101 protein-coding genes, 1 tRNA gene and 1 pseudogene (1 of these 103 running past the window's edge) are annotated in these 115343 nt (G+C 60.0%); 52 read left to right on the top strand and 51 right to left on the bottom strand.

The genetic code is table 11. The features are described from left to right. On the bottom strand, positions 1–745 hold the 5' portion of the coding sequence (locus HNQ83_RS10855; protein ID WP_175388948.1) for a GNAT family N-acetyltransferase. The gene continues 128 nt to the left of window position 1, outside the view; 745 of the gene's 873 nt are visible here — the first part of the coding sequence; its start codon is at positions 743–745; its stop codon lies beyond the left edge, outside the window. A 121-nt stretch (positions 746–866) separates the two neighbouring features. After that, a complete protein-coding gene (locus tag HNQ83_RS10850) occupies positions 867–1886 on the bottom strand; it encodes an amidohydrolase (protein ID WP_175388947.1) in 1020 nt (339 codons plus the stop codon). Between the two features lie 446 nt (positions 1887–2332). On the opposite strand from HNQ83_RS10850, the gene HNQ83_RS10845 reads away from it, so the two are divergent. From HNQ83_RS10845 to HNQ83_RS10835, 3 genes are all read left to right on the top strand, one after another. Continuing rightward, positions 2333–3670, top strand: a complete 1338-nt coding sequence (locus HNQ83_RS10845) for an aromatic acid/H+ symport family MFS transporter (RefSeq protein ID WP_175388946.1) — start codon at positions 2333–2335, stop codon at positions 3668–3670. Positions 3671–3723: 53 nt separating this feature from the next. Continuing rightward, entirely contained in the window at positions 3724–4986 is a 1263-nt protein-coding gene (locus tag HNQ83_RS10840; RefSeq protein WP_175388945.1) for a gallate dioxygenase, read from the top strand. 135 nt (positions 4987–5121) lie between these two features. Next, positions 5122–6369: an OprD family porin gene (locus HNQ83_RS10835; protein ID WP_175388944.1), complete on the top strand. Its 1248-nt coding sequence runs from the start codon at positions 5122–5124 to the stop codon at positions 6367–6369. A 316-nt stretch (positions 6370–6685) separates the two neighbouring features. On the opposite strand, the gene HNQ83_RS10830 is transcribed toward HNQ83_RS10835, so the two are convergent. After that, positions 6686–7885: a LysR family transcriptional regulator gene (locus tag HNQ83_RS10830; protein ID WP_175388943.1), complete on the bottom strand. Its 1200-nt coding sequence runs from the start codon at positions 7883–7885 to the stop codon at positions 6686–6688. Positions 7886–8041: 156 nt separating this feature from the next. Here HNQ83_RS10830 and galB point away from each other — a divergent pair, with 156 nt between their 5' ends. From galB to HNQ83_RS10810, 4 genes are all read left to right on the top strand, one after another. After that, entirely contained in the window at positions 8042–8776 is a 735-nt protein-coding gene (gene galB, locus HNQ83_RS10825; RefSeq protein ID WP_175388942.1) for a 4-oxalmesaconate hydratase, read from the top strand. Beyond that, positions 8773–9489 (top strand): 4-carboxy-4-hydroxy-2-oxoadipate aldolase/oxaloacetate decarboxylase, encoded by a 717-nt coding sequence (locus tag HNQ83_RS10820; protein ID WP_175388941.1) that lies wholly within the window; start codon positions 8773–8775, stop codon positions 9487–9489. The genes galB and HNQ83_RS10820 overlap by 4 nt, the downstream gene beginning before the upstream one ends. 2 nt (positions 9490–9491) lie before the next feature. Further along, a complete protein-coding gene (locus tag HNQ83_RS10815) occupies positions 9492–10571 on the top strand; it encodes a 4-oxalomesaconate tautomerase (RefSeq protein ID WP_175388940.1) in 1080 nt (359 codons plus the stop codon). A gap of 89 nt (positions 10572–10660) precedes the next feature. Then, entirely contained in the window at positions 10661–10819 is a 159-nt protein-coding gene (locus tag HNQ83_RS10810) for a hypothetical protein (RefSeq protein ID WP_175388939.1), read from the top strand. A gap of 61 nt (positions 10820–10880) precedes the next feature. Here HNQ83_RS10810 and HNQ83_RS10805 read toward each other — a convergent pair whose 3' ends face one another. From HNQ83_RS10805 to HNQ83_RS10790, 4 genes are all read right to left on the bottom strand, one after another. After that, a complete protein-coding gene (locus HNQ83_RS10805; RefSeq protein ID WP_175388938.1) occupies positions 10881–12146 on the bottom strand; it encodes an MFS transporter in 1266 nt (421 codons plus the stop codon). Positions 12147–12179: 33 nt separating this feature from the next. Further along, entirely contained in the window at positions 12180–13250 is a 1071-nt protein-coding gene (locus tag HNQ83_RS10800; protein WP_175388937.1) for a sugar phosphate isomerase/epimerase, read from the bottom strand. Positions 13251–13362: 112 nt separating this feature from the next. After that, on the bottom strand, positions 13363–14868 hold the full coding sequence (locus HNQ83_RS10795) for a PLP-dependent aminotransferase family protein (protein ID WP_175388936.1): 1506 nt from the start codon (positions 14866–14868) through the stop codon (positions 13363–13365). A 217-nt stretch (positions 14869–15085) separates the two neighbouring features. Next, the gene (locus tag HNQ83_RS10790; RefSeq protein WP_175388935.1) at positions 15086–16297 is read right to left on the bottom strand and encodes a patatin-like phospholipase family protein; all 1212 of its coding nucleotides are present in this window, start codon (positions 16295–16297) and stop codon (positions 15086–15088) included. A gap of 713 nt (positions 16298–17010) precedes the next feature. Between HNQ83_RS10790 and HNQ83_RS10785 the strand changes: the two genes are divergently transcribed. Further along, the gene (locus HNQ83_RS10785) at positions 17011–18573 is read left to right on the top strand and encodes a GGDEF domain-containing protein (protein WP_175388934.1); all 1563 of its coding nucleotides are present in this window, start codon (positions 17011–17013) and stop codon (positions 18571–18573) included. Between the two features lie 473 nt (positions 18574–19046). Beyond that, positions 19047–20492 (top strand): mechanosensitive ion channel family protein, encoded by a 1446-nt coding sequence (locus HNQ83_RS10780; RefSeq protein WP_175388933.1) that lies wholly within the window; start codon positions 19047–19049, stop codon positions 20490–20492. A 424-nt stretch (positions 20493–20916) separates the two neighbouring features. Here HNQ83_RS10780 and HNQ83_RS10775 read toward each other — a convergent pair whose 3' ends face one another. The 5 genes from HNQ83_RS10775 to HNQ83_RS10755 all read right to left on the bottom strand — a co-directional run bounded on the left by HNQ83_RS10775 (position 20917) and on the right by HNQ83_RS10755 (position 26707). After that, entirely contained in the window at positions 20917–22935 is a 2019-nt protein-coding gene (locus HNQ83_RS10775; RefSeq protein WP_175388932.1) for a nitric oxide reductase activation protein NorD, read from the bottom strand. After that, positions 22936–23751 (bottom strand): CbbQ/NirQ/NorQ/GpvN family protein, encoded by an 816-nt coding sequence (locus tag HNQ83_RS10770; RefSeq protein WP_175388931.1) that lies wholly within the window; start codon positions 23749–23751, stop codon positions 22936–22938. It lies immediately after the preceding gene. Continuing rightward, positions 23751–25121, bottom strand: a complete 1371-nt coding sequence (locus tag HNQ83_RS10765) for a cbb3-type cytochrome c oxidase subunit I (RefSeq protein ID WP_175388930.1) — start codon at positions 25119–25121, stop codon at positions 23751–23753. Before HNQ83_RS10765 ends, HNQ83_RS10770 begins: the two co-directional genes overlap by 1 nt. Before the next feature lie 15 nt (positions 25122–25136). Then, positions 25137–25994: a c-type cytochrome gene (locus HNQ83_RS10760; RefSeq protein ID WP_175388929.1), complete on the bottom strand. Its 858-nt coding sequence runs from the start codon at positions 25992–25994 to the stop codon at positions 25137–25139. Positions 25995–26356: 362 nt separating this feature from the next. Then, positions 26357–26707: a hypothetical protein gene (locus HNQ83_RS10755; protein ID WP_175388928.1), complete on the bottom strand. Its 351-nt coding sequence runs from the start codon at positions 26705–26707 to the stop codon at positions 26357–26359. A 1096-nt stretch (positions 26708–27803) separates the two neighbouring features. Between HNQ83_RS10755 and HNQ83_RS10750 the strand changes: the two genes are divergently transcribed. Beyond that, positions 27804–30737 carry a winged helix-turn-helix domain-containing protein gene (locus HNQ83_RS10750; RefSeq protein WP_175388927.1) on the top strand — a complete coding sequence of 978 codons (2934 nt, stop codon included), beginning with the start codon at positions 27804–27806 and terminating at the stop codon, positions 30735–30737. A gap of 16 nt (positions 30738–30753) precedes the next feature. Here the strand turns inward: HNQ83_RS10750 and HNQ83_RS10745 are convergent, their stop codons facing one another. From HNQ83_RS10745 to HNQ83_RS10700, 10 genes are all read right to left on the bottom strand, one after another. Next, positions 30754–31407, bottom strand: a complete 654-nt coding sequence (locus HNQ83_RS10745) for a cysteine hydrolase family protein (RefSeq protein ID WP_256668933.1) — start codon at positions 31405–31407, stop codon at positions 30754–30756. Positions 31408–31600: 193 nt separating this feature from the next. Beyond that, positions 31601–32437: an alpha/beta fold hydrolase gene (locus HNQ83_RS10740; RefSeq protein ID WP_256668932.1), complete on the bottom strand. Its 837-nt coding sequence runs from the start codon at positions 32435–32437 to the stop codon at positions 31601–31603. 249 nt (positions 32438–32686) lie between these two features. After that, positions 32687–32908 (bottom strand): cbb3-type cytochrome c oxidase subunit 3, encoded by a 222-nt coding sequence (locus tag HNQ83_RS10735; RefSeq protein ID WP_175388925.1) that lies wholly within the window; start codon positions 32906–32908, stop codon positions 32687–32689. 15 nt (positions 32909–32923) lie between these two features. Next, entirely contained in the window at positions 32924–34351 is a 1428-nt protein-coding gene (ccoN, locus tag HNQ83_RS10730; RefSeq protein WP_175388924.1) for a cytochrome-c oxidase, cbb3-type subunit I, read from the bottom strand. Between the two features lie 575 nt (positions 34352–34926). Then, positions 34927–35109: a DUF1289 domain-containing protein gene (locus HNQ83_RS10725; protein WP_175388923.1), complete on the bottom strand. Its 183-nt coding sequence runs from the start codon at positions 35107–35109 to the stop codon at positions 34927–34929. A gap of 2 nt (positions 35110–35111) precedes the next feature. Next, positions 35112–35483 carry a hypothetical protein gene (locus HNQ83_RS10720; RefSeq protein WP_175388922.1) on the bottom strand — a complete coding sequence of 124 codons (372 nt, stop codon included), beginning with the start codon at positions 35481–35483 and terminating at the stop codon, positions 35112–35114. A gap of 33 nt (positions 35484–35516) precedes the next feature. Next, on the bottom strand, positions 35517–36440 hold the full coding sequence (gene dmeF / locus HNQ83_RS10715; RefSeq protein WP_175388921.1) for a CDF family Co(II)/Ni(II) efflux transporter DmeF: 924 nt from the start codon (positions 36438–36440) through the stop codon (positions 35517–35519). A gap of 16 nt (positions 36441–36456) precedes the next feature. Further along, positions 36457–36732, bottom strand: coding sequence for a metal/formaldehyde-sensitive transcriptional repressor (locus HNQ83_RS10710; protein WP_175388920.1), 276 nt, complete (start codon positions 36730–36732; stop codon positions 36457–36459). Positions 36733–36908: 176 nt separating this feature from the next. Continuing rightward, entirely contained in the window at positions 36909–37490 is a 582-nt protein-coding gene (locus HNQ83_RS10705; protein WP_175388919.1) for a hypothetical protein, read from the bottom strand. A 173-nt stretch (positions 37491–37663) separates the two neighbouring features. Beyond that, positions 37664–39589: an acyltransferase family protein gene (locus HNQ83_RS10700; protein ID WP_175388918.1), complete on the bottom strand. Its 1926-nt coding sequence runs from the start codon at positions 39587–39589 to the stop codon at positions 37664–37666. A gap of 335 nt (positions 39590–39924) precedes the next feature. Here HNQ83_RS10700 and hchA point away from each other — a divergent pair, with 335 nt between their 5' ends. Beyond that, complete coding sequence (hchA, locus tag HNQ83_RS10695; protein WP_175388917.1) at positions 39925–40803, top strand: glyoxalase III HchA; 879 nt, start codon at positions 39925–39927, stop codon at positions 40801–40803. 92 nt (positions 40804–40895) lie between these two features. Here the strand turns inward: hchA and HNQ83_RS10690 are convergent, their stop codons facing one another. Beyond that, a complete protein-coding gene (locus HNQ83_RS10690; RefSeq protein ID WP_175388916.1) occupies positions 40896–42245 on the bottom strand; it encodes a DUF1214 domain-containing protein in 1350 nt (449 codons plus the stop codon). A 266-nt stretch (positions 42246–42511) separates the two neighbouring features. Between HNQ83_RS10690 and HNQ83_RS10685 the strand changes: the two genes are divergently transcribed. After that, positions 42512–42847 (top strand): hypothetical protein, encoded by a 336-nt coding sequence (locus HNQ83_RS10685; protein ID WP_175388915.1) that lies wholly within the window; start codon positions 42512–42514, stop codon positions 42845–42847. 303 nt (positions 42848–43150) lie between these two features. Here the strand turns inward: HNQ83_RS10685 and HNQ83_RS10680 are convergent, their stop codons facing one another. Beyond that, positions 43151–43309: a DUF2986 domain-containing protein gene (locus tag HNQ83_RS10680; RefSeq protein WP_175388914.1), complete on the bottom strand. Its 159-nt coding sequence runs from the start codon at positions 43307–43309 to the stop codon at positions 43151–43153. 36 nt (positions 43310–43345) lie between these two features. Continuing rightward, on the bottom strand, positions 43346–44236 hold the full coding sequence (locus HNQ83_RS10675) for a LysR substrate-binding domain-containing protein (RefSeq protein ID WP_175388913.1): 891 nt from the start codon (positions 44234–44236) through the stop codon (positions 43346–43348). 127 nt (positions 44237–44363) lie between these two features. Between HNQ83_RS10675 and HNQ83_RS10670 the strand changes: the two genes are divergently transcribed. The 4 genes from HNQ83_RS10670 (at position 44364) to HNQ83_RS10655 (ending at position 49454) form a co-directional block, all read left to right on the top strand. Beyond that, positions 44364–45710: an FAD-binding oxidoreductase gene (locus HNQ83_RS10670; protein ID WP_175388912.1), complete on the top strand. Its 1347-nt coding sequence runs from the start codon at positions 44364–44366 to the stop codon at positions 45708–45710. 50 nt (positions 45711–45760) lie between these two features. Continuing rightward, positions 45761–47407 (top strand): FAD-dependent oxidoreductase, encoded by a 1647-nt coding sequence (locus HNQ83_RS10665; RefSeq protein ID WP_175388911.1) that lies wholly within the window; start codon positions 45761–45763, stop codon positions 47405–47407. 4 nt (positions 47408–47411) lie between these two features. Beyond that, positions 47412–48581, top strand: a complete 1170-nt coding sequence (locus tag HNQ83_RS10660) for an FAD-binding oxidoreductase (protein WP_175388910.1) — start codon at positions 47412–47414, stop codon at positions 48579–48581. A gap of 75 nt (positions 48582–48656) precedes the next feature. Next, entirely contained in the window at positions 48657–49454 is a 798-nt protein-coding gene (locus tag HNQ83_RS10655; RefSeq protein WP_175388909.1) for a transporter substrate-binding domain-containing protein, read from the top strand. A gap of 92 nt (positions 49455–49546) precedes the next feature. On the opposite strand, the gene HNQ83_RS10650 is transcribed toward HNQ83_RS10655, so the two are convergent. Then, the gene (locus HNQ83_RS10650; RefSeq protein WP_175388908.1) at positions 49547–50449 is read right to left on the bottom strand and encodes a LysR family transcriptional regulator; all 903 of its coding nucleotides are present in this window, start codon (positions 50447–50449) and stop codon (positions 49547–49549) included. Between the two features lie 110 nt (positions 50450–50559). Between HNQ83_RS10650 and HNQ83_RS10645 the strand changes: the two genes are divergently transcribed. The 3 genes from HNQ83_RS10645 (at position 50560) to HNQ83_RS10635 (ending at position 52993) form a co-directional block, all read left to right on the top strand. Continuing rightward, complete coding sequence (locus HNQ83_RS10645; protein WP_175388907.1) at positions 50560–51399, top strand: hypothetical protein; 840 nt, start codon at positions 50560–50562, stop codon at positions 51397–51399. Between the two features lie 95 nt (positions 51400–51494). After that, positions 51495–52463, top strand: coding sequence for an ABC transporter substrate-binding protein (locus HNQ83_RS10640; protein ID WP_175388906.1), 969 nt, complete (start codon positions 51495–51497; stop codon positions 52461–52463). Positions 52464–52609: 146 nt separating this feature from the next. After that, positions 52610–52993, top strand: coding sequence for a VOC family protein (locus tag HNQ83_RS10635; RefSeq protein WP_175388905.1), 384 nt, complete (start codon positions 52610–52612; stop codon positions 52991–52993). A gap of 3 nt (positions 52994–52996) precedes the next feature. On the opposite strand, the gene yghU is transcribed toward HNQ83_RS10635, so the two are convergent. Next, on the bottom strand, positions 52997–53836 hold the full coding sequence (yghU, locus tag HNQ83_RS10630) for a glutathione-dependent disulfide-bond oxidoreductase (protein ID WP_175388904.1): 840 nt from the start codon (positions 53834–53836) through the stop codon (positions 52997–52999). A gap of 175 nt (positions 53837–54011) precedes the next feature. On the opposite strand from yghU, the gene HNQ83_RS10625 reads away from it, so the two are divergent. Beyond that, the gene (locus tag HNQ83_RS10625) at positions 54012–54920 is read left to right on the top strand and encodes a LysR substrate-binding domain-containing protein (RefSeq protein ID WP_175388903.1); all 909 of its coding nucleotides are present in this window, start codon (positions 54012–54014) and stop codon (positions 54918–54920) included. 163 nt (positions 54921–55083) lie between these two features. Here HNQ83_RS10625 and HNQ83_RS10620 read toward each other — a convergent pair whose 3' ends face one another. Next, a complete protein-coding gene (locus HNQ83_RS10620; RefSeq protein ID WP_175388902.1) occupies positions 55084–56001 on the bottom strand; it encodes a LysR family transcriptional regulator in 918 nt (305 codons plus the stop codon). 122 nt (positions 56002–56123) lie between these two features. Here HNQ83_RS10620 and HNQ83_RS10615 point away from each other — a divergent pair, with 122 nt between their 5' ends. The 3 genes from HNQ83_RS10615 (at position 56124) to HNQ83_RS10605 (ending at position 59402) form a co-directional block, all read left to right on the top strand. Next, on the top strand, positions 56124–56867 hold the full coding sequence (locus HNQ83_RS10615) for an SDR family oxidoreductase (RefSeq protein WP_175388901.1): 744 nt from the start codon (positions 56124–56126) through the stop codon (positions 56865–56867). 344 nt (positions 56868–57211) lie between these two features. Further along, the gene (locus HNQ83_RS10610; RefSeq protein WP_175388900.1) at positions 57212–57604 is read left to right on the top strand and encodes a GFA family protein; all 393 of its coding nucleotides are present in this window, start codon (positions 57212–57214) and stop codon (positions 57602–57604) included. A gap of 7 nt (positions 57605–57611) precedes the next feature. Continuing rightward, positions 57612–59402: a SulP family inorganic anion transporter gene (locus tag HNQ83_RS10605; RefSeq protein WP_175388899.1), complete on the top strand. Its 1791-nt coding sequence runs from the start codon at positions 57612–57614 to the stop codon at positions 59400–59402. Between the two features lie 60 nt (positions 59403–59462). Here the strand turns inward: HNQ83_RS10605 and HNQ83_RS10600 are convergent, their stop codons facing one another. From HNQ83_RS10600 to HNQ83_RS10585, 4 genes are all read right to left on the bottom strand, one after another. Beyond that, positions 59463–60641 carry a PLP-dependent aspartate aminotransferase family protein gene (locus HNQ83_RS10600; protein ID WP_175388898.1) on the bottom strand — a complete coding sequence of 393 codons (1179 nt, stop codon included), beginning with the start codon at positions 60639–60641 and terminating at the stop codon, positions 59463–59465. Then, a complete protein-coding gene (locus tag HNQ83_RS10595; RefSeq protein ID WP_175388897.1) occupies positions 60638–62014 on the bottom strand; it encodes a pyridoxal-phosphate dependent enzyme in 1377 nt (458 codons plus the stop codon). Before HNQ83_RS10595 ends, HNQ83_RS10600 begins: the two co-directional genes overlap by 4 nt. Before the next feature lie 377 nt (positions 62015–62391). Beyond that, entirely contained in the window at positions 62392–62676 is a 285-nt protein-coding gene (locus HNQ83_RS10590; RefSeq protein WP_175388896.1) for a hypothetical protein, read from the bottom strand. Positions 62677–62783: 107 nt separating this feature from the next. After that, the gene (locus tag HNQ83_RS10585) at positions 62784–63446 is read right to left on the bottom strand and encodes a glutathione S-transferase family protein (protein WP_175388895.1); all 663 of its coding nucleotides are present in this window, start codon (positions 63444–63446) and stop codon (positions 62784–62786) included. An 87-nt stretch (positions 63447–63533) separates the two neighbouring features. Here HNQ83_RS10585 and HNQ83_RS10580 point away from each other — a divergent pair, with 87 nt between their 5' ends. Next, positions 63534–63950, top strand: coding sequence for a hypothetical protein (locus tag HNQ83_RS10580; protein ID WP_175388894.1), 417 nt, complete (start codon positions 63534–63536; stop codon positions 63948–63950). Between the two features lie 140 nt (positions 63951–64090). After that, positions 64091–65410, top strand: a complete 1320-nt coding sequence (locus tag HNQ83_RS10575; RefSeq protein ID WP_175388893.1) for an OprD family porin — start codon at positions 64091–64093, stop codon at positions 65408–65410. Between the two features lie 235 nt (positions 65411–65645). Here the strand turns inward: HNQ83_RS10575 and catA are convergent, their stop codons facing one another. Both catA and HNQ83_RS10565 read right to left on the bottom strand, forming a co-directional pair. Next, positions 65646–66575, bottom strand: coding sequence for a catechol 1,2-dioxygenase (gene catA, locus HNQ83_RS10570; protein WP_175388892.1), 930 nt, complete (start codon positions 66573–66575; stop codon positions 65646–65648). Positions 66576–66823: 248 nt separating this feature from the next. Continuing rightward, on the bottom strand, positions 66824–68509 hold the full coding sequence (locus HNQ83_RS10565; protein WP_175388891.1) for a sigma-54-dependent Fis family transcriptional regulator: 1686 nt from the start codon (positions 68507–68509) through the stop codon (positions 66824–66826). A 386-nt stretch (positions 68510–68895) separates the two neighbouring features. Between HNQ83_RS10565 and HNQ83_RS10560 the strand changes: the two genes are divergently transcribed. The 7 genes from HNQ83_RS10560 to HNQ83_RS10530 all read left to right on the top strand — a co-directional run bounded on the left by HNQ83_RS10560 (position 68896) and on the right by HNQ83_RS10530 (position 74711). Continuing rightward, positions 68896–69150 (top strand): phenol hydroxylase subunit, encoded by a 255-nt coding sequence (locus HNQ83_RS10560; protein ID WP_175388890.1) that lies wholly within the window; start codon positions 68896–68898, stop codon positions 69148–69150. Between the two features lie 45 nt (positions 69151–69195). Further along, the gene (locus HNQ83_RS10555; RefSeq protein ID WP_175388889.1) at positions 69196–70188 is read left to right on the top strand and encodes an aromatic/alkene monooxygenase hydroxylase subunit beta; all 993 of its coding nucleotides are present in this window, start codon (positions 69196–69198) and stop codon (positions 70186–70188) included. Continuing rightward, positions 70185–70457, top strand: coding sequence for an MmoB/DmpM family protein (locus HNQ83_RS10550; RefSeq protein WP_130210668.1), 273 nt, complete (start codon positions 70185–70187; stop codon positions 70455–70457). Before HNQ83_RS10555 ends, HNQ83_RS10550 begins: the two co-directional genes overlap by 4 nt. Before the next feature lie 47 nt (positions 70458–70504). Then, positions 70505–72022 carry an aromatic/alkene/methane monooxygenase hydroxylase/oxygenase subunit alpha gene (locus HNQ83_RS10545; RefSeq protein WP_175388888.1) on the top strand — a complete coding sequence of 506 codons (1518 nt, stop codon included), beginning with the start codon at positions 70505–70507 and terminating at the stop codon, positions 72020–72022. Between the two features lie 136 nt (positions 72023–72158). Then, entirely contained in the window at positions 72159–72518 is a 360-nt protein-coding gene (locus tag HNQ83_RS10540; protein WP_175388887.1) for a phenol hydroxylase subunit P4, read from the top strand. Positions 72519–72528: 10 nt separating this feature from the next. Continuing rightward, positions 72529–73590, top strand: coding sequence for an NADH:ubiquinone reductase (Na(+)-transporting) subunit F (locus HNQ83_RS10535; protein WP_175388886.1), 1062 nt, complete (start codon positions 72529–72531; stop codon positions 73588–73590). A 230-nt stretch (positions 73591–73820) separates the two neighbouring features. Then, the gene (locus HNQ83_RS10530; protein ID WP_175388885.1) at positions 73821–74711 is read left to right on the top strand and encodes a transporter; all 891 of its coding nucleotides are present in this window, start codon (positions 73821–73823) and stop codon (positions 74709–74711) included. Positions 74712–74835: 124 nt separating this feature from the next. Here HNQ83_RS10530 and HNQ83_RS10525 read toward each other — a convergent pair whose 3' ends face one another. Next, positions 74836–76548, bottom strand: a complete 1713-nt coding sequence (locus HNQ83_RS10525) for an amidase (RefSeq protein WP_175388884.1) — start codon at positions 76546–76548, stop codon at positions 74836–74838. Between the two features lie 334 nt (positions 76549–76882). Here HNQ83_RS10525 and HNQ83_RS10520 point away from each other — a divergent pair. Both HNQ83_RS10520 and HNQ83_RS10515 read left to right on the top strand, forming a co-directional pair. After that, positions 76883–76957, top strand: a tRNA-Gln gene (locus HNQ83_RS10520). 386 nt (positions 76958–77343) lie between these two features. Next, entirely contained in the window at positions 77344–78444 is a 1101-nt protein-coding gene (locus HNQ83_RS10515; RefSeq protein WP_175388883.1) for a polyamine ABC transporter substrate-binding protein, read from the top strand. Between the two features lie 125 nt (positions 78445–78569). Here HNQ83_RS10515 and HNQ83_RS10510 read toward each other — a convergent pair whose 3' ends face one another. From HNQ83_RS10510 to HNQ83_RS10495, 4 genes are all read right to left on the bottom strand, one after another. Beyond that, positions 78570–79028 carry a MarR family winged helix-turn-helix transcriptional regulator gene (locus HNQ83_RS10510; protein WP_175388882.1) on the bottom strand — a complete coding sequence of 153 codons (459 nt, stop codon included), beginning with the start codon at positions 79026–79028 and terminating at the stop codon, positions 78570–78572. A gap of 164 nt (positions 79029–79192) precedes the next feature. Continuing rightward, a complete protein-coding gene (locus HNQ83_RS10505) occupies positions 79193–79645 on the bottom strand; it encodes an Ohr family peroxiredoxin (RefSeq protein WP_175388881.1) in 453 nt (150 codons plus the stop codon). A 70-nt stretch (positions 79646–79715) separates the two neighbouring features. Beyond that, positions 79716–80168, bottom strand: a complete 453-nt coding sequence (locus HNQ83_RS10500) for an Ohr family peroxiredoxin (RefSeq protein WP_175388880.1) — start codon at positions 80166–80168, stop codon at positions 79716–79718. Positions 80169–80509: 341 nt separating this feature from the next. Next, positions 80510–81418, bottom strand: a complete 909-nt coding sequence (locus HNQ83_RS10495; protein ID WP_175388879.1) for a LysR family transcriptional regulator — start codon at positions 81416–81418, stop codon at positions 80510–80512. Positions 81419–81517: 99 nt separating this feature from the next. On the opposite strand from HNQ83_RS10495, the gene HNQ83_RS10490 reads away from it, so the two are divergent. Next, the gene (locus tag HNQ83_RS10490) at positions 81518–82267 is read left to right on the top strand and encodes an SDR family oxidoreductase (RefSeq protein WP_175388878.1); all 750 of its coding nucleotides are present in this window, start codon (positions 81518–81520) and stop codon (positions 82265–82267) included. 8 nt (positions 82268–82275) lie between these two features. Here HNQ83_RS10490 and HNQ83_RS10485 read toward each other — a convergent pair whose 3' ends face one another. The 3 genes from HNQ83_RS10485 to HNQ83_RS10475 are packed head-to-tail and all read right to left on the bottom strand — an operon-like array spanning position 82276 to position 83559. Further along, the gene (locus HNQ83_RS10485; protein ID WP_175388877.1) at positions 82276–82554 is read right to left on the bottom strand and encodes a Rho-binding antiterminator; all 279 of its coding nucleotides are present in this window, start codon (positions 82552–82554) and stop codon (positions 82276–82278) included. A gap of 4 nt (positions 82555–82558) precedes the next feature. Then, on the bottom strand, positions 82559–82819 hold the full coding sequence (locus tag HNQ83_RS10480) for a DUF2024 family protein (RefSeq protein ID WP_175388876.1): 261 nt from the start codon (positions 82817–82819) through the stop codon (positions 82559–82561). Beyond that, entirely contained in the window at positions 82819–83559 is a 741-nt protein-coding gene (locus HNQ83_RS10475; RefSeq protein WP_175388875.1) for a hypothetical protein, read from the bottom strand. The genes HNQ83_RS10480 and HNQ83_RS10475 overlap by 1 nt, the downstream gene beginning before the upstream one ends. A 133-nt stretch (positions 83560–83692) precedes the next feature. Between HNQ83_RS10475 and HNQ83_RS10470 the strand changes: the two genes are divergently transcribed. The 3 genes from HNQ83_RS10470 to HNQ83_RS10460 all read left to right on the top strand — a co-directional run bounded on the left by HNQ83_RS10470 (position 83693) and on the right by HNQ83_RS10460 (position 86289). Then, positions 83693–84247 (top strand): MarR family winged helix-turn-helix transcriptional regulator, encoded by a 555-nt coding sequence (locus tag HNQ83_RS10470; RefSeq protein ID WP_372241891.1) that lies wholly within the window; start codon positions 83693–83695, stop codon positions 84245–84247. A 153-nt stretch (positions 84248–84400) separates the two neighbouring features. After that, positions 84401–85621, top strand: a complete 1221-nt coding sequence (locus HNQ83_RS10465; RefSeq protein ID WP_175388874.1) for a helix-turn-helix domain-containing protein — start codon at positions 84401–84403, stop codon at positions 85619–85621. A gap of 35 nt (positions 85622–85656) precedes the next feature. After that, a complete protein-coding gene (locus tag HNQ83_RS10460) occupies positions 85657–86289 on the top strand; it encodes a PQQ-binding-like beta-propeller repeat protein (RefSeq protein ID WP_175388873.1) in 633 nt (210 codons plus the stop codon). Positions 86290–86375: 86 nt separating this feature from the next. Here the strand turns inward: HNQ83_RS10460 and HNQ83_RS10455 are convergent, their stop codons facing one another. Beyond that, positions 86376–87722 carry a 2-hydroxycarboxylate transporter family protein gene (locus HNQ83_RS10455; protein WP_175388872.1) on the bottom strand — a complete coding sequence of 449 codons (1347 nt, stop codon included), beginning with the start codon at positions 87720–87722 and terminating at the stop codon, positions 86376–86378. Between the two features lie 247 nt (positions 87723–87969). Here HNQ83_RS10455 and HNQ83_RS10450 point away from each other — a divergent pair, with 247 nt between their 5' ends. Then, on the top strand, positions 87970–88887 hold the full coding sequence (locus tag HNQ83_RS10450; RefSeq protein ID WP_175388871.1) for a LysR substrate-binding domain-containing protein: 918 nt from the start codon (positions 87970–87972) through the stop codon (positions 88885–88887). A 116-nt stretch (positions 88888–89003) separates the two neighbouring features. Here HNQ83_RS10450 and leuD read toward each other — a convergent pair whose 3' ends face one another. After that, on the bottom strand, positions 89004–89612 hold the full coding sequence (leuD, locus tag HNQ83_RS10445) for a 3-isopropylmalate dehydratase small subunit (RefSeq protein ID WP_175388870.1): 609 nt from the start codon (positions 89610–89612) through the stop codon (positions 89004–89006). Positions 89613–89615: 3 nt separating this feature from the next. Beyond that, complete coding sequence (gene leuC / locus HNQ83_RS10440) at positions 89616–91037, bottom strand: 3-isopropylmalate dehydratase large subunit (protein WP_175388869.1); 1422 nt, start codon at positions 91035–91037, stop codon at positions 89616–89618. A 448-nt stretch (positions 91038–91485) separates the two neighbouring features. Here leuC and HNQ83_RS10435 point away from each other — a divergent pair, with 448 nt between their 5' ends. The 11 genes from HNQ83_RS10435 (at position 91486) to HNQ83_RS10385 (ending at position 103930) form a co-directional block, all read left to right on the top strand. Beyond that, positions 91486–92172 carry an FCD domain-containing protein gene (locus tag HNQ83_RS10435; RefSeq protein WP_175388868.1) on the top strand — a complete coding sequence of 229 codons (687 nt, stop codon included), beginning with the start codon at positions 91486–91488 and terminating at the stop codon, positions 92170–92172. A gap of 203 nt (positions 92173–92375) precedes the next feature. After that, positions 92376–93227, top strand: coding sequence for a glycine betaine ABC transporter substrate-binding protein (locus tag HNQ83_RS10430; RefSeq protein ID WP_175388867.1), 852 nt, complete (start codon positions 92376–92378; stop codon positions 93225–93227). A 174-nt stretch (positions 93228–93401) separates the two neighbouring features. Further along, the gene (locus HNQ83_RS10425) at positions 93402–94520 is read left to right on the top strand and encodes a glycine betaine/L-proline ABC transporter ATP-binding protein (RefSeq protein WP_175388866.1); all 1119 of its coding nucleotides are present in this window, start codon (positions 93402–93404) and stop codon (positions 94518–94520) included. Next, positions 94517–95365, top strand: a complete 849-nt coding sequence (locus tag HNQ83_RS10420) for a proline/glycine betaine ABC transporter permease (RefSeq protein WP_175388865.1) — start codon at positions 94517–94519, stop codon at positions 95363–95365. The genes HNQ83_RS10425 and HNQ83_RS10420 overlap by 4 nt, the downstream gene beginning before the upstream one ends. Further along, entirely contained in the window at positions 95362–96213 is an 852-nt protein-coding gene (locus HNQ83_RS10415) for a proline/glycine betaine ABC transporter permease (RefSeq protein ID WP_175388864.1), read from the top strand. The genes HNQ83_RS10420 and HNQ83_RS10415 overlap by 4 nt, the downstream gene beginning before the upstream one ends. Positions 96214–96597: 384 nt before the next feature. Beyond that, on the top strand, positions 96598–97608 hold the full coding sequence (locus tag HNQ83_RS10410) for a GlxA family transcriptional regulator (RefSeq protein WP_175388863.1): 1011 nt from the start codon (positions 96598–96600) through the stop codon (positions 97606–97608). A 241-nt stretch (positions 97609–97849) separates the two neighbouring features. After that, a complete protein-coding gene (locus HNQ83_RS10405; protein WP_175388862.1) occupies positions 97850–98572 on the top strand; it encodes a GntR family transcriptional regulator in 723 nt (240 codons plus the stop codon). A gap of 106 nt (positions 98573–98678) precedes the next feature. After that, complete coding sequence (locus HNQ83_RS10400) at positions 98679–99998, top strand: FAD-binding oxidoreductase (protein ID WP_175388861.1); 1320 nt, start codon at positions 98679–98681, stop codon at positions 99996–99998. 174 nt (positions 99999–100172) lie between these two features. After that, positions 100173–101501 carry an MFS transporter gene (locus HNQ83_RS10395; RefSeq protein ID WP_175388860.1) on the top strand — a complete coding sequence of 443 codons (1329 nt, stop codon included), beginning with the start codon at positions 100173–100175 and terminating at the stop codon, positions 101499–101501. Between the two features lie 28 nt (positions 101502–101529). Next, positions 101530–102441: a dihydrodipicolinate synthase family protein gene (locus HNQ83_RS10390; RefSeq protein ID WP_175388859.1), complete on the top strand. Its 912-nt coding sequence runs from the start codon at positions 101530–101532 to the stop codon at positions 102439–102441. Further along, a complete protein-coding gene (locus HNQ83_RS10385; RefSeq protein WP_175388858.1) occupies positions 102434–103930 on the top strand; it encodes an aldehyde dehydrogenase in 1497 nt (498 codons plus the stop codon). Before HNQ83_RS10390 ends, HNQ83_RS10385 begins: the two co-directional genes overlap by 8 nt. 300 nt (positions 103931–104230) lie before the next feature. Here HNQ83_RS10385 and HNQ83_RS10380 read toward each other — a convergent pair whose 3' ends face one another. From HNQ83_RS10380 to HNQ83_RS10360, 6 genes and pseudogenes are all read right to left on the bottom strand, one after another. Then, positions 104231–105091: a CAP domain-containing protein gene (locus HNQ83_RS10380; RefSeq protein WP_175388857.1), complete on the bottom strand. Its 861-nt coding sequence runs from the start codon at positions 105089–105091 to the stop codon at positions 104231–104233. Positions 105092–105239: 148 nt separating this feature from the next. Continuing rightward, positions 105240–105878 carry a metalloregulator ArsR/SmtB family transcription factor gene (locus HNQ83_RS10375; protein ID WP_175388856.1) on the bottom strand — a complete coding sequence of 213 codons (639 nt, stop codon included), beginning with the start codon at positions 105876–105878 and terminating at the stop codon, positions 105240–105242. A 19-nt stretch (positions 105879–105897) separates the two neighbouring features. After that, positions 105898–106524 (bottom strand): hypothetical protein, encoded by a 627-nt coding sequence (locus HNQ83_RS10370; protein WP_175388855.1) that lies wholly within the window; start codon positions 106522–106524, stop codon positions 105898–105900. A 250-nt stretch (positions 106525–106774) separates the two neighbouring features. After that, entirely contained in the window at positions 106775–110869 is a 4095-nt protein-coding gene (locus tag HNQ83_RS10365) for a bifunctional nitrate reductase/sulfite reductase flavoprotein subunit alpha (protein WP_175388854.1), read from the bottom strand. Between the two features lie 253 nt (positions 110870–111122). Beyond that, a pseudogene (locus tag HNQ83_RS31150) lies at positions 111123–111218 on the bottom strand (outer membrane lipoprotein carrier protein LolA); the annotation flags it as partial. 58 nt (positions 111219–111276) lie between these two features. Continuing rightward, on the bottom strand, positions 111277–112179 hold the full coding sequence (locus HNQ83_RS10360) for a LysR substrate-binding domain-containing protein (RefSeq protein ID WP_175388853.1): 903 nt from the start codon (positions 112177–112179) through the stop codon (positions 111277–111279). Positions 112180–112298: 119 nt separating this feature from the next. Between HNQ83_RS10360 and HNQ83_RS10355 the strand changes: the two genes are divergently transcribed. Beyond that, on the top strand, positions 112299–113684 hold the full coding sequence (locus HNQ83_RS10355) for an MFS transporter (protein ID WP_175388852.1): 1386 nt from the start codon (positions 112299–112301) through the stop codon (positions 113682–113684). Next, positions 113681–114955 carry a glucarate dehydratase family protein gene (locus HNQ83_RS10350; protein WP_175388851.1) on the top strand — a complete coding sequence of 425 codons (1275 nt, stop codon included), beginning with the start codon at positions 113681–113683 and terminating at the stop codon, positions 114953–114955. The genes HNQ83_RS10355 and HNQ83_RS10350 overlap by 4 nt, the downstream gene beginning before the upstream one ends. Positions 114956–115343 lie beyond the last annotated feature (388 nt).

Genomic DNA, 115343 nt, shown 5'->3' with positions numbered 1-115343 from the left:
CGGGGTTATTCTCCGGGGCATCGAGAAACAACGGGCCACCCGCCGCAAATTCCGCCAGGCGCGTGTAGAGGGCATTGGCTGCCAGGGCGTCATCGGCGAACAAGGGGCCGATTTTGCAGCCTTCCCGGCAGCGCCTTACTACACCGTAGCCGCTTAGCCTGCCCTCGCGCCGACAACCCACGGCGAGTGCATCGCCCTGGGTTATCCACCCGCTCAGGAAGGTTGCGCGCGCGGCGGGGAAGCAGGTGCGGTCGTAATCGACAACCTGATCGAACGGGAAGTCGTGCAACGGGACGATGTCCTGGTCGTCTACCGGCGAGGGCGTCGGGCGTTCGGTGATCTCGGCGCGAAAACGCATGTTGCGATGGGAGAAGACGAAACCACCCTTGGCGTAGTAGTCCTGCATCGCGAAGACGCCGTCCATGCCGATGCTCGCGCCTGGGTGGAGGCGGGCGAGGAGTCGCTCGCGGCGTGCGTGCCAGAGGGTATTGCCCAGACCGTGACCGCGATATTCAGGCCGGACGATGAAAAACCCCATGAAACCGAAGTCGCCATGGTAGGAGGTGATGGCGCCGCCGCCGATCAATTCGCCGCCCCGGGATGCCGCGATGAAGGCGGCAGGGTCCGTAGCCCAAAACAGCTCGGCATCGTGAAGGCCGGGGTTCCAACCCTCACGGGCAGCCCACTCGACGAGCTCGTCCAGCTCGGGACGGGTCATGTTGCGGATGACCAGCTGATTCGACACCGCGAAGTTCTCCTCAGTCGCTAATCGAGCGTGGGCTTCATCTCCACCTTGAACCCTTTCGGTATAGCTTCAACACGAGTATTGATCCAGGCCGTCACCTCACCTGCGTGACGCCATCGGGTCAAGCGGCAAAGCCAAACAGGCGTTTGGGGGTGTCCCATAGAATCTTCTGGCGGTCACCGGCATTCGGGAACATTTCGCCGAAGTTGCTCAGAACGGTGCCCAATTCCATGCTTTGCCGCGCGCGCAGAAACGGCCAGTCCGTGCCCCACATGCAGTGGTCGGCCGTGAACGCCTGCAGCAGCGCGAGCTGGTAGGGCTTGGCATCGGCATAGGGGTAATTTTGCCTGGAGTACTGCGACAGCCCGGAGAGTTTGACGAAGGTGCGCCCGTTGCCGGCCAGTGACAGCAGTGCCTGGAACGCCGGCTGTTGCAAGCCGGCGCTGACATCGGGACGACCGGAGTGGTCGATCAATACACGGGGACGGGTGCGTTCAATCAAGGGCAACAGTGCGAGCAACTGATCGTCCTTGACCTGGATCTGGGCATAAAGGTCCAGCTCGGCCAGGCGTCCCATCAGGCTGTCGATTTTCAGATAACGCTCGGGCCCCAGCAACGCGGCATTGAGCGCCACACCGATTACGCCCTGCGTCTTGTATTGCGCGAGCGTCTCGCTGGAGACGTCGTTCGGCACCACAACCACACCCTTATGGCGACCCTTGTTGCGTGCCAGCGTGTCGAGCAGGCAGCTGTTGTCGTAGCCATAAGCCGAGGTCGGCTGCACGATCACTGAATGGCGAATGCCAAAGGCCTGCATGACCCGTTCGTAATACGCAGCAGGGCCGACCTCGGGACCTGCCGGTTGGTAGGTGGAGTCAGCGGGGTAGGGGAATTGGGCAGGGTCGATCACATGATGGTGGCAATCGATCTTGGGCTGTGACAACAGGCTGAGTAGTTGGGGATCCATGGCCGTACCTGGTGATTGATCGGAGTCTGCTTTGTCTGTGCTCTGCCGAGTATCGCCCGGGGCGGCCTGGCCCAGGATCGGCATGCCCAGCGCGGCGCTGGCGGTCAGCACAACGGAGCTTTTCTTGAGCAGTGAGCGACGGGAAAAACCGGTGTCATCGAGCGGCGTGGCCATGTTTGAAACCCCTTTTTTATTAGTCTGTGCGGCTACAGAGAGCCACGGATGCACTCATCCCCTTGTAGGAGCGAGCCTGCTCGCGAAAAACGTCCAGACAACGTGTTGGTCCAGACAGCCCACGTTTTCGTTCACGTCCATCGCGAGCAGGCTCGCTCCTACAAGTGTTCGTTGTCGACCTTAGAGCAGCGCCTGCACCGCGTCGTCTGTGAAGTCGTTAAGCAGGTATCGCTTTTGTTTATGGGCAATTCCGCGAATCTGAACGCCAGGGGCAAAGACGCGTCTCCATTCACCCGATAAGAAAAACCGATACCCGCTTAAGGATTTCCCAGAGGCGGGGCGGGCACTCGCGGCTTTAGAGTCACGGCCAGTGTTCGACGATGGGCTGGCCTCGATGTCGCGGCGGACCCTGTCGGAATGTCTACAAAAATAAGAAGGTGAAAAACATGAGTCACGAAACGGTCGACATCAAAGCGTGGATCGATAACCGCCCGGTTGCCAGGTATCAGTGGCTCATCATGAGCCTGTGCTTCTTCATTGTGCTGTTCGATGGCCTCGATGTGGCGGTAATGGGCTTTATCGCGCCTTCGCTGATTCAGGAGTGGGGCCTCTCCAAGGCTGCCTTCGGCCCGGTCATGAGCGCGGGCATGGTCGGCCTCGCCATCGGTGCGCTGACGGCCGGCCCTTACGCCGATCGCCTGGGACGCAAGAAGGTGCTGCTGTTTGCGGTGACCGGATTCAGCGTGCTCAGCCTGGCGTGTGCGTTCGCCCGTAACCCCTACGAGCTTGCCGCCTTGCGGCTGTTGACCGGCGTGGCCCTGGGCGCCGCAATGCCGAACACCACCACACTGCTGGCCGAATACCTGCCAGAGCGCAATCGCTCGCTGTTCATCACCATTATGTTCACCGGTTTCAACATGGGCTCGGGGCTGGGCGGCTTGCTAGCGGCCTGGTTGATTCCCTTGCACGGCTGGCAATCGGTGTTGCTGGTTGGCGGCATCCTGCCACTGGTGTTGTTGCCTTTTCTCTGGTTGCTGTTGCCAGAGTCCGCACGGTTCCTGGCGGCGCGCAATGCACCCGCCGCGCAGATCGCCAACGTGCTGAACAAGCTTGGCGGCAGCTTCTCGGCGGCTACACATTTCACCCTCGCCGAACCCCAGGCCCAGCACAAGGCGCCGGTGCGCATGCTGTTCACCGAACGCTATCGCACCGGCACGCTGGCGCTGTGGCTGACCTACTTCATGGGCCTGCTGGTGATCTACCTGACCATGGGTTGGATGCCGACCCTGTTGCGTGAAGGCGGCCTGTCCATTGAGCGGGCGGCGACCATTACCGGCCTGTTCCAGATCGGCGGTACGGTCGGGGCTATCGTGGTCGGCTGGGTCATGGACCGGCGCAACCCGAACGGGGTCATTGCCACCAGCTATGCATTGGGCGGCGTCTTCATTCTGCTGCTGGGGGCGTTCAGCCTGGAGTCGAGCCTGCTGGCGGTGGGCGTGATTGCCGCCGGTTTCTGCATGAGCGGCGCACAGACCGGGCTCAACGCGTTTGCGCCCGGCTACTACCCGACGGATTTCCGTGCCACGGGCGTGAGCTGGATGCTGGGTATCGGTCGATTCGGGGCTATCTTTGGCTCCCTCATCGGTGGCGCGGTGCTCAGCCTCGGCTTGGGCCTGCCGTTGCTGTTCGCCCTGTTGAGCGTGCCGGCCTTCATCGCGGCCCTGGCCATCCTGGCCAACGGTCATGCCCGGCGTCGGGTCAGCCAGACGTTGGTGACGCAATAATCTTTTCCGAACACTTTTTATCGAACTCTTTTTATTAGAAGCAGGAACTCATCATGGCACGCATCATCGGTGGCCTCGCTGTCTCCCACACACCCACCATCGGCTTTGCCGTCGATCACGACAAACAGAACGAGGCGGCCTGGGCGCCGATTTTCGAAGGCTTCGAACCGATCAAGGTGTGGTTGAAGGAGCAGCGACCGGATGTGCTGTTCTACATCTTCAACGACCACGTGACGTCGTTTTTCTTCGACCACTATGGCGCGTTCTCCCTCGGGGTCGATGAGCGTTACGAGGTGGCGGACGAGGGCGGCAACCCGCGCTCGCTGCCGGCGGTCGGTGGGCATGCGGCACTGTCGCGACACATCGGCCAAAGCCTGATGGCCGATGAGTTCGACATGAGCTTCTTCCGCGACAAGCCGCTGGACCACGGCTTCTTCTCGCCGATGTCGGCACTGTTGCCGTGTGATCCTGAGTGGCCGGTGGAAATCGTGCCGCTGCAGGTTGGGGTGTTGCAGTTCCCGATCCCCAGCGCCTTGCGTTGCTACAAGTTGGGACAGGCCCTGCGCCGGGCGATCGAAAGCTATCCCGAAGACCTGAAGGTGGCCATTGTCGCCACCGGTGGCGTGTCCCATCAGGTGCATGGCGAGCGTTGCGGTTTCAACAATCCGCAGTGGGATGAGCAGTTCATCGATCTGCTGGTCAACGACCCGCAGCGCCTGACTGAAATGACCCACGCCGAGTACGCCACCCTCGGCGGGATGGAAGGCTCGGAGGTGATCACCTGGCTGATCATGCGTGGCGCCTTGTCCGCCACGGTGAAAAACCTGCATCAGGACTACTACCTGCCGTCCATGACCGGCATCGCCACGCTGTTGCTGGAAAACCAGGATCGGCCGGTTCCGGCGGATGTGAACGCACGGCATTTGCAGCACATGCAGCACCAGTTGGTCGGTATCGAAAAACTGGAAGGGACCTATCCGTTCACCCTGGAGCGCAGTGCCAAGGGTTATCGCTTGAACAAGTTCCTGCATCGCATGATCGAGCCGCAATGGCGCCAACGTTTTCTCGAAGCGCCCGAGGCGCTGTTCGAGGAGGGGAGCTTGAGCGAAGAGGAACGTGAACTGCTGCGACGCCGTGACTGGCGCGGGTTGATCCAGTACGGGGCGATCTTCTTCGTGCTGGAAAAACTCGCGGCGGTACTGGGGATTCCCAACTTGCAGGTCTACGCGGCAATGCGTGGGCAGAGCCTGGAATCGTTCATGAAGACCCGCAATCAGCAGGTGCTCTACTCGGTGGCGGGCAAGGCCCCTCGCTGATCTTCGGGAGCGACCGCTCCGTCCGTTCTCGGCGACCCTGACCGGGTCGCCTTCACCCTTTCTGTTCGATCTCACTGTGCCCGGCATTCAAGGGCGCAGGGCATTCCCTTACCCAAAAACCGGAAAACAATAACAATGAAAATCACCGTCAATCCTCGAATCGCTTGCTCGCTGGCCGTTATTTGCGTGGCACCCCTGGACGTTCAGGCCGAAGGGTTTGTCGAGGACGCCAGCGCCAACCTGAACCTGCGCAACTTCTACATCAATCGCAACTTCACCAACCCGGCTTACCCGCAAGGCAAGGCCGAGGAGTGGACGCAGAACTTTATCCTCGATGCTCGTTCCGGTTTTACCCAAGGCATTGTGGGGTTTGGCGTTGATGTGTTGGGGCTTTACTCGGTCAAGCTGGACGGTGGCAAGGGCACCGGCGGTACGCAACTGCTGCCGGTGGATAGCGAGGGTCGTCCAGCCGATGATTTCGGCCGCCTGGCCGTCGCCGGGAAAATGAAAGTGGGGAAAACCGAACTGAAGGTCGGCGAGTGGATGCCGGTGTTGCCGATCCTGCGTTCCGACGACGGCCGCTCGCTGCCGCAAACCTTTCGTGGCGGCCAGGTCACTTCGCAGGATATCGATGGCCTGACCCTCTACGGTGGCCAGTTCCGGCAGAACAGCCCGCGCAACGACTCGAGCATGGAAGATATGTTCATGCAGGGCAAAACCGCGTTCACGTCCGATCGCTTCAACTTCGTCGGTGGCGAATACAGCTTCAACGCGAAACGCACGATGATCGGCCTGTGGAATGCCGAGCTCAAGGACATCTACCAGCAGCAGTACCTGCAACTGGTTCACAGCCAACCGCTGGGTGCCTGGACCCTGGGCGCCAACCTGGGCTATTTCTGGGGCAGTGAGGAGGGCAGCGCCCGTGCCGGCGATCTGGACAACAAGACGATGTACGGCCTGTTCTCGGCCAAATACGGCGGCAACACCTTCTATGTCGGCCTGCAAAAACTCACCGGCGATGATGCGTGGATGCGGGTCAACGGCACCAGCGGCGGCACCCTGGCCAACGACAGCTACAACAGCAGCTATGACAACGCCCGGGAAAAATCCTGGCAGGTGCGCCACGACTACAACTTCGTCGCCCTGGGCATTCCGGGGCTAACCCTGATGAACCGCTACATCAGCGGCGATAACGTCCATACCGGCGGCGTCACCGATGGCAAGGAGTGGGGTCGTGAGACCGAACTGGGCTACACGGTGCAGAGCGGCACCTTCAAGAACCTGAATATGCGTCTGCGCAATTCCAGCATTCGTCGCGACTACAGCAGCAACGAGTTTGATGAAAACCGCCTGATCGTCAGCTACCCCTTCGGCTTGCTTTAAGGCCTGGCTCTTACAGGGGGCTCTGTCGCACACAGGATTTGTATACAACCTCAATCAACTGTGGGAGCGGACTTGCCCGCGAAGAGGCCGGCACATCCAGTATCGATGGTGACTGACACACCGCCTTCGCGGGCAAGCCCGCTCCCACAGGGATCGTGGTTGGCTACATTTTTTGTATTCATCGAAGACCCATTGTAGGAGCGAGCCTGCTCGCGATGGACGTCAACGATAACGCGTGCTGTCTGAATGAACGCGTTGCCCAGACGTTTATCGCGAGCAGGCTCGCTCCTACAGGGGGTCGGCGTCGTACCTGATTCTATTGCTCGCGGATCACCTGGCGAATCACATCCATCAGGGCCTGCGCCACCGGCGAGTGCAGGCAGCCGTTGCGATAAGTCAGGCCGATGGCCCGGGTGGTCTGTTTCAGTTCCAGCGGCAGGATGCACAGCTCGCCCGAGGCAATCTCCGGTTCCAGTTGGTGGGCGGAGACGGCCGCGAGCATGTCCGAGCGCAGCAACAGCCCCCGAATGATTGCCATGTCGCCGCTTTCCACCACCGGCCGGGGCGGCGCAATGCCGAACCGGGTGAAGCACTCATCGAGCATCCTGCGGGCTGGCGAGCCGGCGCGGGGCAGCACCCATCGGGCGGCGCCGAGTTCATCGGGCAGGACCTTTTTTGAAGAGAGCGGATGATCGCGCCGCGCCAACACCAGCATTTCTTCCGTGAGCAACGCCTCGCCGGTCAGGTCGCTGGCGTAGGTGTCCGAGCGCAGGGCACCGAAAATGAAGTCGACATCGCCGGCGCGCAATTCGCTCGCCAGCAGATCGAACGGGCTTTCGTTGGTGATCACCTGGATAGCAGGGTGCTCGGCCATCAGGCGCACGATGGCTTCGGGCAATATGCGAGTGCGTCCCAGGGGCAGGGCGCCGATATGCACCACGCCTTGCAGGGTGCCGCGGATGGCGGTGATGTCCGTTTCGATGTGGCGCAATTCATTCAGCGCCCGGCGAATCGGGAACAGGATGTCCTGGCTGGCGCGAGTCGGCTGCAAACCGCGAGGCGTGCGCTCGAAGAGTGTCTGGCCGCAGCCGTTTTCCATGACCTTGATGGTCGAACTGATCGCCGGCTGGCTCAGGCCGAGCAGGCTGGCGACGGTCTGCATGTGCTGGGTTTCACAGAGTTTGACGAACACTTGCAGGCGTCTGGCCTGGAACAGGTAAAGCGGTTCGACCGCGCGTTTGTCCCCGCCGCCGAGCAGTCGGGGCACGCTTTCCAGCTCCGCCAGCACCCGTCGCGCCCGCGGCAGCAAACGCTCACCGTAATCGGTCAGGCGCATACCGTTGGCGTGGCGTTCGAACAACGGCACATCGAGTCGGGCTTCCAGTTCGCCAATCGACCGGGTGACCACTGACTGCGCCCGGAACAAGGCCACAGAGGCTTTGGATACGCTGCCGTGATCGGCCACCCGGACGAAGGCGCGCACGTTCATCAGGTTGAACAGTTCAGTGGATTCCATGGGGGCGGGCTCTGCGAATCGGTGTCTGCGCCGGACTATGCATCCCCCTGCATCGGGTAGCAATAAAAAAAACGCATACCTCCAACACTGCAACGCATTACTCCGCCGGCGGGTCGCGGTGCGATGCTCTTTGCAACCGCAGGAGGAGTATCCGCAATGATCGAGTCACCGAAAAACGCGCTGGTCGTCAGCGCCCACTCTGCCGATTTCGTCTGGCGCGCCGGCGGTGCCATCGCACTGCATGCGCAACAGGGCTACAACGTGCACATCGTCTGCCTGTCCTTCGGCGAGCGCGGCGAGTCGGCCAAGCTGTGGCGCAAGGGCGAGATGAGCGAAGAGAAAGTCAAATCCGCCCGCCGTGAAGAGGCCCAGGCCGCTGCCGATATCCTGGGCGCGAGCGTCGAGTTCTTCGACATCGGCGACTACCCGATGCGCGCCGACAAGGACACCCTGTTTCGCCTCGCCGATGTGTTTCGCCGGGTCCAGCCGGAATTCGTCCTCAGCCATTCGCTGAAAGACCCCTACAACTACGATCACCCGCTGGCCATGAACCTGGCGCAAGAGGCGCGCATCATCGCCCAGGCCGAAGGCTACAAACCGGGCGAGAAAATCGTCGGCGCGCCACCGGTGTACAGCTTCGAACCGCATCAGCCCGAGCAATGCGAATGGCGTCCGGACGTGCTGCTGGACATCACCCAGGTCTGGGACAAGAAGTACGCCGCCATCCAGTGCATGGCCGGCCAGGAACACCTATGGGAGTACTACACCCGCGTCGCCTTGCAGCGCGGCGTGCAGGCCAAGCGCAACGTCGGCATCACCTCCAGCCGCGACATCGTTTACGGCGAGGGTTACCAGAGCATCTTCCCGCGCGTCACGGAGAACCTGGCATGAGCGTGTTGATCGGAAAAGTCGGCATCGTCGTGCGCAACATCGACCGCGCCGAACAGGCATTGGTCGATGAGCTGCGCAGCTTCGGTGTCGCCACAATTCATGAAGCGCAGGGGCGCAAGGGCCTGCTGTCATCGTCGATCACACCGATTCAGCGGGGCACCGCTATCAGCGGTTCGGCGGTCACGGTGCTGGTTTCTCCTGGCGATAACTGGATGTTCCATGTGGCGGTGGAGCAGTGCCGCCCCGGCGATATCCTGGTGGTCGCGCCCAGCTCACCTTGCACCGACGGTTACTTCGGCGACCTGCTCGCGACTTCGCTCAAGGCCCATGGTGTGCGGGCATTGGTGATCGATGCCGGCGTGCGTGACACCCACACGCTTAGGGAGATGGGCTTCCCGGTCTGGTCCCGCGCCATCAGCGCGCAAGGCACCATCAAGGAGACCCTGGGTTCGGTGAACCTGCCGTTGGTGTGCGGCGGTCAATTGGTCAACCCGGGCGATGTGGTGGTCGCCGACGACGACGGCGTGGTCATCGTGCGTCGGGGCGAGGTGCCGCAGGTTGTCGAGGCCAGTCGCGCACGCGCCGATCTGGAAGAGCAGAAGGCGTTACGCCTGGCCAAGGGCGAGCTGGGCCTGGACATTTACAACATGCGCCAGCGGCTCGCGGAAAAGGGTCTGCGCTATGTCGACAGCCTGGACGAACTCGGAGACTGAGCATGGGCCAGACACGTATTCCATGCCTGTTGATGCGTGGCGGAACGTCGAAAGGCGCGTACTTCCTGGCCCGCGACTTGCCCGCCGACACGGGGCTTCGAGACCGCGTACTGCTGGCGGTCATGGGATCGCCGGATGCACGGCAAATCGATGGTCTTGGTGGCGGCGACTCGCTGACCAGCAAAGTGGCGATCATCAAGCCCAGTGCCCGCGCCAATGCCGACGTCGATTACCTGTTCGCCCAGGTGCTGGTGGATGAGCCGCGCGTCGATTACGGCCAGAACTGCGGCAACATTCTCGCCGGCGTCGGGCCCTATGCGATTGAGCGCGGACTCGTGGCCGCCTCGGGTGATGTCACCCCAGTGCGCATTTTCATGGAAAACACCGGGCAGATCGCAATTGCTCAGGTACCGACCCCGGACGGCACCGTTAGCTATTCGGGTCAGGCAAGGATTGACGGAGTGCCCGGTTGCGGCTCGCCATTGATCGTTGAGTTCCAGGACATCGCCGGCTCCAGTTGCGGCGCATTGCTGCCCACCGGTAACGTGGTCGATGAATTCGATGGGGTAGAGGTGACCTGCGTCGACAACGGCATGCCGGTCATTCTCATCCGCGCCGAAGACCTCGGGCTCAGTGGCTACGAGCACCCTGAACAACTGGACGTCGACATCCGGTTGAAGGCCCGACTTGAATCGATCCGCTTGCAGGCCGGTCCGCGCATGAATCTGGGCGACGTGAGCCAGCGCAATGTGCCCAAGATGTGCCTGATCGCGCCGGCTCAAAGGGGAGGGGCATTAAGCACTCGCACCTTCATCCCGCATCGATGCCACACCAGCATCGGCGTGTTCGGTGCGGTCAGCGTGGCGGTGGCTTGCCTGATCGAGGGCAGTGTGGCAGCAGGCGTGGCGAGTGTCGTCGAGGGTGACACCCGGCAACTCTCGGTTGAACACCCCACGGGAGAGTTCACCGTAGAGTTGCGTCTTGGAAACGGTCGCTTGACGAGCTGCGGCCTGCTGAGAACGGCCCGATTGTTATTGGACGGAGGCGTTTTTATTCCGCGAACGGTATGGGAAGGTAATTAGGGGTGAGCGCGCTGTTGTTTCGTGATCGTTGACTGACGGAAAGGATCTGCATATACAGTCCGCTCTTTCAATTTTTGTTGCGGTCAGTCATGAGTGAAGAACGAGATATTCCCGAGCCCGAGCACGACCATTTGCTCGATCATGAATTCCATGATGATGAGTCATGGGGCGAAGAAGACGCTCAAGCAATTTTTGACGACGAAGATGATGACGTTGATTTTCTTGATCAGATAGATCAAGAGGAGTGAATGGGCGAAAGGAGGAATCGGCGTGGCAGACGATTCCTCCTCCTGGAGTCCGTGCCGATGATCAGGCTTGTACCGCGCTGACCCCGCCAGTGGCCTTGGAATTCTTGCGCACCGCTTGATAGAGAAGGCTGGACACCATGAAGCCTGCAATGGCCAGTAGGCTCATCAGGGTGAACACATAGTTGTAGCCCTGTTGACCGGGGAAGTGGTCGAGGATCGCGCCATAGATGACGTAGGCAAACATGCCGGGTGCATAGCCGATCAGGCAGCCGATGCCGAAGGCGGAACCGGTGATGTGCTGGGGAATGCCGACTTCGCCCATCGGTGCCCAGAACACGCCGCGCATGGAGAACACGATCAGGGCGAAGGACAGGGTGGCCGCCATCCCCGCATAGATGAAGCCCGGGCTTTTAGGAATCAGCATGATCACGCCCATCAGCGGCAAGAGTGCCAGGAATGCCCACTTCAGGTAGCGGCTGGTGCTCTTGAACTGTTTGTCGGCAATGAAGCCGCCGGCAGGCCCGCCGAGGATCTTCAGGAAATATTGGTTGATGATGCCGTAGGCGCCGACCAACGCCACGGGCAACCCGTACATTTCCTTGAGGTAAGGAATGAAATAGGTCAGGCCGCAGTAGACGATGTAGACCATGAACACGTTGAGGCTGACCAGCCAGATACCCGGTACCTTGATCGCTTCCATCAGGTTCGCCAGGCCATTTTTCGGCTTGGCGGCCGATTGCGCGTTGCCGCCCTTGAGCAGGAACCAGGTCAGGGTGCCGGCCAGAATGTCGATGACCGAGTAGAACAGGATCGCCGACTTCAGGCCGGTTTCGCCCGAACCCATGGCGACGAACACGCCCAGGGCGGAAAAAGCCACCAGCGTATCAACCACGCCACGCCCACCTTCGAGCAGACCGAACAACCGGCCTTGTTCCTGATCGTCACCCAGGTTGCGGATGGCTTTGAGCAGCGATGGCCAAAACAGGCAGTCGGCACAGACAGCCAACAGGCTGAACACGATCAGCAAACTGCTGAAGGGCGGAAAGGTCGCCAGGTACAACCCCAGGCTACCGGTTCCGATCAGCCCGAGGGGGATCAGTTTGCGCGTGTCATAGCGATCGGCGAGCAGGCCGCCAAGCACAAATAGAGCGGTGGCGATGATCGCGTTGGCACTGAGCAGCATGCCGATTTCCGTGTGGCTCAAACCCATGAATTCCTGCATGGGTACATAGAAGGCGTCCTTGAGGTTCGCCAGCTTGTAGATGGTGCCGCCACCGAGGATGAGGATCAGGAATCTGAGCCATTTGGCCTTGTTTTGAGTTGTCATTGTTGTTCTCCGGGCGTAATCGGGTCGTCAGGATCAGGCGTTGGAAGGGGTGGCCAGTGTCAGTTCGGCCAAGGTGCGCAATTCGGCCAGCAAGCCACGGACATAGGCGACCTGGTTGTTCGCCCAGCGGTGTTCATCGGCCAGCATTCGCTCAAGCGAGTAGCCTTTCGGGAGCGGCGTTTCGCTCATCTCCCGGTAAGCAATGAATGGGTCGGCGGCTTCAAGGCTCTGGCGGAAAGCCGGGGCCACGTAGTGGTTTTCCTGCTCGAGAATGAACGCGATCACCTGAGGGGTTGCTTCGCCCAGCATCAACAGCTCGAACAACATGCGGGCGCTGGGCAGATCGTCCTCGTCGCTGCCCTGCAATACGCCGTAATGGCCGAAGCCGTTTTGCTCGGGGACGATGCGCACGCCTTTCATGTGCGTTTGGCGGATGTGCGGCGCCAGGTTGCGCAGGGCCTGCAGCGGCTGTTCGCAGGCGTTGATCATGTTGCCGAAGTCGAACAGGGCATGCAGGCGAGGGTGGTTGAGGCGGTTGAGCAGTTGCGCGATTTCGCCGCTCTTGAGTTCTTCATGCTGCTCGAAGTCAAAGTACAGATCGTGTGCGTCGGCCTGCTGCGCGAGGTAGTGCAGGTCGGTCTCGATCACATCCATGACCCGCGACAGCGTGCCCTCGTAGCGCGAGTAAACGCGGATATTGCGCACTCCCAGGGCCTTGGCGATGGCGATCACTTGGTCGACATCCTTTTTCAGCGTGCTGCTGATTTCCAGGTGCACATCCAGCCCCAACGCTTTGGCTTTTGCGGCAAACGCCTGGAGTTGCGCGGGCGACATTTGGCTCAGGCTGTTTTCTTCGCCGTCGAGCAGGTGCAGGCTCAGGCCTTGCAGCTCATGGCGATAGGCGAAGTCCAGCAGGTCGGCAGGGGTGACGCGACCGTGGGTGAGGTTGGTCAGTAGCGGGTAGGCGTGGGCGAAAAGGCGCATTTGCCCGAGACGCTCAAGCAGCCGCCGGGCCAGTGCGTCCGACAGCACGGGAACAGCCCCGTGTTCGACCACCTTTTGGCTCAGCAAGGCGTTGAATCGTTCCTGGATCTTATTGTTCATTAGAGTCGTTCCTGGTTCAGACACCGGGTCTACCGGCGCAGCCTTTATCGCGCCAGTCAGGAACTCTCGATAGATCCATTATCAGTTAATTGATAAGACCACTTGCCTCGCATCAAGTGGTTGGCGGCAGATAGCCCAATGTGCGCAAGGCCCGGGCCAGCGCCTCGACACGCTCCCGGGCCTGGTTTTCTGGCGTGCCGGCAAAGCCGATCAACAGGGCTGGCGGCAGGTCATGCTTGATGCGGTAGTCGCTCAAGGCGTAGGTGTGAATGCTGTGCCGGGCCAGTTGCCGGGCGATGTCAGTGTCACTGAGTTCGGGGGGCAGCCAGGCGATCAGGTGCATGCCGGCATCCGTCGGAGTGATCCTGAAGAAGCTGCCAATCTGTTTTTCCAGCTGTTCGACCAACGCTTGCTGGCGCGCCTTGTACAGCGCACGCATACGGCGGATGTGCCCCAGGAAGTGGCCTTCGCGCATGAAGTCCGCCGTTGTTGCCTGTAGCAGAGTGGGTGGACTGCGATCCATGACCGCGCGCAGGGTGCAAAAGGGCTCGACCAGGGCCTGCGGCAAAATCACGTAACCCAGTCTCAGTGAGGGAAACAGCACTTTGCTGAACGTTCCGACGTAAATCACCCGGGCCATCTGATCCATGGCATACAGCGCCGGAAGAAGGCGGCCGCTGTAGCGAAACTCACTGTCGCAATCGTCCTCGATGATCCAGCTCTGCTGCTGCGCCGCCCAGTCGATGAGGGCCTGGCGTCGGGCATAGCTGAGGGTGACGCCCAAAGGATGCTGGCGCGAAGGCGTGCAAAACACCAGTCGGGCATCGGGGCATTCGGTCAGGCCTTGCTGGACATCGATCCCCTGTTCATCGATACGCAGCGGCACCACCTGCGCCCCCTGAGCCTGCAACGCAATGCGCGCGGCGATGTGCCCCGGATCCTCCATCCAGACACTGTCCTGCGGATTGAGCAGCAGCATGCCCAGCAGGTTGAACGCTTGCTGCGCGCCGGAAACGATCACCACCTGTTCGGCTTTGCAGTCGATGCCGCGAGCATCGAAGACGTATTCGGCAATCGCTGTGCGAAACGCCTGCAAGCCTTGCAATTCGCCATAGCCCAGAATGGCCTTGGTGGGCTTGAGTAGATGACGGTTCATCAGGCGTCGCCAGATCGCCTGCGGGAATGCGTCATAGGTGCTGTGGCTGGGGAGGAAGGAGGTCGGGGTCGCGGGGTCCCAGTCGGCATAGGACACCCCGCGAAAATGATCGCTGCGCAGCGACAGCATCGATTGGCTCAGGTCCGACAGGCGCGGTGGCTGGCGCGGTTGCTCGTCTTCGATACCCCGGCTTTCCCAGTCAGTGCCGACATACGTACCGGCGCCAGTGCGCGAGGCCAGGAAACCTTCGGCAATCAGCTGATCGAACGCATTGAGAATGGTGATCCGCGACAACCCCAACTCTTCGCTCAGCGTCCGGGTCGACGGCAGGCGCACGCCCCCCTGGATTCTGCCGCAGAGTATCTGTTTGCGAATCTGCAGATACAGCTGGCGGTACAGGGGGATGGCACTGGTACGGTCCAGCTCGATAGCCGACAGCAGCAAACCTGCGGGGGACTTCATGACATGCTCGTCTGGGGGAAATGGGCGTTGGCCTGAAACCGTCAGGCGATGGGGAGTCAGGGTAGCGAGCGACACCCGATAAGTCATCCGCCTGGCGTTGATGTCCGGCGCAGTCCGGAGGTTGGATGCTCCAAAAAAGGGAAGATTCACGTCACCTCAAAACGTCCGCTTTTGGCTGTGGATTCAACCGGTCAATGCAATGGATTGGCAAAGTTGTTCAGCGGGCGTTTCGTCGTCGAGTGTTCTCCGACGGCAGCGACTTATGCCACGGATAGCCCTTCGCGCTGAGTTGATAGGCGTAATCGAACAAGCGCTTCATATACTCGCCATCGAATTTCCGATCGTGCGCAAGGGAAAAGTCGGAGCCAATGTACGCCAGGTTGAAATCCGCTCCATCCTGCTGCGCCATCCGGTAGATCCGCTCCAGGTCGCTGATCCCCTGGGTTTGAATCAAGGCACTGATGGCTCGACCGCCGATGCTCAAGGTACGGCGCTTCGTCCCGGACCACTGCGGCTCCAGTGTTCCATTGCGAATGACATAGAATTGACGTTCCAATCGCAAGGGTGCTCCGGTGGCTTTGCTCAGTGACATCACGGTGCTGGGCGGATAAAGAAACACTTGAGTGATGACCCCGCCGTCCACGTGCATTTCCTGGAACTGTTTGCCGTCAACCTCCACATCGATCATGACGGGCGAGACTGCGCCCGGAATACTCATGGACGCGAGCATGATGTTGCGAAAGAGCTCAAGCGCTCCCGGCGCTTTGCTGGCGGCAATGGCGCCCATGTTCCAGGTGACGGGCCGCCCTGAATCAAGGTCGGTGGTGCCGATCAGCAGGATTCGTCCTTTGGCGTACTCCGACGCGATCTGCGCAAGAACCTGCGCAGTGACGTACTTTGCGATGAGTCGCGACAGTGGCTTGCTGTCCGCTATACCGTCGCTGGCAAGACGGGTCAGCACGTTTCGCGAATGAAAAATGTCCTTTGGGCCGATTGCGTTGGACACATACCGAATCACGCCGTCGTGCTCTGCCCCCAGGAAAGCGAACGGGGCGACCAGGGCGCCGGCGCTGATGCCCGTGACGACCTTGAACAGGGGACGAGTCCCATGGGTGGTCCACCCGGCAATGAGCCCCGCCGCGAATGCGCCGGCATCACCGCCACCCGAGATGGCCAGCATGTGTGCCAGCGGCAGGGTGTTGTGTGGCTTCCCGGCCTTGGCGAGAGCCTCGCCCTCACGTTTGTTGGACTGAACAGCATCCTGAATGAACGGGGTCACATCGTGGTCCAGCCTGTAGCGAGCATCGGGAATGCCGGGGATGACGGCTTGTTCGGTCAAGGTTGGCGGAACGGCGTCACGGCGTGGGAGACACGCTTGAAGAAACATGTCCAGCGTTGAGGCGCCAGGTCTGAGCGAGAATGGTTTCAAAACGTCTCCTCCAAGCCCCAGCAGTCGATGGCAAGTGCTGATGGTATCCGGGAAAGTCCTTGCTCATGGTGTCGGGATGACTATACGCCAACGGGTTGCGGCACGTCATTGGAACGCCGGGCACATGATGACTGACGATCCCCCAGACGTTGTTTGCCCTTGTAACCTGAGACGGTTGGAATGTCGCTGCCTGGATAGCCGATTTCATGTGCGATGCGAACCGCTCTCAGGCAGCCGTGCTTGTCATCGGAAACACTCTCCATTCACTTGTGGTACTGGCAAATAGCCGCTAAACGTTAAGGTGTTTTTTGGAGAGGGCCTGAAGATGATTTCAAGATTCGTTGTTGTCCCTGCAATCCCGACAGAGACCGGATCAATGCGTGATGGAACGCGCTTCTATTGTGAGACTGCGCCCATCGGTTTCAACATTTATGACAACGAAGAAAAACGTCGCTTGAAGACGACCTATCAAAATCGAGAGGAAGCCCAGGACGAGTGTCAGCGGCTTAACCACAAGCAGTTTCGGGAGGTTGTTACGGAGCGACAATCCATGACCGTGCTTTAGACGCTTGCCAGCGTGATCAAAATGTTCACCTGACGAAAAGAGACGCTTGAGTCAGGGGCATGGAAAAATACGAGTTGTTTCGCTGCAAGGCTGAATGCTTGCAGACAGTGACAGTCACTTGGACGCTCCGCGTATTCGGAAAATCAGGATGATATGGACAAAGCGGCGCAGCTCGCTGATGGGCTGTATTTTTTTAGCGGTCGGCCTGGTGGTTTTTTCGGCGTTACTACTGCTGAAGTCCGAGACCCAGCGAAGGGAAACGTATTTTTCCGAATACGTGCAAAGCATCTCCGGGATTGTGCGCAATCAGCTTGATACCAATGAAGCAGTGCTCTCGGGCTTCTCGGCATTCCTGCAAGCCGTAGACCAGAGTGACACCGAAGCGGCAGCCCGGTATGCGGCAGTCGTATTGTCGGCCTACCCGCATATCTACATGCTCGAGGCAGCCCGCTCCGTACCTGTCGCCGAGCAATCCGCCTTTGAGGACCTGTTGCGGCGCACATGGCGCCCAGACTTTGAGCTCAAGGATTTCCCAAGCCTCACTCGGCAGCCAGCCCAGCCTCAGGCCTTTCTCATAGAGACCTGGCCCGTGTTGTTTATGTACCCCTTACTCCCTGAATCAAGCTCGATTTACGGTGTGAGGTTAGAAACGGTCGCTTACCTTTCCTACGCGCTGGCACGCACCCAAAACAGCCAGAAACCCGTGGTTTCCCCCGTTTTTTCCATGTACGAGGGCGGTAGTGCTTACATTCTGATGCAGTCAGTCAGTCGGCCTGAGCAAGAGCGAGCAAGCCCCAGCCCCAATTTTTTTGGTAGCACGATGGTGTCATTGTTGTTGATCAAGACAGGCTCCCTGCTTGATGCCGTCAATCACGCTAACGTTGACCCGCTGGTTCACATAGCGGCCGTGCTGAAGACTTCCGCCGGATCTGAAAGCGATGTTTTTTCCACGCAGGTTCAACAGGCTGGCTTCCTTGATCGCCTGTTGTTGCCGCAATTGAACGACCGTGTCGATATCCGCAACTCATCGCAGCCCATGACGCTGGTATTCGAGCGACAACTCCGATTCGGGGATGTCCTTACCGAAGAAATGTTGACGATTCTTTTGGTGCTCGCCGGGGCTCTGGTGCTGATGCCGATGGTATTGATCAGGCATTTCAAGGCGATAGAAAGAGCCGAAGTCGAGCACGAACGCTCAACGTATCTGGCAACCCATGATGTACTCACGCAATTGCCTAACCGTTACCTATTCGCCGAGCGCTTCGCCCAGGCCCTCTCGGATTGGGAAGTGAAAGGAATTCCGTTTGCTGTGCTTTTGATCGACCTGGATCACTTCAAGGAAATCAACGACAAGTACGGTCATGAAGTCGGCGATCAGGTTTTGCAAGCGGTTGCACGCCGCATGCTTCAAGCCACCCGGTCATGTGACACGGCTGCCCGATACGGTGGTGACGAATTTGTGATGCTGATCTCCAATCTTTCTGACCCCGAGAGCGCTGAGTCGCAAGCGGCGAGGGTATTCGACTCCATCGCCCAGACAGTCGCGACAAGTGCCGGTGAGCTGACAGTGTCGTGCAGCGTCGGCGTTTCGCTATGTCCTGTTCATGGGCAATCTCTCGACACATTACTTAAAGCGGCGGATCAGGCCATGTATGGTGTCAAGCAGCTTGGGCGAAAAGGGGTAGGGATGACGGAATTCCCTTTTGCATGAGACTTGCGCGGGCATTGGACAAGTCCGTTGTGTTTCCGGGCTATCTCGCACAACTGGGCCCCGTCGCGCGAGGTCTTCACTTTTCCGCACGACCCAACAGGCGAGTTCAATCTTTCAGCAGGTGCTCCAGTGACATCACGGTGCTGGGCGGACGCGAGCATGATGTTGCGAAAGAGGTCGAGCGCTCCCGGTGCCTGGCTGGCGGCAACCGAGACGCGTCTTTACAGGTTAAGAATCGGGGAGCACAGAAAAGCGGTCACTGAAGCCCATAACCTTCGTGACTTTCAAGCAGTCAACCCAGGCGAACCTGGCTATACGAGAGAGGGGGTACGAAACATCCCGATCGCCGGGACCTATCGCTTTGCCGATTGGCAGCCATACTTTTGCATCAACGGCATCGTTCCCGGGATTGCCGCGGTGGTGCGCCGAATGAATGCGACCTTCCGGTCATTGAACTGCGCTGGAGGTGCTTGATGCTGTCCTTGCTCTCTGAACGTCCATTGATCTGGGGCCTGGCCTTGATCCTGATCGATATGGTGATGTGGCGTGTGATCGGTTCCCACCGGTACAACTGGAAAGTACTCGCGCGCTTGGTCATTTTTTTGTTGTACAGCGTGCTGCTGTTCCATGAAGGCTTGAGCCCATGGGAGCCGGCGCCCTCGATCGATGATGCGCCGCTGCAATTTGCGCACACGGTGCTGCAGATCATCTGGTGGCTGTTCGGCGCGCGTACGCTCACGGTGATGATCGGCTCCGTGATGATGTATCGGGTAGGGCACGCCGGGCGGTTACTCCAGGACTTGCTCGGCGCGGTGATCTTCCTGGTCGCGGTGATCGCCGCGCTGGCTTATGTGCTCAACCTGCCGGTCAAGGGGGTTCTGGCGACGTCCGGTGCCTTGGCGATCATTGTCGGTCTGGCCCTGCAAAGCACCCTCAGTGACGTCTTTTCCGGAATCGTCCTGAACACCACCAAGCCCTATAAAATCGATGACTGGATCGCCATCGACGGCACCGAAGGCCGGGTGACCGACATCGATTGGCGTGCCACGTTCCTGCAAACCTCCCAAGGCAGCATGATCGTGATTCCGAATTCGATGGCGGCCAAGGCCAAGATCACCAACTTCAGTCGGCCCAGCGACATGTTCGGCGTTTCGATCAGTTTGTTGATCAGCCCGCATGTGCGTCCAAACAAGGTCTTCGATGCCCTTGAGCGGGCAGCCCAAGGCTGCCGCATTCTGCTGACCAAACCTGCTCCCAAGGTCACGATCAAAAGTACCGGTGGCAATGGCGTGGAATACGAAGTCACCGGCTTTGTGCTGTCGATGGATCAGAAGCGTACGGTGCGCAATCAGATGTACGATCTGGCGTACCGGCATTTGCTGGCGGCCGGTATCAACTGGACTTCGACAATTGAACAGAGTGTGCCTGCGCGGCTGTCGCGAGCCAGGGCCTTGCTGGACAACACCAGCATTTTCTCGACCAACTTGAGCGAGGAAGACAAGGACCACGTCAGTGAGAACATGACCCTGCAGTCCTTTCCCCCTGGCGAAGTCATCCTGGCGGGCGGGCAGGTCAGCTCGCAGTTGTACATCATTGAGTCCGGCGTGGTGACGGTGGCCTTGTTTCGTGGAGGTGTCAAATTCGAAGCCGGGCGCATGGGGCCGGGGGAGGTGATCGGCGAAGGCGGGATCGTCTCGGGAACAGCACTGCCGGCGGAGTTCGCCGCGCTGACTTTTTGCAATCTGTATCGGATCGAGCGGGATTATCTCCAGCCGTGCATGGAGGCTCGTCACGAGATGTGTCAAGCGATGAAGGCGTTGCTGGATTTCCGCTTGCAGATCGCCCATACGATGACTCAGGAAGAACCGAAGGCCATCGAGAAAAAAGGTTTCCTGCAGTGGCTGCGCAGCCGGGTGTGATCGGTCAACAGGCATGAGATAAGGGCAGTGAAAAACAGTAAACCGGCTGATCCCTTCATGACTCATAGCCCGCCTCTATAGCTTGCGCGGTGCAGACAGGTATTACTGTATACGCAAGATCTGAGCGAAGCCGCGAGCGTCCGCTATTGGCTGTGGATTCAACCGGTCGACGCAACAGATTGGCTAAATCGTTCAGCGGGCGTTTCGTAGTTTAGTGTTTTTCGAGGGCTTCTATTTCCTGTTCGTGGGTTCGTCTACCCTTGAACCCTGGATGGATGCGCGCGAATGTTGCGGAGTCCCTGGTGCGTATGCTCACGTGAGGCGATCGCCTGCAACCGCTCCTTCATTTGATCTACGATTGGTTGATGGACCGCTGGTTCAGCTACGCGACGGCATCGCAACCTGATAATCAGTTGATTGAGGGTCAAGCAATCACCAGCCTCTTGATCCATCCCAGCAGCACGTTGGGTAACAGCTCCGCCCTGGGTAGCAGGGCGTATTGCCGCAGTCCGAACATTGCGGGCAGATAGTTCGCTGCGTGCCGGTCGATAGTCAAACAAAAGGGGTGAACGCCTTGCAGCATGGCTTCAGTCACGGCTTTTCTCGTATCCTCCACGCCATAGCGACCTTCGTATTGGTCGACATCGTTCGGCTTGCCATCGGAAAGTAGCAACAGGAGCCGGTGTGTGGCCGCTTCGCGCATCAGCAACGTGCTAGCGTGGCGCAGGGCGGCACCGGCCCGGGTATAGAGTTCCGGTTCAAGTCCGGCAATGCGCCGGCCGATTTCATCGCTATAGCACTCATCAAATGCTTTTAGGGTGCGGATAGTGACTCGCTGTGGTCCTTCACCGGAGAACGCCAGTACACTATAGGGCTCGCCCAAGCTCTCCAGTGCCAGACAGACCAGCAGCAACGTCTCGCGTTCGACATCGATGACCCGACGGTGGCAAGACAGCCAACTATCAGTAGAGCCGCTAACGTCGACCAGCAACATGATTGCCATGTCGCGTCGGTTACGGCGCTGTGTCTGATACAGCGCCTGCGGCATACTCAGCCCGGCCTGGGTCTCGGCGCAACCGTCGATGTACGCTTGCAAATCTATATCGTCGCCCTCTAGTTGTTTGTGCAGCCTGACGCGCTGCGCTCGCAGACTTTCGAATTGTCGGCGGACAGAATCGAGAACCGGTCGATGAGTTTCGAGGGCTCGTTCGACCCACTGCTGCGAGCCTTCCCGGGAGGGGCACAGGTGCAGGGTCGTACCCGGATCATGGTATATCTGGCTGCGATAATCCCACTCGGGGTAGCTTATGGTGTTGTGGGCGAGCTTCTGTACAGCATGGCGAACGCGGGCTTGTGACGGGACGTCGGACAGCAGCACTTCTTTCGGCCGGCCTATTGTGACCACCAACCGAGCTTCGTTGAGTTCGGCCAATGACTCGGCAAAATCATCAGCCGGTATTTCGGTATCCCGATCTGTAGGACGCTGCATTCCCAAGGGGTCTTCTGCCTTTTCCAACGGTTCGGCGGGTTGCACCATCCACAGGCCTGGTTCCTGATCGTCATCCTCATCGGCACAGTCCTTGCGCGCAGTGGGTTGACGTGTGAGGCGGGCACTGCGGGGCAGGGCATCATCGGTGTCGATTTCGCCGGGCAGGGGTGACACCTTCTGCGCCGCCAGCGGTTCGCACAGGTCGCCGGTCCAGGCATCGAGCAGCAGCAGATGAGCGCAGTGTCGGTGGGATTCATCGATGGAAAAAAGGCGTTGTGTGAGAGTTTCCGACTCTTGCAGCGAGTCGGCGGTGGTAGGGGGGATCTTCAGCCCCTCCAGAGGCATGCCGTTTTCGCTGCCCAGCAGTAAACGAAGGAAGTTTTCCACGGGGTGTCGCTGGCTGGGAAAGGCGTGAAGCGGGGGGCGGGTCGTCAGGGCATGTTGGCGCAAGCGACGGATCGAGGGCGCCACCCCCGGCAACAGGCGTACCAAATCCGCATCGGCAGCCCAGGCTTCGAGAAGCAGATACACGCTGCGCTGCATAGGGTTGTCCAAGGATGAAAGGGCGCTGGCACTACCTCGTTGTGCGCGCATCGCCTGTTGCAGAGCCAGGGTTCTATAACGTTCCAGTGTGAGCGGACTTGAGGCGCCCAGATTGTCCGGCAGCCAAATGGACACGCCATCAGTCGCCGGGACGGCGCTTTGCCGACACGGCTTTTCGTGACGCAGCAAAAGCTTTTTCAGCAGCGTAGGGGGCGAGGGTGGTTGCGCGATGCGCAGCGGATAATGAGTGTCGAACACCGCCTTGATCAGCAAATCGAGAGGGTGTGCGACCTCCCCGAGGGTGATGATTTTTGCGGTGTCCGAGGGCGTCTGGTGACGGCGCCACAATGCCTGTGCATACACCGTCGCGTGGCGTGCGGCATCGGTGATGAGGTCCTCGGCTTCGGCCATTCAGATAAACGTCAGATCAACGAGGTCGCGCATGGCAGCGACCAGCATCGCGTCATCGGATAGCGGCGAGATCAATGCGACCCGGCAGGCGATGGGCGCCGCAATGCCGTGGGTAATCAACCGTGAAGTGGCGATCAGTAGACGGGTACTGGGGACTTCCGCCAGGCCCCGGTCTTGCAAGGCACGTAGTCGGTGAGCGAGGGTGACCAGCGCATGAGCGGTGGCGTAGTCAGTTCCACCTTCATGGATGACAATGGCGATTTCGCGTTCGGTCGGTGGAAAGTCAAAATCCAGCGCCACAAAACGCTGTCGGGTACTCGGCTTCAAATCCTTGAGGATGCGTTGGTAGCCGGGGTTGTAGGAGACCACCAATTGAAAGTGTGGTGAGGCCTCGACGATCTCGCCGATTTTGTCCAGCGGCAGAATGCGTCGGTGGTCGGTCAGCGGGTGCAGGACGACAATCGTGTCTTGCCGCGCTTCGACCACCTCGTCCAGGTAACAGATAGCGCCTTCGCGCACCGCACGGGTCAGCGGGCCTTCCGTCCAATGGGTGCCCTGGTGTCCGATCAGAAAACGCCCTACCAGGTCGCTGGCACTCAGATCGTCATGGCAGGAAATGGTGATCAACGGACGCTTGAGCCGGCAGGCCATGTGTTCGACAAAACGGGTTTTGCCACACCCGGTGGGGCCCTTGAGCATGATCGCCAGTTGCTGCGCATGGCATTGTTCAAAAATCGCTACTTCGTCGCCGCAGGGTTGGTAATAGGGCTCTGCTGGCAGCATTGCAGGTTCGGCGTGTATCAGCGAACGTTCCATCACAACGACGCGCCTGTGGCTTGAGGTGTGTCCAAGAGCGGGTCGGCTTCACCGACATTGAAGTGCGGCGCATGGCGGAAAAAATCGAAGATGAACAGCCCTGCACCCAGGGTGAACATCGACGCCGTCGCCACCAGCATTAGGAAGTGCACCTGAATCTTCAACTGCACATCGAGATAGCCCATGCCGAGAATGCGTTCCAGGTACACCTGTGCAATGCCCGAGGTGGCGAACGACAGGGTCATGCCGAACATCCCCCCCAGCTGTAGCCAGAACGCCCAGTAACCGATACTGCTTTCCAGCAAGGGACGGCGGGTCATTCCTGGCAGCACATAAGTGATCATCGCGAGGACGATCATGGCATAGGCCCCATAAAAGGCTGCATGGCCATGCATGGCGGTAATCAGGGTGCCATGAGTCCATTTGTTGACGTCGGGAAAGGTGTGGGCCAAACCCAGGAGGCCGGCGCCAAACAGGGTAAATACGGCGCTGCCCAGGGTCCAGTGCAAGGCCAGTTTGTTGGGGTGGGACAGACCCGAGCGGCGCATCGCGTTGTAGGCATAGACCGCCATGCCGATCAGCGCCATCGGCTCAAGTGCACTGAAGAAACCGCCCAGTGGCAGCCAGTAATGAGGAACGCCGATCCAGTAATAATGGTGTGCGGTGCCCAGAATGCCGGCAATGAACACCAGGCCGACGATGACGTACAACCACTTCTCCATCACCTCGCGATCAGCGCCGGACAATCGGATCAACAGATAGGCCAGAAAGCCGCCCTGGATCATCTCCCAGACACCTTCGACCCATAGGTGGATCGTCCACCAGCGGTAATAGATCGACACCACGTAATTTTCATAGTGCAGCAGCGCGGGCAGATAGAGCGCGGCAGCGCTGGCCAGGCCCAGCAGCAGGACACCTTCGGTGGCGGTGAAACGCCCGGCCTTCTTGATCGTCATGCCGATGTTGTAGAGGAACATCAGCATGCAAATCACGATCACGATTTTGTGGGGCAGCGGCTGTTCTAGCAGCTTGTTCCCGGTGCCATAACCGAACAGGTAGCCAAGCACTGCGGTGACCCCCATGGCCGTCCACAACCCGAGCTGGATGTAGGCCAATTTGGTGCTGTGCAACTCGCCACGGGATTCGTCCGGCACCAGCCAGTAGGTTGCCCCCATAAATCCGGTCAGCACCCAGACAATCAACAAGTTGGTGTGAATGGACTTGGTGACATCGAATGGCAAGAGGTTCAGCAGCGGATCCGGCCCGAGGTATTTCGCCGCCGAGAGCAGGCCGAATACCAGTTGCAGGCCGAACAGCACCATGGCAACGGCGAAATACCAGTAAGCGACGGATTGAGATCTGTAGCGCATGGTCATCCCCTGCGGTTACTGGAACGACGCCAGATAGGCGACAAGTTGATCGACCTGTTCAGGCGTTAGCGATTTGGCGAAGGTGTCCGGCATAAAGGACATGCCGTTGGCCGAAAACATCTCGCCCGGGTGCAGGTAGGCACTCGGCGTGACGATGGATTCGCGGATAAAGCCTTCCGCGTCCTTGGCCTTGCCTTTGTAGTCAGGTGAGGCGATGACCTGCTTGGCCCGATTGGCCACCCCGGACAGTGATGGCCCGGCGAGGTTGACGCCCGGCGCAATCGAGTGGCAAGCGCTGCACACCGGTGTGGCGGTGGTTCGAAACAGCGCCTCGCCCAGGGCGATCGGATCTTCTTTGCCGGACACCGGGCGTGCGGCGGGTGGCTGGTTGCCGTCGGCGACGTTCTGTTGCGCAACGGTGAGGTCCATGCCGGGGATCGACGCACCAGTCACCAGAATCGGTCGCGGTGGCCAGCCTTGATTGTCGACCTTGCTTACCCAGTCGAGGAAGGCGATCAAATCGGCGATTTCTCCGTCGCCGAGTTTCAGGTTCGGCATCAGGCGACGGTGGCGTTGTTCGTCATAGAACTTTGAGGGATTTTTCAGAAACGCAGTGAGATAAGGCGCGCCGCGCTGTAGGGTGATTTTCGTCAGGTCCGGAGCGTAATAAGCCCCCTCGCCGAACAAGGTGTGGCAATTGATGCAGTTGTATTGATGCCAGACATCCTTGCCTCGAGTGACCGGCGGCGTGATCTGTTGGGCATTGGTTAGCGTGGGAAACTGTCGATGACTATCTACGGTCATGCCCAAAAACACTACAGCAGCGATAGCCGTCGATATCAGTGCGAACGAGCGTGTTTGGCGTTTGTTCATTACGATCTTCCTATACGCCGATTCCGGTCCAATAGGTCATGCCAATCACTCCGGCATAGAGGATCGCGCTGGCCATCAGCACGAGCACTGCATAACTGACGAGCTTCAAGACTTTCGGCACGGCTGCCTCCCGGGATTGCAAAGGTGGAAAGCGATAGGCAATTCGCCTTGTGTAATTGGTGTTAATGCAGTTGATTTGGTTGAGATCAATATAAGTAAGCCTAAAGTTGGGCGCTTTATGACTCGCCATTGGTATAGCTCAAATGACTAGGTTGATAGTCATAATGACATCGCATCGTAATGACGCTCCGTCGCCTTGTGACTCGCCGAATCGGTGACGCCGAGAGATCCATCGCGGATTTTTACTCTTCGGATGCCACCAAGCGCGTACCTTTGCGCGTGACCTCCTGACCGATTTCAAATCGCGCATTGGGTGAGCGCACGGTGCTGATCTCGCCTAGCGCGTCTTTCACTTCATAGGCAGTTTCAGTCTTTCCTACGGCTTCCTGCACCGAACTGCCAGCGAAAAAGCCGACACCGGCACCGATAAATGCGCCAATTGGGCCGCCTGCCGCACCGGCCATCATCCCGGTCAAGGCGCCGAATCCCTTGCCGGCGGTTGTGTCCGGGACTTCACGGATCACCCGGTCCGCTAGGCATAACGGGGACAGCAATGTACACAGGGTAAATCCGAGAGTTATTGAACGAGTCATGACAACGCCCTTTGGCTTATTTGCGTTATGTTTGCTATTGCTGCTCCATAAAGTTGGCCAACTATTTACTCCTGTAATATCAGCGAGTTGAGAAACAAGAGCGTTATTAAGACTCAAGCAAAAAAGGTCATAAAGACATCTGGCTCGTTGATGGCTGCGCGGACAGCCACCAAGCTGTGACTGCGGACGGCTGAGACGCCGGATGTATAACGTCCGCAGCGCGGACGCAACAGCCATAAGGGGTCCACAGCAGGTCGACGTTTGCCAGCGGCTACACCCGTTGTGAGGCGATTCACAGCTCTAATAGCCATTCCTGCGACACCCGTGGATCACGGTTGCCACGACGAGTTGGCGCGACGTTGTAGTTGTAAATGGGGCCCTCCATCACGGTGCTCATCTGGCGATCACTCGTTATGTTTTAAAATGAATAATTACGATATTTTGCTGAATATGCTCGTTAAGAGATGTGAATATTTATGGAGTTGCACGTTAAGAGTAGTGAGTCGGACCTGGTCGCTGACCGCCGCGTTGTAATTGAAACTGGCCAGCTTGCGCTGCCGCATTTTCCTATAGGCGTTTGATCGGCGAGTAGCACACAGTTAGGGCCGGCTTACTTCGGCGCAGTCGATCAGATAGCCCGACATTGCCAGCCGGAAACCAGGAGGTTGCCTCCTTGCTGATTATCCCTCCCCATAAACGCTCCATCATTTCCTACCCAAAGCTCTGATATGGCGCACAGGAGTCCGGCATTTTTGATGCTGACTGTCCTCCTTCGCTACTCACTTAAGGTGTCATTAACGGCAGTGCTGATCGATGTGAAACCCAGCCTCTCGACCTCGGTCTTGTGGCCCTGCCTTTGTTCGGGTAACGGTCGCAGCATTGGCTTATTACCTGACAAACCCATTGCCTCAACATAGAAGTGATTCCCGTTCAGGCTAGACCTGCCCTACACTGCAATGCTGAGCAGTTCATTTTCGACGGATCCGAAAAATCGATGGTCTGATGCTTTCGGTTACGGCGGGATGAAACCCAATCCTGTCCACTTGAATGTCTTCCTTCAGACTTTTCTATCTTCTGCGCAGTGAGTATTTTCAAGATGGATAGTCTGAGTCTCGACTTTGAAGATGCGCAGCGTCTCGTTCCGGACGAGATCTGTTTCGGCGATTTCCAGTTTTTCCCCACCAAACGGTTGCTGCTGAAAGAAGGGAGCCGCGTTGAAATCGGTGGTCGTGCGCTTGACATCCTGCTTGTCCTGATAGCAAACGCTGGAAAAGTTGTGAGTAACCGAGAACTGGTTAGGCTCGTCTGGCAAGAGGTGGTCGTTGAAAGCAGTAGCTTGCGAGTACACATTTGTGGTCTGCGCAAGGCTCTGTCATGTGGCGAGTCGGACGACCATTTTGTGGTCAATGCGCCTGGTCGAGGCTACAGCTTTGTTGCTCCTGTCATTTTGCCCAGTTCCCCTGGCTCTATAACGCAACTTTTGCCTTCGCATGTATGGTCGGTCGAAGGGTTGCCTCCGCGCCTGGCGAGAATGGTCGGTCGAGATGAGACTGTTTGTTATGTCGCTAATAGCCTGAAACAGCAGCGATTCATCACCATTACGGGTCCAGGAGGAATGGGTAAAACCACCGTTGCAGTTGCAGTTGCGCACACGTTACTGTCGTATTTCGAGGGGGCTGTTTACTTTCTCGATCTGGGCTCCGTTTCCGATCCTGCGTTGTTGGTTGGTACATTGGCCTCCGCCATTGGTGCCAACTGCAAATGCACCGATAACACCCGTGAACTCGTCGTGTTTTTGAGGAGCAAACGCTTGCTCCTAGTGCTTGATAGTTGTGATCATTTGATTGACGCAGTTGCTGCGCTGACAGAAAGGCTCTTCGGGGAGGCGGTGCAAGTGCACATTCTCGCCAGCAGTCGTGAACCTCTTCAAGCTGAAGGTGAGAACGTTCACCGCCTGTGTCCATTGGCTTGTCCCCCAGAGCAAAGCGATCTGCCTGCGGCGAGTGCGTTGGAGTTTTCGGCCGTTCAATTGTTTGTAGAAAGGGCATCGACCGGTGGTGTTCCCCTAAGTCTGAGTGACGAGGATGCGCCAGTTGTCGCGCATATCTGTCGCAAGCTCGATGGTGTAGCGTTGGCCATCGAGTTGGGCGCGGGTCGGGTCGACGCCTATGGCATCCAGGGTACTGCCGAGTTGTTGAACAGTCGTTTCAGTCTGTTCTGGAGTGGTCGGCGAACTGCACTTCCGCGACACCAGACCCTGAACGCGATGCTCGATTGGAGTTACAACCTCCTATCCCCGATGGAGGCGATGGTGCTCCGCCGGCTATCGGTATTCAGTGGAGTTTTTTCTCTCACTACAGCCATAGAGGTGGTGCTGGATTCCGATGCCGACGAGACACAGGTTATCGATATGATTGGGCGGTTGGTGGCCAAGTCATTGCTCTCGGCACAATCTACAGAACGTTCTATGCGTTACCGGATGCTCGACACTACGCGAGTCTATGCCCTGGATAAACTGCGGCAGAGTGGCGAGGCTGAGGAAATTGGCAGACGGCATGCGCTTCATCAGATTGCCCTGCTAGAGCGGCTTGATGTGAACTCTGTCTCCTTTCTGGAGTACGAGCACGCTCACCGTTATCTTGAACATCTGGGTAATTTACGCGCGGCGCTGGAGTGGTCATTTTCCGAAACAGAAAACCTGACGATCGGAATCCGCCTTGCCGCGGCAGCGGTACCGCTGTTTTTGGGGCTGTCGATGCTCAATGAGTGCCTGCGCTGGAGTGAGCAGGCGTTATCTGCGCTGGACAAAACAGGTGGCAGTGCGCAGGAGGTTATTCTGCAAGAAGCGTTGGCCATCTCCTCGATGTTCACTCACGGCAACTCTTCGTCGGTACACAGGGCGTTGATTCGCGGGATAGAGCTGGCTGAGTGTTTCAATGATGCACCGCGGCAATTGCGTTTGTTGGCGGGGTTGAACATCTTTTTGACACGGGCAGGAGATTTTCAGAAAGCGCTTCAAATAGCCCACAAAAGTATGGAAGTCAGCACGCGAGTATCCGGTCCTTCTGGTATTGCCATGGCGCAATGGATGCTGGGGGTTTCTTGTCATCTTGTCGGTCAGCAGGCCAAGGCGCACCAGTTGTGTACGGCCGGGCTAAACATGGTGTCATCACAACCGCATGGCGATGCTATTTATTTCGGCTACGACCATCAAATTCGTGCATTGGTATCCCTGGCCCGAACCTTGTGGCTGCGAGGTTACCCGGATCAGGCTGTGGTGATTGCCCACCAAGCGCTGGAGGATGCGCAGAATTTAAAACACCCGGTGACCATCTGCATTTCCTTAATTTACGTGTCGACGGTGTTTCTTTGGGTGGGCGATTGGACTACCGCCGAAAGGACTATCGAAAAACTGATGCTCAATGCCAGCAAAAATGCACTTAATCCGGATCAGGCCGTGGGTATGGGGCTAAAAGGTATTTTAATGATCCGTCAGGGCCGTGTGGATTGCGGTGTGGTTTTGCTGCAACAGTGCTTGAGTGTATTAACTGAGGAGAATCATCAAGTCCTTAGTACGATGTTCATGAAAAGTCTCGCGGAGGGGCTGGCACTGCGGGGTGAGTTCGACAAAGCCCGGCAAATGATCGTTCGCGCACAACGTATGGTTGAAGATAACGGTGAAACATTTGATACCCCAGAGGTGCTACGTATCGCCGCAGAGATTTATTCAACACAATCGACGCCAAACTTCGAACGAGCAGAGGCATGTATTCAACGCTCGTTGAGTTGTGCGCGCCGTCAGACTGCTTTGGGGTGGGAATTGCGTGCTTCTATCACACTGGCTAAGTTGCGCGTTTTGCAGGGGCGCAACAGCGAAGCCTACGAGTTGATTTGGCAAGTCTACCGACGATTCAGCGAGGGTTTCGACTCCGTTGATCTGCGCACCGCCAGGCAATTGCTTCACAAACTGCCTCACGCGCGAAACCTGCCAGGCGTCCCTTGGGACAGCCTCGTTAGCGGCCCTCGCTAAATCCGGCGGAAGGGGATCAGGCCTTACCTCCGAGCAATGCTAAGGCTTCGTCTGTGGTCCACAGAGCGTTGGCCATGAAACGGTAATTTATCAGCGCGGCCTGATATCCATCTCCTTCGGGCAGTTTTGGACCTGCTACGGCATCGCGCACTACGGCAACCTCAAAGCCCTGCTCAAGTAAATCGCGCAGGTGTGATTCGACGCAGAGATTGGCGAGCATACCAACCAGTATCACTTGGTCGACATGCTGTTTGCGTAGTTGCAGGGTCAAGTCATTCACTTGCGGGCCGTACAGTTTATGGGGCGAGCAGACTATGGTTTTGTTGTCCTCGATATAGGGTTTGAATTCAGGCATGAAATCGCTCCCGGAGTTGAGAAAACCTTCCAGACTCAGGGCGCTTGGGCGATCGAATATCTTGATGTCGTGCTGGAATTGCTCCGCTGGTCCCTGGATCTGCCAACGGTGATCATGGGGGTAGTAGTAATGCGGCGAGATGGCAACGGTGATATCCGCTGCTTTCGCTGCTTTGAACAAGCGAAGCAAATTGGCCACCAGGTTTTGCTCGGTCACGCTTTCTCCCACAACGGCCCAGGCTTTACCCTTATCGCTCATGAAGTCAACTTGCGGGTCAATGACAACCAGAGCTGCGTGGGCGATGTCGAGTTTCATTGACGACTTGGGTAGTGCCGGATTTTTTGGGTCAGCGTATTTTTCTTTGGGTGAGGTCGCCGGTTTGTCGTCGGCAAAGGAGGGCAGCGCGGAGGCGGCTGCGGCGATCATCGCGCCGGTTACAAAAGAGCGTCGACCGATGATGGGAAGGTATTTATTGGACATTTTTTTATCTCCAGTCGTTGTTGGGCAGTCAGCTATGCAGGAACACCAGCAAGTCCTTGTTTAATTGCTCGCGATGGGTTTCTGTCAGCCCATGGGGCGCGCCTGGGTAAACCTTCAGCGTCGCTTTGGGCACTAACATTTTCGAGGCGCGGCCAGCAGCGTCGATTGGCACGATCTGATCGTCGTCTCCATGGACTATGAGCGTCGGCTTGTCGAATTTTTTTAGGTCCTGGGTAAAGTCCGTTTCCGAGAAAGCCTTGATCGAGTCGAAGATGTTTTTGAAACCTCCGACCATGCCTTGCATCCACCATGAATTGATCATGCCTTGAGATGCTTTGGCTCCCGGACGGTTGAAGCCATAAAACGGTCCGCTGGGTATGTCGATAAACAGCTGTGAACGGTCGGCGATCATGCCGGCGCGAATGCCGTCGAATACCGTGATCGGCAAACCACCCGGGTTTGAGTCGGTTTTCAACATCAATGGCGGAACTGCGGAAATCAGACAAATTTTCGAAACGCGTGAAGTACCGTGACGGCCGATGTAGCGAGCAACTTCGCCGCCGCCTGTGGAGAAACCCATCACCGCAATGTCTTCCAAGTCGAGGGTGTTGATCACAGTGGCCAGATCGTCAGCGTAGTGATCCATGTCGTTACCATCCCAAGGCTGACTTGATCGCCCGTGTCCCCGCCGATCATGGGCTATGACCCGAAAGCCTTGGGAGGCAAGAAAAAAAGCTTGTCCGTCCCAGCTGTCCGAATCCAGTGGCCAGCCGTGGCTAAGTGTTACCACCGGACCGCTTTTCGGACCCCAGTCCTTGTAATAAAGAATCACACCATCGCTGGTGGTGATGGTCGCGGACGTCATGCCTAGGGATTTAGGCGTTGCGGTTTGCGCCTGAACTGCTGTGGGCAGAGCTGAGGCAATAACCACTCCGACACCCGTTAGCATCATATTTCGGCGTCTCGCTTCATCTGGGAAAAGTTGGGGGTGATCGTTCATTTTTTTGCTCCGTGTGCCGGCCGATAAAGTCCAGATCCACCTGCATCGACTATGACCGGACGAGCTACGCAATCTGAAGGGGCAATCCATGGCCGAGCGGCAGAGGACCGAGTGTTAAGTCCGTGGACTCCCCCATCCCGTATTCTTTAAATCAGGTGAGGTTGACTTCACCGCCATGCCCTTCGTTGACTCGACCCTTCGTGCCACTTCAGGGTCATCGGCGAAGGGCATCAGGCTCGCCTCGCCTGGGTTTTCAGCTGTCTGGTCCTTCAGGCAGTATTCAACCGCTAACCAGAAGAAGATCACTCCGAGAAGGTTCAATGCGATCCCGATCATCGCCAGCTCTCTTGCTCAGGTAATCTGCGCTTCACGCTCAGCCATAGCCGCATCGGCCATCCGTACGGTTCGCCAGACGTTGTAAGCCAGCAACAGCATGCCGCTGAGAAAGAACATGCCACCAGCGAAGCGCACCACGAAGCCCGGATGGCTCGCCTGCAAACCTTCAACAAAGGAGTAGGTCAGCGTGCCGTCGTCGTTGATGGCGCGCCACATCAGGCCTTGGGTGATCCCATTGACCCACATCGAGGCGATGTACAGCACCGTGCCGATAGTCGCCAGCCAGAAGTGTGCGTTGATCAGGCCTATGCTGTGCATCTGCTCGCGACCGAAGATCTTCGGCACCATGTGATAGGTCGCGCCGAAGCTGATCATGGCCACCCACCCGAGCGCGCCGGCATGGACGTGGCCGATGGTCCAGTCGGTGTAGTGGGAGAGGGCATTGACCGTCTTGATCGCCATCATCGGCCCTTCGAAGGTCGACATACCGTAGAAGGCCAGGGACAGGACGAGGAAGCGCAAAATGGGGTCGGTACGCAATTTATGCCAGGCGCCCGACAGGGTCATCATGCCGTTGATCATGCCGCCCCAGCTCGGCGCCAGCAGGATCAGCGACATCACCATGCCCAGCGACTGGGCCCAGTCTGGCAGTGCGGTGTAGTGCAGGTGGTGCGGACCGGCCCAGATGTACAGGGTAATCAACGCCCAGAAATGCACGATGGACAAGCGATAGGAATACACCGGCCGGCCCACCTGTTTCGGCACGAAGTAATACATCATGCCGAGGAAACCGGTGGTCAGGAAGAAACCCACCGCGTTGTGCCCGTACCACCACTGGACCATGGCGTCGGTGGCCCCGGAATACACCGGATAGGACTTGAACCAGTCCACCGGGATCGACAGGTGATTGACCACGTGCAACATGGCGATGACCACGATGAACGCGCCGAAGAACCAGTTGCCGACGTAGATGTGCCTGGTCTTGCGCTGCACCACGGTGGTGAAAAACACGATGGCATACGCGATCCAGACCACGGTCATCCATACCGCACCGGAGAATTCTATCTCGGCGTATTCCTTGGTGGTGGTGTAGCCCAGCGGCAGGGTGACCAGCATCACCACGATCACCGATTGCCAGCCCCAGAAAGTGAAGGCGGCGAGTTTGTCCGAGTACAGCCGAACCAGGCAGGTACGCTGCACCGCGTAATAGCTGGCGGCAAATTGCGCACTGCCGGCGAAGCCGAAAATCACCAAGCTGGTGTGCAACGGTCGCAAGCGCCCGAAGGTGGTCCACGGCAGGTCGAGGTTCATCTGCGGCCACACCAACTGCGAAGCGATCCACACCCCCATCGCCATGCCCACGACACCCCAGACAATGGTTGCCACGACGAATTGCCGGACGACCTTGTAGTTGTAGGCTGAGAATTCGATTGCGGTGCTCATCTGGCGATCACTCGCTGTGCTTAAGGAGAATAGTTACGAGATTTCGCACAACGTGCTCGTTAAGAGATGTGAGTGTTGGGGAGGGGTGTTAAAAGTTGTGAACAGGACAAATTCGCTGAAGTGCGGATAATCAGCAAAGAAACAACGGTGCTTGGAACTGGCAACGCAATGAGCTTTGACCCACTGGACGCGCATGAGCTTCCAACCGGTTTTTTTGCAAGATGATCGAACTGGACAGCACGGCCTTGAGATCTCTTTGAGAGGCGCTCGGATGTCTGGGGCAACGCCACCAGCCAGTCTGGCAAGCAGCCATCGTTATGACTTCTTCCCTCTTTCGTTGGTGAGCATGTTTTCACCTTCTCCCAGGACGAGAGGGGCATGAGGGCTAGATTGTCTGTAACGATTGGGTCGTTGCAACGACAGTACCGGATCAACAAGGTAGCCCATTTCTGTCATCACCCAGTGAGTCAGCAAACTCATCATTTTTTATAGGCGGATTGAAGGGCTACTTCTGGCCGTTTGGTGCCCGTCAGGAAGGGCTGCAATCGACTCAAGCGGTCATCCAGGGCAGGTGACTATGCGTGTGCTTTCTTCAGCCCTTTCAAGCGCATATTCGCCCTTTGCACAGCGGCCATTTTTTCAGGCCGCTTCATGCGTTTCCACTTTCTGATGTCTTCCTTGCTTCGCCCGCAACTCGTGCACAGATCACCACTGAGCTGACAAACCGAGATGCAGGGATTTTCGATTTCTTTAGCCATTGTCAGCCACCTTTGGTCACTCGTGATTGAGTCAGGCGGATTTTCCAGTCGCCTCCGTGAGTACGCTGACACTCCTCCTCAGAGTCGAAGCGGACGCTATGGTCTGAAGGGATCAGGTCGATGTTGGCGTCATTCAACGCGATGGCGGTCAACTCGAAGATGCGCGCCTTGGCGTCAACCTGGGCGAGCTTCCTGTCAGCCTGGGTTTCGAATACCCAGATGACCTTCAGGGTTTCAGCCAACGCGCTCAGGTCTGCGGTGTGGGTGAGCCAGGTAAAGCCTTTGATTTCACCTTTTGCTGTTTCGCACGCTTCGGTGAGCGTGGCAATCAACCGGCGTTCGATCCGCGCCAGTTCGCGTTTTCCTGGGGGCATTGCAGGTTCCTTTGAAGACAGTGCGGGGGAGAGTCAGACCGGTCGAAACTCGACCGTCAGATGGCTGACTTCGTGAACCGGCTTGAGACGTTCACGAATGCTATCGGCGTTCGCAGTGGCCTCACCAAGGACGCTGACGATGGCCGCATGGGCTTGGGGGCCAACGCGCCAGACGTGCAAGTCCGTGATGGTGGCATCCCCCGGTTTCTCAACCCGTTCGCGAATTTCCTCGGCAACGTGCGCATCTGTCTGATCCAGCAGTACACCTGCGGTGACCCCCATCAAGGTCCAGGCCCAGCGCGCGATAACGATGGCGCCGACGATGCCCATGACCGGATCCAGCCATACCCAACCGAGATACCGGCCGGCGAGCAGCGCAACGATGGCCAGGACCGAGGTCAGCGCGTCTGCGATGACGTGGACGTAGGCCGATTTCAGGTTGTTGTCGTTCCCGTGATGGGCATGGACATGGCCATGATCATCATGATCGTGCCCATGATTGTGTCCGTGGCCCAGCAGCAGGGCGCTGACAATGTTGACGATCAAACCGGCAATCGCGATGAGCGTAGCGGTGCCGAACTGAACGTCCGTTGGCTGCAAGAGGCGAATCACAGACTCAACGCCGATTCCCAAAGAAACCATCCCGAGAATCAGCGCTGAAGCGAATCCGCCCAAGTCTCCGACCTTTCCGGTCCCGAAACTGTATCGCTGGCTGCAAGCGTGGCGTTTTGCGTATCCGTAGGCGGCCGCCGCGATGCCCAATGCGCCGGCATGAGTTGCCATGTGAAAGCCATCGGCCAGTAACGCCATGGAACCCGTGATATACCCGGCGGTGATCTCGCCAACCATCATCACGACGGTCAGTGCCACAACCCAAAGCGTGCGCCTGGCATTTTCGTCGTGCGCTGAGCCAAGGAACACATGGTCATGTGTGTGGTTGATGTGGGGGCTGCTCATGAGTGTGTACCTGCGTTCACTTGGAGTAACGGCGAATGGCTTCAAGAAGCTCTTCGACGCCCTTGTTACGCTCTTCTTCGCTGAGAGCCGGGTTCGCGACATGCTCCCGCGCGTGGTCCTCGATGATTTCCTCCATCAAGCCGTTGATGGCTCCGCGAGTGGCGGCGACAAGGTGCAGGGTTTTGGCGCAATCGAGATCCGCTTCCAATGCCCGTTCAACGGCCTGGATTTGTCCGGCGATACGTTTTACGCGTTTGAGAAGATCGTCTTTGTTTGCTGCGATATGACCCATTGGATACCCCCCTACCTATGCTGAGCGCATGATAGGCATACCCCCTATACCTATGCAATGGTCCGCGGGCGGAGGGATCATCTACGGCCCTTCGGCCAAGAGAGACGTCAATTACGAGGGGGAGCGAGAGGGCCTGGAGTGTCCTGCTGCCTGTCGTGAAGTCCCGTGCGTCGATGCTACGTCAGCTCAAGCCGCTCCAACGCATAATCCTTACCTGCCAAGGTCAGTTCAAAAAAGGTGGCGCCGAACGTGCCCCTTGTCACTTTTTGCTTCACAAGCCCTTTGGCCTGGAGTTCCTTCAGACCGGTTTCGACTTCCAGTGTGCTGAGTGAGACAAGCTTGCAAATCGAGTTCAAATTCGCAATTTTCCTGAAGTTCGCATGATAGGCCAGAGCTTCCATCAGAAGCGTTTGGTTATCGGTCAGCTGTGGAAACTGAGGGTTATTCTTTTTGTAAACCTTTCGCTCAATTTCGTGTAGTTCGCTGTAAGCGCCATCAGTGATGCGCGCATAGTAAATCGCTACAGACAGCGTGCCGATCAGAATCGCGATAATCATCAGCAGCGACCAATTCGGCATTGGCGTTTCCAGCAACAGCCAATCCCGAAAACGCAGCAGCCAGTCCGTGGTATCGGCCAACAACGTCAGGTTGAAGTGGCTGTCGAGCAGCTTCATGGCAGCCCCGGCGACAAGGACAACTCCAGTCGCGCAGGCCATGGCCTTGAACATGAAAGGGGAATGCTGGCTTTGTGATGCCATGCTGGTCGTCTCTAGTCCAGAAACAGATGTTTTCAGCATAGCAGTGGAAAAGTGGCCCTTTGGGAGCCGACCTGCAAGGTCGACTATTGGCTGTGGGCTCAACCGGTCGATGCAACCGTTTGCCGTATCGAGTCAGCAGGGATTCCAAGCCACATTCGCACACAAGCCAGCCCCTAAAGGTGAATGGAGGCGGTAGTACGCGGGGCAGCCACCGGGTCGTGCAGCAACGAGTAGCCTCGGTCCAGTAGCGTGCGGCCGATAAAGCGCGATCCCACTTCATTCAAGTGCGAATCATCCAGGTACAGCAGGTGACCCTTGACCATCGGGCTGCACACGCCTGCCGCGCAGATCACTTGATTGGGATCGATAAAGTGCACCTGCGGGAACTTCACATGGATATCGGCCCAATAGGGCGCTATGGCACTTTGTGCGACCGAGCAGTTGTGATCGATACCGAACATCAAGTGGCGGATCGGGCAACTGGCGGCTTTTTCGATATGTTGATTCCTCAGGATGACGATGACCTCGTCGCTGTTCTCTACCGCCCGCTTGATACTCGCTTCGACGATGTCCTTGGCAATCGCTTCCCGGGGCCAGATCGCCGCCATTACCACATAGTGGTAATGGTTGTGCTCGATCAGGCTGAACGCCCGCTCGTTGCGTTCAGCACAATGGGCGGCATAGACCGCGGACATGTCGACGGTGTAGCCGAGGATCGGCGGGCACGAGTCCATGGTGTAGTCCATGATCGACAGATTGTCCGGCTTGGCCAGGAGATCGACCATGCCGGTGAAATGATTGGCAAACGAATCACCGATCATGATGCCGTCCAGCGCTGCTTTCTTGACCCCCAAGCGACAGCTGTCATCCGGCGCGGTGGCGTACAGCGCATTGGTGACGTGGCAGCCCTTGCGAATCTCGCTGGGCTTCTGCTGAGTCATCGCTTCAAGTCGCAAAACATCAGGGCTGAAACGTTGCGCAAAGCCGTCGAACTGCAGGCTCAGCACCGCCAACGTGGCCAGGCCCACTGCCGGCAAGGCGAAACGACGGGCGAAGACCCGGGAAAAGGGCCACGTCGCCCCATTGCGCCGAAAGGGCACCTCGACATAACGCCAGGATAGCCACGCGAGGGTGATCGAGACCGCGATCAGCATCGCACCCACCGGTAAATCAATGGGGATCTCCAGGTAACTCAGGTAGGCAATCAGCGGCCAGTGCCATAAATACAGCGAATAGGAAATCAAGCCGATAAACACCATGGGCCGGCTGGTGAGCAAACGCGAACGCGTGTCGCCGCTGCCGGCGAGGATCAGCAATGCGGCGCCCAGGCACGGGATCAGTGCGTTGATCCCGGGGAAGGTCGAGTCGGGAGTCAGGGCAAACAGCGAAAAACCGATCAGCAGGAAGCCCGCCAGGGCCATGCCATGGGCCACCAGCCTGCCGATGACGCGCGGTTGATGCAGGTAGATCCCCAGCACGCCACCCAGCATCAATTCGAAAAAACGCGTCGGCAACAGATAGTAGGCAGCCGTCGCAAAGACGCCTGTCGCGTATTCTGAAACGCCAATCGCGGCTATCACGCCAATGGCCAATACCGGCAGCACGTAACGCGGCGCGAGGCGATAGAGCAACACAATGAACAGCGGCCAGATCAGGTAGAACTGCTCTTCGATACCCAGTGACCAGGTATGCAGCAGGGGGGCTTCACTGGCGTCAGCGGCGAAGTAGTTGCCGTATTTGATCCAGATATAGACGTTCGAGACGCCCAGCAAAGAGAGCAGTGCGCTGACGTTTAACCGGATCAGGTCGACCGGGGAAAGGATAAATGCCCCGAGGATCGTGGTCGCCAGCAAGACCGTTACCAATGCAGGAACAATGCGATTGATGCGTCGCTGATAAAACCCCTTCAGTGAGAAAGCGTTGCGCTTGACCTCGGAATAAACCTGGGACGTGATCAAAAAACCGGAGATGACAAAGAAAATGTCGACGCCAACGAACCCTCCTGACAACAGGCGGGTGTCGAGGTGATGCAGCAGTACCGCTATCACCGCCACAGCCCTTAGCCCATCGATGTCGGAGCGGTACTTGCCTTGAGCCATGAGCGAACCCTCCCTGAAGCTGTTGCCCTGTATCGGATGTCCGCTCATGACAGCTATCGTCAAGATTTGGACACATCTTGTCACACACATAGGTTGTAGTTGGAAATTTGACGGTAAGCAAAGTCGGCACGAAATAACCGCCGATTGGCTGGAATGACGCAATCAATCCGAGCGGTTGATGCTGCCGGTCGGGTTCGGCCAGGCCGACTTTTGCTGGACTAAACTTTTGGTTCGACGTTGGGGGCAGGGTGGTGCGGGCAGCGTGTTTGATTGAAGGAACGCCCGCATTGCTGCTGGTATGCCCACGGTATTCGCCCAGCACGACGGAGCACGCCATGACCCATACACAAGCCGACGACAAGCGCCCAACCCGGGATCCGGCAGAGGACAATGCGTTTTTCCCCTCGCCTTATTCGCTTGGCCAGTTCACGTCTCCCAAGTCCGATCTCAGTGGCGCCGACTATCCCGATCCTTACAAAGGCGGGCGCTGGAAGGTGCTGGTGATCGGAGCGGATGAGCGTTACCTGTTGACCGACAACGGCACGATGTTCTCGACGGGAAACCATCCTGTGGAAACCTTGCTGCCCATGTACCACCTGGACAAAGCCGGATTCACGTTCGACATCGCGACTTTGTCGGGTAACCCGGTCAAGTTCGAGTTCTGGGCGATGCCCTCCGAAGATGCGGAGGTGAAAGGGCTGTACGCCAAATATCGCGGTCAATTCAAGCAACCGATGAAACTGGCAGAGGTGATCGACAAAGCACTCGGCGAGGACTCCGACTATCTCGGTGTCTTCATCCCGGGTGGCCATGGCGCTTTGATTGGTTTGCCCCGGAGTGCCGATGTGAAGAAGTTGCTTGAGTGGGCGGCCGCCAAGGACAAGTTCGTCATCTCGTTGTGCCACGGACCGGCGGCGTTGCTGGCGGCGGGTATGGGTGAGAACAAAGCATCCTGCATCTTCAGCGGTTACAAGATCTGCGCGTTCCCCGACGACCTCGACGCCAAGACGCCCGACATCGGCTACATGCCGGGTCACCTGACCTGGAAGTTCGGTGAGCAACTGACGGCATTGGGCCTTGAGATCATCAACAAGGACATCTCCGGAGCCGTCCATCAGGACCGCAAGATGCTGACCGGCGACAGCCCGTTGGCGGGTAACGCGCTAGGTAAGCTGGCCGCGGGTGCACTGTTGAAAGAGGTCGCTGGACAGTGACACACCGGCTACCCGTCGTGAAAGACAGCAACCGACCGAAAGGGCTTGCCCCCGCTGATTGTCCGACGCTCTGCGCAGGGGCTGCCCGAGGATCAGGAGTGCTTGATCACCGGCGGGAAGTATTCGCCCGTGGTTGCCCCGCCCTTGGCTCCGTAGAAGCGGAAGATCAAGCGGTAGTTCTGCCCCGGCGAAGTCGGCAGCCAGTTGCCATCGGCGACGTCCTGCGGTTTTGTCGGCGCGAAGTGCAGCGTCAGGGAGCCATCCTTGTTGTACGTCAGCGGCGAGTGGCTATTGATCGCAAAACGATTCTGTGCGTTGGGCAGTACGCGGAAGTTTTTGGAGTCCGTGGCCGTGATCGACCAGTAGTAGTTGACCATCGACGCGGGCAGTTGGCCGGCCGGGAAGGTGACTGAATAGCTTTGTGCACTTTCCAGCGGTTTACCGTTTTCGTCCTGCCAGCCGCGGTAATAGACCACTTCTTTCTGGGTGTTCGCCCAGATACCGCCATAGTTCACCAAGGTCCGGGTCAGGTAGTCACTGCCGTAAGTACCGGAGGTGGCAGGGCGGCCCCAGCCATTGCTGGCAGTGCCGTGACCCATCAGCGGCGAAGCCTTGGCGAGGTCGGCGAAGGTATGGGTGTGGATTGATTTGTCGATGCGCGCCCGCTCCTCAGGGTCGGCGATGGCGGCGACGATGGCGCGGACCTTGGCCTGCAACGGCGCCATGCCGGGGTTCAGGTCAGGTTCCTGCAACGCCACGTTGGCCGAATCGAAGGCTTCCACGCCCGGCAATTGCTGCCCCTGGAAAATCAGGGTCTCGGGGATTTGCGGCAGTTGCGGCGAGCCGCTCGGGCGCATCTTGAACTCATGTTGCAAGCGTTCGGCTTCGTTCCAGTCGCTGCCCAACTCGACACGCGTCAGGACCCGCGCCGTGCGCGCCGGGAGATCAACCCGCTGGGTATTGGCCGGCAGCTTGACGTTGGCGCCCTGCAAACAGGCCGCGAACTCACCGTTCGGATGTTGCGGGAACACGCGTTCGTTGATGTTGGCCAGGGTCTCGCCCCAGCCGTTGAGGAACTGCACGGTGTAGTAACGACCGCTGATCTTCGGCACCGACACCAGCGTACAACTGTTCTCGTCCACCGCCACCCAGGCTTCGGAATAAGCCACGTCCACATTGGGGTTGGGCCAATCCACCGCGCCGGGCTTGTGATGGCTCAAGGTGTTCCACTGCATGCCTTCCTTGAAGTCCAGCTGCTGCTGGCGTGCCACCAGCAGGCGGCTGTACAGGTAGATGTAGGCATCGCTGATGTCCTGGTCAGTGATGGCAGGCGTTGGCGATGCAGGGTCGGTTTGCGCGAGCGCTACCGGCGCCTGTAAACAGGCAGTCATCAGCCAGGTCACGGCCGTAGCACCAAGAGTGAAAGGTAAACGCAAGCTCATGAAGATCTCCGTCGAATGCAGTGGAAATGTCCTTTAGGGGCATTGCCAGTTAGCCCGCATCCAATCGGTTGCGCGCCCCCCCCTTTGGAGTGGTGTGGACGGTAAATGGCTGCTTGTGGCCGATTGTCGCCTGGGCCCTGGGGGGAGCGGGCAAACGTCAACATTCAGATCGTAGGAAACATCCCAGAAAAATTGGGAGCGATCTGACATCTATTCTCGGGCTCCCGTCATACGCTGCTATTTCCTATTTTTTCAAGGAAATTGAGATGGACGAAGAAATCCAGCAGCACATCGACAAATTGGCCGAAGCGATCAAGGAGCGGCTGGTCGCTACGCTGAACTTGAAAATCGATTTGATTGCCCGGTCACCGCTCGACAAGCTGGATTACAACATCACCAACGATCTGATCTCCCTGGGCGTCAGTGCGAGAACACTGACCCTCATGGAAGCCATGGTTTTTCGCGATCGCCTGGACGCGGCCTACGTGTTGTCGGAAGACGAAGTCGAAGGACTGGTTGGCTCAACAGGCGATGCACAAAAGTGCGGTCCCGGCGGCGTTGTCGTGTCGATTTTTTCGAAAAATAAACGAGTACAGGTATGACCCGCCCGGTTGTCTCTGGCAAGAAGCATCGATGTGTCCGGATGAAAGTCTCGCTCGAGCCATCGCAGGCTGATTCGTTTGTTGCGGCGCGCCCCTGTCGACCTCGATGACACCAAGGTCGCGCGCGGCGCAAATGGAGCCCCCAGGGCGGGGGCTCGGAGGACCTTACTCGTCGTTCACGAGGAACGGCACGGTCGCGTTGGCCACGCTCTCCATCGGGGGCGCGCTGTCTCTCTGCTGTTCAGGACCAACGAAAACCAACCCGACCTGGAAGCCGACAGGGGGGTGCCCAGGATCCGTCGATCAGCTCTCGGAGGCAATGACCGGCTCGTGACTGGCTTCAGCATCCAGTTTGAGCCGATCGGCTTTACTGATGTATTTGGGCTTTTTCGGTGCCAGTTTGGCACTGGCTTTCTTGGCGTTGGCCTTTAACAGCTGGTTTATTTTTTTACGACGGTTCATGTTTTTTCTACTTGGCGTGTCAATGCCCGAATGGTATCAGACTAGTGCATCGGCACTGGCCACTTCCTCTTCCAGCCAGTCCAGGAACTCGCAGAACCCGCTCGAACGCTTCACCCGCCTTGGATAGACCAGCGTATAGCGCCCGCCGGTAATGATGCTGCCGGCGTGCACACGAACCAGTTGCCCGTTTTGCAACTCGTCGCGGGTGAGAACGGCGTCGACGAGGGCGATACCCTGGCCACACTTCACTGCGACGATGGCGGACTCCAGGGTATCGAACGTCAGGTGGGCGTTATCGGGGCCGGTTGAATCCGGGTAGTACTCATCCCAGCGGCGCCAGTCCAGGCGATCCATGCTCGCGTCCACGAGGCGCGCGGTCTTGAGCACCTCTTGCGGGGTCGTTCCGGCGAGCAATTGCGGTGAGCACACCGGAATCAGTTCTTCTTCCCACAGCTCCAGCGCCTCGAAGTCGGGCCAGGTGGCGGTGCCGTAGGCGATCATGGCGTCGATCGATTCAAAGGCAAAGTCTGGAAAGCGGTGGTACACCGTGTCGACACTGACAGTCACCTCCGGGTGCAGGCGATAAAACCCCGTCAGCCGTGGAATCAGCCAGCGTGCGGCCATGGTCGGATGCGCGCGCAGGCTGACACTTCTGCCCACTGTGGCGAGCATGTGCGAGGCATCGGACAGCAATCCGATGACTTGCTCGGCCACCGGCACCAGTGATTTGCCTTCGTCGGTGAGCACGATCCTGCGTGTGTGCCGCTCGAACAGGCGGGTCTCCAGGCGCGTCTCCAGTTGCGCGACCTGCCGGCTCACCGCGCTCTGGCTCAGGTGGAGCTGCTCACCGGCCTGGCCAAAATTGCCCGACTTGGCAACCGTGAGGAACGCCTGCAAAAGCTCGATGGATGGCAGTTGGCGGCTCATGTTTCTATGCGCTCCTCGCATGGGATTAATGCAGATACATCGCTGTAATTTCGCCGGGTCGGGGCACATTCTTAGCTCAAACGACGACGCAGCGCCATGCGTCATTCCCCACCTGACGGTTTCCCCTATGAACATTCCAGAAGCGGCATTCGCCAGCGTGTCGGTACCCCGGGAAAGCAACCTGCCTCGTGAAGTCGACGTGGCGATCATCGGCGGCGGTCTGATGGGGTGCGCGTGCGCGTACTACCTGAGCAAGGCGGGCGCCAAGGTTCTGGTCCTCGACAAAAGCGTGATTGCGGGCCAGCAATCGTCCCGGGCCTGGGGCTTTGTGCGCCAGCAATCCCGTGACGAAGCCGAAGTGCCGTTGATGCAAGCCAGCATCGGAATCTGGCGCTCGCTGGAGCACGAACTCCAGACCGACCTGGGCTGGCGCAATGACGGCTGTCTTTTCGTTGCGGGCAATGAGGCCGAACGAGACGGCTACGAATCCTGGCTGAGCGTTGCGCGCAGCTTTTCGCTCGATACCGTGATGTTGTCGCCCCGTGAAGTGGTCAAGAAATTGCCGGGTTACGCCGTCCCGCAATGGGGTGGCCTGTTCACCGCCAGCGACGGTCAGGCGGAGCCCACGCGGGTGGCCCGTGCTTTTGCACTGCGCGCCCGTGAGCTGGGCGCACAGATCGTCGAGCAGTGTGGTGCCAAGGGCATCGACATCGCCGCCGGCCAGGTGGTGGGTGTTGAAACCGAGCGCGGTTATGTGAAGGCGAAAACGGTGGTGTGCGCCGCGGGTGTCACGTCTTTCCGGTTGCTGAAAATGCTCGGCATTTCCCTGCCACAGCAATTGGTCAGGGGCACGGTGGCACGTACCACCTCCGGGCCGGCGCTGAGCGGCATCTCCACGATCGCCAACGGCGTGGGCTTCCGGCAACGACTGGATGGCAGTTTCAACATCGCCGACGACGCCCATGTCGACGTCGACATGACGCTCGGCCATCTGCGGGCACTGCATTGGTATGCGCCATCGTTGTGGGCGCACCGCAAATCGTTTCGATTCAACCTGAACGGGGCGTGCCTGACGGACCTGCACCAACGCATGCCGTGGTCCCAGGCATCGCGATCAGGGTCTGGGATTCACCAGCGCAATCCGTTGATCCCGCCGAATGAAAAGGGCTTGAAGACAGCGATGCACGCGCTCAAGGCCGCGTTCCCGGGGCAGGCAAATACGCAGATCGTCGACCGCTGGGCGGGCGGCATCGATGTCTTGCCGGACGGTATTCCCGTCATCGACGCGCAAACGTCGCCCCGAGGCCTGGCCGTCGCCACCGGATTCTGCGGTCACGGTTTTGCCATGGGCCCGATCGTGGGCAAGACCCTGGCTGACTGGATCGACTCCGGTGATCCGGGACTGGAGATGCGCCAGCTGCGTCTGTCGCGATTCGCCGAGGGTGACGTCAAGCCGCCTTCGTCGCTGTTCTAGCCGTAACCCACCCGTCAGCTCTCAAGCGCCTACCTCCCGGGGGAAACACAGTGACCACACAAGACCTCTACTACGATCCCGCCTCAGTGGCAGGCAAGGCACCGCCGATCAGCGACGAGACCGATATTCTCATCGTGGGCGCGGGCCCGGCGGGACTCGCCGCCGCCTTGACTGCCGTCGGGCATGGGCTGCGTGTCACCCTGGTGGACGAAAATCCGGTGCCTATCGAGACCATGGGCGAAGAGGTGCCGCTGCATTTTGGTGGAAGGATGGGCGCGGCGGTGGCCAACCGCAACAGCGTGCTGCAGACCTTGCTCGATGCCCGTCCGGACATTGTCGAGGCGCTCGAAGCGGGCGTCGACGTGCGGCTTGGCACGGCGGTCTGGGGGCTGTTTCCCCAGCAACCCACCGCAGCGTGGATCGAGGGCGCCGTTGCCGGCCTCGCCGATCACGAAAACGCCTGGCTGCTGCGCTTCAAGCAAGTGATTGTCGCCGCCGGAAGGCGGGACATGGGACTGGCCTTTGACGGTTGGCATCGCCTCGGCGTCATGGGCGTCGGCGCCGCCCATCGCCTCGCGACGGTGTATGAGGCGCTGGACTGCAAGCGTGCCGTGCTGGTGGGCAGCGACACCCAGGCGCTGGCGTCGGCCCATGCACTGATCGGCAAGGGCGTGCAGATCGCCGCCATCATTGAACAGGCCGGGCAGGTGAGTGGCGATCCAGCGCTACTGAATCTGCTGGTCGAACAGGGCGCCCGGGTCTTGACCGGACATGTCGTTCGCGAGGCGAGCGGCGATGCATTGGGCGTTCAGCGGATCAGCGCAGTGGCTGTGGACGTAGCGGGGCGTCCCGTTCATGGGCCGATGGTCGAGATTGAATGCGACACCGTGCTGCTCGGTGTGGCCGCCATTCCCGCGATCGAACTGGTCGAGGCCGCAGGTTGCAGCACGTCATTCCAGGCCGACCGTGGCGGTCACGTCCCCGACACCGACCCCTTGCTGCGCACGTCGTTGCCGTTCGTTCTGGTGGCGGGTGACTGCGCCGGCGTGTGGGGGGCGAAAAGCCTCGACGACGGCATTGCCCGGCGCGAAGGGCGGATCGCCGCGCACACCGCGCTTGCCGCGCTGGGTGTCGACATCGCTCATCACGACCCGGTGCCGATGCCCGATACACCGGCCTGCGATGTTGCCGCCCATCGCACCGCCTGGGTGCGGGCGTCCACCGTCCATGGGCAGCACGAACCCTTCGTTTGCCTGTGCGAAGAGGTGACGGCCAGCGAAGTTCTGGGACTTCAACCACCGCGCTATCTGGGCTGGAAACCGGCCGATGCGCAGTCAGCAAGCACGATGCAAAACGGCTCGCCCAACCCGGATGTCACGAAGCGGCTGACACGCGCTTGCATGGGGCCGTGCCAGGGCCGCCGTTGTCGCGAACAGGTGGCGGCCTTGCTCGGTATCGGCGCAGGCGTGAATGTCGAGGACATCGCGCTGGCCTCGTTTCGTCCGCCGGTGCGGCCGTTGTCACTGCAACAGGCGGGACAGATCGAGGAAACAGCGCCGATGCAAAGTCACTGGGATGCCTGGTTTGACATGCCGTCGCAGTGGACGCCGTTCTGGCTGTGCGCGGGTCAACAGACGGTCGCCACACGCCGGCAAGACAGCGTCCTTCACAACCATTCGCTGCACAACGAGGGCTGACACCATGCAGGCAGTCAAGAAGTCGTCCGCGAGTGCGTCCGTCGTCATCGTCGGTGGCGGCGTGACCGGGCTGAGCGCCGCCTGGTGGCTGGCGCAGGAGGGCGTCGACGTGCTGGTCCTCGAGGCCGGTTTGATCGGGTGGGGCGCCTCGGGCCGCAATGGCGGCGGGTGTTCGCATCACCACAGCCCGTTGTTCGTCGAGGAACAGCGGCTCTGGCCGATGATGGACGAACTGCTCGGTTACCCGACCGAGTATCGCCCTGACCGCATCAGCATCAACCTCACCGAACACCAGGTTTCCCTCGATCAAAAGGTCGTGGACGAATGCGCTCACTATGGGCTGCGCGTCGACCGGCTGGACCCGCGTCAGGTTCGCGATCTGGTGCCCTTTGCCGGTGATAACGTGCTGGCGGGCTTCTACTACCACTTCGGTGGTCACGCCAATCCACACCGCACCCTACAGGCCTACGCGTGGGCGCTGCAGAATCTGGGCGGCCGGGTTTTCGAACACACGCCTGTCGTTGAAATCCTGCGCGAAGGTGATCGGGTGACAGGCGTGCGCACGGCGCAAGGTCTGATTGCCTGCGACCACCTGGTGATCGCCGCAGGCCCCCATACCGGTGAGTTGGCGGCGCAATTGGGTGTAGAGATTCCACTGGTCACCGCGCGCGCCGAGATGATCGTGACCGAGCCGCTGCCGTTGATGGCGGTCGGCGGGGTGGATGGCAATGGCCTGTATGGCCGGCAAACCCTGCGCGGCAACCTGGCGTATGGCGGCGGTCCGCACGAATGGGTCGATCTCGCCGACCTGCGCGGTACGCGTGCGCAGTCGACACCCCTGCAATGCAATATCGCCAGGCGGCTGGCCGAGCTGTTCCCCAAGGTCGCTCATAAACGGGTGATTCGCAGTTGGGCAGGGTTCATCGAAAACACACCGGACGGTCGTCCCGTCATTGATCGGCCCGCCGCGCTGGATAACGTCACGGTCGCCACCCTGTCCGGTGTCGGCTTCGGGCTCTCGCCGGCGAGCGGTCATGCCATTCGCGATCTGGTCGTGGACGGGACGTGCAGTTTCGCCGATCTTTCCAGCTTCTCGCTTTCACGTTTCGCCGCCCTCGAACCGAACTGGCAAGCCATCCAGGGATGGCTGCCGCTGCCGGCACCCGGGGCGTAAAAGTGGCATGGGGTGGATGCATGCAGTTGAACCGTTCTATTGGCAAGAATCCTCCAGAAAAACAAAGGATCGATCATGAAACGAATGTTCCGCAATCTGACGTTGCTGGCCTCCATCGGCATGACGCTGTGTTCCTTTACGGCGCCCGCGAACGCGACCCAGGAGAAGCTGCGCTTCGGTGTGGCCGCCGAGCCTTATCCGCCGTTTCTGGTGAAGACGCCCACCGGGCAATTCACTGGCTTCGAGCCTGACCTGATCCGCGCGCTCTGCGAGCAGATGAAAGCCGAGTGCGAGATCAAGGAAGTGGCATGGGACGGCATCATTCCCGCGCTGATCGCCAACAAGTTCGACGTGCTCTTCAATTCGATGGGGATCAGCCCGGAGCGGCAGAAGGTGATCGACTTCTCACGTCCTTACTATGAGACGACGGGCATCTTTGTCGCGGCGAAGGACGTCAATCTGACCCTGACCCCGGAAGGCCTGGCCGGCAAGTCCATCGGTGTGCAGGGCTCGACCACCAACGCGGAGTTCATCCGCACCGCCTACGGCAACACCTCGGACATCCGGATCTATAACACCCAGGACGACTGCAACGCCGACTTGCTGGCGGGCCGCATCGACATCATGTTCCTCGACAAACTCGGCGACATCGAATTCCTGAAATCCCAGGATGGCTTGGCCTACGAGGAAAAAGGCACAGGCAGCGTCAAGATGGACCCATTGAAGTATGGCCTTGGCATCGGCGCGGGCCTGCGCAAGGGGGACATCGCACTCAAGACGCGAATCGATCAGGCCCTCACGCAATTGCACGAGTCGGGCAAGTACACGCAGATATCGCAGAAGTACTTTCCGATAGATCTGTGGCCGAACTGAAGACTGTAAAAAGCTGGAAACAGCGGTGGTGGAAAAGTGGCTGTCACGCCACCACCGCATTGGCTCTTATCCAGGCCTGGTCCTCTGGCAATTCAGGTTTTTTCCTGAGTTTTAATCCAGTGATCCAAGGCTTTAACCATCTTGTTGACCTCACTGTCTTCCTGTTCGGAGGGGCGAATGATTGCATTCCACGCGATGTCCAGGCCGTCATTCAGGTCGGCCCACGCCAGCTCTCCGCGCTCAAGGCTGGGGGACACCAGGTCACGTTGCAGGATGCTGATGCCGTACCCCGAACGCACCAGTTCGACAATGGCTTCGATCACCTCCACCGTGATCATCCGTCTCGGCAGGATGCTGGCGGGGGCGAAGAATCGGTCGTACTCCCAACCGCTGGCGCGGTCGGTTGAATAGGTCACCAGGTTATAGGTCTTGAAGTCTTCGGCATAAATATTCTTTCTCCCCGCCAGGGGATGATCGGTTGCCATGATTGCAATCAAGTCGTCCCGGAACAGGGGCAACTTGGCGACCCCGCTCGGCACCATGCCGTCATCGATGATGGATACATCCAGCCGGCCTTGCATGAGGCTCGCATAGACGTCATTGCGCGGTACGGTCACCAGGGTGATTTCGATATCGGGGCGAAGCGTTGAGTAATGCTTGATGAACTTTGGAATCCAGCGAAACGGGCCATAGGAGGTCACACCCATGCGTACAAACGCGGTAACGCCTCCGGCCATCGACCTGGCCTCGGACTCCGCTTCATTGAGGATCGCGATGATGTCCCTGGCGGCTCGTTCCAGGCGTACACCGGCAGGGCTGAGTCTCAGTTTTCCGCCTGAGCGCTCTGTCAGGTTCACGCCCAGCCGGCGCTCGGCTTCGCGCATGCGATGGCTGACTGCGGAAGGCGTCAGCCATAGGCGCTCGGCGACGGCAGTGACGGAGTCGACTTCCGACAGCGTTTGCAGCATGACCAGGTGATCCAGGGTGAGTCTCATAGGGGCGCGACCTGAAAATAATTCACAAAATTACGTAAAATTATGAGCGTGACTTGTTTTTGGCCGCATAGCAATCTGGTTCCAGCCAGAACCCACGGAGAACAAGAACCATGACCTTGCTTACGCTGGAACCCGCAGTCACTCTGGGCGATATCGTCGACCTCAAGCGCTTTCCCATTACCGATCGAAGCTGCTCCGCCTATCGCGAACTGGTCGCTCGAAGTCAATCGTTGCTCCGGCAGGAGGGGGTCGCGATCTTCCCGGGATTTGTCCGTGAAGAAGCGGTGGGCACGATGGCCGATCAAACCCTCGCACTGCACCCACGGATGTTCCATTTCCGGGAAAACCACACGGTGTATTTCAAACCTCAAGAGGAGCGTGTTGATCCGGAGCACCCGCTGCGGCGGTTGATGAAAACCGAAAAAGACACCGTCGCCTACGCGGACATTCCTGCCGACAACTGGGTCAGGAACCTCTACGAGTCGGACGAAGTGCTGGCTTTCATCAGGGATGTATTGGGACTGGACACGCTCTATCGCCATGCGGACCCCTTGGCCGCACTCAACCTGCAGGGTTTTACCGCTGGACAACAATTGGGATGGCACTTTGATCGTTCCGATTTCAGCGTCACGCTGTCCCTGCAAGCCGCGAACAGCGGTGGGGATTTTGAGTACGTCCGCATGCTCCGCAATGAGGACGATGATTGCCATGAGGCCGTCAGGCAGTTCCTCGATGACCCGAAAACCCAGGAGGTAGAGGTCTTGCCCCAGGTGCCTGGCACCTTGTCCTTGTTCCGTGGCCGATATTCATTGCACCGCGTGACGCCGGTGGCAGGGGACAGGTTGAGACTCAACGCGGTATTCGCTTATGTGGATCAGCCCAATGTCGAATTCAGCGACTACGCCCGAAAACTGTTCTACGGACGCACGTCGGCTGACCCGCAGGCTTGAACGTTCGCACTCACAATAAAAACACTTGATGGACTCCCTCGCGTGTCGCACGCACCAGTTCGCTGCCCCCAATAATAATTTCGGAGCGTCTGATCATGAACAACAGAAAGAATTGGCTGGCCTCGTTACTCGCCCTTGGTTTGCTCGTTGGCAGTGCTTCGAGCCAGGCATCAGGGTGGTGTGATTCGGGCAAGTCGGTGAAGTTTGCCGGTTTGAATTGGGAGAGCGGAATGCTCCTCACCGACATCATGATGATCGTGCTCAAGGAGGGCTACGGCTGCTCAACAGACCAGTTGGTCGGCAATACCATCATTCTTGAAACTGCCCTGGCCGCCAACGACATTCAGGTGTTCGCGGAAGAGTGGATGGAGCGCAGCGAAGTCTGGAAAAAAGCCGCGGCGGCCGGGAAGGTCGTCGGCGTGGGGGCGCCGATCATTGGCGCCACCCAGGGCTGGTACGTGCCGCGCTATGTCGTCGAGGGGGACGCCAGGCGCAAACGGCCCGCGCAGGCCCCCGACCTTCGGACAGTCGCCGACCTGAGCCAATACCCGGGCGTTTTCAAGGATTCGGAGGAGCCATCCAAGGGCCGCTTCTACAACTGTCCTGCGGGATGGATTTGTGAGCAGGACAATACCGAGATGTTGAAAGAGTATGGTCTTGAAAACACCTTCACCAATTTCCGCCCAGGCACCGGTGCGGCATTGGATGCGGCGGTCCTGTCCAGCTACAAACGCGGTGAACCGGTGCTTTTCTACTACTGGTCACCGACGCCGCTGATGGGACAGATCGATGCGATAAGACTGGAAGAAAAGGCCGGTGTCGACAAGAACGTCGTCACCATGGTCGGACTCTCCAGTGTCTTTCATGAACAGGCACCCGAGCTGGTCGCGGTCCTGGAGAAGGTCAACATTCCCATCGAACTGCTGAACCAGAACCTGGCAAGGATGACCAGCGAACGCATCGAATCGCCCAAACTGGCCAGGATGTTCCTCAAGGAACACCCGCAGGTGTGGCACGCCTGGGTCAGCGAAGACGCGGCGAAAAAAATCGACGCCACGCTCTGATTGGCGACCGGGGCAAGGAAGCCCCGTATTCGCACCGTTATCCCTTTTGATCATTCACACCACCGACCTGGCGATGATCGCCAGACCGGTCGTGTGCGGTCGAAGTTGCAAAACCCACCCACGTGTCTACCCGAGAGAGCATAACAATGAGCGTCTTCACTCATGTCACCGTCGGAACCAACGATCTGCAGAAAGCCCGGACCTTTTACGACAATGTGCTTGGCGCGCTTGGCCAAAAGCGCATCGCCGACCTGGATGACAAGGGGTCGATATGGGGTGAGAGCGCTCCCTCCTTTTTCGTCCTGAAACCCGCCAACGGTGCCCCGGCCAGCGTGGGCAACGGTGTGACCGTCAGCTTCGAGGCGCCGGATCGAGCGGCTATCGATGCCTTCCACGCCGCGGCCCTTGCCGCTGGCGGCACCTGCGAAGGCGAACCGGGGCCGCGAGGCTGGGCGCCTCATGCCTATGCCGCGTACGCCCGTGACCTCGACGGCAACAAACTGGCTGCCTACTGCTTCAAGCCTGTCTGAACCTCAGTCCAGGTCTTCGGCCAGGTGTCGCTCGGGCACCTGGCTGGCCTCATCGCCCCACGTCCGATTGACCCGCTGGCCCCGGATGACCGCGGGCCGGTTGGCGATGTCCTCTGCCCAACGCTGCACATGGGTGTACTGGTGGGCCGATAGAAATTCGGCGGCCGAGTACACCTTGTCCCGCACCAACTGACCGTACCAGGGCCAGACCGCGATATCGGCGATGCTGTAGTGGTCACCGGCCAGGTAGCGGCTTTCGCCCAGGCGGCGGTCGAGCACATCCAGCTGACGCTTGGCTTCCATGGTAAAGCGGTTGATCGGGTATTCGAGCTTCTCCGGCGCGTAGGCGTAGAAGTGCCCGAAGCCACCGCCCAGGTAAGGCGCCGAGCCCATCTGCCAGAACAGCCAATTCAGGGTCTCGGTGCGTCCGGCAGGATCGGTGGGCAGGAACTCGCCGAATTTTTCTGCCAGGTAGAGCAGGATCGAACCGGACTCAAAGACCCGGATCGGCGGTTCAGCGCTACGGTCGAGCAGCGCGGGGATCTTCGAATTCGGATTGATCTCGACAAAGCCACTGGAGAACTGCTCGCCCTCGCCGATGCGGATCAGCCAGGCATCGTACTCGGCGTCGTCATGCCCCAGTGCCAGCAACTCCTCAAGCAGGATGGTCACCTTCACGCCATTGGGTGTGGCCAGCGAATACAGTTGCAACGGATGCTTGCCGATCGGCAGTGTTTTTTCATGGGTCGGGCCCGCCACGGGACGGTTGATGCTCGCGAACTGGCCGCCAGACGGCGCATTGTTTTTCCAGACCTTGGGGGGAACGTAGGGCGCTTTGCTCACGAAATGGACCTCATGGGTGGTTGGCGGCGATCACGCAGAACGCGGACAGGCCGGCGGACGGTGGCTCAACTATGATTCAACCTCAGATATTCCGAAAATCGACTGAATGAATTTTAGATATCAAGCAAGATGATCCCTACGGCATCACGCCAGCCAACCCCACCGGCAGTGACTCATGCGCTACGACCTCAATCTTTTACCGGTTTTTATTGCGCTGATCGAGGAGCGCAGCGTCACGCGTGCGGCACTGCGCCTGGGCATTACTCAGCCGGCGCTGTCGAATGCTTTGAATCGGCTGCGTGACGCCTTGCAGGACCCGCTGTTCATCCGTGAGCGCTACGGCATCAAACCGACCCAGTTTGCGCTGGAGATTGCGCCCGTCATCGCTGAGTCCCTGGCCAGGCTTGACGAGGTCCTCGTCGGGCGTCAGCACTTTGATCCCGCGACCGCTACCCGACATTTCACCATTGCGGCCAATAGCTACGTTGAAATCGTGCTCATGCCGAGCATCATTGCCCGGCTTCGACAGTTGGCACCCGGGATAAAGATGGCCCTGATGCCGTTCGGCAGTGACCTGGCGGAAACCGGCGTGATCTCGGGAACCACCGACATGGTGCTTGGCCGCATCGTCGATCCGCCCGACAACTTGATCATTCAGCATTTGATGGACGATGGCCTGGCGTGTGTCGTGCGAGTAGACCATCCCGAGATCCAAGACACCCTGTCGCGCGAGCAATATGAGCAGCTGCGGCACGTCAACATCCAGCCACCGGGGCGACTCAGGGCAGGGTTGTTCCAGGCGCTTGAGCGCCAGGGCCTGCGACGGGAACTGGCCATTTCAGTGACGCATTTTCTGGCGGTGCCGGAGATCATCGCGGTCACCGACTATTGCGCGACCTTGCCTCGGCTCGTTTGCAATCACATCGCCAAGGACCCACGGCTAAAGGTGGTGCCGGCGCCCGTCGACCTTGGAACCTTTCCGGTGCAGATTGCCTGGCATGTTCGTTATCGCAACGATCCCGCGCACCAGTGGTTTCGACAGTTGCTGGTGGAGGTGGCAGCGGAAGTGGCCGGGAACACCTGACGTTTGATCTCATTCAATATCCAACTGTGGGAGCGAGCCTGCTCGCGAAGGGGCCAGGCCAGTCAACATGTATGTTGAATGACACACCGCCTTCGCGAGCAGGCTCGCTCCCACAGGGAATTGGGGATGCCTGCAAGAGCAAGCGTTCACCGTCCTGTCTGTGTCAGTGCTTGCTCTGCGGAAAGAGCCCCGGATCGGAGAAGCTCTTGACCAGGTGGTCGTACACCAGCCTGACGCGGGGCGCCACCGGTCCTGTCTGCGGGCGGTACATGATCAATTCGGACGGTGGCGGAGCCTCGTGTTGCATGACCTCGACCAGTCGCCCTTCGGACAGGTACGGTTCCGCCAGATAGCCGGGCATCTGCCCGAAGGCGAGCCCCGTCAGCACCAGCTCACGTTCGGTTTCGGGATCGTCGCAGGTGAATGCCGGGGAGGCGGGGAGGAACGCCTGGCCCTCGGCAAGCACCCACGGCCAGGGGCGGCCGTTGTTGCGATCCATCAGCATCGAGAGGGGTAGGCGCTTCAGCGCTTCGACGGTGTCCGGGTATTGGACGTCGTCGATGAGTGACGGCGTCGCCACGATTTTCAGCTCGACACGGGCAACCGTCCTGGCGATGTAGCGCCGGTCACGTACGGCGCCGATACGAATGCCGATGTCGATCTTGCTGGCCACGGCGTCGGTGAGTTGGTCATCAAGGCTCAGGTCGATGCTCAGGCCAGGGTTTTCCCGCATCAGCGGTTTCAGGAATTCGATCAGGTACAGCTTGCCGATGGCGTGCGGCGCGGTGATGCCGACGCGGCCGACAAGACCTTTTTCCTCGGGCTTGCTGTTGGCGATAAACAACTGATCGACCCGTTCGAGGGTTTCCCGGGCTTGTACGGCGAGTTCGGCGCCGAACGCCGTGACGTGAACCTGCCGCGTGCTGCGGTGGAACAACAGCTCCCCGAAGGTGCGTTCGAGCTCCTTGATGGCTCGCGTCACGGTTTGCGGTGAGGTGCCGAGGCGGGTGGCGGCATCACGAAAAGTCGTCGACTGCGCCGCCACCGAAAAAATGCGGATCAACTCCATGCGGTTGAGCATTGCCGTCAACTCCTGTTCCAGAAAGTGGAATTCTCAAATCCGAACTCTTCCATTTTCTGGCAGATAAAACCAGCGCATCCTGAACCCATCAACCCAAGCAAGCCTCAACAGGAGCGCTGAACATGAGTCAAAACATCCAGGGCAAAGTGGTCGTCATCACCGGTGCAAGCAGCGGTCTGGGCGAAGCAACGGCACGTCATCTGGCAGCTCTCGGCGCCCATGTGGTGCTCGGCGCTCGCCGCCAGGATCGTCTGGACGCGATTGTCCGGGAGATTACGGAGCAGGGCGGAAAGGCGATTGCCCATCCCATCGATGTCACGCGCAAAGAGGACTTGGCTGCGCTGGTCGGCAAGGCGGTGGAGGTGTTCGGTCGCGTTGATGTGATGATCAATAACGCGGGGCTGATGGCGATTTCTCCCATCGCGGAACTGCGCGTCGATGAGTGGGATCGCATGATCGACATCAACGTCAAGGGCGTGCTGTACGGCATCGCGGCAGCGTTACCGCTGTTCGAGGCACAAGCCAGCGGTCACTTCATCAACATTTCCTCGGTTGCCGGCATCAAGGTGTTCAGCCCGGGCGGATCGGTCTACAGCGGCACCAAATTCGCCGTGCGCGCCATCTCCGACGGCCTGCGTCATGAAGTCGGCGGAAACATCCGCACGACCACCATCGAGCCGGGGGCGGTCGATTCCGAACTCAAGTTCGGCAGCGGCCACCAGCCAAGCGCCGAGGTGGTGGGCGAGTTCTACAAGAAGGCGATTCCGGCGGCGTCGGTCGCACGGGCCATCGCTTACGCAATCGAGCAGCCTGCTGATGTCGACATCAACGAGATCGTCCTGCGGCCGACCTCGCAAGACTTCTGATGATTGATTAGAGCCGGTTGCGCCCTTGTCGAAAGACAAGGGCGCATTGCGGCTTAATGGTGTTCTCATACTTGCGGGCCCGATATCTGTGGCGAGGGGATTCATCCCCGTTGGGTCGCGAAGCGGCCCCAGTGCCCGCTCCAGCAGGCCGAGTCGTCCGGATTGGCGACTGCTTCGCAGCCGAACGGGGCGGTGCGACGTTTCGCTGAATCCTCTCGCCACAGAGGGTGGCGGCGCTGATATCGATGGCTGTCATCGAAAGGCACGTCGCGTTCCCTGAGGTCTATGATTGAACTGTCTCACGCACTGAGATTTCGACCGTTTGGCTGAAGAGGAGACGCAACATGGACCGATTCACCGGCGGTTGTCTGTGCGGCAACGTTCGACTTGTGGCGTCGGGACGCCCGTACCGGGTGGGTCTTTGTCACTGTCTCGACTGCCGCAAGCACCATGGGGCACTGTTTCATGCTTCGGCGATTTTCCCGGAGGAAGCGGTGACCATCGAGGGTGAAACCCGCGACTTCGCCGGGCGGTACTTCTGTCCGCGCTGCGGTTCCTCTGTTTTCGCCCGCACCGCGGACGAAATCGAAGTGAACCTGGGTTCACTCGACGCCCCTGACCAATTGAAGCCCACCTACGAAAGCTGGACGGTGCGTCGCGAATCGTGGTTGCCGGCGTTTCCACTGGCCCGTCGATACGAGCACGACCGTGACACCACAGGTCGCTTTGAGGAGTAGGTGAGCGATGAGCCAATCGGATGTTTCGCCCTCCGACCCGGAACCGGGGCGGATTGCCCGTCGGGATACCGGCGACGATCAGAACCGCTGGAGCCGCTGGCTGCCGGGATTGCTGACGTTGCGCCGATACCAGATCGCCTGGTTGCGCAACGACATCGTCGCCGGACTGGTGCTGACCACCATGCTGGTGCCCGTCGGTATCGCCTATGCGGTGGCTTCGGGGGTGCCCGGCATCTATGGCCTGTATGCGACCATCATTCCGCTGCTCGCTTACGCATTATTCGGGCCTAGCCGGATCCTGGTGCTGGGGCCGGATTCCTCGCTGGCGGCCGTCATTCTGGCGGTGGTCCTGCCACTGTCGGGGGGCGATCCGCATCGCGCGGTCGCCCTCGCGGGCATGATGGCCATCGTCTCCGGCGCCGTGTGCATCCTGGCCGGCATCGCGCGCCTGGGCTTTATCACGGAACTGCTTTCAAAACCGATCCGCTACGGCTACATGAACGGGATCGCGCTGACGGTATTGATCAGCCAGTTGCCCAAGCTCTTTGGCTTTTCCATTGAAACCGACGGGCCACTGCGAAACCTGTGGGCCATCGCCACGGCGGTGATGGAGGGGAAAACCAACTGGACCACCTTCGTGATCGGCGCATTGACCCTGGCGGTGATCCTGCTGCTCAAGCGCTATAAACGCCTGCCGACCATCCTGATCGCCGTGGTTGCGGCCACCGTCGCCGTGGGTGTGCTGGATCTCGGCACGAGCGCCGGGGTGAAGGTCCTCGGTTCGCTTCCGCAGGGCTTGCCTGCGTTTGCCATCCCGTGGATCACCACGGCCGATTTCGTTCCGGTGTTGATCGGCGGGGTTGCCGTCGCCCTTGTCTCGTTTGCCGACACCAGCGTGCTTTCTCGCGTCTATGCGGCACGGACCCGTACCTACGTGGACCCGAATCAGGAAATGGTCGGGCTCGGCATCGTCAACCTGGCGGCCGGTTTCTTCCAGGGATTTCCCATCAGCAGCAGTTCGTCGCGGACCCCCGTGGCCGAAGCGGCGGGGTCCAAAACCCAACTGACTGGCATTGTCGGTGCGCTGGCGGTTGCTGTTTTGCTATTGGTGGCGCCGGACCTGTTGCAGCATCTGCCCAACAGTGCACTGGCGGCCGTGGTGATCGCGTCCGCCATCGGCCTGATCGAAATCACCGACCTGCGGCGCATCTATCGCATCCAGCGCTGGGAATTCTGGCTGTCGATCGTCTGCACCGTCGGTGTGGCGGTGTTCGGCGCGATCGAGGGGATCGGCCTGGCCATTGTGGTCGCCGTCATCGAATTCCTCTGGGATGGCTGGCGTCCGTACTCCACGGTACTGGGTCGTGCCAAAGGCGTGCAGGGCTACCATGACATCAAGCGCTATCCCGATGCGAGCCTGATACCTGGCCTGGTCCTGTTTCGTTGGGATGCGCCGCTGTTTTTCGCCAACGCCGAGTTGTTCCATGAACGGGTGCTGGACGCGGTGGCGGCATCGCCAACCCCGGTGCGCTGGCTGGTGATTGCGGCGGAACCGGTGACCAGCGTGGACGTGACTTCCGCCGACATGTTGGCCGAGCTCGACGAAACCCTAAACGCAGCAGGCATCGAGTTGTGCCTGGCCGAGATGAAAGACCCGGTCAAGGACAAGCTCAAGCGCTTCGGGTTGTTCGAGCGGTTTGGTCAAGACGCGTTTTTCCCGACCTTGGGCGTGGCGGTAAAACGCTATCTCGCGCTGCATGCGGTGGATTGGGTGGACCCGGAAGACCAGGGCCGCTGACGCCTGTATCTCCCACCGTGCCGGGCACGGTGGGGAAGTGAGCGGTGTGTTTGTGCGTCCTTAAATCGTGGCCAACGCCTGGGCCAGATCCGCCCGCAGGTCCTCGATATCCTCGACCCCCACGGACAACCGCACCAGTGCGTCGCCGATGCCCAGTTGCGCGCGGGTGTCGGCGGGGATGGTGGCGTGGGTCATGATCGCCGGGTGTTCGATCAAACTCTCCACGCCGCCCAGGCTCTCGGCCAGGGCGAAGATCTGCACGTTTTCCAGGAAGCGCTTCGAACCGGCAAGGTCAGTGTTCAAGTCGAGGGAGATCATCCCGCCAAAACCGCGCATTTGTTTGCGCGCCAATTCATGCTGCGGGTGCGAGGGCAGGCCCGGATAGTAGACCCGCGCCACCTGCGGCTGACGTTCCAGCCATTGCGCCAGTTCCAGTGCATTGCTGCAGTGGCGCTCCATGCGCAGCGCCAGGGTCTTCACGCCGCGCAGGGTCAGGAAGGCGTCGAACGGCCCGGCGATGGCGCCCACGGCGTTTTGCAGGAAGCCCAGGCGCTCGGCCAGTTCGGCGTTCTGCCCGACCACGGCGATGCCGCCGATCACGTCGGAGTGGCCGTTGAGGTATTTGGTCGTCGAGTGCAGCACGATGTCGAAACCCAGCTCCAGCGGCCGCTGAATCCAGGGGCTGGCAAAGGTGTTGTCGGCCACGCAGATGATGCCGCGGTCACGGCAGGTGCGGGCGATGGCGGCCAGGTCGGTGAGGCGCAGCAGGGGATTGCTCGGCGTTTCGACCATCACCATGCGGGTATCGTCCTGCAACGCGGCTTCGAAGGCGCCCGGGACGGTCAGGTCGACGTAGCTGAAACGGTGCCCGGCGCTGCGCTGGCGCACCTTGTCGAACAGGCGGAAGGTGCCGCCGTACAGATCGTTGCCGGAAACAACGTGCGAACCGGCATCGAGCAGTTCGAGCACGGCGGAGATCGTCGCCAGCCCCGAGGCGAAGGCGAAGCCCCGGGTGCCGCCTTCGAGGTCCGCCACACAGCGCTCCAGGGCGAAACGGGTCGGGTTGTGCGAGCGTCCGTAGTCGAAGCCCTTGTGCACCCCGGGACTGTCTTGCAGATAGGTGGAGTTGGCATAGATCGGCGGCATCAGCGCCCCGGTGGTCGGGTCCGGGGTCTGGCCGGCGTGGATCACCCGAGTGGCGAAGCCGCGTGGGGCGGCGTTTTTATCAGGCTGACTCATGCAAGGGTTCTCCGTAAGTGATTGAGCATGTCGACCCGGGTAATCAGGCCGTGGAAGCCCGAGGCGTCGGCGATGATCGCCACCAGCCCGCGGTCGAGTACGTCCTGCAGTTGCGCCCGGCTGGCGTCGGGAGGCAGGGTTTGCAGTTTGTCGGTCATGGCGCTGGTCACGGTCATGCGGAAGTGCGCCTCGCCGTTCTGCACGTTGAGCAGAATGTCGGATTCGTCGATCACCCCGACCAGTTGCTTGCCGCCGACCAGCACCGGCAGTTGCGACACATCCGCCAGGCGCATGCGCTGGAACGCGGTGAGCAGGGTGTCGTCCGGGCCGACGCTGATCACCCGGCCATCCTCGAAACGCCGTGCGATCAGGTCGCGCAGGTCGCCATAGTGTTTGCTCGCCAGCAGGCCCTGATCGGACATCCACTGGTCGTTGTAGACCTTCGACAGGTACCGGGTGCCGGTGTCGCAGACGAAGCTGACCACCCGTTTCGGCTCGGTCTGTTCGCGGCAATAGCGCAGCGCCGCCGCCAGCAGGGTGCCGGTCGACGAACCGCCGAGAATGCCTTCGGCGCGCAGCAGTTGGCGGGCGTGATCGAAGCTCTCCTCGTCGTTGATCGAATAGGCGTGGCGCACGCTGGACAGGTCGGCGATCGACGGAATGAAGTCCTCGCCAATGCCTTCCACGGCCCAGGAACCGGGGGTGCCTAGGGTGCCGCTGCGGCTGTATTCGGCCATCACCGAACCCACCGGGTCGGCCAGCACCATTTCCAGGTCGGGTTGTACCCGCTTGAAGAACCGGGTCAGGCCAGTCAGGGTGCCGGCCGAACCGACGCCGACGACAATGGCGTCCACATCATGTTGGGTCTGCGCCCAGATCTCCGGCGCGGTGCTGTATTCGTGGGCCAGCGGGTTGGCCGGGTTGTTGAACTGATCGGCGAAGAAGGCATCGGGAGTTTCCGCGGCCAGACGCGCGGCGACGTCCTGGTAGTAATCGGGGTGGCCCTTGCCGACATCGGAACGGGTGATGTGCACCTCGGCGCCCATTGCCTTGAGGTGCAGGACTTTTTCGGTGGACATCTTGTCCGGCACCACCAGTACCACGCGGTAACCCTTGGCCCGGCCGACCAGCGCCAGTCCCAGGCCCGTGTTGCCGGCGGTGGCTTCGACGATGGTGCCGCCGGGCTTGAGACGGCCATCGCGTTCGGCGGCGTCGATCATCGCCAAACCGATGCGATCCTTGATCGAACCGCCGGGGTTCTGTGATTCGAGCTTGAGAAACAGGGTACAGGGACCGGTATCGAAACGGCTGACACGCACCAGCGGCGTGTTACCGATGAGTTCGAGCACGGCAGGGCGGGAGTCGTTCGGCATGTCGTCACCTCGCTGCTTGGATCCTCGGTGGATTGCCATCAACCTTCAACGCATGGGTTGTGGCAATGCTTCGTCTGGACCATAGGCCCGGATCGCCACCCGCGCAACCGGCCCGGCGAAAGTCCCCCCGATATTGGGGAATTTCCCTGTGATGGGTTGGCTTTACGGGGCAACAGAAAAATCCTGTGGGAGCGAGCCTTTGTGGCGAGGGGATTTATCCCCGTTGGCTGCGCAGCAGCCCCGAAATCGAAAGCCACTGCGTATCAGATACTCTGCGGACGATGGTTTTACGACTGCTTCGCAGCCGAGCGGGGCGGTGCGACGTTTCGCTAAATCCCCTCGCCACAAAGGCTCGCTCCCACAAGGGAGGGGGGGTGTTAGAGCGTGGCCGTGATCATGACCAGATTGAGTTGCTGCATGAACTCGGTGATGGTCGTCAGCCCCCCGGCTTGCATGGTCGCCATGATCATTGCCTGGTTCGGCGTGAGGGCCAGGACGGCCAGGGGCTGAATGTCCGGCATGACCTTGTCGGCAATGCCGATGGCGCTGAAGGTGGCCGCCGTGACCAGCGCCGCCGCGGCGGCCACGAACACCGCGGCCATGACGATCACGATAGCCGCCAGTACAGCCAACACCACTGCCAGCGTTGCTTGCCCCGCCATGCGTACCTCCAGCGATTCCACCAATGTGGGTGTTTACCCTTCAGCGAAATCAGCTAAAGCAAAGCGCGGGCCAAGCGTCGGGCGGCCTCGATCAAGTGGTCTGGCGGCTAGCGAAACCGTTCAGGAATGGCCTCGGCATAGGGGTAGTAGGAAAACCAGGGCCTGGCTTCCTTGATGACCTGCTGGAACGACGGTCGCTGGGTCAAACGCTCGAAGTACGCACTCAGGTTCTGGCAGCCGGCGGGGAAGGGCACGAGGGTGCTGGCATAGAACAGGGCCGGGGCGGCGGAGCAATCGGCCAGGCTGAAGTCCGGGCTGGCAACCCAGGTTCTGTCCTGTAGCTGGCGCTCGAGCAGGGTGTAGGCGGTCAGCAGGGCGGTGCGTTGTTTGGTCAGGTCGCCGTGGGTGGCGTACAGGCGATCGGCGACGATCTGTTGCATCGGCTCCTGGACGTGGCAGTCGAAAAAGCGGTCCCACAACCGCACCTGCAACGCCGTGTCCCAATCGTCGGGAATCAGCTGATGCTGGCCGACATACAGCTGGTCCAGGTACTCGATGATGACACTCGATTCCGGCACGTTGCGCTGCCGGTCGTGATCACGGATGACCGGGAATTTGCCGATTGGCCACAGCGAACGAAGCTCGGCCCGGTCGGCCTCATTGGCCAGGTCGATGATGCGCTTCTCGAATGCGATGCCGTGTTCGTAGAGCGCGATCAGGACCTTGTGGCAGAAGGATGAGAGGGGGTGGTAGTACAGAGTCAGGGGCATCTTGCTTTTCCTCGGTACGGGGGGTGAAAAGCAGTATCGACCATCGTTGGGCAGGGCGCGATGTTTGATGCGGGCAGGAATGAGTCGATGAAAACCCGATGGCAGGATTTTCAATTACGTCGGCAATTCGTATCTCTGCGCGACAAGCCTTATCCCTCTACGAAAACTACTTTCATCTTGTTTGATAATCGCTTCCTGAAATGTTTTAAGAGTTTCACGAGTTTTGACGTCGGCCTGATGGGTGGTGAAAAGCAGGGGGGGTGCCGATCCATTGTGGGAGCGAGCCTGCTCGCGAAGGCGGTGTGTCATACAGCACAAATGTTGGCTGGCATGGCCCATTCGCGAGCAGGCTCGCTCCCACATTTGGATCAGGGACATATCTGTGAGGGGTGGGGCGGCTGTCAGGCCGTCATCGCGGGCAAGCCACGCTCCCACAGGGGATTGAATGCACCCGTAACAGCCAGGTCGGCTGTCAGGCTGCCGCGCTTTGGCTCTCCAAAGTGACCCGCCAATCCATAAATGCGCACGCCGCTAGAAAACAAAAAAACATGACACCCATGTTCATTCATCGGGCGCGGAATTTTGCGCGCCCGAATTAGCAACGAAACACCCAAATAACGATAAGAAATTCCCAGGAGCCCCGTATGTTCAAACGAGCAATTCCCACTGCGATTCTTCTAGCCACCGGCTCGGTGTGCGCCCAGGCCGCCGATACCCACGGCTTTTTCGAAGACAGCAAAGCCACACTGTCGATGCGCACCCTGTACTTCAACAGCGACAACCGCGACGGCACCGCCGCCCCGTCGAAAACCGAAGAAACCGCCCAGGGCTTCGTGTTGCGCTACGAATCCGGTTTCACCCAGGGCGCGGTCGGTTTCGGCCTCGATGCCCAGGCCCTGCTCGGCGTGACGCTGGACAGCGGAAAAGGGCGCCACGTCGGCAGCGGCATGATCCCGTCGGACGGTGACGATGCCGCCGACAGCTGGAGCAGTTTCGGCCCGACCGCGAAGATGCGCATCAGTAAAACCGAGTTGCGCTACGGCACGCTGTTGCCAAAACTGCCGATCCTGATTTCCAACGATGCCCGCGTGTTGCCGCAGTCGTTCACCGGCACCCAGGTCACTTCCAAAGACATCGATGGCCTGACCTTGACCGGCGGTTTGCTGGAGCAGGCCGTGGGGCGTGCCTCGACGGATCGCACCGGTCTGTCGGTCGCCGGCGCCACCCGGGACAGCAACAAGTTTTACTTCGCCGGCGGCGACTATGAGGTCACCAAAAACCTCAAGGCCCAGTACTACTTCGCTCAGCTGGAGGATTTCTACAACCAGAACTTCTTCGGCCTGACCCACCTCTTGCCCATCGACAGCACCAGTTCGATCACCACCGACCTGCGTTACTTCCGCACCACCTCGAGCGGTGCCAACAGTTCGGCCGCTGGCCGGGCACAAGGCTATCGGGTGTCGGGTTACACCGAAAACAACGACGGTGAAATCGACAACAACACTTGGGCCGCGATGATCACCTATGCCAATGGCGGTCACGCGGTGGCGCTGGGGTATCAACAGGTCGGGGATGGCAGCAACTTTGTCCAGCCCAACCAGGGCAGCCTGCCGGATAAAGGCGCCGGTGGCGGCAGCGTCTACCTGCCTACTGACCGCATGATCCAGAGCTTCACCCGGGCGGGCGAGCAGACCCGTTTCGGTCAGTACACCTATGACTTCGCGGCGCTGGGCGTGCCGGGGCTGAGGGCGTCGATCGCCTACCTCAAAGGCACCGGGATCAAGGTACAGAACAGCGGGGATCAATCGGAATGGGAGCGCGACATGACCCTGGACTATGTGATTCAGTCGGGTACGTTCAAGAACGTCGGCTTCTCGTTGCGTAACGGCCAGTCGAACACCGATGCGGGCCGGGATGTCGATCAGAGCCGGTTCATCATCAACTATGCGATTCCGTTGTTGTAAAGCGTGTGCAGCTGTCGTGTGAAACGAGGCTGCAAAAAAATCGCAGCCTGCAGTAGCCCCTGCGGGAGTACGCATTCCCCTGTGGGAGCGAGCTTGCTCGCGATGAGGCCGGCACATTCAACATCAGCAGTGCCTGACACGCCGCCATCGCGAGCAAGCTCGCTCCCACAGGTCCCGCGTCTGTACGCAAAATCAAAAGATCGCAGCCTGCGGCAGCTCCTACAGGGGGCGTGCTTCAGGATTCCAATGCACGCACCCGCTGGCGACGGCTTTCATCGCCAGCGTCGCGGCTCGGATGCAGGGTGAAGTCGAAAGTGATTTCTGCGAACCGCCCCTCGACACCTTTCTCCTTGCACGCAGCCGGATCGTCGTTGAAGCGGATGTCGGCGATCAACTCATCCCGCGTGGCATAGGCAAAATCGTCGTGCAGGTATTGGTCGCCCGCCAGGTTGATCTGCGTGGTCAGGTGGCGGTAACCCGGTGCGCTGAGAAAAAAGTGGATATGCGCCGGGCGCTGGCCATGGCGACCAATGCCGTCCAGCAGTTTCTGGGTCGGGCCATCCGGTGGGCAGCCATAGCCGCTCGGCACGATGCTGCGAAAGCGGTAGTTGCCCTGGTCATCGGTGACGATCCGGCGACGCAGGTTGAACGCCGACTGATTGGGGTCGAAGTACGAATAGTTGCCTTGGGTGTTGGCGTGCCAAACGTCCACCACTGCGCCCGCCAGCGGTTGCCCCGCCAGATCGAAAACCCGACCCTGCATGAACAGCACCGTGCCCGCATCCTGCCCGTCGTCCAGCCGCGCTTCATGCTCGGACAACGGCGCGCCCGCGACATACAGCGGGCCTTCGATGGTCCTCGGCGTGCCGCCGTGAATGCCGGCCTGCTGATCCTTGGCATCGAGCAACAGGTCAAGGTAATGCTCAAGGCCCAAACCGGCGGCCAGCAAACCGGCCTCACCGCGGGCACCGAGTTCGTTGAGGTAATTGACCGCCGTCCAGAATTCCTCGGGGCTGATCTGGTGGATCTCGATGATTTGCACGGTGTGCTGGAGGATGGCATTGACCACCACCTTCAAGCGCGGGTTACCCGCGTGGTGGGTCAGGCCGCTGGCCTCGTCGAGGAATTGCCGGGCAGCTTCGGTGTGGGACAGTTTCACGGTCATGGGGCAGGCTCTTGTTGTGGTTGAAGGCAGTGCTTCAAGTCATAGCAAGCTGGGTGCCAATGCGTGAGTGAACCCTGTCTGTCACCCCTGTGGGAGCGAGCCTGCTCGCGAAAAGCTCAATGGCGCCGCGGGGGGACTGACTCTACGCGTCTTCGTTCACGACCTTCGCGAGCAGGCTCGCTCCCACAAAAAAAACAGGCCGGCGTTGAGCAAATGATCAGTGCCGGCCAGGAGGGTTATTCAAATGATCAACCCGTGGGGGATTTCTTCAAGCGGTAAGCCAGCGCAGGACGGGTGATGCCCAGCAGGCGCGCCGCTTCCGAGACGTTCTGCTGGCTGCGTTCCATGGCCGCATGAATCAACGCATCCTCCACCGAGTCCAGGGCGATGCCACTGTCGATGATCCGGTCGACCCAGTCCTGGCCGGGCGTCGACGTTGATTTGACCAGCCGCCCGTCACTGGCCAGGCCAATGCTTTCGGCCTGTTGCGGTGAGTGCGGGAAGAGGGCGTCGACGGTGATGCTCTGGTTCTCGTCGGTGATGATCACGCCGCGTTCCATCAGGTTTTCCAGCTCGCGGATGTTGCCGGGCCAGTCGTAGTGCAGGCACATCTGCAAGGCCCGGTCAGACAGGCCGAGGGTCTTTTTCTTGTAGCTGGCGTGGAGTTTTTCCAGGAAGTGCTCGATCAGCAGCGGGATGTCTTCGCGACGGTCACGCAAGGCCGGGATACGCACCGGGAACACGTTCAGGCGATAGAACAGGTCGGCGCGGAAACGGCCTTGCTTGACGGCGTTTTCGAGGTCCTCGTGGGTGGCGGTGATGACGCGCACGTCGACCTTGCGGGTCTGCGAATCACCGACTCGTTCCAGTTCCTGTTCCTGCAACACGCGCAGCAGCGTGGCTTGGGCGCGAGGGCTCAGTTCGACGATTTCATCGAGGAACAGCGTGCCGCCATTGGCCCGCTCGAAGCGGCCCATGCGTGACTGCTGAGCGCCGGTGTAGGCGCCTTTTTCCACGCCGAACAGTTCGGCCTCGATCAGGTCCGCCGGGATCGCGGCGCAGTTCAGCGCGATGAAGGGCCCGCCCGCACGTTCGCTGCGCAGGTGCAGGCTGCGGGCGATGACTTCCTTGCCCACGCCGGTCTCGCCCAGCAGCAACACCGACGCCTTGCCCAGGGCCACCTTGTCGATCAGCGCGCAGGTGCGGCGATAGATCGCCGACTGGCCGATGCCGTAGAACTTGCCGGCCTCGATCTGCAAGCGCTGGCGCATGTTCGCCACCTGCACTTGCAACGCTTGCAGTTCGTCGATGATCGGGTCGCTCTGGAAGTAACGCATGATCTCTTCGGCATCGTCCCATTGCTCGGCCGGTTTGCCGATGATCCGGCATTGCGCATCACCGCAACCGCGACAGCTGACCTCCTTGTAGATGATCTGCCGTCCGAGAAAAAACGAGCTGTAGCTGATGGCATAACCGAGCAGCATCCAGCACACAGGTTGCTCGGAATGCAGGTTCTCGCTCTGGCAGTTTTCCACTTCGAAGGAGTCCTGCCATTCGATGTCGGCGTAGAACTGGCCGTTCTCCAGATCGATATCGATTGCCTGCGGGCGGACATTGACCATGCCCTTGAGCGAGTGCAGTTGCGGACCGGTGAAGAACATTTCGACATCGGTGCCATGGGGCCGCAACTTGCGCGCCAGTTCCGCGTCCTTGAGCCCGGACTGATAGCCCAGGCGCAGGAAAAAACCCTTGGCGCGCTCGACGCCGAGCATCTCGATCAGTTCGCGTCTGAAGGACGCCATCATCGACACCTGGATCAGCAGCATGCGTTGCTCGTCCAGCCAGATCTTTCCCTCGGACCCGTGAAAGCGAACCTGATCACTCAGATCCTTGAGTGACGGCGGGAGCTGGGAAGCCTTGTACGTGGTGATCATTCACTGCGCCCCTGGGGTTGTAGTTATTGGGGGGGGGGGGTGACGCGTACCGCTCAGGCAATGGCGGTTTTTTACGCATCATTAGCGACCGGTTTTTCAAGCAAGGCAAGGTCGTTTTCTCTTTTTCTAAGCGGCCTGAAAGTGGGCGAAAAGTCAATCGCCGTGTGATTGGTTCATTTGATCGAAGACGCTGGAGGCGATTAAGCAAATGATCAATTTGTCGGTCCGTGGAGCGGGCTTCTTAGCGGAGCTGGGTCACTCGCTTGTCATCAGTTCGCATCGCAACTGACTGTTTTTAAACGAATAAAAAATCAATTCCAGACGATTTTCCAACGCTGGCACCCTTGTTGCTCCGTACCCCGACCATAACAAGGGAGTACCCGAGCATGAGCCAACCTGCCACCCACTTCGACCAGATGCCGCGCTACGTCCGCGTCCGCAGCGGACCTGATGACACCTTCGTCGAATTCGATTTCGCCATCGGCTTTCCCGACCTGTTTGTCGAGCTGGTATTGCCGCGCAAGGCGTTCCTCCAGTTTTGCGAAGTCAACCAGGTGCAGCACATGGACACGCAGATGTGCGAGGCCCTCGACGCCGATGCGCGCAAGTGGCGCTACGGCGAAGGCCGCGACGCGGACTGAGCCATCCACCGTACCCACAGAACAATAACCACAGGAGTCCACTCCATGAGTGTCGAGATCAAGACGACCACCGTCGAGACGATCCGCAACACCTTCAGCCACACCCGTCGCCGGTTTGGCGACAAGGTCGCCAGCCGTTATCAGGAAGCCAATTTCGACCTGGAATCGGCCACCAACTTTCATTACCGGCCGCTGTGGCAGCCGGACAAGTTGCTCAATGACGCCACACGTACCGCGGTGGTCATGGCCGACTGGTACGCGGTCACCGACCCACGCCAGTACTACTACGGCGCCTACGTCCAGGCCCGGGCCAAGATGCAGGAAAACGCCGAGCACGACTACGCCTTCTGCGAGAAGCGCGACATGCTTGCCGGCCTGTCCAGCGCCAATATCCAACTGATCAGCCAGTTGATGTTGCCCCTGCGCCACGCCGAGATGGGCGCCAACATGAACAACAGCAACATCGCTGCTGACGGCTTCGGCACCAGCGTCACGCAGATGCACATGTTCCAGGCCATGGACCGTTTGGGCATCGCCCAGTACCTGTCGCGGATCGGCCTGATGCTTGATGACGGCGACGTGTTGCTGCTGGCCCAGGCCAAGCAGCAGTGGCTCAACGATCCTGCGTGGCAGGGCCTGCGCCGCTACGTCGAGGACACCCTGGTGGTGCGCGACTGGTTCGAACTGACCGTCGCCCAGAACCTGGTCAGCGACGGCCTGGTGTACCCGCTGCTGTTCCACAAACTCGACGAGCAACTGTCGGCCAACGGCGCCGGCCAGGTCGGCATGCTGACCGAGTTCATGCGCCTGTGGTTCGCCGAGAGCCAGCGCTGGGTCGACGGCTTGCTCAAGACCGTGGTCAACGAAAGCCAGGCCAACAAGGACCTGGTTCAGGGCTGGATCGATCACTGGAGCCAGCGCTCGGTCGAGGCCCTGCGTCCCCTGGCCGGGTTGGGTCTCGATGAGTCGGCGCTGGATGCCGTGTGCACCGAGTTCGCCGCCCGCCTGAAGAAAATCGGACTTGGAGCACGCCCATGACTTCCCTCGTTTACATGAACCTGCAGGACACCGACTACGCCCGCTCGATCGTCGACGCCATCGTGCAGGACAACCCCCATGCCGAGATCCAGCACCAGCCTTCGATGATCCGCATCGAGGCCGAGGGCCGGCTGGACATTCGCCGCGACACGGTCGAGCAGCTCACCGGCAGCCCCTGGGACATCCAGGAAATGCTGATGTACGTGATCACCCTGGGCGGCAACGTCGTGGAAGAGGACGACAGCTTTTCCCTGTACTGGAACAGCTGATCGAGCCTGTAGCCAATGATCCATAACAAGAATTCGGGAGCGCCATCATGGCCGTGAAAAAACGCCTCAATGCCAAAGAAAAATACCGCTGCATGACCCGTGACCTGGACTGGGAGCCAAGCTACCAGACTCACGAGGACATCTATCCTCACGAGCGCTTCGAGGGGATCAAGATCACCGATTGGGACAAGTGGGAAGACCCGTTCCGCCTGACCATGGACACCTACTGGAAATACCAGGCCGAGAAAGAGAAGAAGCTCTACGCGATCTTCGACGCGTTCTCGCAAAACAACGGCCATACGACCTTGTCCGACGCCCGTTATGTCAACGCGCTGAAGCTGTTCCTGTCCGGTGTGACACCGCTGGAGTACCAGGCCTATCAAGGCTTCGCCCGGGTCGGCCGACAGTTCAGCGGCGCCGGTGCGCGGATCGCCTGCCAGATGCAGGCCATCGACGAACTGCGCCACGTGCAGACCCAGATCCACGCCATGAGTCACTACAACAAGCATTTCAACGGCCTGCATGACTTCGCCCACATGCACGACCGGGTGTGGTTTCTCTCGGTGCCCAAGTCGTTCTTCGAGGATGCGCGCACGGCGGGCCCGTTCGAGTTCCTCACGGCGATTTCGTTTTCGTTCGAGTACGTGCTGACCAACCTGTTGTTCGTACCGTTCATGTCGGGCGCGGCCTTCAACGGCGACATGGCCACGGTGACCTTCGGTTTCTCCGCACAGTCCGACGAAGCCCGACACATGACCCTGGGCCTTGAGGTGATCAAGTTCCTGCTGGAGCAGCACGAAGACAACGTACCGATCATCCAGCGCTGGATCGACAAGTGGTTCTGGCGCGGATACCGCCTGCTGACGCTGGTGGGGATGATGATGGACTACATGCTGCCGAACAAAGTCATGTCCTGGTCTGAAGCCTGGGGCGTGTATTTCGAAGAGGCGGGCGGGGCGCTGTTCAAGGACCTGGAGCGCTACGGCATCCGTCCGCCCAAGCACGTTGAAGAAGCCAATATCGGCAAGGACCACGTCAGCCATCAGGCCTGGTCGATCTTCTACCAATACAGCCAGGCCACCAACTTCCACACCTGGATGCCCACCGACGAAGAGCTGGACTGGCTGTCGTCCAAGTACCCGGACACCTTCGACAAGATCTATCGCCCACGCTACGAACACTGGCGTGCGCTGCAAGAGAAGGGCGAGCGTTTCTACAACCCGACCCTGCCGATGCTCTGCCAGATCTGCCAGATCCCGCTGTCGTTCGGCGAGCCGGACGACCCGACCACCCTCAGCCATCGCAGCGCCGAACACGAGGGCGAGCGCTATCACTTCTGCTCCCAGGGCTGCTGCGACATTTTCGAGTACGAGCCGACCAAGTACATCCAGGCCTGGTTGCCGGTTCACCAGATTCTGCAGGGCAACTGCGGTGGCGGCGACGTCGAGTCGGTGGTGCGCGACTACTACAACATCAATCCCGGCCAGGACAACTTCGAGTACCTGGGCTCCACCGAGCATCGACGCTGGCAGGACTGGCACCCCAATGTGCGCAAGGCCGGCTGACGCAACCGATATCCATTGTGGGAGCGAGCCTGCTCGCGAAGGGGCCATGTCAGTCGACATGTGTGCCGAATGACACACCGCTTTCGCGAGCAGGCTCGCTCCCACAGTTCAACCGACAAAAATAAGGAAAAAGATCATGCCCGTGACTGCCATCGGCGCCTACAACGCCCAACCCCTGGACCGCCAGGACAACTTCCACGGCCTGCAACTGGTGTACCTGTGCTGGGAAAAACACCTGATGTTCTGCGCGCCGTTCACCTTTCCACTGCCGCGGGCCATGCCGTTCGGCGACTTCATCGAGCAGGTGGTCAAGCCCTCGATCGCCCGTCACCCGGACGCGGCACAGGTCGATTTCAGCCAGGCGCTGTGGCGCCTCAACGACCGGCCGTTCACCCCGGACAACGCGGCAAGCCTGATCGCCAACGGCATTGATCACAAGAGCCTGCTGCACCTCGACACCCCAGGCTTGAACGGCATTGCCGGCAGCTTCAACTGAGGACAGGGCCATGAGTTACCAAGTCACCATCGAACCCACTGGCGAGCAGATCGAAGTGGAAGAGGGGCAAACCATTCTCCAGGCCGCGTTGCGCCAGGGGGTCTGGTTGCCGTTTGCCTGCGGCCACGGCACCTGCGCCACGTGCAAGGTCCAGGTGCTGGAAGGCGAAGCGGACCTCGGCGCGGCCTCGTCCTTTGCGCTGATGGACATGGAGCGTGACGAAGGCAAGGTGTTGGCGTGCTGCGCGATCCCGCAGAGCGACATGGTGATCGAGGCCGACATCGATGCCGATCCGGATTTCCTCGGGCATCCGGTCGAGGATTACCGGGCGGTGGTCAGTGCGCTGGTTGACCTGTCGCCAACCATCAAGGGCGTACACCTCAAGCTGGATCGGCCGATGGCCTTCCAGGCCGGGCAGTACATCAACCTGCAATTGCCCGGCATCGAGGGCACGCGGGCGTTCTCGCTGGCCAATCCACCGAGCCGTGCCGATGAAGTCGAACTGCATGTGCGGCGGGTCGACGGCGGGCTGGCCACCGGCATGATTCACGATGAGTTGAAGGTCGGCGATACGGTGGATCTCTCGGGACCCTATGGGCAGTTCTTCGTCCGTGGCTCGCAAAGCGGTGACTTGATTTTCATTGCTGGCGGCTCGGGTCTGTCGAGCCCGCAGTCGATGATTCTCGACTTGCTGGAGGCCGGCGACACCCGACAGATCGCTCTGTTCCAGGGCGCCCGCAACCGCGCCGAACTGTACAACCGCGAACTGTTCGAGGCCCTGGCCCGGGATCACGCCAACTTCACCTACGTGCCGGCGCTCAGCCAGGCGGTCGAGGATGCCGAATGGACCGGCTTCAAGGGCTATGTGCATGACGCGGCCAAGCAGCATTTCGACGGCCGTTTCAGCAGCCGCAAGGCCTACCTGTGCGGGCCGCCGGTGATGATCGACTCGGCCATTACCTGCCTGATGCAGGGACGCTTGTTCGAACGCGACATCTTCATGGAACGCTTCTACAGCGCCGCCGATGGAGGCGAGTCGACCCAGCGTTCGGCGTTGTTCAAACGTATCTGAGTACCTGCAAACCTGAGACCACCGCAGATCCACTGTGGGAGCGAGCCCTTGTGGCGAGGGGATTTATCCCCGTTCGGCTGCGAAGCAGTCGTGAAACCATTGTGTGCGGTGTACCTGACACACAACTGTTTTCCAGTTTGAGGCCGCTTCGCGCCCTAACGGGGATAAATCCCCTCGCCACAAGGGCTCGCTCCCACAGGGACCGATAACAACAATAAAGGTTGAACTGCATGACTCGCACAACAAAAAAGCTGATCGTGACTGCTGCACTGACTGCCTTGCCACTGGTAGCCCATGCCACCGAAGGCGGCGGCACCTCCTATCCATTGGGCGCGGAAAACTACATGTCCGGTGCGATGCCGCCACCGGGTTTCTACGGTCAACTGTTTGTCACCCACTATGAGGCTGACAACCTGCGCGGCAACGACGGCCGCAAACTCCCGGTGGATTTTCGCGTGCGCGCCAACGCCATCACTCCGCGACTGATCTGGGTCAGCGACTACACCCTGTTCGGCGCCAGCGTGGCGCTGCATGCGATCGTGCCGCTGGTGGATTTGAAGGTTGAATTGAATGGCCAGTCGCAAAGCAAGCAAGGCCTGGGCGACATCATTTTCGGGCCGGCACTGGGCTTTCATCACAGCGAAAAATTCCACAGCATCCTCGCCCTGGACATGATCGCCCCGACCGGGCGCTACGACCGTGGCGACCTGGCCAACACCGGGCGCAATTACTGGGTGATCGAGCCGGTCTACGCCATGTCCTATGTCGACCCGAACGGGCTCAACCTCGACGCCAAGATCATGTACGACTTCAACCGCGAAAACCCCGCGACCGACTACCGCTCGGGTCAGGAATTTCATGTCGACTATGCCGTCGGCTGGGGGCTGGGTAATGGCTGGGTGCTGGGTGTCGGCGGCTATTACTACCGACAGACCACCGACGACCGGCAGAACGGCGAAACCATCGAGGACAACAAGGGGCGGTCGCTGGCCATCGGGCCGTCGATCAAATACACCAACAAGGCGGGATGGTTCGTGACGGGGAAGTGGGAGCAGGAGACTGGCGTGCGAAACCGGGCGCAGGGTAATGCGTACTGGATGAAGCTGACTGTGCCGTTTTGACGTCCACCCATTTCGTGGTCACTGCAAAACCTTGTGGGAGCGAGCCTGCTCGCGAAAACGGAGTATCAGTCGCCATGTATGTCGTCTGACACTCAGCCTTCGCGAGCAGGCTCGCTCCCACAGTTTATTTAACGGTTGGCAATGGCGGGGTACGCGGCGGAATCTGCCGCTTGCTTCCGGTGGACTCGAACGCCGCCGCAAAACGCAACAACGCCGAATCGTCATAGGCACGACCGGCAAAGGTCAGCCCGACCGGCATGCCGATGTCCGGCATGATCCCCATCGGCACCGTGACCGTCGGCACGCCCAGGTGGCGGATGGCGAGGTTGCCGTTGGCCACCCAGATGCCGTTGCTCCACGCGATGTCCGCGGACACCGGGTTGACGTCAGCATCCGCCGGGCCAACATCAGCCACCGTCGGGAACAGCACCGCATCGAGGCCCAGCCGATCCATCCAGTCTTCCAGATCGATTTTCCGGGTCTGCTCAAGACCGCGCAAACCGTCGGGCACGGTGGCGATCTGGTCCCAGGGCGTGATGCCGCGCTCGGCCATCTTCACGTACTCGTCCATGCCGGCGGCCAGATCGCCCTCGCGGTTGGGCAACGTGCCCGGGTCGTGAGGGAAAATCAGCGGGCCGTCGACGTCCACCAGACGGTTCAGTTTCGGGTCGCCGTTGGCTTGCAGGAAATCATCGAACGCCCAGGCCGTCAGGTCCCACAGTTCATGGTGCAGGAACTCCTTGGACACGATCCCGCGATTGAACACGGTCGGCGCGCCGGGGCGATCGCCTTCGCAATTGGACACCAGCGGGAAATCCACTTCGAGCACTTCGGCACCGGCGGCTTCCAGGGCCTTGCGCGCCTCTTGCCAGAGGCCAACCACCGAAGGACGGGTGTTGATGCGTTGCCCGGTCGGGCCACCGATACCGGGCGCTTCGCTGGTGCCCGCTTCGGGATCAGCGTTGATGTACATCTTCGGAATGCCGAAGCGCTTGCCGGCCAGCGAGTCGGACTTCACGGCCAACTCCAGATAGGAAGCAGGGCGCACCGAGGCCACGCTCGGAATCGGCACCCAGGGTTGCAGGCGCCACAGGTCGCCACGGGTATCCGGGTCCTCGGCCACCACCACATCGAGGATTTCGAGCAGGTCGGCCATGGTCCTGGCAAACGGTACGACCACGTCCATGGTCGGCGTCAGCGGCCAGTTGCCGCGTACCGAAATCACACCCCGTGAAGGCGTATAGGCGCACAACCCGTTGTTCGACGCCGGGCCGCGACCGCTCGACCAGGTCTCTTCGGCCAGGCCGAAGGCGGCGAAACTGGCGGCAGTGGCCGTGCCGGCACCGTTCGACGACCCCGAGGCGAACGGGGCGGTGAGGTAGTCGGCGTTATACGGGCTCTCGGCACGGCCATAGACCCCGCGTTGCATGCCGCCGTTGGCCATGGGCGGCATATTGGTCTTGCCCAGGCAGATGGCGCCGGTGGCGCGCAGACGCTCGATGGTGAACGCATCGCGACAGGCCACCAGGTCCTTGAATGCAGGACTGCCGGAAGCGGCGGTCAGGCCCTTCACCAGATAGCTGTCCTTGGCCGTGTAAGGAATGCCATCGAGCGGCCCCAGCAGCTCGCCCTTGGCCCGACGGGCATCGGAGGCCTGCGCTTCTTTCAGCGCATCCGGGTTGCGCACCACCACGGCATTGAGCGCGGTCGGGGTGTCGGGGCCGTCATAGGCGTCGATGCGGGCGAGGTAAGCCTCAACCAGCTCGACCGACGTGGTCTGGCCGGATTCAAGCGCAGCGCGCAGTTGGGCAATGGAAACTTCAGTGACTTCGATCATGCGGACAGTACCGGCAGCAGAGGGGAAATACGGTGAGTGTTTGCCTGGCGGGGGAGCTTGAGCACAGGAACTTCACTTCTCTTTAAAGGTTTTTCATAACATTACTGGTTGCACAGCCTTACGCGACAGAGGCGGGATTTCAACCTTGGCGTTGAATTTTTTTAACTGCAACGGGAACAGGTCTACTAACAAGTTGCTGTTTTAAAAGAAAAATTGTGGGTAGGGGGCTTCCCAGACGAAACAAAAGTTGATAAATTTCCGCGCATTCCAGCACAGCCCCTTAAACAGGTTGTGAATCAGGAGTCGAATGCCAGGCATTCAGCGCAACATTTGCAGGGGCGTCGCCAAGCGGTAAGGCAGCAGGTTTTGATCCTGCCATGCGTTGGTTCGAATCCAGCCGCCCCTGCCATCTTCAAGAAACGCCAGTTCCGATCGGGACTGGCGTTTTTTTATGCCCCAATTTCCTGTAGGAGCGAGCTCTGCTCACGATGGACGTCAACGATAACGCGGGCATCCTGAAACCCGCGGTGTCCTTGGGTCCATCGCGAGCAGAGCTCGCTCCTACAGGGAGAACCATCCGGTCACCGATATTGGCCATATCGATCTCCTTTTGGCCTGCCTCACGCTGTGAACCGTCTAGGCTGTCAGCAAGAATCGAGATCGGGTTGCGGACTCAGCAGCGCCGACCGAATCCATAACCAGAGTCTTGATCTTTTTTGCCCTTGGCCGTTCTTGCGGTCACTGCCGTCTACAAAACAGAAAATAATCAACGAGCTGACATTGGGGAACTGATCCATGGAAACCATGAAACGCATCCTGGGCGCCACGGTTTGTGGGCTGACGCTGCTGGCCAGCGCGGTGCAGGCCGAAACGCGCGAGTTGAGGGTCTACAACTGGGCGGATTACATCCTGCCGTCCGTGCCCAAGGACTTTGCCGAGAAAACCGGCATCAAAGTGACCTGGGACACCTTCGACACCAATGAGTCCCTGGAAGCCAAGCTGCTGACCGGCAACTCCGGATACGACCTGGTGGTGCCGTCGAACCAGTTCATCGAAACCCAGATCAAGGCGGGCGTGTTCCAGAAACTCGACAAATCCAAGCTGCCCAACTGGAAGCACCAGGACCCGGCACTGCTCAAGCTGCTCGACGCCAACGACCCCGGCAACCAGTACGGCGTGCCTTACATGTATGGCACCGTGCTGATCGGCTTCAACCCGGCCAAGGTCAAGGCGGCGCTGGGCGAGAATGCGCCGGTGGACAGCTGGGATCTGGTGTTCAAGCCGGAAAACATGGAGAAGCTCAAGTCCTGCGGCGTGGCCATGCTCGACTCGCCTTCGGAAATCCTGCCGCTGGCCCTGCATTACCTGGGTCTGGACCCGAACAGCCAGAACCCGGACGACTACGAAAAAGCCAAGGCACTGATGCTGAAGGTTCGCCCCTACGTCACCTACTTCAACTCGGCCAAGTACATGACCGACATCGCCAACGGTGATATTTGCGTGGCCATCGGTTACTCCGGCAGCTTCTATCAGTTTGGCAATCGCGCCAAGGAGGCGGGTAACGGCGTGGTGGTCGATTGGCGCTTGCCGAAGGAGGGCGCACCGATCTGGTTTGATACCTTCGCCATTCCGAAAAGTGCGAAGGACGTTGACGAAGCCCACGAATTTCTCAACACCTTGCTCGACCCGAAAGTCATCGCGCCCATCAGCGACTTCCTCGGTTACCCCAATGCCAACAAGGACTCGCTGACGCTGATCAACAAGGACATCACCGGCAACCCGAACCTCACTCCGACCAGCGAGGCGCTGGCCACGCTTTATGTCGTGCAGCCGTTGCCGCAGAAACTGGAGCGGGTGCGGACGCGGGTGTGGACGGCGATCAAATCGGATAAATAAGGCTCGTACAAGCAACCCCCTGTGGGAGCGAGCCTGCTCGCGAAGACGGCGGCACATTCAACATCAATGTTGTCTGGCACACCGCCTTCGCGAGCAGGCTCGCTCCCACAGTCGTTCAACTGTTACTACTTATCGGCATTCGTCGTGCGAATCAGGTTGTTGCGCAACGCCACGATCGCCTGCTGCATTTGCACGAAGTCATCCGGATCAAGACCGGTTTGCGGGAAGCCGTCTTCGGTCAATTCCGAGCGCAGGTTTCGACCTTCCTTCGTCAGGCTGATCCGCACCTGGCGTTCATCTTCCGGGTCGCGCTGACGCAGCAGATACCCCATCGCCTCAAGCTTTTTCAGGATCGGCGTCAGGGTGTTGGATTCGAGAAACAGCTTTTCACCGAGGCTGCCAACGGTCTGGTTGTCCTCTTCCCATAGTGCAACCAGGGTGATGTATTGCGTGTAGGTCAGTCCGAGCCGCTCGAGCATCGGCTTGTAGGCTTTGCCGAACGCCAGGTTGGTGGAATAGACCGCAAAACACAGGAAATCGGAGAGCTTGAGATCCAGGGCGGAGGGCTTGTCGGTGGTTTTCATGGGCATTCTCATTGGCCAATCTTGCAAGACTGAAACTATACGTCGGATGCGATGGTGTCGGAAGTGCTCGAATCCCTGGCCGCCATCACATTGACCTTGCAGACCTGTAAATGCCGACGACCGGTTCGCCAGGGCTGACCCTGTCGAACCGGCCGTGCGGTGTGTTACTCGGTAATGACATTCAGGGCGACATCAATGTTGCCGCGGGTTGCCTTGGAGTACGGGCAGATGGCGTCCGCCTTGTGCGCCAGTTCGGTGGCGACGCCATGGTCCAGGCCCGGCGCGCGCAAGGTCAGGCGAGCCTGGAGGAAGTACTCCGCTCCGGTCTGGCCCAGATCGACTTCGATATCGACCGCCAGATCCGCTGGCAGTGTCACCTTCGCCTGTTGGGCGGCCAGGCCCACCGCGGCGATGTAGCAGGCCGACCAGGCCCCGGCGAACAGTTGCTCGGCTTTCGGGTGTGGCTGGACGCCGCTGAACACGTGCGCCGGTGTTGCGTTGCCCGGCGACGACAGTTCGATGTCGAGGCTGCCGTTATGCCCGCGTGAAGTGGAGCCACTGCGGCTGTGGGTGGTGTGGGTTTTGCCGGTGGCCAGTACTTTTTCAATCTTGCTCATGATGATTTCCTCAGGTTTTCCGTCTGTTATGTTCGTGTGCGCTAACATCGCATGCGATATTAATGATGCATCAAGCCGTGATTACGTTCAGGGCAACGTCGATGTTGCCGCGTGTGGCTTTGGAGTAAGGGCAGATGGAGTCGGCGATGTGGGCAAGTTCTGTCGCGACATCGTGAGCCAGGCCCGGCACGCGCAGGGTCAGTCGAGCCTGAAGGAAGTAGGCCGGACCCGTCTGGCCCAGGTCGACTTCGATGTCGACGGCCAGGTCCGCTGGCAGCACGATGTTGCGTTCCTGGGCGACCAGGCCGACGGCGGCGGTGTAGCAGGCCGACCAGGCACCGGCGAACAGTTGCTCGGCTTTCGGGTGTGGCTGGGTGGCGGCGAATACGTGGGCCGGTTGGGCAGAACCGGGCGACGACAGTTCGATATCGAGGTTGCCATTATGGCCACGCAGGGTGTTGCCAGCACTGCTGAGGGTGGTGTGGGTCTTGCCGGTGGCCAGGACTTTTTCGATCTTGCTCATGGGTGAATCCTCGATGGTGCAATCAGGTTTGATTTAGTATCGTGTGCGTTTAGATCGCATCCGATGTAAGTGATACTCCCGCAGAACCCTATCGGCGTCAAGGGGTATTTTTGTAGTCGGGCGACGAAAGGTCGGAGGCGGGAGTGTGATGAGTTTGTTTGCGATCCAAATGTGGGAGCGAGCCTGCTCGCGAAAGCGGTGGCCCTCTCAGCATGGATTTTGGATGCAATGGACTCTTCGCGAGCAGGCTCGCTCCCACAGGAGATCCCAGGCGCTCAGATCTTCCCCTCAACCGTAGAATCTCCCAAAGGCAATCGGGTCAGCTCAGAACCCGGGCGCGATCAGAGGGCGGGCGAATGTCCAGTCAACCGCTGCAACTCCCGCTGCACAAAATCCGCAAACAATTTGATGCGGATCGGTGTCAGCGTGCCAAAGGCGTGCAGCGAATGAATCGCCCGGGTTGGCAGCGGGTGATCGGCCAGCACTTGCATCAAGGCGCCTGAATCCAGGTCTTGCTGCACCGTGCATTTCATCAGGTAGGCCACACCCATGCCGCCAAGCGCGGCGGCGCGCAGGCCGAAGCCCGAGTCCAGGCCGATGCGCCCACGGGGGACCAGGGTTTCACCGTCGGCAAAGACGATGGGCAGGGTCCGACCGTTCAACTGGTAGCGCACGAAGGGCAGGGCACGGAGTTCTTCGATGGAAGTCGGGTTGCCCCATTCATCGAGGAACGCCGGTGAGGCCACCAAGGCCATGTCGAGTTGGGTGAGCGTGCGGCTTTTCAAGTCGCTGTCAGCGAGGGGGCCGACCCGGAAAATCACGTCGTAACCTTCGCGAATCAGCTCCACACGGTGATCAAGCAACGTCAGGTCCAGCTCCAGCTCGGGGTGATCGGCGAGGAACACCGAACTGATCCGCGGCATCAGCAATCGCCCGAGTTCGCTGGGCATGCTGACCCGCAGGTGACCGCGCGCATCGCCGGTGTCTCGCAGGGCATCGGCGGAGTCATCGATGGCTTGCAGCAATGGCGCGACGCGCTCGAAAAAGGCCTTGCCCTCGGGCGTGAGGCTGAGCATTCGCGTGGAGCGGCGGAACAGCTTGGCATTGAGCTCTGTCTCCAGCCGGGCAATGCTTTTGGAGATGGCCGAGGGCGTGGTCCCGGCGTTGCGCGCGGCGGCGCTGAACGAGCCGGCTTCGACCGCGCGGACGAAGGCCATCAGGCTGGCCGACTGGTTTAGCAGACTCGACATTTTGTGACTCCGCAGCACAAGAGATGTGCCGTTTGCAGGACTGTTTGGCTGGATGTGCGCGACATGATACTGCGCGCCTTCAACCAGCGGAGTCAGCAGATGCAACGTCTTAAAGGAAAGGTCGCGGTGATCACCGGCGGCAACAGCGGTATTGGTTTGGCTTCGGCCTGCCTGTTCGCCAAAGAGGGGGCGCAAGTGATTGTCACGGCTCGTCGGCAAGCGGTACTGGACGACGCCGTTCGCCAGATCGGCCATGGCGCCGTCGGTATCAAGGGCGATGTCGCCAGCCTGGAGCACCATGGCGAGGTGGCCGAGCACGTCCGCGAGCGATTCGGCGGGCTGGATATCTACATGGCCAACGCCGGGGTCGTCATCTCGACGCCCTCGCAGGAGGTCACGCCGGAACTGTTCGACGCGCAATTTAACATCAACACCCGTGGCGTGTTCTTCGGCGTGCAATCGATCCTGCCGGTGCTGCGCGACGGTGGCAGCATCATTTTGACCAGCTCCCTCGCCGCGACAAAAGTGTTCGAGGGGCATGCGGTGTATGCCGGTTCCAAAGCGGCCATCGGAGCCTTTGCGCGCTATTGGGCGCTGGAACTGCGAGCGCGGCGGATACGCGTCAACGTCCTGAGCCCGGGTCCGGTCGACACCGCGATCATCGGCAAGCTGGGAGTTTCAGAGGAACAGCGTCCCGGTTTCATGCAGATGATGGCGGACATGATTCCTGCCGGTCGCGTAGGTGAGGCCGATGAGTTGGCGCAAGCGGCGCTCTACCTCGCGTCCAGCGACAGCTCGTACGTCAACGGCATCGAGTTGCACGTGGACGGCGGCATGTCGCTGGTCTGAATCGGCAATCAGAAGGTGCAGACCGCATCGGAAAATGCCACCCGGCCGAACTGCGCATTGGCGTCCAGCGGCGTGATGGCCAACAGTTGGTCCAGACGGACCTCCTGTTGGCCATCAGCCGTTTCCAGGCAAAGGAATTCCTCCTTGCTGCTGGCGGTCCGTGTGGTCAGCGCCTTGGCTTGCAATCGCGCGCCATCCTTGAGTTCAATATCCAGTCGATAACCGCGCAGACAGGCGATCTCCAGGTAGTCATGCAGGTCGCAGTTCAAGGGCTGATAGGTGTTCATGGCGTTACTCCCGGCAACCTTGCAGTTTGAGGATGAAGTAGCCTTGTTGGGCGATCGCCGCGGCCACTTGTGGATTGGACGGTTCGACGTGGCAGAACTGGCATCTGTCCTGGGCAATATCTTCGTCCTGAACGCCTTGTTCATCAAGGAACCGGCGGGCATAGGCTTTCGCCAGATCGGGGTCGTTATCCTCGATCAACACATCGAAGTGCAGGTAGCGGCCGTCTTTGGTGCGTACATGGGTATCGAAGACCTTGATGCTCATTATTGGCTCTCCTTCAGTTTCCAGGTGCCTGGCAACGACAGGTCGCCGGAGGCAATGTCATAGACGCTGCTGACGCACAGCAACGGGTTGTGCAGGTCGGCATTGACCTTCAATGCAGCGGTGACGCCGTCGTAGTTGAAGCTTTCCGGGAAACCGACTGCCGCCAATGGCACCCGGATTTTCGCCGCGTTTTTCTCGACGCTCAGGTCATAGCCGGGAGAGTCGATGTAAATGGGCGCCCCCGGCCAGGTCGCTGGCAATTTGGGCTTGGCGTCCTTGGGAATGTCGCGGACTTTCAAACCGCCAGGCCCGCAGCTTTCATCCTTGGTCAGCACCACCCAATGGGAGTGCCAGAGACCGCCGTCGTTGTCCTTTTTGCCGTCCTTGTTTTCGTCCAGTTGCGGGGTGTCATCGAAGTCCGGGTGCGAGGTCAGCGCCAGGGCGAGGATGCCGGATTGGCCTTCAAAACCGACGGCGGAGCTGTCGAGGCTGGTGGGCCAGACATAGCTGTAGACCTCGGCCCCGGCGAATGAGCCTTTGGCGGTCGGCATGCGACTGCCGGCCTTGCCATCGACCAGTTGCTCGAACACCAGGTTGCTGCCCTCCTTGAAGACACGGGTGTTGACCAGGTCGAAGGCGGCGTCGGCCTTGCCTTTGGCGCTTTGAATACCTTGCGAGTCATGGGCCCAGGCCTGGGAAGCCAGCAGGGCGCCGAGGCTCAGTGCCAGTGCGCTTTTCATGGATGTCTCCGTTGCAAAATGGGTTGAATAACTGTTTCGAATCGACACCATAAAGCCTACGGTAAGGTATGCTTTTGTCAATAAGGTTTTTATCCGATACTATTTGTCAGCGTCATTAATCAGGAATTGCCCCGTGTTATTTGATCTGCTGGAAAGGTTGTCGAGCCTGACGCGTGTCTGGTTTCGCGAGCACCCGATGTTGACGGACCTGCAGCCGATTCAGCTGAGTGCGCTGATGTACCTGGGCCGCTGCAATCGTTATTCCGATACGCCATTGGCAGTGACCGAGTATCTGGGGCTGACCAAAGGCACGGTGTCGCAATCGCTCAAGGCCCTGGAAAGCAAGGGGCTGCTGGTCAAACGGCCGGATGCCCGGGACAAGCGCAGCGTGCACCTGGTGTTGACCGAGCCTGCCCAGGCGCTGTTGGACGCCGTGACGCCACCGGATTTTCTGGTGGCCGCCGCCGGGCGCATGGGGACTGATGCAGGGGTGCTGGAGGGTTTGCTGCTGGAGTTGTTGCGCAATATTCAACAAAGCGAAGACGTGCCGGGATTCGGGTTGTGCCGGACATGCCGTTTCCATCAGACGGTGGCGGGTGGGGCGTTTTGTGGATTGACCCAGGAGCCGTTGGCGCCACGGGAAATCGAGCTGATTTGTCGGGAACATCAAACGTCCGAGCCGGTATAAGCAGGGCTATCTTCGCTGTTTTCGAAGGCCACATCGCGGGCAAGTCGGATCGCCGCACCGCCGCGATGGCGTCAGTACAAGCAAAGCCAGTCTCAAGAGATAGACTCAACAGCGACCATCCAACGCTGGAGTGACACTCATGGCAGAACCGCAATGGACTCGCTGATCACCGCCGCCGCCCAAGCACTCGCTGCCGGCGATCCCCTCGGCGCGCTGGACCGGGTCGCGTTGCGCGAAGACGCACCGGCGCTGGCGCTGCGCGGGATCGCCATGGCACAACTGGGTGATCTGGCGCGGGCCAAGGCGCTGGTACGTCGGGCGGTACGGGCGTTCGGGCCGAAAGAGGCGGTAGCCCGTGCGCGGTGCATTGTCGCCGAGGCCGAGATCGCGTTGGCATCCCGTGACCTCGGTTGGCCCGTGAACGCACTGGATGCGGCGCGGCTCGTGCTGGAGGCCCATGGCGACCTGACGAACGCTGCCCATGCGCGCTACCTGGATATCCGCCGCCTGTTGCTGATCGGCCAGCTGGAGGAGGCGCAGGAAAAACTCGCCCGACTGGACCCGGCCATCCTGCCTCCGTCATTGCGGGCCACCCATGAGCTGGTCGTGGCGGGGATCGCCATGCGGCGCCTGCATTCGCAAACGGCACGTGCCGCCCTGGCCAGGGCCGAGCTCGCCGCCCGGCAATCCGGGATTCCCGCCCTGATGGCGGAAGTCGACGGTGCCGTTCAATTGCTCGACAGTCCCGCCGCACGGTTGATGTCCCGGGGGCAAGAGCGACCTTTATTGATCGACGAAGTAGAAGCGCTGCTGGCCTCGACATCGCTGGTGGTGGACGCCTGCCGATACGTGGTGCGTGGCGCGGGCATGTCGGTGTCTTTATCGACGCGGCCGATCCTGTTCACCCTGGCCCGAGCACTGGCCGAAGCCTGGCCCGATGACGTGCCGCGAGAAACGCTCATCACCCGGGCCTTTCGCCTCAAGCTCAGCGATGAATCCCTTCGCGCCCGTTTGCGGGTCGAAATCGGGCGATTGCGCGGGGCGCTGAAACCCCTTGCCGGTGTGACCGCCACCCGACGCGGATTCGTGTTTGTCCCGCAGGTTTCCTCCGACGTTGTACTGCTCACTCCCCCCGTCGAAGAGAAATACGCAGCGGTGTACGCCTTGCTCTGCGACGGTGAAGCCTGGTCGAGTTCGGGGCTGGCACTGGCGCTGGGTAACAGCCAGCGCACCGTGCAACGGGCCCTCGATACGCTGGCCGCCCAGGGCAAGGTGCAATCGTTCGGGCAGGGGCGAGCCAAGCGTTGGCTGACCCCGCCGGTCCCCGGTTTCGCGACGACCTTGTTACTCCCGGTTCCGCTGCCCGGTGGCTAGGATGAACGCCACCACCCCTGTTGAGGAACACCAACATGAAACAGTCAGCCGCCGAAATCCTCCGCGAATATGGACCCTTTGAAGGTGTCGATCACGTGCATGGCCTGACCTGGGACGGTCGGCAGGTATGGTTTGCCAGTGGCGAAAAACTCAATGCCCTCGACCCCGACAACGGCAAGCCCGTGCGTTCGATTGACGTCGCCGCCCATGCCGGCACCGCCTTCGATGGCAAGCATCTGTTCCAGATTGCCGAGGACCGCATCCAGAAAATCGACCCCCAGACCGGCCGCATACTCTCCACGATCCCGGCCCCCGGGGGAGGCAACGATTCAGGCCTGACCTGGGCCGAAGGCACGTTGTGGGTCGGGCAGTACCGCGAACGCAAAATCCATCAGATCGACCCCGAGAATGGCGCGATCCTGCGGACCCTCGAATCCAACCGCTTCGTCACCGGCGTGACCTGGGTCGAGGGCGCGCTGTGGCATGGCACCTGGGAAGGCGATGAAAGTGAACTGCGTCGGATCGATTCGAACACCGGCGAGGTGCTGGAAAGCCTGAAGATGCCGGCCGGCATCGGTGTGTCGGGGCTTGAGTCCGACGGTGGCGAGCGGTTTTTCTGTGGCGGTGGTGGCAGCGGGAGGGTGAGGGCGGTGCGTCGTCCGACATAATGTTCCGGCCCCTGAACCCAAATGGAAAATGGTGCTCTGCGTGAGGGCGAGCACCATGGGGCGAACCAGTTTTTACCCGCACAGATTCAAGCGAAGGCCTTCAACAACACCGTTGCCAGAATCACCGTCGAAGCCCCACCAATCCGCGTCGAAATCTGCGCAAACGGCATCAGCGACATCCGGTTCGAAGCCGACAGAATCGCCACATCCCCGGTCCCGCCCAAGCCACTGTGGCAGCAGGTCACGATGGCGGATTCGATGGGGTACATCTTCATCAGGTTGCCGATGAAGAAACCCGCCACCGTCATCGAAACCACCACCGACACGCAGACCAGCACGTACCCCACCGAGAACACTTTCACCACGCTGTCCAGCGGCACGTAGAGCATGCCCAGGCCGATCATCACCGGCCAGATGAAGGCCGAGGACACCAGTTTGTAGAAGGTGTTGGCGCCTTTTTCGAGTTTTTCCGGCAGCACGCGGACGTACTTAAACAGCACGGCGGCGAGGATCATCATCACCGGGCCGGGGATGCCAACGACTTTTTCCAGCAGGCCGCCGAGGACGAAGAAGGCGCAGATCACCAGCACGCCGGCGCCCATGACGCGGAAGTCGACCGTGGAACTTGTGTCTTCCTTGACCTGGAATTTGTCGTTCTCGGCCTTGGCGCGAATCAGTGAGCCTTCGCCGTTGATGCCGGGGCGTTTCAGCGCCAGGCGAGCCAGGTAGCCGGCGCAGATGATCGCGGCGATGTTGCCGACCACGGCGGCGGGGGCCAGTTGGGCGACGTAGATGTCCGGTGTGCCGCCGAGGATCGCCGAGTAGGCCAACGACAACGGCAGGATGCCTTCGCCAATCCCGCCGCCAATGATCGGCACGATGATGAAGAAGAAGGTGTGGTGCAAGCTGTAGCCCACCAGTTTGCCGACAATCAGCCCGCTGGCAACGGCGGCGAGGGTGCCCACCAGCAGCGGGATGAACATGCGCAGCATGCCCTGGACCAGGATGAAGCGGCTCATGCCCAGAATACTGCCGACCACCAGGCTGGCGATCACGAAGTACAGGAAGTTGGCCTCCTTCATCAGCATCTTGGTCGCGTCAATCGTCGCCGGGCCGAAGAAACCGTAGAACACCAATATCGACGGCAGCATCAGGCAAAGGATGGCGCCGCCGCCGATTTCCTTGAGGATCGGCAGGCGTGAACCCAGTTGGCCGAAGAACACGCCCATGGTCATGATCACGGCGAGGCCACCGATCATGTTCTTGGGCAGGTAACCCAGGTGGGCCGAGAGGTAAACGATCAGGGCGATGCCGAGAAACACCGGCAGGGGGATGACGCCGATTTCATAGGCGCACAGGTTGCGCAGGCGTTGCAGAAAACCGCCGGCACGGACGTCTTCGATTTTCAGGGACTGCTCATAGGACTTGTTCATGTCGCTATTTCCTCATGTTTGTTTTTATCGAGGATTCAGGAACTACGGCTAAAACGGGTTCGGCTTGATTCCCTGTAGGAGCGAGCCTGCTCGCGATGGTCTTTAACGATGACGAGGGCTGTCTGGATGAACACGGCGCCCTCACGACCATCGCGAGCAGGCTCGCTCCCACAATGTTCAGTTGTGGCCCGGTAGATCGATGGTATCCTTCGCAAATAACGTGATAAACAGCGAAAGTATGAGGCGTATGAACACGAATCGTGATCAATTTCCCTTGCCTGAAGACCTCAAGGTTTTTCTCACGGTCGTGCGAAAAAATGGTTTCGCCAGTGCCGCTGAAGAGCTGGGTTATTCGCCGGCCTACATCAGCAAACGCATTTCGGTGCTGGAAACGACGCTCTCGACCCGGCTGCTGCACCGCACCACACGGCGGATTGCGTTGACCGACGACGGCGAACGGGTGCGGGTGTGGGCCGAGAAGTTGCTGGGGGACTTCGACGATTTTGTCGGTGAAATCTCCGAGGCGCGCCACCAGCCCATGGGCTCGTTGCACATCTGCAGCAGCTTCGGTTTCGGCCGCAATCACGTCGCGCCGGCGATCTGCAAACTGTCGCAGACCTATCCGAAACTGGAGATTCGTCTGGACGTGTTTGATCGCGTGGTCGATATCGTCGGCGAGGGTTTTGATCTGGAGATTCGTGTCGGCGATGACCTGCCGGGTCAGCATTTGGGCCGCAAGCTGGTGAGCAACCGGCGCGTGCTGTGTGCCACGCCCGAGTATCTGGAACGGCGGGGCATGCCTCGTTCACTGGATGACTTGAAAGACCATGATTGCCTGGTGCTCAAGGAACGTAACAACGCCTTCGGTGTGTGGAACCTGACCCGCAATGGTCACGAAGAGTCGGTGCGCGTCAGCGGCCCGTTGTCCTCCAACAGCGGCGAGATCGTGCTGGAGTGGGCCTTGAGCGGCGGCGGCATCTTGTTGCGCTCGATGTGGGACGTCAAACCGATGCTGGAGCAAGGGCGGTTGGTGCAGGTGCTGCATGACTACACCCAGAGCGCCAACGTCTGGGCGGTGTATCCGACACGGCTCAGCCAGTCGGCGAAGTTGCGGGTGTGTGTGGAGTTTCTGGAAGAATACTTCCGTGATCTGTCTGTCGATTGATGAGCCCTCTGTGGGAGCGAGCCTGCTCGCGAAAGCGGTGTATCAGGCGGCATTAACGTCGACTGACACAGCCTATTCGCGAGCAGGCTCGCTCCCACAGGTACAGCGTACTGCTGTCAGGCTAGCCAGGGATTGTCCGCCAGATGCCGCGCTTCAAAACGGCGAATCTGCTCGGCCCGTTGCAGCGTCGTGCCGATGGCATCCAGCCCCAGCAGCAACGACTGTTTGCGCAACTGATCGATCTCGAACGGGATCACGCTGCCGTCAGCCAGTGAGAGGGTTTGCTCCGGCAGGTTGACGCTGATCCGGGCTGTCGCTGCATCACCGACCACGGCGGCAACCTGCTTCAGTTGAACCTCCGACAGCTGAATCGCCAACACCCCGTTACGCTGGCAGTTATCGTAGAAAATCCCGGCGAAGCGGGTGCCAATCAAGGCCCTGATCCCCACTTGCTTGAGCCCCCAGACCGCGTGCTCGCGACTGGACCCGCATCCAAAGTTGGGACCGACGACCAAAAAGGCTGCATCGTTCCAGGCTGGCTGGTTGAGGACGAAATCGGGGTTGGGCTCACCGGATGCCAGAAAGCGCAAATCAAAGAACAGTCCCCGATCCAGTCCCTGGCGATCGATGCCCTTGAGGAACTGCTTGGGCATGATCACATCGGTGTCAATATTGGCAGCCAACAGTGGGGCGGCGCTGCCGCTGACCGTAGTGAAAGGTTGCATGGTTCAAGCCTCCAGAGCGAATGAGCGGACGTCGGTCAAATGCCCGCTGATCGCGGCAGCCGCGACCATGGCGGGGCTCATCAAGTGGGTGCGTGCACCGGCACCCTGACGACCTTCGAAATTACGGTTGGTACTGGATGCGCAACGGTCGCCGGGCGCGAGCACATCGTCATTCATGGCCAGGCACATCGAGCAACCGGATTGCCGCCATTCGAAACCGGCGTCGAGGAAAATCTGCGCCAGCCCCTCGTTTTCAGCCTGATTGCGAACCAGTGTCGAGCCGGGAACGATCATCGCCCGCACATGAGCGGCCACGCGCTTGCCACGCACGACGCGGGCGACATCCCGCAAGTCTTCGATACGCGCGTTGGTGCAGGAACCGATGAAGGCATGGCTGATGACCACGTCACTCAACGGCATACCGGGCGCCAGGCCCATGTAGTCCAGGGCGCGTTGCATGCCCTGGCGCAGAATCAGGTCCGGCTCGGTGGCCGGGTCCGGCACATGGCTGCCGACCGGTGCAGCCTGATCGGGGCTGGTGCCCCAGGTGACCATGGGTTCCAGAGTGCCGACATCGAGGGTGACTTCGCGGTCGAACACCGCGCCTTCATCGCTATGGAGTGCTCGCCATTTGGCAACGGCCCGGGTCCATGTCTCGCCCCGAGGCGCACGCGGCTTGAGTTGCAGATAAGCGAACACCTTCTCATCCGGCGCCATGAATGCGCCCCTGGCGCCAGCCTCGACAGCCATGTTGCAGATGGTCATGCGCGCTTCGACGCTGAGGTCGCTGATCGCCGGGCCCGCGAATTCAATCGCATAACCGGTGGCGCCCGAGGCACCTATTTTTTCGATCAGGGCCATGATGATGTCCTTGGACGTCACGCCGCTGCCGAGCAGGCCGTTGACGGTCACGCGCATCGTCTTCAGGCGTTTGTAGACCAGGGTTTGCGATGCCAGCAGGTGCTCGATTTCCGAGGTGCCGATACCGAAGCCGAAAGCGCCCAGGGCCCCGTAGGTAGTGGTGTGGCTGTCACCGGCGGCGACCACCATGCCGGGCAGGATAAAACCCTGCTCGGGGGCGACGACGTGTTCGATGCCCTGGCGCTTGTCCAGCACGTCGAACAGTTCGATGCCGAAGTCGCGGCAGTTTTCTTCGAAGTACGAAACCTGTCGGGCACCGCCGGCGTCGGGCATCGTCGCGATGCGGGTTGGGGTCGTGGGGTTCACGTGGTCGACCACGGCCAGTGTCGCGCCCGGACGCCAGACCTTGCGTCCCGACTCGCGTAGGCCGCTGAACGCCTGCGGGCTGGTGTATTCGTTGGCCACCTGGCGATCGATGTACAGCAGCACGTGGCCCTGATCGTCGAGTTCGCAAACGGTGTGGCTGTCGATGTGCTTTTGGTAGAGCGTTCTGGGGCAGGTCATGGAGTGGGCTCTTTTTCAGTCTTGTGCGAGATCACGGGTTTCTAACGTAGGGATAGAATATTCGTCGCGAATCCTGCATCAAGGCGCAATAAGTGATGCCTTTGCGCACGCATTGTGAATAATCGCTTCTGCGTCTGAATGACGAATATGGCGTTGGTGCTCCCGAACCTGTCGCGCAGGGGCAACCCTTTCTGTGGCGTGGCCCACTACCGGCCGGACAGGCCATTCAATCCGCGACAGAAAACATTCCTGTTAGCGACCATCCCGATTCCATCACTCAAATCCAAGCCCCTGTTTTTAAAGGGCTGGAGAGATTTTGCATGTGTGTTCTTACAGTATTTTCTGTGTATACATAAAAAATACAAAGCATTGACGGTACCCGAAACCCGTGCGAATCTGATTTCAACAACACGCCAAAGCGCTGATTCGACTGCCCCGGAGGTCTTTTGTGAAAAACGGCAAGAGCACTCTTTATGACGACCTCAAGCGTCAGATCCTCACCATGGAACTGGACCCCGACGAGGCGCTGGACGAGGTGGCGATCAGCGAGCGCTACGGGCTTTCACGGACCCCGGTGCGTGAAGTGTTCCGGCGGCTGGCGGGCGAGGGCTACATCGATATCCGGGAGAACCGCGGCGCGCGGGTGATCCCGATGAACCACTCGACGCTGCGCAACTTCTTCCTGGTGGCGCCCATGGTCTACGCCGCGATCGGTCGCTTGGCGGTGCAGAACTTCAAGGCTCATCAACTGGCCGACCTCAAGGAAACCCAGCGCCGTTTCCGCGCCGCGACGGTGTCCCGCGATGCGCTGATGATGGTGGTGGAGAACAATCGATTCCACGCGATCATGGGTGAAATGGCCGGTAACCAGTACCTGGAACCGAGCCTGGAACGATTGCTGATTGATCATGCCCGGATCGGCCATACGTTTTTCCGTCCTCGCGACGAGGACACCGAGAAACGCCTGGAACTTTCAGCCGAACATCACGATTCATTTATTGTCGCCATCGAAAATCGCGACGAGAGCGCTGTGGTGGATCTGGTGTTTGAACATTGGGAACTTTCTCGCGAAAACATGGAAATGTTTATTGCACCTCAAGGGATGAAAGCGGACCTGATGTATTTATCCAAATAGTATTTGGAGATATTGATCCCGGCCCGATCAATATAAGTAAGTGCCCAAGTGGCACACGGCATTGAGTGTCAACTCTGACAAGAGCAGGGCAGAGCTGACAGGCAATAAACGCTGAACCGGATGGTGGACGAAAAGTTTCACGCCACGGGCTTCTATTGTTTAGAGGCTGATAAAAACAGATTGATTGAAAATCGAGGAACGCCATGAACAAGTTTTTTAAGGCAGTTTGCGCGGTCGCGCTTATGGGCATGTTCATACTGCCTGTGCAAGCGGAAGAGAAGACCATCACGGTCGGTACCCTGTCATGGGAAGACTTGACGCCCATTACCGGTATTACCAAGAAGGTGCTTGAAGACTCCGGCTATACGGTCAAGGTCATCGAATTCTCCGAGTGGGGCATTGCCTACGCGGCACTGACCAAGGGCGATATCCAGATACTGGCCTCGCAGACCGACTATGCGGCGCAGGATTACTGGAACAAGAACAAGAACCGCCTGGAAAAACTGTCGCCGGTGTCCTATGGCCTCTACCAGGCAATCGCGGTGCCCAAGTACGTCGACATCGACTCGCTTGAACAGCTCAATGACAACGCCGAGAAGTTCGGCGGAAAGATCATCGGTATCGAACCGGGCTCCGGCCTGATGAGTGATGCCACCAAAGCGGTCAAGGACTACGGCATCAAACTGCAACTGCTCGAAGGCAGCACCGCGGCGATGACAGCGGCCCTGAAGTCGGCGGTGGATCGCAAGGAGTGGGTGGCGGTGACCGTATGGGAACCGTCCTGGATGGCGCAAAAGTTTGATCTCAAGTTCCTGAAAGATCCAAAAGGCGTATTCCCGCCGCCACAAGGCTACTACTGGATCGGACATAAGGGTTTTACCCAGGAATACCCGCATGCCCGTGAAGTCATTGCCAGTGTTTATGTTCCGCTGGGCGATATCACCAACATAAATGGCCAGGTTAAAGACGGGAAAAGCATGGAGCAGGCGGTCAACGACTGGACGACCAAAAATGCTGACCTGTTGAAGCGCTGGGAAAATATTAAGAAGCCATAATCCTTGTAGGAGCGAGCTCTGCTCGCGATGGACTTGAAGGCACCGTGTTCATTCAGGCAGCCCTCGTAATCGTTAACGACCATCGCGAGCAGAGCTCGCTCCTACAGTAGTCATGCCACTGCCGAGTTTTGATCAATTAGAAAAACCAGCAAAACTGGTTCAATAGGCAAACAAATGAATACGGTCAAAATAGACACTAACGAAGTGCTCGTGGATTGTCAGTCAGTCTGGAAAATCTTCGGTCAGAACGCCAAGGCAGCGATGGATGCTGTGGTGCAAAAGGGACTCAGTAAAACCCAGATCCTGCAGGATTATGGCTGCGTGGTCGGGGTGTCCGATGTCAGTCTCCAGGTTCGTCGCGGCGAGATCTTTTGCATCATGGGGCTGTCCGGCAGTGGCAAGTCCACCCTTATCAGGCTCCTCAACAAGTTGATTACGCCCAGCTCCGGGAAAGTGTTCGTCAAGGGCAACGACCTGGCCGCACTGTCTCCCGCGAAATTGCGGGAAGTCAGGGCACGTAACATCGGCATGGTGTTTCAGAGCGTCGCCTTGCTGCCCAATCGCACGGTGCTGGAAAACACCGCGTTCGGCCTGGAAGTGCAGGGTGTCGGCAAAGCCGAGCGTTATCAGGTGGCAGAGCGGGCGCTGGCCAAGGTCGGTCTGACTGATTGGGCCTCACGCTACCCCAGTGAATTGTCGGGCGGGATGCAGCAGCGGGTGGGGCTGGCGCGGGCCATTACCGCCGACCCCGAAGTGATCCTGATGGATGAACCCTTCAGTGCACTGGATCCGCTGATTCGCCGGCAACTGCAGGATGAGTTCCGGCAGTTGACCAAGGAACTGGGCAAATCTGCGGTGTTCATTACCCACGACCTGGAAGAGGCGATCCGCATCGGCGATCGCATCGCGATCATGAAGGATGGCGTGATCATCCAGGTCGGCACCGCCGAGGAGATTGTCCTGAATCCGGCGGATGATTATGTGGCGGAGTTTGTCGCCGGCATTTCCCGCCTGCACCTGGTCAAGGCCCATTCGGTCATGACCCCGGTGGCGGCGTACCAGGCAGTCAATCCGTCCTGCGATCTGGCGCGATTGCCCAAAGCCTCCACCGAAGCCGACATCGACGAGCTGATCGGCCTGACCACGCAAACCAATCTCGAAGCCATCGCCGTGGTGAAAAACGGCGCGGTGGTGGGGGTGATCACCCCGCGCGATCTGCTGCGAGGCGTGCAAGGTCTGCCGAATGAAGTTGCGGCTGAACACGCGGCCACCGTCCTGGAGGCATCGACATGAGCACGCCCGATTTTTCCTCGCAGTTCGACTCGGTCGTCGACTCCGGCCTGGAGTGGCTTTCCGAACACGGTGAATGGCTCTTCGAATCAGCCAACACGGTGCTGGAAGGCGTTTTCAAAGGTGTGCAGTGGTGCCTGGCGTATCCGCCGTACTACGTCATTGCAATCGTTATCGGCCTGATCGGCTGGCGTATGGTGGGGGTTCGCTTTGCCGTGCTCTCGACCCTGGCATTGCTCGCCTGCGCCATGATCGGCCTGTGGCCGGAAACCGTCAGTACGCTGGCACTGGTGCTCACGGCCACGGTGCTGGCCTTGATCGTCGCGGTGCCCTTGGGCGTGTTGGCGGGCCTGGCGCCGGTGTTCGATCGCGTGGTCGATCCTTGCCTGGACCTGATCCAGACCATGCCCCCCTACATTTACCTCCTGCCGGCGATCGCGCTGCTGGGCTACGGTCCTGCTACCGCGCTGCTCGCCACCTTTATTGTGGCGGTGCCGCCGGCGCTGCGCCTGACGTCCCTGGGCATTCGCATGACGCCCAAGGAGTTCATCGAACTGGGCGAGGCCAGCGGTGTCACCGGCTTGCAGATGTTCTTCAAGATTCGCCTGCCGTTCGCCATGCCCAGCATCATGGCCGGGGTCAACCAGAGCCTGATGATGGCCTTCGGCATGGTGGTGATCGCCGGAATTGTCGGCTCCGGTGGCCTCGGCGAATCGATCTACGGCGCCGTGCGTACCCTTGATATCGCCAAGTCGATCAACGCGGCGATTGCCATTGTGATTCTGACCATGATCCTCGACCGGCTCGCCCAAAGCGCAGCGCAGTCGCGGATGGGAGACAGTCAATGAGCCTCCTGGATTTGCGTTTCTCTCCCGGCGCGTTTCTCGCCCCTGGCATCGATTGGTTGAATGCCAATCTGCACGGTCTGTTCGTGCTGATCAGCAAAGTGATCGAGACCACCCTGGGCGGCATCGAAACCGCGTTGCTGGCACCGTCGCCCTACGTGTCGATCGCGGTTGTCGTCGTGCTGGCCTTTATCTTCGCCAGCCTGCGGGTGGCGATCTTTGCCGGGCTGATGTTGGCGTTCTGCCTGTTTTCGGGGCTGTGGGTGGCGTCGATGCAGACCATTGCCCTGGTCTCGGTCTCGGTGCTGATCTCGGTGGCGATTGCCTTTCCCCTGGGCGTGCTGGCGGCGCGGGTCAAGCGTGTGGACGCGGCGTTCCTGCCGATTCTCAACGTGATGCAAACCGTGCCGCCGTGGGTGTACCTGATTCCGGCCGTGATGTTGTTCAGCCTCGGCCGCGTGCCGGCGATCATTGCCACCATTGTGTATGGCATCCCGCCGATGCTGCGCTTGACCACCCTGGCGTTCAAGCAACTGCCCAAGGACCTGCTGGAACTGGGCCAGGCGCTGGGTGCTTCGCCACGCTCGATTCTGTTCAAGATCGAATTACCGACCGCAGCGCCGACGCTGTTGGTCGGGCTGAACCAATGCATCCTGCTGTCGTTGGCGATGGTGGTGTTGGCGGGGCTGGTGGGCGCCGGTGGTCTTGGCGCCGAAGTCACCCGCGGGCTGACCCGCATGGAAATGGGCCTGGGGCTACGCGCCGGTCTGGCGATCGTTGCGGTCGCGCTGCTGCTCGATCGCTTGTCACGCGGCGCCTTGCAGCGTCATTCGCCACGGCAGATGGTTTAAGGGTGTGGGTGTGGGTGTGGGAGCGAGCCTGCTCGCGAAGGCGGTGGGCCTGGCACATTGATGTTGGCTGTGCCGGCTTCTTCGCGAGCAGGCTCGCTCCCACAGATGATCTGTGTTGTACGCACAATGAGTGTCCGCCGAAGTTCCTTGTGGGAGCGAGCCTGCTCGCGAAAGCGGTGTGACAGTCAACATCAATGCTGAATGTTGCACCCCCTTCGCGAGCAGGTCCGCTCCCACAGGGATTAGTCCTGAATCAAGTGGTACTACCCACTTGCCCACGGCGTTCATTTTGCGTAAACAGGCCACTCACCGAACCCGGTCAGGAGTAGCAGCCATCAAGGCGTTAAATCACATGTTCGTCATCACGACGAAGCGAGGCGTGCGTTGGTAGAGCGGCGTCAGTTCAGCGGTGCCATGAAGGGTAAGAACCTGCGTTACCTCAATGAGCACGAAGGCCAGTCGGTCCGGGCCCGGGCGGGATTCCTGCTGCTGGAGCATTTTTCGTTGCCGGCGTTCACCCAGGCGCTCGACACCGTCATCACGGCCAACCTGTTGCGGCCCGAGCTGTTCTCGACGAAAACCTTTGGCTTGACCGAAGGGGAAGTGATCAGCGACCTGGGGTTGGTGATCCGACCCGATGCCTGCCTCAGTCATGCCGAGATTCAGGCGCTGGATCTGCTGGTGGTGTGTGGCGGCTACCGTACCGCGCTCAAGGCTGACGAGGCGTTGATCAACCTCCTGCATGACGCAGCCGAACAGGGGGTTACGTTAGCGGGGGTATGGAATGGCGCCTGGTTCCTCGGGCGAGCCGGCCTTCTGGACGGCTATCGCTGTGCGATTCACCCGGAACACCGGCCAGCACTGGCGGAAATCGCCAAGCTCACGCAAGTCACCAGCGAAGCGTATGTGGTGGACCGCGACCGCCTGACGGCCTCCAGTCCAAACGGCACCTTCTATATGGCGCTGGAGTGGATCAGGGGATTGCACGACAAAGCGTTGACCGACGGCATCGAAGACATCCTGGCCTTCGAGGCGTCCCGTTACCGGCGCATTAAACCCTCGCTCAATGCCTCGGTGTGTGGTCCGTTGCGTGAGGTGGTCAACCTGATGGACGCCAACCTCGAAGAGCCGCTGGAAATGGAAGCGCTCTGTGAATACGCGGGCCGCTCCCGCCGCCAGATCGAGCGCCTGTTCAAGGAACAACTGGGCACCACGCCGCAGCGCTATTACATGGACTTGCGCATCACGGAAGCGCGTCGCCTGTTGCAGCACACCACCTTGAGCATCGTCGAAGTATCGGTGGCCTGTGGCTTCGTTTCGCCCAGCCACTTCAGCAAGTGCTACAGCTCGTATTTTGGCTATCGGCCGTCGAAGGAAACGCGGCTGGTCAAGTGATCGCCTGATAGCGCTTGGAGGCCGAGATTTTGTAGGAGCGAGCAAGCTCGCTCCTACAAAAGGCCGGCGTTGATACCGTCGTTTTTCACCTCAAATCCACTCCCCAACAACCGCCCATCACCTGCCATTGAGCCCTGTTTCTTTTGTGTATTTTAATTGTAGACACAAAGAATAACGTTGTTTTATAGTGCGAATACAGGTAGTAGACAGTGCTCACTCACCCGTACGAAGGTTTCTGAAGATGGCCACAAAAGAACTCGATCCGCAGGCTGGCAACGAATTGCCTGTAGACCGTAAAGCTGTGTTGGGCGAAGCGCTGCGGCGGCGGATCCTGAGCATGGAACTGGCACCTGGCGCAGTGGTGGATGAACTGGCCTTGTGCGACGAGTTCGGGTTGTCTCGCCCACCGGTGCGTGAGCTGATGCGGCAGATGTCGGCCGAAGGCTATATCGATCTTGAAGCCAATCGCGCTGCGCGGGTTTCGTCGATGAACTATCAATCGCTGCGCAGCTTTTTCCTCGCGGCACCGCTGATCTACATCGCCACCACCCAACTCGCCGCCAGCCACGCAACGGCTGCCGAGATTGTCGAGCTCAAGCGCATCCAGGCGCTGTTCCGTATCGCCATCGAAGAAAAGGATGTCGAGAAGCGCGTGCTCTACAACGACGAATTCCACCTGCAGATCGGCAAGATGGCGCACAACGCTTACCTGATGCCGAGCTTGCAGCGCCTGCTGATCGACCATGCGCGGCTGGGCAAGATCTTCTATCGCCACCCGACCACCGTCGATATGCAGCAAGACCTGGAAGTGGCAGCCCAGCAGCATGACGAAATGATCAGCGCCATTGAACACCATGATCCGGTTCTGGCCGGGGATATCGTGCGCGCGCATCTGGAGCTGTCCCGTCGACGGATGTCCGAATACGCCGCGCCGGAAGGATTGGAAGTGGCACTTACTTACTAAAGGCACTACCGGTTGCACGGGCGGAACCACCATTCACTCCGTGATGGGATCGTGCCGAAGGGAAGCTTTTAGTACTCACAACTATAAAAGAACCCAGGTCGCGAACATGACAAAGATCAGATACACCCCGGCAGACGACTCCACCTGTGGCTGGTTCCACTTGAGTCCGCCCCGAGTGGCCCGTGCGTCCCATTCGGGCATCCGTTCGGCACGCTGGGTGGTGGTGGGCGCCGGGTTCACCGGATTGGCGGCGGCGCGGCAGTTGGCGCTGAACTTTCCGGATGACGAGATCGTGTTGATCGAAGCGCAAGAGGTCGGCTACGGCGCTTCCGGAAGAAATGCCGGGTTCGCCATCGACCTGCCACACGATATCGGCGCGGACGATTACATCGGCGACATCAAGACCGCGAAGATCAGCATGGAGTTGAACCTGACCGGGCAATCGATCTTGAAGGGCCTGGTGGAGAAGCACCGGATCCAGTGTCAGTTCAGCATGTGCGGCAAGTACCAGGCGGCCATCGAGGACCGCGGCATCGCGGTGCTGGATGCCTATCGCCGTGGCCTGGACAAGCTCGGTCAGGATTACGAAATGATCGAAGAGAAGGACTTGCCCAAGCACATTGGCACGCACTTCTATCGCAAGGCCTTGTTTACGCCGGGCACCGCCCTGATCCAGCCGGCGGCCCTGGTCAAAGGCCTGGCCGACAGCCTGCCGGCCAACGTCACGCTGTATGAAAACACCCCGATTACCGAAGTGGAGTATGGCGACAAGACCATCCTCACCCACAAGAACGGTCGGATCGTTGCCGACAAGCTGCTGCTGACCAATAACGCCTTCGCCATGAGTTTCGGCTTCTTGAAAGGGCGCATGTTGCCGATCTTCACCTACGCGAGTCTGACCCGGCCGCTGACGGACGCAGAACAGACGCGCCTGGGTGGCCGGCCCTACTGGGGGGTGATTCCCGCCGACCCTTTCGGCACCACACTGCGCCGGACCACCGACAACCGCCTGCTGGTGCGCAACAGCTTCAGCTTCAATGCCGATGGACGCAGCCATGCCAAGTACCTGCAGCGCTTCAACCAGCGGCATAAAGAGTCGTTCGAGCGCCGCTTCCCCATGCTTCCGGACGTCAATTTCGAGTACACCTGGGGTGGCTCGCTGGCGCTGTCGAGGAATCACATGGCGCACTTCGGCCAGTTGAGCGACAACGTCTATGGCGCACTGTGCTGCAACGGACTGGGGGTCACGCGGGGGACGGTCACGGGCACGCTGCTGGCCGACTGGCTGGCGGGCAAACGCAATCATCTGATCGACTTTCTGTTGTCCTCCCCGGGACCGAACAGAAATCCACCCGAACCCATACTCTCGGCAGGTGTAAACATGAACCTTCTATGGGGACAGTGCCGCGCCGGAAAGGAAAGCTGATCCAGTAATACGCTAGTTAGATACGTTCGAATTTAAACGATCGATTGGAAGTTGTGAGTGCTGTTGGCGCGTCCATGGTGGCTCACGGTTTTTGATCGCGACGGCTTTCGTTTGCCTGAATTTCGGGTTTGCGCCGGGGCCCTTCGAATGACCGAGGCTAAATAGGAGACAATAATGACAAGTCCTAATACATCCATTGAGGATGTTCCTCTCAATAACTTTCACCGTTTGTTGACGGCCCGTTCGGGAGGCGGGTCGTTTGTAGACGGTTATGTATTGAGCATTATCGGTATCGCCATGTTGCAAGTGACGTCGGCGCTGAACCTGTCAGAGTTCTGGCAGGGGATGATCGCGGCTTCAGCCTTGATGGGGGTATTTTTCGGCGGTTTTATCGGCGGCTGGCTGACGGACAAGTTGGGTCGCAAGACCGTTTACTTTATCGGCCCCTCGTTGTTCATCCTGTGTTCGCTGGCGCAGTTTTGGGTGGAGTCGGCCGCGGCGTTGTTCGCTTTCAGATTCATCATCGGACTGGCGGTGGGCATTGAGTACCCGGTGGCCACCTCGCTGTTGGTGGAGTTCCTGCCCAAGAAACAACGGGGCCCACGACTCGCGGCGTTGACCATCCTGTGGTTCGCCGGTGCGGCATTTGCCTATGTGGTGGGTAACGCGATCCTCAATACCGGCGGCGACGATGCCTGGCGCTATGCACTGGCCAGCGCCGCCGTCATCGGACTGGTGCTGTTCGTGATGCGCATCGGCACCCCGGAGTCCGCCCGCTGGCTGTTGAGCAAAGGGCGCGACCGCGACGCCGAGCAGGTGATCAAGCGCGTGTATGGCCCGCACTATTCGCTGCGGGATCTGCCGGAACAGCCTGACGAAAAGAAAATGACGTTCAGCGACTTGCTGCACTCCGGATATGGCAAACGCCTGTTCTTTGTTTCGGTGTTCTGGTCATGTTCGATCATTCCGGTATTTGCTGTTTATGCCTTCGCGCCCAAAGTTCTGTTGGCACTTAACCTGAAAGGCGAGTGGGCATCCTATGGCTCCATGGCCATTACGTTGTTGTTTGTGGTTGGTTGTGTACTGGCCACCAAACTGATCAACACGATTGGCCGGCGCAGCATGTTGATCCACAGTTTTTTATGGTCGGGCGTGTCGTTGCTGCTGTTGGCGATGTTTTCCAACGGCAACGAACTGCTCGTGCTCTTCCTGTTCGGTGCCTATGCCGTATTCATCGGTGGCGCGCAGGTTCTGCAACTGGTCTATCCGAACGAACTGTTCCCTACGGAAATCCGCGCCTTTGCCGTCGGCATCGGCACTTCGCTGTCCCGCGTAGGGGCGGCGGTCGGTACTTACCTGGTGCCTGTTTCGCTACAGACACTGGGTATCGGCAACACCATGTATGTGGCGGCAGTCGTGACCTTTATCGGGTTGACGGCGGCCTGGGCCATGGCACCTGAAACACGTTCGCTGAACTTGCGCGATGCGGCGGCACTGAGTTGAACAATCCCTTACTGACGGAGAAACAATCATGAAGTTCGAAGGCATCTATACCCCGGCAATCACGCCCCTGACCGCAAGCGGCGAAATCGACAAATCGGCCTTCGCCGAGGTGCTCGAATACCTGATCGAATCCAAAGTGCACGGCATCATCATTGGCGGTTCGACCGGTGAGTACTACGCCCATACCGCTCAAGAGCGCATCGCCCTGGCCGCCCAGGCCAAGGACGTGATCGGCGGGCGTTTGCCGCTGGTCATCGGCACCGGCGCCATCCGCACCGAAGACTCGGTGGAATACGCCACGGCCGCCCGCGCCATCAAGGCCGACGCGATTCTGGTCGGCTCGCCACCCTATGCACTGCCGACCGAGAAAGAAAACGCCATCCATGCATTGACCGTCGATCGCGCCGCCGACCTGCCGATCATGCTCTACAACTACCCGGCGCGGATGGGTGTGAGCATGGGCGAGGAGTACTTCGCGGCGGTGTCCGAATCGAAGAACATCGTCGCGATCAAGGAAAGCTCCGGCGACATGGCGCAAGTCCACCGTCTGGCGCGCAACTACCCGAACATCAGCCTGTCCTGCGGCTGGGACGACCAGGCGCTGGAATTCTTTGCCTGGGGCGCGCGCAGCTGGGTGTGTGCCGGTTCCAACTTCATTCCCCGCGAACACGTTGCCCTCTACGAAGCCTGCGTCGTCGAGAAGGATTTCGAAAAAGGGCGCAAGATCATGAGCGCGTTCATGCCGCTGATGGACTTCCTGGAAAGCGGCAAGTTCGTGCAGTCGATCAAGTACGGCTGCGAACTCAATGGCCTGCGCACTGGCAGTGTGCGTTCGCCGCTGCAGCCGCTGTATGAGCACGAAAAACAGGCCCTGAAGGACGTCATCGCCACCCTCAAACGTGAAGTCGCACAAGTGATCGGGAGTTCGAACAATGGCTGATCTGCTCAGCGCGGCCGACTATGCCGCCATCGCCAAACAACTGAAATTGCCCACTCAATCCTTCGTCGACGGCGCGCCGTACACTTCGGGTTCGGGCAAGACCTTCACCACCACCAACCCGGCCACGAACGAAGTGTTGGCCGAGATCACTGCATGTGACGCCAAGGACGTCGATTTCGCCGTGGCCAAGGCCAAGGCAGCCTTCGACGACGGTCGCTGGCATAAGCTCAGCCCCGGCGAACGCAAGAAAGTGCTGCTGCGCTTTGCCGATCTGCTGGAACAGAACGCCCATGAACTGTCGGTCATGGAAAGCCTGGACAGCGGCAAGCCGATTCGCGAGTGCGAGCTCACCGACATTCCCGAAACCATTCACATGATCCGCTGGCACGCCGAGCTGATCGACAAGATCTACGACAACACCGCGCCGGTCGGTTCCGGCGCATTGAGCCTGGTGGTGCGCGAAGCCATCGGCGTCGTGGGCCTGGTGCTGCCGTGGAACTTCCCGCTGCTGATGCTGGCGTGGAAAATCGGCCCGTCCCTGGCCGCCGGTTGTTCGATCATCGTCAAACCCGCCAAGGAAACCACGCTGACGGCACTGCGCGTCGCCGAACTGGCCCATGAGGCCGGCGTACCGGCCGGTGTGTTCAACGTGTTGTCGGGTGGTGGCAGCGAAGTAGGGGAGCCGCTGGGCCGGCACATGGACGTGTCCATGGTCAGCTTCACCGGTTCGACGGCGACCGGTCGCCGTTTCCTCAACTACGCGGCGGATTCGAATCTCAAGCGCATCGTGCTGGAGTGCGGCGGCAAAAACCCGGCCGTGGTGATGAACGACGTCGAAGACCTGGATCTGGTGGCCAGCCACGTGGTCAATGGCGCGTTCTGGAACATGGGGGAAAACTGCTCGGCGTCGTCGCGCCTGATCGTCCATGCCGACATCAAGGACGAGTTGCTCAAGCGCATTGGCGTGCAGATGCGCGAATGGAAAATGGGCAGCCCGCTGGACCCGGAAAACCGCATCGGCTCGATGGTCAGCAAGGCGCACTTCGAGAAGGTCCGCTCTTACCTGGAGCACGCCGCCACCGAAAAACTGAATGTGGTGTTCGGCGGCAACACCGAAGGCGAGATTTTTGTCGAACCCACCGTGGTGGATGGCGTGGGTGCCGAAAGCCGGCTGTTCCAGGAAGAAATTTTCGGCCCGGTGCTCGCAGTGACCACCTTCACCACCCTTGATCAAGCCATCGCCCTGGCCAACGACTCGGTGTACGGCCTGGCGGCGTCGGTCTACACCGACAACCTGCGCAACGCCATCAAGCTGTCCCGGGAAATCCGCGCAGGGATCGTGACGGTCAACTGCTTCGGTGAAGGCGACGCCTCCACGCCATTCGGTGGCTACAAGGAATCCGGCTTCGGCGGACGCGACAAGTCGATCTGGGCGCATGATCAGTACACGGAGATCAAGACGATCTGGATTGACGTGTCCGAGCGGTAAAGGTCATTCGCGCTCCCACATTGGATCGATGTGAACCCAAATTTTGTGTTCACCAGAGATCCCCTGTGGGAGCGAGCCTGCTCGCGAAAGCGGCATCACGGCCGACGCCAATTTCACTGACACTGCATCCAGGCAGCCATCGCTGTTTTTGAATGAAGCATAGGTTTTTGGCGGGGCTACTACCGTCTTCGCGAGCAGGCTCGCTCCCACATTGGTTCGTACACGACGCGGATCAAGTGTGGGAGCGAGCCTGCTCGCGAAAGCGGCTTCACTTTCAACGCAAAATCAAGCAGCCACCCCTCAAGGCGCGCCAAACATCATCGTCCAGTAAACCCCCTGATCACTGCGCGCCTCCGTCGCGAAGCCCGCACCCACCTGGGTAAACATCGGGTTCATCAAATTGGCGCAATGTCCGGGACTGGCCAGCCAACCCGCCATGGCCTTGCCCGGTGAGCCCTGGCCGGCGGCGATGTTTTCGCCGATCTGCCGGCCACGGAAGCCCGCGGCTCTGGCCCGGTCGGCGGCGGTGTCGCCATCGGGGTCGCGGTGGGCAAAGTAATTGCCGTAGGCCATCGCCTTGCTGTGCCCTTGCGCGGCGGCGCCGAGGCTGGCGTTCCAGGCCAGTGGCCGGGCGGCGGCGAAGCGCTGGCGACCGCACAGACGTGGTTTGGAACGGGCGGCGTTGACCTGGGCGAGTAAGGTTTTGCCAACGTTGCGGGTATCGTTCAGTTGCCGGTCCATGACCGGTTGCGCCATCACCACCTGCCATTCACCCCGGCGGCGGCTGACCCCGACATCGGCGTACTGGCTATCGAGCAGCGCGGCGCAGTGGTCGCTCTGCAGCAGATCAAAAGCTTCTTCGGCATCTTGCGCACCCACAACGCGGATGCTGCGCACCGACACGGCCTGATAGCCGGAATCTTTCAACCGCTCCCGCAAACCACCGCCGTAACCGACCGGTAGCGCCAGGCTGGATTTCAGTGCCAGCGGCGCCAATCGTTGGCTGGGTCGGCGTTCGCAGCCCCGGGGATGGGCCCGGTAATCATTGATGGCGTCCACCAGTTCTCGCTCCGCACCGGCGTGGGCGGGGTTGGCGAACAAGGGAAGCGAGGTCAGCAGGCACAGCGAAGTGAAGCGCAAGGCAAGGGCGGTTTGGCGCATGGTGCGGACAGCTCTGATGAGTTGACGACGGTTGGGAGGAGGATCAATCGCCGGTCTTAGACTGGCGCCCCGAAACTAGTTCAAGGGGCCGGAGGGGATATTTGCTGAGGCGCTGGTGTGTCCGACGAACGTAGCGGGGGGAGGGCGGCTATTCGGTTTCAACGTCCTGCGCCGGCTCGACCGGCCGCAGCTTGAAGCGGCAGACATGACCGCCACGGACCATGCATTCGCTGTGCTCCACTTCACCGCCGCCCAATGCACCGATCAGCGCCAGGTCCAGTTCACAGACCACCGGGTGCGCAGCGGCGAGACGATGGAACACGCAGTTGTGCGCCACAATTTGCGCATCGCCGGAGGAGCGAAAGAATACCTCGGCTTCATACCCTGCCTGGTTCATGTGCTCCACGATCTTCACTTCATCGACGACCTGCCGTTCGCGGTCCAGGGCCAGTTTGCGGCCCAGGCTGCGCATCAGCGCCGCCAGGGCCTCGGGGCCGATGATGTCGGCCACTTCATCAATCAGCGCGTTGGCCAGCAACTGGTACTGGCGCGGGAACTGTTCCCTGGCATGGTCGGTGAGCTGATACAACTGCTCCGGACGCCGCCCCGTCGGGCGGGTGTCGCCGCGCAGCACCAGGCCGTCACGCTCCAGCGCCGCCAGGTGCTGGCGAATCGCCGTGCGCGTGACCGCCAGATGCTCGGCCAACTCGTCAATGCTCATGCCGGCACCGTGGTGCAGCAACGCATTGAGCAAGTCCTGCTGTGTCCGGCCCAGTCCTTCCAGCATGGTGTGCCCTCGCGCGGTGTCAGAACTTGTCGGGGAATTGCTTGACCAGCGCAGCGGTCAACGCATCGGCCAAGGCCAGGATGTGCGTACGCATCATGTGCCAGGTCTTCGCCTCGCCAGCGTAGTCGTGGGCGGCGAATTCATCGATCTGGGCAACGTGATGGCCGCCATGGGCCGATAGCAGATTCACCAGTGTCGCCTCCGGCAGGTTGGGGTTGGCACCGGCCAGAAACGCGGCGATGGCCTTGGCATTGCTGGTCAGGTCCGCTACGGCGGCTTGCTTGCCCTTGGCGTCCTTGGCCACCGTGGCATCGCTGTAGTGTTTCACCGCGCCCCAATGGCCGGCAAGCAACTTGAGCAGTTGATCCGCCGCCGGTTGGCCGTACAGCGGTGCGATGCTATTGGCGATTTTTGTCGCGTTGTCGACCACCTGATCCGCCGCGACCTTGGCTTGTTTCTGATCGGTGGCCTGGTTGGCCTGCGCGTAGGTTCTGATCCAGAAAATATGCTCCACCCACAGGTCGCGAAGCGCCAGGCGCGTGGTCAGCGCCGGGCTGTCGGCGGCAGGGGAGGCGGTGGGCGTTGCGCTCCAGGCCGGTTGCGCGCAGAAAGCCAGCAGGATCAGAGCCAATACCTTGATATTCATGACGGCACCCTCGTGTTGGTGAGAACGACAATATCAATTAAAGCATGAAAATATGTTTTTATTGGGCGAGGGCGAAGTCTCGGATCAACGGTCGGGATCTTTGCTGAATCGGCAGGCCTCATCGCGGGCAAGCCACGCTCCCAAAGGTTTCGCGTCGATCACGAAATGACGGATCGACTTGAACCCTGTGGGAGCGTGGCTTGCCCGCGATGGAGTGTCAGATGCATGGGTGTCGACTGACACGCCTTCGTCAGTAAACATCCCGCAGATAACGCTTCTGCTCGCTCAACTGCCGCCAGTAGTCCGCAGCGCCTTCGGTGCACAATCCGCCATGGTCCTGGGCGATCCGGCGCAGGGCCTGGTCGACGTCCCTGGCCATGCAACTGGCATCCCCGCAGATGTACAACTGCGCACCTTCCTGCAGCCAGCGCCACAGTTCGGCCCCTTGTTCGCGAATGCGGTCCTGCACGTAGACCTTCTGCGCCTGATCGCGGGAGAAGGCCAGGCTGAGTTCAGTCAGCAGGCCATCGCGTTGCATGCCTTGCAGTTCATCGCGGTAGTAAAAATCGCTGGCGGCGTGCTGCTCGCCGAAGAACAGCCAGTTCTTGCCCTGGTCACCCCGTGCGCGACGTTCCTGGAGGAAGGCGCGAAACGGCGCGACGCCCGTGCCGGGGCCGATCATGATCATCGGCAGGTCGCCATCGACCGGTGCGCGAAAATGCTTCGACTGTTGCACGAACACCGGCACGGTGCTGTTTTCGGCGCGGTCGGCGAGGAAGGTCGAGGACACACCTTTGCGCTTGCCATAGCGCACGGCGGCCACCGTGAGATGAACTTCCTGCGGATGCGCCTTGGGGCTGGAGGAAATGGAATACAGCCGTGGTTGCAGGCGCTTGAGGGTGCCCAGCAGCTCGCCGGCCGAGCAGTCGACCGGAAACGCCTGCAACACGTCGGCCAGTTGCCGGCCCCAGAGCCAGTCTTTCAACTCAGCCTTGCGCTCGCTGCCCAGCAGTTGTTTCAACGCCGGGTTGCGGCTGCGTTCGGCGATGAACGCCAGGGTGTCGCTGCTGGGGCGGGCGATTTCGAAGTGTTCAGTCAGCGCCTGGTGTAATGGCAGGTCACCGACTTTGTCGACGTGAACGGGGGTGTCGGCGCCCAGGCGCGTCAGTTCCAGCATCTCGCCGACCAGTTCCGGGCAGTTGCGCGGAATCACGCCCAAGGCATCGCCGGCTTCGTAGTGAAGCCCGGAATCGGCCAGCGCCAGGGAAAACATGCGGGTTTCCTTGTTGGCGCTTTGCTGGTTCAGGTGCAGGTTGCTCAGCAAGCGCGAGGCGTAGGGTTTGGCCTTGCACGGTGAGTTGGCGGGGCTGGCGACAGTAACGGCTGCTGGCTCGATCGTTGCCGGTTGCAGGGTTTTCAGAAGGTCGGCTATCCATTGGTCGGCGCGAGCCTCGAATTCAGTATCGCAATCGACTCGCTCCAGCAGTCGCGTGGCGCCCAGTGCCTCGAGACGCTGATCAAGCTTTTTGCCGTGCTGGCAGAACTGGTCATAGTTGGGATCGCCCAGGGCCAGTACCGCGAAGCGCAGGGACTCCAGGCGTGTCTCGGCACGGCTCAAGCTGTGCCAGAAGCCTTCGCCATTGTCCGGCGGATCGCCGTCACCGAAGGTGCTGCTGATCACGGCCAGGGTTTGCGTGCTGGTCAGTCTGCTGGCCGGGAAATCGGCCATCGCGCTCAGCTCGACGACGATGCCGGCGTCGCGTAAACGGCTGGCGAAACGCTCAGCCAAGGCTTCGGCATTGCCCGTTTGCGAGGCCCACAACAGGGTCACCGTCGGTGGGCTTACGGAGGGTTCGTGGCTGGCGGCGAGGGCGGGAGCAGTGGTCTCGACCCGGCTGAACAACCCGCCCAACACACCGTCCAGCCATAGCCGCGTCTCGCTGGCCATGGGGGCGTTGCCCGGCAGCACTGGCACGCCGCTCGCCTGCCGGCCCGCCGTGGATTGCAGGCCACTGACGAAACCGGCGAGGTACAGGCGTTCCTGTTCATTCAACGCAGGCGAGGGCAGGCGACTGACACCGACGATATCGGCAAAGGCCTCGATGCTCGACATGGCGAGTTCCTCTGGCAAAGGGGAAACGGGGAGAGGTTCTTCAGCCGGCGCGGGCACTTCAAGGAACTGGTGCTCGATCAGTTCGACCCGTTGCAGGGCGACGGCGCAGAACTTGAATTCAGGCTGCAGCGAAATCGGGTCGACCGCATCATGGGTGACCGCATTGATCGCCAGGTTTTCACCGAACACGTCGTTCCAGTGAAAGGGCGCAAAACAATTGCCCTGACGCACCCGATCGGTCACCACCGCCGGCAATACAGCCCGGCCGCGCAGCGAACGCACTTCGACGTGGTCCTTGTCGCGAATGCCAAAACTGGCGGCATCTTCCGGATGGATCTCGACGAAGGGACCGGGATTGAGCTTGTTCAGCGTCGCGACCTTGCCGGTCTTGGTCAGGGTGTGCCACTGGTGTTGCAAGCGGCCGGTGTTGAGGACGAAGGGAAATTGCTCGTCGGGCATTTCCGCCGGTGGCAGGTGCGGACGAGCGAGGAAGATACCCTTGCCATGTTCGGTGGCGAACACGATGGCCGGCTGGCTGCCATCAGTCTCGGTCTTGAGGGTCTGGCTGACGCCATTGTTGAGGTAGCGAATCGGGTTGCGCTCCTCGGCGTCATCCGCAGCGCAGGGCCATTGCAGCGGTTGTTCCCGCAGGCGCGCATGGCTGGCGCCGCGAATGTCGTAGCCGGTCTTGGGGTTCCAGGCGCGTTTGATCTCTTCGAACACTTCAGCGGAGGAACGGTAGGTGAACGCCTCGGCAAAGCCCATTTCGCACGCCACCCGGGCGATGATCTGCCAGTCGGCCAGCGCCTCGCCGGGCGGCGCCACGGCCTGTTGCATCAGGGTCAGGTTGCGTTCGGAGTTGATCATCACCCCTTCGGCTTCGGCCCAGAGTGCGCCGGGCAGGAGAATGTCGGCGTAACGGTTGGTCTCGGTGTCGAGGTAGGCATCCTGGGTGATGACCAGTTCAGCGGCCTGCAAACCTTCGATCACTTTGCGGCGGTTGGGCACCGATGCCACCGGATTGGTGCAGATGATCCAGCAGGCCTTGATCCGGCCCGCACCCATTTGCTCAAACATGTCCACGGTGCCACCGCCGACGCTGCGCGGCAGGCTGTCGCGGGGGATGTCCCACAAGTCCTCGATGAACGCCCGGTCCGCCTCGACCAGCACCGAGCGCTGGCCGGGCAGGCCGGGGCCCATGTAGCCCATTTCCCGACCGCCCATGGCATTGGGTTGCCCGGTCAGGGAAAACGGCCCGCTGCCGGGCCGGCAAATCGCGCCGGTAGCCAGGTGCAGGTTGCACAGGGCATTGGTATTCCAGGTGCCGTGGGTGCTTTGGTTCAGGCCCATGGTCCAGCAACTCATCCACTCGGCGGCCTCGCCGATCCATTGCGCCGCCTGACGTATGTCCGCCTCGGCGAGGCCGGTGAGCTGTGCGACTTTTGCCGGCGGGTAGTCCTCGAGGAAGCCCGGCATGGCTTCCCAGCCTTCGGTGAAGGCGGCGATGAAGTCCGGGTCGGTATGGCCATTTTTAACCAGCAAATGCAGCAAGCCGTTGAGCAAGGCCAGGTCGGTACCCGGTTGTATTTGCAGGAACAAGTCGGCCTTGTCCGCCGTGGCACTGCGCCGGGGATCGACCACGATCAATTTGGCCCCGGCCTTGACCCGATCCATCATGCGCAGGAACAGGATCGGGTGACAGTCGGCCATGTTGGCGCCGATCACGAAGAACAGGTCGGCCTTGTCGAAGTCCTGATAGGAACCCGGTGGCCCGTCCGAACCGAGCGAAAGCTTGTAGCCGCTGCCCGCGCTGGCCATGCACAGGCGCGAATTGGATTCGATGTTGTTGGTGCGCACGAACCCCTTGGCCAGTTTGTTGATCAGGTACTGCGCTTCCAGCGACATCTGGCCCGAGACATAGAACGACAGAGCCTCGGGCCCATGGGTATCGAGGATGCCGCGCAGTCTTCTTGCCGTTTCGCTGAGGGCCTTGTCCATCGCGACCTGCACCGGTTCCTGATTGCGCGCCTGACGCAGGAAAGCGTTTTCCATGCGGCCGGACTCGGCAATCGCCTGCCCGCAGGTCGTGCCTTTGGTACAGAGCCGACCGAAGTTGGTCGGGTGGGCCTTGTCGCCAACCACCTTGACCACCCGATTGCCTTCGACTTGCATGACGATGCCGCAACCCACGCCACAGAAGGGACACACGCTGCGTACGGTTTTGTCTGCCATCCTCGACACCCTGCCAACACCTGATCAATTCAGAAACGCAAAAGGCGCCATGCGGCCCTCCGTCGGAACGGGGGCTACACGGCGCCTTTGTCGTATAGGTGCAATCTGCGTTGACTGCGTAGAGGGTGATTGCAAGGGGCGGGCCAGAAGCTGCCAGGCAGCGCTGCCGGGGCTTTCGAGCCTGCCTGCGGTGACAGTGCGACCGATGTGTGCACTTTTTTATCGCGATGCTCAGGCTGGATGCACCAGCGCATGGCAAGCCTGCAATTACTGTAGGAGCGAGCCTGCTCGCGAAAAGCCTGAGGGCACCGAGGTGAGTCAGACGTCCCGCGTCATCGTTGACCACCATCGCGAGCAGGCTCGCTCCTACAGGGGATTGCGTTGCCGTCGAGATTTGTGCTCATGACTTATGCTCCCCACCCCTCACGCACCGCCCGCCGAATCCCCTCCAGCAGCATCGCGAACGCCGGGTTGTCGTTGTTCTCGCGCCAGATCAGATGCAACTCGCTTTGCACCCCTTCGCCCAGGTCGATATCGCGAAACACCACGTTCTTGAACACCACGCTGCTGGCGCAACGGGGTACCAGGGCCAGGCCCATGGCAGCGTTGACCAGGGCAAGGATGGTCAGGGACGAGCCGAGCCATTGCACGTAGTCCGGGGCGACGCGGGCCGAACGCAGCATGCCGGTCAGCAGTTCGTTGAAGGGCGGGTAGGCGGCGTGGGAATACATGAGGAAAGGCTGGCCATCGAGGTCCTTGACCGACACGGTTTCGCTGCAGGCAAGCCGATGGGTGCTGGGCACCGCGAGCACGAAGGGCTCGCGCACCAGGCATTCGGTGGAGTAGCCGGGCTCCAGCAACGGCGCGCGGACGATGCCCAGGTCGATGCGGCGGGCGCGCAGGGCTTCGTGTTGCTGGTAGGTGTTCATCTCCGACAGGTCGATTTTGACGTGGGGCTGAGTCAGTCGTGCCTCGGCAATGACTTTGGGCAGGAACTCGTAGACCGCGCTGCCGACGAAGCTGATATTGACCGAACCGATATCGCCCTCGGCAAAACGCCGGGCGGTGACCGCGGCTTGCTGGGCACGCTCCAGCAGGTTCTGCGCTTCGATGAAGAACGCCCGCCCGGCAGCGGTGAGGGCGACGCTGCGGGTACTGCGGGTGAACAACTCGACGCCCAGGTGATGCTCCAGCAGCTGAATCTGCCGGCTGAGCGGCGGCTGGGTCATGTTCAGCCGTTCGGCGGCACGGCGGAAATTCAGTTCCGTGGCCACGGTGGTAAAGCAGCGCAGTTGGGTCAGTTCGAACATTGATCTAATCCAGGTATCAATCGAATGCCAAGTTAGATTAGACGGGATCAATGCGGGCGTCCATCATCGGCCCAGGCCTAAAAGTCATCCCAAATAAAACAAAGAACGGGAGTCGCCCCTTGAAAACCCACCAGAATCCACCCGACCCGAACGTGCTCGCCCGCGCTGCCGCCAAGGTCAAGCGCCACGTGCTGCCGCTGTTCGTGATCATGTTCATCGTCAACTACATCGACCGGGTCAACATCGGCTTCGTGCGCAGCCACATGGAAACCGATCTGGGCATCGGCGCTGCCGCCTATGGCCTGGGTGCCGGACTGTTCTTTATCGGCTACGCGATTTTCGAGGTGCCGTCCAACCTGCTGCTGCAACGCTACGGCGCCCGCGCCTGGCTGACGCGGATCATGTTCACCTGGGGCGCCGCGGCGATGGCGATGGCCTTCGTGCAGGGTGAAACCAGCTTCTATGTGCTGCGCTTTATCCTTGGCGCCGCTGAAGCCGGCTTCTTTCCCGGCATCATTTACTACTTCACCCAATGGCTGCCATCGACCGAACGCGGCAAGGCCATGGCGATTTTCCTCAGTGGCTCGGCCATTGCGTCGGTGATTTCCGGTCCGGTGTCTGGCGCGCTGCTGCACATCAACGGTTTGAGCCTGCATGGCTGGCAGTGGATGTTTCTGATCGAAGGCTTCGCCTCCATCGCCCTCTGCGGTTTTGTCTGGTTTTGGCTGCAATCCCATCCACGGGAAGCCAAGTGGCTCAGCGAGGAAGAAAAGACCGCGCTTATCGCTGCCATCGAACTGGAACAGCAGGCCCGTGACGCCACCCGGACGGTCAAGCCATCGATGTTCAAGTTGCTGGCCGACAAACAGATTGCGCTGTTCTGCTTCATCTACTTCTCCATCGCCCTGACCATCTACGGCGCCACGTTCTGGCTGCCGAGCATGATCAAGAAGATGGGCAACCTCGGAGACTTCCAGGTCGGCCTGTTCAACTCGATTCCGTGGATCATCTCCATCGTCGCGATGTACGGCTTTGCCGCCCTGGCCAGCAAATGGAAATACCAGCAGGCCTGGGTCGCGGTGACCCTGGTGATCGCCTCGTTCGGCATGTTCATGTCCACCACCGGCGGCCCGGTCTTCGCCTTCGTCGCCATCTGCTTTGCCGCGATCGGCTTCAAGGCGGCCTCGGCGTTGTTCTGGCCAATTCCGCAAGGCTATCTGGATGCCCGCATCGCCGCAGCGGTGATCGCCCTGATCAACTCCATCGGCAACCTCGGCGGTTTTGTGGCCCCGACCGCGTTTGGCTTCCTGGAGCAAACCACCGGTTCCATCGAGGGCGGGCTGTACGGCCTGGCCGCCACGTCGCTGGTGGCCGCCGTGGTGATCTTCTTCGCCCGCACCGCACCCCGTGGCACCCCATTGCGTTCGCCGGTGGAAGGTGCCGATGTAAAAAAGCCAGTCAGTCATCAAGCCCTGAAATCTGATCCAACGGGAGCAGCCTCTTGAAAATCAAACGAGTCACCGTCACCCCCATCGCCTTCCGTGATCCGCCCTTGCTCAACGCCAGCGGCATTCATGAACCCTTCGCGCTGCGCTCGATCATCGAGATCGAAAGCGACAATGGCTACATCGGTCTGGGTGAAAGTTACGGTGACGCCCCGGCGCTGGCGATCCAGCAGCAACTGCAAAGTCAGCTGATCGGGTTAGATCCGTTCAACCTCAATCAACTGCGTGCCATCGTTAAGGCGACGGTGGCGGCGAACAAACCGGCCAGCCTGGCCGGCGCGGAACTGGCCCCCGGTTCCCATGCCAGCAAGGCGGTGAGCAATGCCTATTCGGCGTTCGAAGTGGCATTTCTGGACCTGCAAGCGCACTACCTGAACGTGCCGTTGGTGGACTTGCTGGGTGGGGCGATCCGCGACGAGATCCCGTTCAGTGCCTATCTGTTCTTCAAATACGCCCAGCACGTGGATTCGCCCTACAAGCCTGACAACTGGGGCGAGGCGCTGAACGAAGAGCAGATCGTTGCCCAGGCGCGGCGGATGATTGAGGCCTACGGCTTCAAGAGCATCAAGCTCAAGGCTGGCACGCTGCCGCCGGAGCACGAAGTGTCGTGCATCAAGGCGCTGAAAAAGGCTTTTCCCGGCTATCCACTGCGCATCGACCCGAACGGCAACTGGTCGCTGGAAACCTCGATCCGCATGGCCGAGTTGCTGGGCGATGACCTGCAGTACTACGAAGACCCGACGCCTGGCCTGGAGGGCATGGCCGAACTGCACAAGCGTACTGGTCTGCCGCTGGCGACCAACATGGTGATCACCGACTTCGACGAGTTCCGTCGCAGCGTGGCGCAGGACAGCGTGCAGATCGTCCTTGCCGACCACCATTACTGGGGTGGCCTGCGCGATACCCAGGCACTGGCGAAAATGTGCGAAACCTTTGGCCTGGGGGTGTCCATGCACTCCAACTCGCACCTGGGCATCAGCCTGATGGCCATGGCCCATGTCGCCGCCTCGGTGCCCAACCTCGATTACGCCTGCGACACCCATTACCCATGGCAGGAACCGGACGAAGAGGTGATCAAGGGCGGCAAGCTGCCGATCGTCGACGGCTGCGTGAAAATCACCCGGGCGCCGGGGCTGGGCCTGGAGCTGGACCACGATCAATTGGGCAAGCTGCATGATCAGTACCTGACGTGCGGGATTCGTCAGCGCGATGACGTGAAGCAGATGCAGCGATACAAACCGGACTGGAAGGCGGTCAAGCCACGGTTTTGATGGCAGGGTTTAGATGAGCATGTAGCAACCTTTGGTCCGGGAAGCGTGGTCGCGCTTGCCCGGGCTTTTTTTGCGTTCTGCGAATCGTTTTTCGTAGGCGGCCTGACAGCCGACCTGTCTTTTGTTGATCGAGTACATATCCATTGCTGCGGTAACGGCCACTTAGGGTTTCGCCCTTACGGCGAGTCCCTTTGGCAAACGCCGGAGTGCCGGCCCAGCCCAAAGGAACCAAAGGTCTCGCCCCGAGCGTCCGGCCCCTCGCTGAGGCTCGGGGTTCCTTCGCTCCGGCATTCATCCGGGGACACTGCCCTCCGGTTTGCTTCGCTGCACCTACATGCAGCGTGTTCAACTGCGTCGAACGGCGCTGCGCGCCCATCCCCGGATGAAC

The organism is Pseudomonas sp. C2B4, assembly GCF_013359695.1.
In the GTDB taxonomy this organism is placed as follows: Bacteria; Pseudomonadota; Gammaproteobacteria; order Pseudomonadales; family Pseudomonadaceae; genus Aquipseudomonas.
Note: the sequence above shows the minus strand (reverse complement) of the source record. Positions and strands in the feature narration are given on the sequence as shown.

Excerpts from the sequence above, each read along its gene's own strand:
- HNQ83_RS10555 (WP_175388889.1), top strand. The coding sequence starts at position 69,196 with ATGAGTGTCGAGATCAAGACGACCACCGTCGAGACGATCCGCAACACC.
- HNQ83_RS10770 (WP_175388931.1), bottom strand. The coding sequence starts at position 23,751 with ATGGAACGTTCGCTGATACACGCCGAACCTGCAATGCTGCCAGCAGAG.
- HNQ83_RS10655 (WP_175388909.1), top strand. The coding sequence starts at position 48,657 with ATGAAACGAATGTTCCGCAATCTGACGTTGCTGGCCTCCATCGGCATG.
- HNQ83_RS10815 (WP_175388940.1), top strand. The coding sequence starts at position 9,492 with ATGGGCCAGACACGTATTCCATGCCTGTTGATGCGTGGCGGAACGTCG.
- HNQ83_RS10775 (WP_175388932.1), bottom strand. The coding sequence starts at position 22,935 with ATGGCCGAAGCCGAGGACCTCATCACCGATGCCGCACGCCACGCGACG.
- HNQ83_RS10650 (WP_175388908.1), bottom strand. The coding sequence starts at position 50,449 with ATGAGACTCACCCTGGATCACCTGGTCATGCTGCAAACGCTGTCGGAA.
- HNQ83_RS10505 (WP_175388881.1), bottom strand. The coding sequence starts at position 79,645 with ATGAGCAAGATTGAAAAAGTACTGGCCACCGGCAAAACCCACACCACC.
- HNQ83_RS10780 (WP_175388933.1), top strand. The coding sequence starts at position 19,047 with ATGCTGTCCTTGCTCTCTGAACGTCCATTGATCTGGGGCCTGGCCTTG.
- HNQ83_RS10525 (WP_175388884.1), bottom strand. The coding sequence starts at position 76,548 with ATGATCGAAGTCACTGAAGTTTCCATTGCCCAACTGCGCGCTGCGCTT.
- HNQ83_RS10385 (WP_175388858.1), top strand. The coding sequence starts at position 102,434 with ATGGCTGATCTGCTCAGCGCGGCCGACTATGCCGCCATCGCCAAACAA.
- HNQ83_RS10625 (WP_175388903.1), top strand. The coding sequence starts at position 54,012 with ATGCGCTACGACCTCAATCTTTTACCGGTTTTTATTGCGCTGATCGAG.
- HNQ83_RS10535 (WP_175388886.1), top strand. The coding sequence starts at position 72,529 with ATGAGTTACCAAGTCACCATCGAACCCACTGGCGAGCAGATCGAAGTG.
- HNQ83_RS10490 (WP_175388878.1), top strand. The coding sequence starts at position 81,518 with ATGCAACGTCTTAAAGGAAAGGTCGCGGTGATCACCGGCGGCAACAGC.
- HNQ83_RS10835 (WP_175388944.1), top strand. The coding sequence starts at position 5,122 with ATGAAAATCACCGTCAATCCTCGAATCGCTTGCTCGCTGGCCGTTATT.
- HNQ83_RS10785 (WP_175388934.1), top strand. The coding sequence starts at position 17,011 with ATGATATGGACAAAGCGGCGCAGCTCGCTGATGGGCTGTATTTTTTTA.
- HNQ83_RS10660 (WP_175388910.1), top strand. The coding sequence starts at position 47,412 with ATGCAGGCAGTCAAGAAGTCGTCCGCGAGTGCGTCCGTCGTCATCGTC.
- HNQ83_RS10755 (WP_175388928.1), bottom strand. The coding sequence starts at position 26,707 with ATGACTCGTTCAATAACTCTCGGATTTACCCTGTGTACATTGCTGTCC.
- HNQ83_RS10750 (WP_175388927.1), top strand. The coding sequence starts at position 27,804 with ATGGATAGTCTGAGTCTCGACTTTGAAGATGCGCAGCGTCTCGTTCCG.
- HNQ83_RS10725 (WP_175388923.1), bottom strand. The coding sequence starts at position 35,109 with ATGGCTAAAGAAATCGAAAATCCCTGCATCTCGGTTTGTCAGCTCAGT.
- HNQ83_RS10455 (WP_175388872.1), bottom strand. The coding sequence starts at position 87,722 with ATGAACAAGTCCTATGAGCAGTCCCTGAAAATCGAAGACGTCCGTGCC.
- HNQ83_RS10420 (WP_175388865.1), top strand. The coding sequence starts at position 94,517 with ATGAGCACGCCCGATTTTTCCTCGCAGTTCGACTCGGTCGTCGACTCC.
- dmeF (WP_175388921.1), bottom strand. The coding sequence starts at position 36,440 with ATGAGCAGCCCCCACATCAACCACACACATGACCATGTGTTCCTTGGC.
- HNQ83_RS10810 (WP_175388939.1), top strand. The coding sequence starts at position 10,661 with ATGAGTGAAGAACGAGATATTCCCGAGCCCGAGCACGACCATTTGCTC.
- HNQ83_RS10365 (WP_175388854.1), bottom strand. The coding sequence starts at position 110,869 with ATGGCAGACAAAACCGTACGCAGCGTGTGTCCCTTCTGTGGCGTGGGT.
- HNQ83_RS10495 (WP_175388879.1), bottom strand. The coding sequence starts at position 81,418 with ATGTCGAGTCTGCTAAACCAGTCGGCCAGCCTGATGGCCTTCGTCCGC.
- HNQ83_RS10830 (WP_175388943.1), bottom strand. The coding sequence starts at position 7,885 with ATGGAATCCACTGAACTGTTCAACCTGATGAACGTGCGCGCCTTCGTC.
- HNQ83_RS10700 (WP_175388918.1), bottom strand. The coding sequence starts at position 39,589 with ATGGCTCAAGGCAAGTACCGCTCCGACATCGATGGGCTAAGGGCTGTG.
- HNQ83_RS10405 (WP_175388862.1), top strand. The coding sequence starts at position 97,850 with ATGGCCACAAAAGAACTCGATCCGCAGGCTGGCAACGAATTGCCTGTA.
- HNQ83_RS10460 (WP_175388873.1), top strand. The coding sequence starts at position 85,657 with ATGAAACAGTCAGCCGCCGAAATCCTCCGCGAATATGGACCCTTTGAA.
- HNQ83_RS10705 (WP_175388919.1), bottom strand. The coding sequence starts at position 37,490 with ATGGCATCACAAAGCCAGCATTCCCCTTTCATGTTCAAGGCCATGGCC.
- HNQ83_RS10765 (WP_175388930.1), bottom strand. The coding sequence starts at position 25,121 with ATGCGCTACAGATCTCAATCCGTCGCTTACTGGTATTTCGCCGTTGCC.
- HNQ83_RS10805 (WP_175388938.1), bottom strand. The coding sequence starts at position 12,146 with ATGACAACTCAAAACAAGGCCAAATGGCTCAGATTCCTGATCCTCATC.
- HNQ83_RS10745 (WP_256668933.1), bottom strand. The coding sequence starts at position 31,407 with ATGAAACTCGACATCGCCCACGCAGCTCTGGTTGTCATTGACCCGCAA.
- HNQ83_RS10645 (WP_175388907.1), top strand. The coding sequence starts at position 50,560 with ATGACCTTGCTTACGCTGGAACCCGCAGTCACTCTGGGCGATATCGTC.
- hchA (WP_175388917.1), top strand. The coding sequence starts at position 39,925 with ATGACCCATACACAAGCCGACGACAAGCGCCCAACCCGGGATCCGGCA.
- HNQ83_RS10415 (WP_175388864.1), top strand. The coding sequence starts at position 95,362 with ATGAGCCTCCTGGATTTGCGTTTCTCTCCCGGCGCGTTTCTCGCCCCT.
- HNQ83_RS10710 (WP_175388920.1), bottom strand. The coding sequence starts at position 36,732 with ATGGGTCATATCGCAGCAAACAAAGACGATCTTCTCAAACGCGTAAAA.
- HNQ83_RS10400 (WP_175388861.1), top strand. The coding sequence starts at position 98,679 with ATGACAAAGATCAGATACACCCCGGCAGACGACTCCACCTGTGGCTGG.
- HNQ83_RS10575 (WP_175388893.1), top strand. The coding sequence starts at position 64,091 with ATGTTCAAACGAGCAATTCCCACTGCGATTCTTCTAGCCACCGGCTCG.
- HNQ83_RS10425 (WP_175388866.1), top strand. The coding sequence starts at position 93,402 with ATGAATACGGTCAAAATAGACACTAACGAAGTGCTCGTGGATTGTCAG.
- HNQ83_RS10670 (WP_175388912.1), top strand. The coding sequence starts at position 44,364 with ATGAACATTCCAGAAGCGGCATTCGCCAGCGTGTCGGTACCCCGGGAA.
- HNQ83_RS10390 (WP_175388859.1), top strand. The coding sequence starts at position 101,530 with ATGAAGTTCGAAGGCATCTATACCCCGGCAATCACGCCCCTGACCGCA.
- HNQ83_RS10580 (WP_175388894.1), top strand. The coding sequence starts at position 63,534 with ATGAAAACCCGATGGCAGGATTTTCAATTACGTCGGCAATTCGTATCT.
- HNQ83_RS10840 (WP_175388945.1), top strand. The coding sequence starts at position 3,724 with ATGGCACGCATCATCGGTGGCCTCGCTGTCTCCCACACACCCACCATC.
- HNQ83_RS10620 (WP_175388902.1), bottom strand. The coding sequence starts at position 56,001 with ATGCTCAACCGCATGGAGTTGATCCGCATTTTTTCGGTGGCGGCGCAG.
- HNQ83_RS10360 (WP_175388853.1), bottom strand. The coding sequence starts at position 112,179 with ATGTTCGAACTGACCCAACTGCGCTGCTTTACCACCGTGGCCACGGAA.
- ccoN (WP_175388924.1), bottom strand. The coding sequence starts at position 34,351 with ATGAGCACCGCAATCGAATTCTCAGCCTACAACTACAAGGTCGTCCGG.
- HNQ83_RS10820 (WP_175388941.1), top strand. The coding sequence starts at position 8,773 with ATGAGCGTGTTGATCGGAAAAGTCGGCATCGTCGTGCGCAACATCGAC.
- HNQ83_RS10615 (WP_175388901.1), top strand. The coding sequence starts at position 56,124 with ATGAGTCAAAACATCCAGGGCAAAGTGGTCGTCATCACCGGTGCAAGC.
- HNQ83_RS10375 (WP_175388856.1), bottom strand. The coding sequence starts at position 105,878 with ATGCTGGAAGGACTGGGCCGGACACAGCAGGACTTGCTCAATGCGTTG.
- HNQ83_RS10540 (WP_175388887.1), top strand. The coding sequence starts at position 72,159 with ATGCCCGTGACTGCCATCGGCGCCTACAACGCCCAACCCCTGGACCGC.
- HNQ83_RS10640 (WP_175388906.1), top strand. The coding sequence starts at position 51,495 with ATGAACAACAGAAAGAATTGGCTGGCCTCGTTACTCGCCCTTGGTTTG.
- HNQ83_RS10560 (WP_175388890.1), top strand. The coding sequence starts at position 68,896 with ATGAGCCAACCTGCCACCCACTTCGACCAGATGCCGCGCTACGTCCGC.
- HNQ83_RS10565 (WP_175388891.1), bottom strand. The coding sequence starts at position 68,509 with ATGATCACCACGTACAAGGCTTCCCAGCTCCCGCCGTCACTCAAGGAT.
- galB (WP_175388942.1), top strand. The coding sequence starts at position 8,042 with ATGATCGAGTCACCGAAAAACGCGCTGGTCGTCAGCGCCCACTCTGCC.
- HNQ83_RS10845 (WP_175388946.1), top strand. The coding sequence starts at position 2,333 with ATGAGTCACGAAACGGTCGACATCAAAGCGTGGATCGATAACCGCCCG.
- HNQ83_RS10795 (WP_175388936.1), bottom strand. The coding sequence starts at position 14,868 with ATGAAGTCCCCCGCAGGTTTGCTGCTGTCGGCTATCGAGCTGGACCGT.
- HNQ83_RS10635 (WP_175388905.1), top strand. The coding sequence starts at position 52,610 with ATGAGCGTCTTCACTCATGTCACCGTCGGAACCAACGATCTGCAGAAA.
- HNQ83_RS10485 (WP_175388877.1), bottom strand. The coding sequence starts at position 82,554 with ATGAACACCTATCAGCCCTTGAACTGCGACCTGCATGACTACCTGGAG.
- HNQ83_RS10850 (WP_175388947.1), bottom strand. The coding sequence starts at position 1,886 with ATGGCCACGCCGCTCGATGACACCGGTTTTTCCCGTCGCTCACTGCTC.
- catA (WP_175388892.1), bottom strand. The coding sequence starts at position 66,575 with ATGACCGTGAAACTGTCCCACACCGAAGCTGCCCGGCAATTCCTCGAC.
- HNQ83_RS10720 (WP_175388922.1), bottom strand. The coding sequence starts at position 35,483 with ATGCCCCCAGGAAAACGCGAACTGGCGCGGATCGAACGCCGGTTGATT.
- HNQ83_RS10395 (WP_175388860.1), top strand. The coding sequence starts at position 100,173 with ATGACAAGTCCTAATACATCCATTGAGGATGTTCCTCTCAATAACTTT.
- HNQ83_RS10680 (WP_175388914.1), bottom strand. The coding sequence starts at position 43,309 with ATGAACCGTCGTAAAAAAATAAACCAGCTGTTAAAGGCCAACGCCAAG.
- HNQ83_RS10475 (WP_175388875.1), bottom strand. The coding sequence starts at position 83,559 with ATGAAAAGCGCACTGGCACTGAGCCTCGGCGCCCTGCTGGCTTCCCAG.
- HNQ83_RS10585 (WP_175388895.1), bottom strand. The coding sequence starts at position 63,446 with ATGCCCCTGACTCTGTACTACCACCCCCTCTCATCCTTCTGCCACAAG.
- HNQ83_RS10800 (WP_175388937.1), bottom strand. The coding sequence starts at position 13,250 with ATGAACAATAAGATCCAGGAACGATTCAACGCCTTGCTGAGCCAAAAG.
- HNQ83_RS10430 (WP_175388867.1), top strand. The coding sequence starts at position 92,376 with ATGAACAAGTTTTTTAAGGCAGTTTGCGCGGTCGCGCTTATGGGCATG.
- HNQ83_RS10550 (WP_130210668.1), top strand. The coding sequence starts at position 70,185 with ATGACTTCCCTCGTTTACATGAACCTGCAGGACACCGACTACGCCCGC.
- HNQ83_RS10545 (WP_175388888.1), top strand. The coding sequence starts at position 70,505 with ATGGCCGTGAAAAAACGCCTCAATGCCAAAGAAAAATACCGCTGCATG.
- HNQ83_RS10370 (WP_175388855.1), bottom strand. The coding sequence starts at position 106,524 with ATGAATATCAAGGTATTGGCTCTGATCCTGCTGGCTTTCTGCGCGCAA.
- leuD (WP_175388870.1), bottom strand. The coding sequence starts at position 89,612 with ATGCAACCTTTCACTACGGTCAGCGGCAGCGCCGCCCCACTGTTGGCT.
- HNQ83_RS10510 (WP_175388882.1), bottom strand. The coding sequence starts at position 79,028 with ATGAAAACCACCGACAAGCCCTCCGCCCTGGATCTCAAGCTCTCCGAT.
- HNQ83_RS10735 (WP_175388925.1), bottom strand. The coding sequence starts at position 32,908 with ATGATCGGGATCGCATTGAACCTTCTCGGAGTGATCTTCTTCTGGTTA.
- HNQ83_RS10600 (WP_175388898.1), bottom strand. The coding sequence starts at position 60,641 with ATGAGTCAGCCTGATAAAAACGCCGCCCCACGCGGCTTCGCCACTCGG.
- HNQ83_RS10480 (WP_175388876.1), bottom strand. The coding sequence starts at position 82,819 with ATGAGCATCAAGGTCTTCGATACCCATGTACGCACCAAAGACGGCCGC.
- HNQ83_RS10530 (WP_175388885.1), top strand. The coding sequence starts at position 73,821 with ATGACTCGCACAACAAAAAAGCTGATCGTGACTGCTGCACTGACTGCC.
- HNQ83_RS10500 (WP_175388880.1), bottom strand. The coding sequence starts at position 80,168 with ATGAGCAAGATCGAAAAAGTCCTGGCCACCGGCAAGACCCACACCACC.
- HNQ83_RS10605 (WP_175388899.1), top strand. The coding sequence starts at position 57,612 with ATGAGCCAATCGGATGTTTCGCCCTCCGACCCGGAACCGGGGCGGATT.
- HNQ83_RS10610 (WP_175388900.1), top strand. The coding sequence starts at position 57,212 with ATGGACCGATTCACCGGCGGTTGTCTGTGCGGCAACGTTCGACTTGTG.
- HNQ83_RS10380 (WP_175388857.1), bottom strand. The coding sequence starts at position 105,091 with ATGCGCCAAACCGCCCTTGCCTTGCGCTTCACTTCGCTGTGCCTGCTG.
- HNQ83_RS10760 (WP_175388929.1), bottom strand. The coding sequence starts at position 25,994 with ATGAACAAACGCCAAACACGCTCGTTCGCACTGATATCGACGGCTATC.
- HNQ83_RS10685 (WP_175388915.1), top strand. The coding sequence starts at position 42,512 with ATGGACGAAGAAATCCAGCAGCACATCGACAAATTGGCCGAAGCGATC.
- leuC (WP_175388869.1), bottom strand. The coding sequence starts at position 91,037 with ATGACCTGCCCCAGAACGCTCTACCAAAAGCACATCGACAGCCACACC.
- HNQ83_RS10465 (WP_175388874.1), top strand. The coding sequence starts at position 84,401 with ATGGACTCGCTGATCACCGCCGCCGCCCAAGCACTCGCTGCCGGCGAT.
- HNQ83_RS10515 (WP_175388883.1), top strand. The coding sequence starts at position 77,344 with ATGGAAACCATGAAACGCATCCTGGGCGCCACGGTTTGTGGGCTGACG.
- HNQ83_RS10690 (WP_175388916.1), bottom strand. The coding sequence starts at position 42,245 with ATGAGCTTGCGTTTACCTTTCACTCTTGGTGCTACGGCCGTGACCTGG.
- HNQ83_RS10740 (WP_256668932.1), bottom strand. The coding sequence starts at position 32,437 with ATGACGTCCGCGACCATCACCACCAGCGATGGTGTGATTCTTTATTAC.
- HNQ83_RS10450 (WP_175388871.1), top strand. The coding sequence starts at position 87,970 with ATGAACACGAATCGTGATCAATTTCCCTTGCCTGAAGACCTCAAGGTT.
- HNQ83_RS10595 (WP_175388897.1), bottom strand. The coding sequence starts at position 62,014 with ATGCCGAACGACTCCCGCCCTGCCGTGCTCGAACTCATCGGTAACACG.
- HNQ83_RS10590 (WP_175388896.1), bottom strand. The coding sequence starts at position 62,676 with ATGGCGGGGCAAGCAACGCTGGCAGTGGTGTTGGCTGTACTGGCGGCT.
- HNQ83_RS10675 (WP_175388913.1), bottom strand. The coding sequence starts at position 44,236 with ATGAGCCGCCAACTGCCATCCATCGAGCTTTTGCAGGCGTTCCTCACG.